92 protein-coding genes, 1 tRNA gene, 1 rRNA gene and 1 other annotated feature are annotated in these 101,186 nt (G+C 63.8%); of the genes, 51 read left to right on the forward strand and 43 right to left on the reverse strand.

The features are described from left to right. Positions 1–268: 268 nt before the first annotated feature. From EPL01_RS01755 to EPL01_RS01770, 4 genes are all read left to right on the forward strand, one after another. Entirely contained in the window at positions 269–496 is a 228-nt protein-coding gene (locus EPL01_RS01755) for a DUF8007 family protein (RefSeq protein ID WP_135823537.1), read from the forward strand. Between the two features lie 59 nt (positions 497–555). Beyond that, complete coding sequence (locus tag EPL01_RS01760; protein ID WP_135823538.1) at positions 556–1,242, forward strand: DUF5828 family protein; 687 nt, start codon at positions 556–558, stop codon at positions 1,240–1,242. 73 nt (positions 1,243–1,315) lie between these two features. Continuing rightward, positions 1,316–2,506 carry an inorganic phosphate transporter gene (locus EPL01_RS01765; RefSeq protein WP_135823539.1) on the forward strand — a complete coding sequence of 397 codons (1,191 nt, stop codon included), beginning with the start codon at positions 1,316–1,318 and terminating at the stop codon, positions 2,504–2,506. 72 nt (positions 2,507–2,578) lie between these two features. Further along, on the forward strand, positions 2,579–3,106 hold the full coding sequence (locus EPL01_RS01770; RefSeq protein WP_135823540.1) for a hypothetical protein: 528 nt from the start codon (positions 2,579–2,581) through the stop codon (positions 3,104–3,106). Positions 3,107–3,261: 155 nt separating this feature from the next. On the opposite strand, the gene EPL01_RS01775 is transcribed toward EPL01_RS01770, so the two are convergent. After that, positions 3,262–4,665 carry a hemolysin family protein gene (locus tag EPL01_RS01775; RefSeq protein WP_394346238.1) on the reverse strand — a complete coding sequence of 468 codons (1,404 nt, stop codon included), beginning with the start codon at positions 4,663–4,665 and terminating at the stop codon, positions 3,262–3,264. 111 nt (positions 4,666–4,776) lie between these two features. On the opposite strand from EPL01_RS01775, the gene EPL01_RS01780 reads away from it, so the two are divergent. The 4 genes from EPL01_RS01780 to EPL01_RS01795 all read left to right on the forward strand — a co-directional run bounded on the left by EPL01_RS01780 (position 4,777) and on the right by EPL01_RS01795 (position 6,783). Further along, positions 4,777–5,094 carry a glutathione S-transferase N-terminal domain-containing protein gene (locus EPL01_RS01780; RefSeq protein ID WP_135823541.1) on the forward strand — a complete coding sequence of 106 codons (318 nt, stop codon included), beginning with the start codon at positions 4,777–4,779 and terminating at the stop codon, positions 5,092–5,094. A 1-nt stretch (position 5,095) separates the two neighbouring features. Next, on the forward strand, positions 5,096–5,659 hold the full coding sequence (locus EPL01_RS01785) for a redoxin domain-containing protein (protein WP_135823542.1): 564 nt from the start codon (positions 5,096–5,098) through the stop codon (positions 5,657–5,659). A gap of 48 nt (positions 5,660–5,707) precedes the next feature. Then, complete coding sequence (locus tag EPL01_RS01790; protein ID WP_135823543.1) at positions 5,708–6,298, forward strand: L-threonylcarbamoyladenylate synthase; 591 nt, start codon at positions 5,708–5,710, stop codon at positions 6,296–6,298. Between the two features lie 167 nt (positions 6,299–6,465). Then, a complete protein-coding gene (locus EPL01_RS01795) occupies positions 6,466–6,783 on the forward strand; it encodes a HalOD1 output domain-containing protein (RefSeq protein ID WP_135823544.1) in 318 nt (105 codons plus the stop codon). A gap of 32 nt (positions 6,784–6,815) precedes the next feature. Here the strand turns inward: EPL01_RS01795 and EPL01_RS01800 are convergent, their stop codons facing one another. Beyond that, complete coding sequence (locus EPL01_RS01800; RefSeq protein ID WP_135823545.1) at positions 6,816–7,484, reverse strand: CRISPR-associated protein Cas4; 669 nt, start codon at positions 7,482–7,484, stop codon at positions 6,816–6,818. Positions 7,485–7,860: 376 nt separating this feature from the next. Further along, complete coding sequence (locus EPL01_RS01805; RefSeq protein WP_135823546.1) at positions 7,861–8,463, reverse strand: conditioned medium-induced protein 4; 603 nt, start codon at positions 8,461–8,463, stop codon at positions 7,861–7,863. 117 nt (positions 8,464–8,580) lie between these two features. Between EPL01_RS01805 and EPL01_RS01810 the strand changes: the two genes are divergently transcribed. Genes EPL01_RS01810 through EPL01_RS01820 form a run of 3 tightly spaced genes read left to right on the forward strand, consistent with a single transcriptional unit; the run spans position 8,581 to position 10,626 of the window. Then, on the forward strand, positions 8,581–9,162 hold the full coding sequence (locus EPL01_RS01810; protein ID WP_135823547.1) for a biotin transporter BioY: 582 nt from the start codon (positions 8,581–8,583) through the stop codon (positions 9,160–9,162). 22 nt (positions 9,163–9,184) lie between these two features. Next, the gene (locus tag EPL01_RS01815) at positions 9,185–9,922 is read left to right on the forward strand and encodes an energy-coupling factor ABC transporter ATP-binding protein (protein WP_135823548.1); all 738 of its coding nucleotides are present in this window, start codon (positions 9,185–9,187) and stop codon (positions 9,920–9,922) included. After that, a complete protein-coding gene (locus EPL01_RS01820; protein ID WP_135823549.1) occupies positions 9,919–10,626 on the forward strand; it encodes an energy-coupling factor transporter transmembrane component T family protein in 708 nt (235 codons plus the stop codon). Before EPL01_RS01815 ends, EPL01_RS01820 begins: the two co-directional genes overlap by 4 nt. A gap of 31 nt (positions 10,627–10,657) precedes the next feature. Here EPL01_RS01820 and EPL01_RS01825 read toward each other — a convergent pair whose 3' ends face one another. Beyond that, positions 10,658–11,398 (reverse strand): hypothetical protein, encoded by a 741-nt coding sequence (locus EPL01_RS01825; protein ID WP_135823550.1) that lies wholly within the window; start codon positions 11,396–11,398, stop codon positions 10,658–10,660. 216 nt (positions 11,399–11,614) lie between these two features. Between EPL01_RS01825 and EPL01_RS01830 the strand changes: the two genes are divergently transcribed. The 4 genes from EPL01_RS01830 to tsaA all read left to right on the forward strand — a co-directional run bounded on the left by EPL01_RS01830 (position 11,615) and on the right by tsaA (position 16,088). Then, positions 11,615–11,920 carry a hypothetical protein gene (locus EPL01_RS01830; protein WP_135823551.1) on the forward strand — a complete coding sequence of 102 codons (306 nt, stop codon included), beginning with the start codon at positions 11,615–11,617 and terminating at the stop codon, positions 11,918–11,920. A gap of 96 nt (positions 11,921–12,016) precedes the next feature. Beyond that, positions 12,017–14,137: a (Fe-S)-binding protein gene (locus tag EPL01_RS01835; RefSeq protein ID WP_135823552.1), complete on the forward strand. Its 2,121-nt coding sequence runs from the start codon at positions 12,017–12,019 to the stop codon at positions 14,135–14,137. Positions 14,138–14,421: 284 nt separating this feature from the next. Then, positions 14,422–15,657: an MFS transporter gene (locus EPL01_RS01840; protein WP_135823553.1), complete on the forward strand. Its 1,236-nt coding sequence runs from the start codon at positions 14,422–14,424 to the stop codon at positions 15,655–15,657. Next, the gene (tsaA, locus tag EPL01_RS01845) at positions 15,654–16,088 is read left to right on the forward strand and encodes a tRNA (N6-threonylcarbamoyladenosine(37)-N6)-methyltransferase TrmO (protein WP_135823554.1); all 435 of its coding nucleotides are present in this window, start codon (positions 15,654–15,656) and stop codon (positions 16,086–16,088) included. Before EPL01_RS01840 ends, tsaA begins: the two co-directional genes overlap by 4 nt. Before the next feature lie 263 nt (positions 16,089–16,351). On the opposite strand, the gene EPL01_RS01850 is transcribed toward tsaA, so the two are convergent. The 7 genes from EPL01_RS01850 to hemB form a co-directional block, all read right to left on the reverse strand. Beyond that, a complete protein-coding gene (locus tag EPL01_RS01850) occupies positions 16,352–16,882 on the reverse strand; it encodes a DedA family protein (protein ID WP_246045610.1) in 531 nt (176 codons plus the stop codon). Between the two features lie 636 nt (positions 16,883–17,518). Further along, the gene (gene hemL / locus EPL01_RS01860) at positions 17,519–18,859 is read right to left on the reverse strand and encodes a glutamate-1-semialdehyde 2,1-aminomutase (protein ID WP_135823640.1); all 1,341 of its coding nucleotides are present in this window, start codon (positions 18,857–18,859) and stop codon (positions 17,519–17,521) included. Between the two features lie 164 nt (positions 18,860–19,023). Continuing rightward, entirely contained in the window at positions 19,024–19,437 is a 414-nt protein-coding gene (locus EPL01_RS01865) for a DUF5518 domain-containing protein (protein ID WP_210424037.1), read from the reverse strand. A gap of 357 nt (positions 19,438–19,794) precedes the next feature. Beyond that, positions 19,795–21,462 carry an ammonium transporter gene (locus EPL01_RS01870; RefSeq protein ID WP_246045603.1) on the reverse strand — a complete coding sequence of 556 codons (1,668 nt, stop codon included), beginning with the start codon at positions 21,460–21,462 and terminating at the stop codon, positions 19,795–19,797. Positions 21,463–21,798: 336 nt separating this feature from the next. After that, the gene (locus tag EPL01_RS01875; RefSeq protein ID WP_135823556.1) at positions 21,799–22,224 is read right to left on the reverse strand and encodes a toxin-antitoxin system TumE family protein; all 426 of its coding nucleotides are present in this window, start codon (positions 22,222–22,224) and stop codon (positions 21,799–21,801) included. Between the two features lie 41 nt (positions 22,225–22,265). Further along, positions 22,266–22,832: a DUF7342 family protein gene (locus tag EPL01_RS01880; protein WP_135823557.1), complete on the reverse strand. Its 567-nt coding sequence runs from the start codon at positions 22,830–22,832 to the stop codon at positions 22,266–22,268. 214 nt (positions 22,833–23,046) lie between these two features. After that, positions 23,047–24,042, reverse strand: coding sequence for a porphobilinogen synthase (gene hemB / locus EPL01_RS01885; protein ID WP_135823558.1), 996 nt, complete (start codon positions 24,040–24,042; stop codon positions 23,047–23,049). A gap of 186 nt (positions 24,043–24,228) precedes the next feature. Between hemB and EPL01_RS01890 the strand changes: the two genes are divergently transcribed. The 3 genes from EPL01_RS01890 to EPL01_RS01900 all read left to right on the forward strand — a co-directional run bounded on the left by EPL01_RS01890 (position 24,229) and on the right by EPL01_RS01900 (position 27,279). Further along, the gene (locus tag EPL01_RS01890; RefSeq protein ID WP_135823559.1) at positions 24,229–24,687 is read left to right on the forward strand and encodes a hypothetical protein; all 459 of its coding nucleotides are present in this window, start codon (positions 24,229–24,231) and stop codon (positions 24,685–24,687) included. Positions 24,688–25,381: 694 nt separating this feature from the next. Then, entirely contained in the window at positions 25,382–26,539 is a 1,158-nt protein-coding gene (hemC, locus tag EPL01_RS01895) for a hydroxymethylbilane synthase (protein WP_135823560.1), read from the forward strand. Then, complete coding sequence (locus EPL01_RS01900; protein ID WP_135823561.1) at positions 26,536–27,279, forward strand: uroporphyrinogen-III synthase; 744 nt, start codon at positions 26,536–26,538, stop codon at positions 27,277–27,279. The genes hemC and EPL01_RS01900 overlap by 4 nt, the downstream gene beginning before the upstream one ends. 247 nt (positions 27,280–27,526) lie before the next feature. On the opposite strand, the gene EPL01_RS01905 is transcribed toward EPL01_RS01900, so the two are convergent. Further along, complete coding sequence (locus tag EPL01_RS01905) at positions 27,527–28,186, reverse strand: RNA 2'-phosphotransferase (protein WP_135823562.1); 660 nt, start codon at positions 28,184–28,186, stop codon at positions 27,527–27,529. Between the two features lie 451 nt (positions 28,187–28,637). Between EPL01_RS01905 and EPL01_RS01910 the strand changes: the two genes are divergently transcribed. Then, entirely contained in the window at positions 28,638–30,083 is a 1,446-nt protein-coding gene (locus EPL01_RS01910) for a RecJ family nuclease (protein WP_135823563.1), read from the forward strand. A 25-nt stretch (positions 30,084–30,108) separates the two neighbouring features. On the opposite strand, the gene EPL01_RS01915 is transcribed toward EPL01_RS01910, so the two are convergent. Both EPL01_RS01915 and EPL01_RS01920 read right to left on the reverse strand, forming a co-directional pair. Further along, on the reverse strand, positions 30,109–31,014 hold the full coding sequence (locus tag EPL01_RS01915) for an ABC transporter permease (RefSeq protein ID WP_135823564.1): 906 nt from the start codon (positions 31,012–31,014) through the stop codon (positions 30,109–30,111). Next, on the reverse strand, positions 31,011–32,081 hold the full coding sequence (locus EPL01_RS01920; protein ID WP_135823565.1) for an ABC transporter ATP-binding protein: 1,071 nt from the start codon (positions 32,079–32,081) through the stop codon (positions 31,011–31,013). Before EPL01_RS01920 ends, EPL01_RS01915 begins: the two co-directional genes overlap by 4 nt. Before the next feature lie 164 nt (positions 32,082–32,245). Between EPL01_RS01920 and EPL01_RS01925 the strand changes: the two genes are divergently transcribed. Next, positions 32,246–32,866: a TetR/AcrR family transcriptional regulator gene (locus tag EPL01_RS01925; RefSeq protein ID WP_246045604.1), complete on the forward strand. Its 621-nt coding sequence runs from the start codon at positions 32,246–32,248 to the stop codon at positions 32,864–32,866. A gap of 134 nt (positions 32,867–33,000) precedes the next feature. On the opposite strand, the gene EPL01_RS01930 is transcribed toward EPL01_RS01925, so the two are convergent. After that, a complete protein-coding gene (locus EPL01_RS01930) occupies positions 33,001–34,212 on the reverse strand; it encodes an MFS transporter (protein ID WP_135823566.1) in 1,212 nt (403 codons plus the stop codon). Positions 34,213–34,356: 144 nt separating this feature from the next. Here EPL01_RS01930 and EPL01_RS01935 point away from each other — a divergent pair, with 144 nt between their 5' ends. Then, positions 34,357–34,677 carry a DUF5783 family protein gene (locus tag EPL01_RS01935; RefSeq protein WP_135823567.1) on the forward strand — a complete coding sequence of 107 codons (321 nt, stop codon included), beginning with the start codon at positions 34,357–34,359 and terminating at the stop codon, positions 34,675–34,677. Positions 34,678–35,165: 488 nt separating this feature from the next. Here EPL01_RS01935 and EPL01_RS01940 read toward each other — a convergent pair whose 3' ends face one another. Further along, a complete protein-coding gene (locus EPL01_RS01940; RefSeq protein ID WP_135823568.1) occupies positions 35,166–36,341 on the reverse strand; it encodes an AMP-binding protein in 1,176 nt (391 codons plus the stop codon). A gap of 271 nt (positions 36,342–36,612) precedes the next feature. On the opposite strand from EPL01_RS01940, the gene EPL01_RS01945 reads away from it, so the two are divergent. The 3 genes from EPL01_RS01945 to EPL01_RS01955 all read left to right on the forward strand — a co-directional run bounded on the left by EPL01_RS01945 (position 36,613) and on the right by EPL01_RS01955 (position 39,895). Beyond that, the gene (locus EPL01_RS01945) at positions 36,613–37,845 is read left to right on the forward strand and encodes a cytochrome P450 (protein ID WP_135823569.1); all 1,233 of its coding nucleotides are present in this window, start codon (positions 36,613–36,615) and stop codon (positions 37,843–37,845) included. Between the two features lie 93 nt (positions 37,846–37,938). Beyond that, a complete protein-coding gene (locus EPL01_RS01950) occupies positions 37,939–38,295 on the forward strand; it encodes a NifU family protein (RefSeq protein ID WP_135823570.1) in 357 nt (118 codons plus the stop codon). A 94-nt stretch (positions 38,296–38,389) separates the two neighbouring features. Further along, a complete protein-coding gene (locus EPL01_RS01955; protein ID WP_135823571.1) occupies positions 38,390–39,895 on the forward strand; it encodes a sulfatase in 1,506 nt (501 codons plus the stop codon). Between the two features lie 193 nt (positions 39,896–40,088). On the opposite strand, the gene EPL01_RS01960 is transcribed toward EPL01_RS01955, so the two are convergent. The 8 genes from EPL01_RS01960 to EPL01_RS21360 all read right to left on the reverse strand — a co-directional run bounded on the left by EPL01_RS01960 (position 40,089) and on the right by EPL01_RS21360 (position 49,517). Next, positions 40,089–41,114 (reverse strand): lysylphosphatidylglycerol synthase transmembrane domain-containing protein, encoded by a 1,026-nt coding sequence (locus tag EPL01_RS01960; protein ID WP_135823572.1) that lies wholly within the window; start codon positions 41,112–41,114, stop codon positions 40,089–40,091. Positions 41,115–41,231: 117 nt separating this feature from the next. After that, on the reverse strand, positions 41,232–42,149 hold the full coding sequence (locus EPL01_RS01965; protein WP_135823573.1) for a ketopantoate reductase family protein: 918 nt from the start codon (positions 42,147–42,149) through the stop codon (positions 41,232–41,234). Positions 42,150–42,537: 388 nt separating this feature from the next. After that, positions 42,538–42,672: a hypothetical protein gene (locus tag EPL01_RS22340; protein WP_281275325.1), complete on the reverse strand. Its 135-nt coding sequence runs from the start codon at positions 42,670–42,672 to the stop codon at positions 42,538–42,540. 172 nt (positions 42,673–42,844) lie between these two features. Beyond that, on the reverse strand, positions 42,845–44,290 hold the full coding sequence (locus EPL01_RS01970; RefSeq protein ID WP_135823574.1) for a glycosyltransferase family 39 protein: 1,446 nt from the start codon (positions 44,288–44,290) through the stop codon (positions 42,845–42,847). Positions 44,291–44,479: 189 nt separating this feature from the next. Beyond that, on the reverse strand, positions 44,480–44,818 hold the full coding sequence (locus EPL01_RS01975; protein ID WP_135823575.1) for a DUF7130 family rubredoxin-like protein: 339 nt from the start codon (positions 44,816–44,818) through the stop codon (positions 44,480–44,482). Between the two features lie 370 nt (positions 44,819–45,188). Next, complete coding sequence (locus EPL01_RS01980) at positions 45,189–48,791, reverse strand: DNA polymerase II large subunit (protein ID WP_135823576.1); 3,603 nt, start codon at positions 48,789–48,791, stop codon at positions 45,189–45,191. Beyond that, complete coding sequence (locus tag EPL01_RS01985) at positions 48,792–49,211, reverse strand: PPC domain-containing DNA-binding protein (protein ID WP_135823577.1); 420 nt, start codon at positions 49,209–49,211, stop codon at positions 48,792–48,794. A 135-nt stretch (positions 49,212–49,346) separates the two neighbouring features. Then, the gene (locus tag EPL01_RS21360; RefSeq protein ID WP_168215780.1) at positions 49,347–49,517 is read right to left on the reverse strand and encodes a DUF7556 family protein; all 171 of its coding nucleotides are present in this window, start codon (positions 49,515–49,517) and stop codon (positions 49,347–49,349) included. 282 nt (positions 49,518–49,799) lie between these two features. Between EPL01_RS21360 and EPL01_RS01990 the strand changes: the two genes are divergently transcribed. The 12 genes from EPL01_RS01990 (at position 49,800) to EPL01_RS02045 (ending at position 64,742) form a co-directional block, all read left to right on the forward strand. Beyond that, positions 49,800–51,647 (forward strand): ABC transporter substrate-binding protein, encoded by a 1,848-nt coding sequence (locus EPL01_RS01990; RefSeq protein WP_135823578.1) that lies wholly within the window; start codon positions 49,800–49,802, stop codon positions 51,645–51,647. Between the two features lie 213 nt (positions 51,648–51,860). After that, complete coding sequence (locus EPL01_RS01995; RefSeq protein ID WP_135823579.1) at positions 51,861–52,877, forward strand: ABC transporter permease; 1,017 nt, start codon at positions 51,861–51,863, stop codon at positions 52,875–52,877. Between the two features lies 1 nt (position 52,878). Continuing rightward, positions 52,879–54,273 (forward strand): ABC transporter permease, encoded by a 1,395-nt coding sequence (locus EPL01_RS02000; protein ID WP_135823580.1) that lies wholly within the window; start codon positions 52,879–52,881, stop codon positions 54,271–54,273. Then, a complete protein-coding gene (locus EPL01_RS02005; protein ID WP_135823581.1) occupies positions 54,273–55,355 on the forward strand; it encodes an ABC transporter ATP-binding protein in 1,083 nt (360 codons plus the stop codon). Before EPL01_RS02000 ends, EPL01_RS02005 begins: the two co-directional genes overlap by 1 nt. Further along, a complete protein-coding gene (locus tag EPL01_RS02010; protein ID WP_135823582.1) occupies positions 55,352–56,683 on the forward strand; it encodes an ABC transporter ATP-binding protein in 1,332 nt (443 codons plus the stop codon). Before EPL01_RS02005 ends, EPL01_RS02010 begins: the two co-directional genes overlap by 4 nt. Beyond that, positions 56,684–57,133: a DUF7555 family protein gene (locus tag EPL01_RS02015; protein ID WP_135823583.1), complete on the forward strand. Its 450-nt coding sequence runs from the start codon at positions 56,684–56,686 to the stop codon at positions 57,131–57,133. It begins immediately after the preceding gene. Positions 57,134–57,677: 544 nt separating this feature from the next. Beyond that, positions 57,678–58,265 carry a DUF7529 family protein gene (locus EPL01_RS02020; protein WP_135823584.1) on the forward strand — a complete coding sequence of 196 codons (588 nt, stop codon included), beginning with the start codon at positions 57,678–57,680 and terminating at the stop codon, positions 58,263–58,265. Positions 58,266–58,420: 155 nt separating this feature from the next. Further along, positions 58,421–59,269 carry a CBS domain-containing protein gene (locus EPL01_RS02025; RefSeq protein ID WP_135823585.1) on the forward strand — a complete coding sequence of 283 codons (849 nt, stop codon included), beginning with the start codon at positions 58,421–58,423 and terminating at the stop codon, positions 59,267–59,269. Next, positions 59,266–61,065, forward strand: a complete 1,800-nt coding sequence (gene glyS / locus EPL01_RS02030; RefSeq protein WP_135823586.1) for a glycine--tRNA ligase — start codon at positions 59,266–59,268, stop codon at positions 61,063–61,065. Before EPL01_RS02025 ends, glyS begins: the two co-directional genes overlap by 4 nt. An 8-nt stretch (positions 61,066–61,073) precedes the next feature. After that, entirely contained in the window at positions 61,074–61,652 is a 579-nt protein-coding gene (locus EPL01_RS02035; protein ID WP_135823644.1) for a dolichol kinase, read from the forward strand. A gap of 165 nt (positions 61,653–61,817) precedes the next feature. After that, positions 61,818–64,208, forward strand: coding sequence for a DEAD/DEAH box helicase (locus EPL01_RS02040; RefSeq protein ID WP_135823587.1), 2,391 nt, complete (start codon positions 61,818–61,820; stop codon positions 64,206–64,208). Between the two features lie 228 nt (positions 64,209–64,436). Further along, positions 64,437–64,742 carry a hypothetical protein gene (locus tag EPL01_RS02045; RefSeq protein WP_135823588.1) on the forward strand — a complete coding sequence of 102 codons (306 nt, stop codon included), beginning with the start codon at positions 64,437–64,439 and terminating at the stop codon, positions 64,740–64,742. Here EPL01_RS02045 and EPL01_RS02050 read toward each other — a convergent pair. After that, positions 64,729–65,121: a universal stress protein gene (locus EPL01_RS02050; RefSeq protein ID WP_135823589.1), complete on the reverse strand. Its 393-nt coding sequence runs from the start codon at positions 65,119–65,121 to the stop codon at positions 64,729–64,731. The genes EPL01_RS02045 and EPL01_RS02050 overlap by 14 nt on opposite strands. Before the next feature lie 72 nt (positions 65,122–65,193). Beyond that, positions 65,194–65,994 (reverse strand): Sjogren's syndrome/scleroderma autoantigen 1 family protein, encoded by an 801-nt coding sequence (locus EPL01_RS02055; RefSeq protein WP_135823590.1) that lies wholly within the window; start codon positions 65,992–65,994, stop codon positions 65,194–65,196. A gap of 197 nt (positions 65,995–66,191) precedes the next feature. On the opposite strand from EPL01_RS02055, the gene mdh reads away from it, so the two are divergent. After that, positions 66,192–67,106, forward strand: coding sequence for a malate dehydrogenase (gene mdh, locus EPL01_RS02060; RefSeq protein ID WP_135823591.1), 915 nt, complete (start codon positions 66,192–66,194; stop codon positions 67,104–67,106). A 183-nt stretch (positions 67,107–67,289) separates the two neighbouring features. Here mdh and EPL01_RS02065 read toward each other — a convergent pair whose 3' ends face one another. Then, complete coding sequence (locus EPL01_RS02065) at positions 67,290–67,949, reverse strand: metallophosphoesterase family protein (RefSeq protein WP_135823592.1); 660 nt, start codon at positions 67,947–67,949, stop codon at positions 67,290–67,292. A 93-nt stretch (positions 67,950–68,042) separates the two neighbouring features. Beyond that, positions 68,043–68,624 (reverse strand): IMP cyclohydrolase, encoded by a 582-nt coding sequence (locus EPL01_RS02070; RefSeq protein ID WP_135823593.1) that lies wholly within the window; start codon positions 68,622–68,624, stop codon positions 68,043–68,045. A gap of 163 nt (positions 68,625–68,787) precedes the next feature. Between EPL01_RS02070 and EPL01_RS02075 the strand changes: the two genes are divergently transcribed. Further along, positions 68,788–68,860 (forward strand) — tRNA-Gln (locus tag EPL01_RS02075). A 657-nt stretch (positions 68,861–69,517) separates the two neighbouring features. Here the strand turns inward: EPL01_RS02075 and EPL01_RS02080 are convergent. Beyond that, entirely contained in the window at positions 69,518–69,895 is a 378-nt protein-coding gene (locus tag EPL01_RS02080) for a DUF5789 family protein (RefSeq protein ID WP_135823594.1), read from the reverse strand. A gap of 266 nt (positions 69,896–70,161) precedes the next feature. Between EPL01_RS02080 and EPL01_RS21365 the strand changes: the two genes are divergently transcribed. Further along, on the forward strand, positions 70,162–70,335 hold the full coding sequence (locus EPL01_RS21365) for a hypothetical protein (RefSeq protein WP_168215781.1): 174 nt from the start codon (positions 70,162–70,164) through the stop codon (positions 70,333–70,335). A 73-nt stretch (positions 70,336–70,408) separates the two neighbouring features. Here the strand turns inward: EPL01_RS21365 and cgi121 are convergent, their stop codons facing one another. Both cgi121 and EPL01_RS02090 read right to left on the reverse strand, forming a co-directional pair. Further along, positions 70,409–70,924: a KEOPS complex subunit Cgi121 gene (gene cgi121, locus EPL01_RS02085; RefSeq protein WP_135823595.1), complete on the reverse strand. Its 516-nt coding sequence runs from the start codon at positions 70,922–70,924 to the stop codon at positions 70,409–70,411. Further along, positions 70,921–73,164, reverse strand: a complete 2,244-nt coding sequence (locus tag EPL01_RS02090) for an ATP-dependent DNA helicase (RefSeq protein ID WP_135823596.1) — start codon at positions 73,162–73,164, stop codon at positions 70,921–70,923. The genes cgi121 and EPL01_RS02090 overlap by 4 nt, the downstream gene beginning before the upstream one ends. Positions 73,165–73,679: 515 nt before the next feature. Here EPL01_RS02090 and EPL01_RS02095 point away from each other — a divergent pair. Both EPL01_RS02095 and EPL01_RS02100 read left to right on the forward strand, forming a co-directional pair. After that, positions 73,680–74,432, forward strand: a complete 753-nt coding sequence (locus tag EPL01_RS02095) for a nucleoside phosphorylase (RefSeq protein WP_135823597.1) — start codon at positions 73,680–73,682, stop codon at positions 74,430–74,432. Between the two features lie 86 nt (positions 74,433–74,518). Next, positions 74,519–74,770 carry a ferredoxin gene (locus EPL01_RS02100; RefSeq protein ID WP_135823598.1) on the forward strand — a complete coding sequence of 84 codons (252 nt, stop codon included), beginning with the start codon at positions 74,519–74,521 and terminating at the stop codon, positions 74,768–74,770. A gap of 387 nt (positions 74,771–75,157) precedes the next feature. On the opposite strand, the gene EPL01_RS02105 is transcribed toward EPL01_RS02100, so the two are convergent. The 6 genes from EPL01_RS02105 to EPL01_RS02130 all read right to left on the reverse strand — a co-directional run bounded on the left by EPL01_RS02105 (position 75,158) and on the right by EPL01_RS02130 (position 79,973). Further along, positions 75,158–75,943: a DUF7089 family protein gene (locus EPL01_RS02105; protein WP_135823599.1), complete on the reverse strand. Its 786-nt coding sequence runs from the start codon at positions 75,941–75,943 to the stop codon at positions 75,158–75,160. Continuing rightward, positions 75,943–76,035, reverse strand: coding sequence for a hypothetical protein (locus EPL01_RS22710; RefSeq protein WP_449272268.1), 93 nt, complete (start codon positions 76,033–76,035; stop codon positions 75,943–75,945). Before EPL01_RS22710 ends, EPL01_RS02105 begins: the two co-directional genes overlap by 1 nt. 95 nt (positions 76,036–76,130) lie before the next feature. Beyond that, complete coding sequence (locus tag EPL01_RS02110; protein WP_135823600.1) at positions 76,131–77,609, reverse strand: MATE family efflux transporter; 1,479 nt, start codon at positions 77,607–77,609, stop codon at positions 76,131–76,133. A gap of 492 nt (positions 77,610–78,101) precedes the next feature. After that, a complete protein-coding gene (locus EPL01_RS02120; protein ID WP_135823602.1) occupies positions 78,102–78,938 on the reverse strand; it encodes an OapC/ArvC family zinc-ribbon domain-containing protein in 837 nt (278 codons plus the stop codon). Beyond that, the gene (locus EPL01_RS02125; protein WP_135823603.1) at positions 78,938–79,327 is read right to left on the reverse strand and encodes a DUF2073 domain-containing protein; all 390 of its coding nucleotides are present in this window, start codon (positions 79,325–79,327) and stop codon (positions 78,938–78,940) included. The genes EPL01_RS02120 and EPL01_RS02125 overlap by 1 nt, the downstream gene beginning before the upstream one ends. 4 nt (positions 79,328–79,331) lie before the next feature. Further along, a complete protein-coding gene (locus tag EPL01_RS02130; protein ID WP_135823604.1) occupies positions 79,332–79,973 on the reverse strand; it encodes an Era-like GTP-binding protein in 642 nt (213 codons plus the stop codon). Positions 79,974–81,690: 1,717 nt separating this feature from the next. Between EPL01_RS02130 and EPL01_RS02135 the strand changes: the two genes are divergently transcribed. After that, entirely contained in the window at positions 81,691–83,181 is a 1,491-nt protein-coding gene (locus tag EPL01_RS02135) for a Cdc6/Cdc18 family protein (protein ID WP_135823605.1), read from the forward strand. 123 nt (positions 83,182–83,304) lie between these two features. Here the strand turns inward: EPL01_RS02135 and EPL01_RS02140 are convergent, their stop codons facing one another. Beyond that, complete coding sequence (locus tag EPL01_RS02140) at positions 83,305–84,141, reverse strand: S24/S26 family peptidase (RefSeq protein ID WP_135823606.1); 837 nt, start codon at positions 84,139–84,141, stop codon at positions 83,305–83,307. Between the two features lie 235 nt (positions 84,142–84,376). Between EPL01_RS02140 and EPL01_RS02145 the strand changes: the two genes are divergently transcribed. Continuing rightward, the gene (locus tag EPL01_RS02145; RefSeq protein ID WP_210424038.1) at positions 84,377–86,011 is read left to right on the forward strand and encodes a DNA-directed DNA polymerase II small subunit; all 1,635 of its coding nucleotides are present in this window, start codon (positions 84,377–84,379) and stop codon (positions 86,009–86,011) included. A 95-nt stretch (positions 86,012–86,106) separates the two neighbouring features. Here EPL01_RS02145 and EPL01_RS02150 read toward each other — a convergent pair whose 3' ends face one another. Continuing rightward, a complete protein-coding gene (locus EPL01_RS02150) occupies positions 86,107–86,589 on the reverse strand; it encodes a hypothetical protein (protein ID WP_135823608.1) in 483 nt (160 codons plus the stop codon). 273 nt (positions 86,590–86,862) lie between these two features. Between EPL01_RS02150 and EPL01_RS02155 the strand changes: the two genes are divergently transcribed. From EPL01_RS02155 to pheT, 4 genes are all read left to right on the forward strand, one after another. Next, positions 86,863–88,089: an RAD55 family ATPase gene (locus tag EPL01_RS02155; protein WP_135823609.1), complete on the forward strand. Its 1,227-nt coding sequence runs from the start codon at positions 86,863–86,865 to the stop codon at positions 88,087–88,089. A 143-nt stretch (positions 88,090–88,232) separates the two neighbouring features. Beyond that, positions 88,233–89,411 carry an aspartate kinase gene (locus EPL01_RS02160; RefSeq protein WP_135823610.1) on the forward strand — a complete coding sequence of 393 codons (1,179 nt, stop codon included), beginning with the start codon at positions 88,233–88,235 and terminating at the stop codon, positions 89,409–89,411. A 400-nt stretch (positions 89,412–89,811) separates the two neighbouring features. After that, entirely contained in the window at positions 89,812–91,323 is a 1,512-nt protein-coding gene (gene pheS, locus EPL01_RS02165; RefSeq protein ID WP_135823611.1) for a phenylalanine--tRNA ligase subunit alpha, read from the forward strand. Continuing rightward, positions 91,323–93,119, forward strand: a complete 1,797-nt coding sequence (gene pheT, locus EPL01_RS02170; protein WP_135823612.1) for a phenylalanine--tRNA ligase subunit beta — start codon at positions 91,323–91,325, stop codon at positions 93,117–93,119. Before pheS ends, pheT begins: the two co-directional genes overlap by 1 nt. A 78-nt stretch (positions 93,120–93,197) precedes the next feature. Here the strand turns inward: pheT and EPL01_RS02175 are convergent, their stop codons facing one another. Further along, a complete protein-coding gene (locus EPL01_RS02175) occupies positions 93,198–94,253 on the reverse strand; it encodes a quinone-dependent dihydroorotate dehydrogenase (RefSeq protein ID WP_135823613.1) in 1,056 nt (351 codons plus the stop codon). A gap of 45 nt (positions 94,254–94,298) precedes the next feature. Beyond that, on the reverse strand, positions 94,299–94,496 hold the full coding sequence (locus EPL01_RS02180; protein ID WP_115798291.1) for a hypothetical protein: 198 nt from the start codon (positions 94,494–94,496) through the stop codon (positions 94,299–94,301). A gap of 251 nt (positions 94,497–94,747) precedes the next feature. Between EPL01_RS02180 and EPL01_RS02185 the strand changes: the two genes are divergently transcribed. Together EPL01_RS02185 and EPL01_RS02190 are read left to right on the forward strand one after the other, a co-directional pair. Further along, entirely contained in the window at positions 94,748–95,056 is a 309-nt protein-coding gene (locus EPL01_RS02185) for a non-histone chromosomal MC1 family protein (protein WP_135823614.1), read from the forward strand. Between the two features lie 980 nt (positions 95,057–96,036). Further along, positions 96,037–96,787 (forward strand) — a sequence feature (16S ribosomal RNA rRNA prediction is too short). 10 nt (positions 96,788–96,797) lie between these two features. Next, entirely contained in the window at positions 96,798–97,337 is a 540-nt protein-coding gene (locus EPL01_RS02190) for a class-II aminoacyl-tRNA synthetase family protein (RefSeq protein ID WP_210424039.1), read from the forward strand. A gap of 78 nt (positions 97,338–97,415) precedes the next feature. Here EPL01_RS02190 and EPL01_RS02195 read toward each other — a convergent pair whose 3' ends face one another. Beyond that, positions 97,416–98,471, reverse strand: a complete 1,056-nt coding sequence (locus EPL01_RS02195; protein WP_135823613.1) for a quinone-dependent dihydroorotate dehydrogenase — start codon at positions 98,469–98,471, stop codon at positions 97,416–97,418. A 45-nt stretch (positions 98,472–98,516) separates the two neighbouring features. Then, on the reverse strand, positions 98,517–98,714 hold the full coding sequence (locus EPL01_RS02200) for a hypothetical protein (RefSeq protein ID WP_115798291.1): 198 nt from the start codon (positions 98,712–98,714) through the stop codon (positions 98,517–98,519). A gap of 251 nt (positions 98,715–98,965) precedes the next feature. Between EPL01_RS02200 and EPL01_RS02205 the strand changes: the two genes are divergently transcribed. Both EPL01_RS02205 and EPL01_RS02210 read left to right on the forward strand, forming a co-directional pair. Continuing rightward, the gene (locus tag EPL01_RS02205) at positions 98,966–99,274 is read left to right on the forward strand and encodes a non-histone chromosomal MC1 family protein (RefSeq protein WP_135823614.1); all 309 of its coding nucleotides are present in this window, start codon (positions 98,966–98,968) and stop codon (positions 99,272–99,274) included. A gap of 980 nt (positions 99,275–100,254) precedes the next feature. After that, positions 100,255–101,186: ribosomal RNA gene (locus EPL01_RS02210) — 16S ribosomal RNA — on the forward strand; the annotation flags it as partial.

The raw sequence follows: 101,186 nt of genomic DNA on the forward strand, positions 1-101,186 counted from the left end.
CCACTGGGTGGTTAAACCCCGCCCGGCCTTTGTGCCCCCCCTACGGGGGTGGGGGGGGGCGCCCGCGCCCCCCCCCCACCTCCGGAAGACCAAACTTTCTGAATCTTTAGAGTTGGATATTATTTCTTTAGTGATTGTTTTCATTTCTCTAGACCGGTCGGCACCGAAACCTGCTACGTCGAGATTTCGGGTCGCGTTTCAGGAGCCGAACTCACGACCGCCGAAACCTTATTATTCCACACGCCCAACCACCGTGCAAGTGGTCCGCATGGACGACAAACGAACCGAAGCGTGCGGCCGGTGTTCGATGAGTTCCGTCGTGGCGATGACGGCCGACGAGGAGGCCGGTGACCGACCGGGCCGGAACCCCTTCGACGGACCCCGAATCGAGGTCCCCGAGGAGGAACTCCGAAAGGCGAGCGCACCCCAAGTCTGGCTCGGCCGCGTCAAGCGCAGACTGGACGAGGTGGCGACGCGCTTGACGTACGGTCGCTAGGCGCAAAACGCACCGGTATCCGACAAGCGTATATCACCCCGCAACTAGGACCAACACTAATGGAAGAGAGCGTTTCGGGCTTCAAGCTCCGCGGCACGTGGGGCGACATCGTCGAACACGGCGAGCGCATCACAGAGGCCCTCCGCGAGGCGGGAGCGTCCGGCGACGCATACGACCAGTGGGAGGAGTGGCGACCCAAGCACCACGAGCGACTCGGCGAGGACGTCTCCGAGAAGACCGCCGAACAGGCCTCGATAGACGAGGGCAAGGGCGAACAGAAGGGCAAAGCGCCCGACGACGACCTCAAGACCGCGGGCGAGAAAATCAGCGAGTCCTACGAGAAACTAGAGGACGAGGAGACCGACGAGGCGCTGGACAAGTGGCAGGACTCGGTGAGTTACGTCGCCCGCGCCGCCGACTCGGCGAGTCGGAAGGCCCTCCGGAAGGTAGAGGACACCGTCTACCAGAAGGTGATGACCCGCCTCGCGCCCTACTACTTCGACAACGACCTCATCAGCGCCAACGTCCAACAGGTCGGGCGAGGCGACGGCGAGGAGAAGTTCGTCTTCGAGGTCAACGTCAACGACGACGACCTCAAAGAGAAGGTCAGCCAGAAACTCGCCGACTACGAGGACGAGGTCAACCGCTGGCACGTCGCCACCGAGAAGCGCACCGACACCGCCGAGGCCGCCGAGGGCGTCGAAGCGCCCCGCGAGCCGGAGGAGCCCCACTCGAAGACGACCTGAAATCGGCGCTCGAATCGGAAAACGAGTGGCTCGAAGCCGGTAGACTATTTTACCGTCGGCGATAGGTTCCGCTATGGTCGGGAGTGGCGTCGTGACGTTGGTCGTGGCAGCTATCGCCAGTCTGTTCATGGCGTGGGCCATCGGCGCGGGGTCCTCGGGTTCGACGCCCTACGCGCCGGCAGTCGGCGCGAACGCAATTTCGGTGATGCGGGCGGGGTTCTTCGTCGGCCTACTGGGATTTCTGGGCGCGGTCATGCAGGGCGCGAACGTCTCGGAAGCGGTCGGCAAGGAACTCATCGTGGGCGTCCAGTTGACCGCCGTCGCGGCGACGACCGGACTCATCGTCGCGGCCCTGCTGGTCGCTATCGGCGTCTTCACGGGCTATCCCATCGCCACGGCGTTCACCGTCACCGGGGCCATCGTCGGCGTCGGACTGGCGATGGGCGGGGACCCCGCGTGGGCGAAATATCAGCAAATCTCGACGCTCTGGGTACTGACGCCCTTCGTCGGGAGTTTCATCGCCTACACGACCGCGAAACTCCTCCGGTCCGAGCGCACCGCCGAGGAGAACGTCATCCCCCTGCTCGGCGCGCTCGTCGGTCTCATCATCGCTAACGTCAAGTTCGTCCTGCTGGGGCCGCCGGACGTGAGCCAGTCGGTCGCCGAGACCGCAGGGAAGACGCTGGCTCTCCCTCCGTTCGCTGGCTTCGAGACGGGCACCGTCGTCGTCTCGCTCGCCATCGCAGGGGCCATCGCGGCCCTGCTGGCGTGGGACGTGCGCCGGGATTTGGCCGCCGGACAGCGCCACTTCCTCATCGCCTTGGGGAGCCTCGTCGCCTTCTCTGCGGGCGGGTCGCAAGTCGGCCTCGCCATCGGTCCTCTCGTCCCCCTCCTCGACCCCTTCGAGATTCCGCTCGTGCCGGTCCTCGTCGGCGGGGGTATCGGCCTGCTCGCCGGGTCGTGGACCGGCGCGCCGCGGATGATCAAGGCCCTCGCGCAGGACTACTCGGCGCTCGGTCCCCGGCGCTCCATCGCGGCGCTCATCCCCTCGTTCGCCATCGCCCAGACCGCGGTCTTCTTCGGCATCCCGGTCTCGTTCAACGAAATCATCGTGAGCGCGATCGTGGGAAGCGGCTACGCCGCGGAGGGCGGCGGCGTGAGCAGGAAGAAGATGGGCTACACCGTGCTGGCGTGGTTGGGGTCGCTCGTACTGGCGACTGGATTGAGCTACGGCGTGTTCACGCTCATCGAAATGGTCGGATGAAAGTCGGAGTCCCGTAGGTCGAACTACCAGCGCACGAAGGTTTTTGACCGAGAACGGGACGAACCAATCGTGATGGCAGATGGTGAACCAGCGTGTCGAGACGTAGCCGACGACGAGAGCAGAAAGTCTGACGTTGCAGTACTTCGGTCGGGGCGCGAAGAGGCACGAGTCGTCCTCAACCACCAGTTAGACGCTCTCAGTGACTTACATACGAAGGCGGTGCGAACAGTCCGTATTACCGGAGTCGTCCTCGGTCTTGTTCTCTCGGCCGCGACACTACCCGGTGCGAGACGATTCGCTAACGGTTTCACCCTCGCTGGGGTCGGAGCCTTAGCAGTGACTCTTCTCACCGGACTCGTCGCCTACAGTGCTTCTGACCCGAAAGTCGGCATCGGCCCCCAGTACCTCTCGAACATCAGAACTGGGAACTATGGCGAAGAGGAGTGGTTCGATGCCTTGGTGAGCGGATACGAGAACTGGATAGAAGAGATGGAAGAACTGAACGACGGAAACGCTCGGATGCTCACAGTCACTCAACTCTGTCTCGGAGTGGCCGTCATGTTGCTAGCTACCGGTGTTCTTGTCGAACTCCTTATTTGAACGTGAGCGTTTTTAACTACGGGAGTAATATAGACTACTATGACTAAATCACCCGATTTCGATAGCGGTCCGGGGGGGACGAGAGTCTATTACGGGTCCCAATGGCTCGCACAGTTAGTTCGCAAATACGTCGCAAAAAGGCCCGACGACGAGTCTTAACTCTCGGTCTCGACGCCCTCTTCCAGTTCCGAACTCGACTCGCCCGTACTCTCGGCGAGTTCCTCCTCGTCCAGTTTCGTCACGCGGGCCTTCATGATGCGAGTGTTCTCGACCTGTTCGACGTGGAGGCGCACGCCGTCGTAGGTGATGTCCTCGCCCTCTTCCACGAGGCGGCCCGCGCGGTTGAAGATGAACCCGGCGATTGTCTCGAACTCCTCGCCCTCGGGGAGTTCGATGTCCAACGCCTCGTTGACCTCGTCTATGTTGAGTTCGCCCCGAACGATGACGGTGTCGTCGTCCACGTACTCGATTGGTTCCTCCTCCTCGCCTTCGAGGATGTCGCCGACGATCTCCTCGACCATGTCCTCCATCGTCACTAGCCCCTCGGTGGTGCCGAACTCGTCGATGACGATGACCATCTGCATCCGGTTCTCGCGCATCTCGGTGAGGAGTTCGTCCACGTTCTTGCTCTCGGGGACGTGGAGGGTCGGCTGAATCACGTCGTCCAGTTCGAGGTCAGGGTTCTCGCCGTAGGTCTGTTCGCGGACCAAATCGCGGATGTGGATGACGCCGATGACGTTGTCGAGGCTCCCCTCGTAGACCGGGACGCGCTCGTGGCCGCTCTGGACCAGCGTCTCGATGGCCTCGTCGATGCTGGCGGTCTTGGGCACCGCGGTCATGTCGAGGCGAGGAGTCATGACCTCCTTGGCGATGGTGTTGTTGAACCGGAAGATGCGCTGGAGCATCTCGCGCTCGTCCTCCTCGATGACGCCCTCGCGCTCGCCGGTCTCTATCATGTTCTGAATCTCGTCGCGGGTTACGTAGGAGGTCTCGATGGCCGACCGACCGCCCGTGACCTTGTTGACGACGCGCGTCAGGTAGTCGAAGAGGACGACGAGCGGAAGGAGCGCGTACTCGGAGAGTTTCAGCGGGCGAGCGATGCGGAGCGCCCACGACTCGGTGTTCTCGACCGCGTAGGACTTGGGCGCGCTCTCGCCGAACAGCAAAACGAGTGCCGTAATCCCGAACGTTGCGACCGCCACGGCCTGTCCCTGCGTCAGGTGGAGCGCGAGGACACCGGTCGCAATAGACGACATCGCAATGTTGACGATGTTGTTTCCGACCAGGATAGTCACGAGCAGGCGATGCGGGTCGGACTTGAGTTCGTCGACCGTGTCCGCTCCGGGGACCTTGTCCTCGACCAGCGCGTCGACGCGGTGGTTGGCCAGCGAGAACATCGCAATCTCCGAGGACGAGAAGAACGCGGAGAGTCCGACGAGGACGACGATGACGAACGCGCCGCCCCACGTGAGGATTGGTTCAGAAATCGGAATACCCAACACTTCTGCGGCGGGCGTTGCCCCTACGGACGCGACCGTAAACATCGGGAATGGCACCATTCGACAACCCAACTTGAGAGTGGACGGGATTAACTCTTTATTCTTTTCCTACCGACCGCGTGAGATGCCGCGAGCGAAGACCTTACCATCGCTTCGTCCGAATAACGGCCCATGAGCCAGCCAGCGACCGCCCAGTCGGCAATTACGCTGTATCGCTTGGAGGCCTGTCCCTTCTGCGAGCGCGTGGTCCGCAAACTACAGGAGTACGACCTCGACTATCAGTCGCGGTTCGTAGAGCCGATGCACAGCGACCGCAACGTGGTCAAGCGCGTCTCCGGCAAGCGCACCGTCCCGGCCATCGTGGACGAGACCACCGGAGTGACGATGAGCGAGAGCGCCAACATCGTGGAGTACCTCGAAAACACCTACGGCGAGGGAGCGCGAACAGACGGCGGCGAAGCGCACGCTGACGCCGAGGAGGGTGCCTGAGATGGTCGATTTCGAGGTGGTCGAACTCCCCGAGACCGACCACGTCGAGGAGGGCGACACCGCGCCCGACTTCACCCGCCCGCTGGTCAACGACGAGTTCTGGGAGGACGTTGCCCTCTCGGAGTTGACCGAGGAGGGACCAGTCCTGCTGGTCTTCTACACGATGGACGGTGCCTTCCCCGCGACCTACATGTGGAACGAGATTCGGGACAGAAACTGGGGTAGCGAGGCGCAACGCGCCTCGGAAAAAGCGAGCGGTGAAACCGCGAGCAGCGACGGCCGCGACATCACCATCGTCGGCCTCTCCGTCTCGGACCCCTACGCCCACAAGCAACTCATCCACGAGCGCGGGATGGACTACCGACTGTTCAGCGACCCGCAGAACGGCGTCGCCGAGGAGTACGGCATCGTCAACGACCTCGACGGGATGGCGGGCGTGAGCGAACCCCGGCCCGCCGTCTTCCTGCTGGACGAGGACCGAACCGTCGAGTACGCGTGGGTCGCCGAGGAGTGGCCCGATTTCCCCGACTACGAGGAAATCGAGGACGCCATCGCCGGGCGCTGAAGTTCGGGATTCGCCATCTCTTTTTTCGCCCAAAGCGAAACGCGCCACATGAGTGGCGAGGACACAGACATCGAACGCGCCGCGACCGCGATTCGAGACGGAAATCTCGTCGTCTACCCGACAGAGACGGTGTACGGCCTCGGCGCGGACGCCCTGAACGAGGAGGCGGTCGAGCGCGTCTTCGAGGCCAAGGGCCGGTCGCGCGACAAGCCGGTCTCGCTGGCGGTGGCCGACGCCGACGCCGCGCTGGAGTACGTCCGGGCGACCGACCGCGAACAGCGGTTCATGCGCGAGTTCCTCCCCGGCCCGGTGACGGTCCTCTGCGAGAAGCGCGAGGCGGTCCCCGACGTTTTGACCGGCGGGCGAGAACGGGTCGGGGTTCGGGTCCCCGACCACCCGGTCGCGCTCGACCTCCTGCGCGAAGTCGCCCCGGTCACCGCCACGAGTGCGAACGTGAGTGGACGAGAGAGCGCGACCCGCGTGGCCGACCTCGACCCGGAAATCCGAGAGGCCGCAGAAGTCGTCCTCGACGGCGGCGAGACGGGTGGCACCGGAAGCACGGTCGTGAACGTCGAGACCGGCGACATCGTGCGCGAGGGGCCGAACGCCGACGAGGTGCGGGAGTGGTTACGGAAGTGAGCGTCCGAGTTCGGGAGTACCCCGAAACCGACAGCAGGCGAGGCTTCGTAGGGACTCCTTGTCCCGGCGTCACAAGGAGGGAGAAAGACCCGGGCGGGTTTCGGGAGTCGTGTCAGGCGGCACGTAACAAAGGAATGGGAGGTCTACCGTAGACGTGGAGACAGACAATGGCGGTCGCAACGAGAGACGCGAACTCGGAGATAGTGTATCGAACGGAGTACGACCGAGACCACGACGGGTCCATCAGTAGCGCCGTCGTCGAGGCGCTGGCGGCGGTCGAGAACGTCGAACCGGAGAATCTGGACGTTCGACTGTACGACAGCGTCGAGAGCGACGCGCTGGACGAGTTGTATCGGGCCACCGCGGAGCGCTCCGAACGCCTCCGGGTCGCCTTCACGCTCGATTCCTACGAGGTGGTGCTGGAGGACGGCGGGCAGATCGTGGTCCGGACTCGGGGGGACGCCCGACGGCAAGTCCCGCGATAGCGCCGACCGAGCCAGCGCCCCGGCTTCGGCGCTCAGAACCCCAACAGCGACTTCAGCGACCGCGTTTTCACGCCGCACTCCGTGCGGTACTCGCAGGGCTTGCACTTCGCGTCGTTGGTGAGTCTGGGCGGCGGGCCGTCGAGCGCCCGGACCGCTTCCATGGCGGTCCGGTAGGACGCCTTCCGGCGGGCGTGCAGGCGGAGTTCGCGGATTTCGCCGTGGGTCGGATACTCCACGAAGGCGCGCTCGACCGGCGTCTCGAACTCCCACGAGAGGGCTTTCGCGGCCGCGACGGCGCGGACCGATTGTGACTCCCAGACGCCCTCCTCGGGCGGGTCGCCGGTAAAGACCATCGCGGGCGTGGGCACGCCGAGGTCCAGCACCTTGTGGACGATGCCCCGGCAGTCCTTGCCCTCGGTCAGGCGCTCGCGCTCGCTCGGGTCCCGAATCGCGTCCCACTCGTCGGCGAACCTCGACCGCGCGCGGTCGAGGTTCGCCCGGAACTCGGCGGGACCCACCGCCAGCGGGAGGTCGGCGAGGGCGTCCCGAGGAGTCGCCAGTAACTCCTCGTAGCGAAACGCCAGTTCCCGGCGCTCGGCCACCTCCTCGGGGACTTCGAAGTCGCCGTCTCGACGCCGATAGTACAACTTGCGCGGGCAGTACGCCGCGGTCGAGAGGTCGCTGAACGCTATCTTCGACACGCGATTGGTTCGTCTCGTTCTGGGATATAAACCTAAGCAACCTCTGCAATCGGTAAAGCAATCAGAACAATTGTCTGCCGAACGCGCGGCCAGCGAGCGACCGAACGGAGTGAGAGAGCGAGCGCACCACTAATCAGCGGACGGCACCGCAAACCAGCGACCGCAGACGCTCGACTAAATCAGAAATACAGCACCAGCATCCGCGTGAGCGAAGCGAGCGCGGTTCGCCGCGAGCGAGGAGCGAAGCGACGAGCGAGCGGACCAAGGGAGGACCAAAGCGAACGGAGTGAGCGGCGGGACGACCGCCGTGTTTTTCATGAAAGTTTTGCAAGGGAGAAATCGCGGCTCCGCCGCGATTTCGACCGCAGGAAAAGTTTCAGAAGGAAACGTTCGTCTCCATCCCTTCGGTCGCGTCGTCCAGTCCGTCCTCTTGGACGCGCTCGGTCATTCGGTCGGAGAGTTCCCGGTCGCGGAGGACGTTCTCGAACTCGTCGCGGAATCGGTCGTTGACGGTCCGGCGCTCCTGTTGGGTCTCGACGACGCGGCGGTAGCGCCGGACGGTCGATTCGCTCACGTCGAGTTGTTCGGCGCACTCGACAGTCGTCGCGCCGTCGTCCAGCAGGTCACGGAGTTCGTCCATGTCGAACGGCGCGTCGGTGTCGCTATCTCGGATGAGGTGGAGGTCGATGCGGGCGCGCGAGACCGTCTTGCCGAGAGACGCGTCGCCGAGGTCGCGGGCGATTTCGGCGTCGGAGTCACCGGCGTAGAAGCCCCGGACCACGGTGACGAGTTCGTCGTCGGAGAGCGTCGTGCCGAAGTCGTACCGGTCTCGCATCCGAGCGACCACGTCTTCGAGATGCTCGTCTACCTCCGCCTCCGAACTCAGCGAACCGTGAGTCTCCTCTTGCTGTTCGGTGACGGTGGATTCGTCGGTGACATCCATGAAGATGTCACGGAGTTCCTCTGTCTTCTCGTCCATAGGCGATTGATGTTGGCGGGACGTGACGGCATTATAAAAATCTGTCGGAGGCGGAAGTCGAGGCGGCGGGCGTCGTCAACCGAAGCTATAATTCCGGTTGACGGACCACGGGGGAGTATGAGCACGGATACGGCGTCAGTCGAGTTAGTCGGCGAGGAGACCGCCGAGAACGTCGCCCGAGCGGCCCTGCTGGCCGCGCTGACCGGCGCGTTCGCCTACGTATCGTTCCCCAATCCCCTCTCGCCCGCGCCGGTGAGTTTGCAGGTGCTTGGCGTGTTTCTGGCCGGAATCCTCCTCGGGGCGGTCTGGGGCGGCGTCTCGATGGCGCTGTACCTCGTGACCGGCGCGGTCGGCGCGCCCGTCTTCGCTGGCGGGTCCGCTGGCGTCGGCGCGCTGTTGGGTCCGACCGGCGGCTACCTCTGGTCGTACCCCGTCGCGGCGTTCGCCATCGGCGCAATCGTCCACGGCGGCGTCCGCCTTCGGAACCGCGTCCCGCGCGGTATCCCGCGACTCGTCGGCGCGATGGCGGTCGGCACGGTCGTCATCTACGCCTTCGGCGTCGTCGGCATGTCGCTCGTCCTCGGGATGACGCTCCAGAAGGCGTTCGTCGCGGGCGCGGCGGCGTTCATCCCCGCCGAGGCGTTCAAGATGGCCGCCGCAATCGGCGTCGTCCGGAGCGACCAGATTACCGCCGAGTAGCGAACCCAACGAAAACGATTCGATGATAGAAACTCGTGAACTGGTCCACAGGTACGGCGACGAGGAGAGTCCGGCGGCAGTCGATGGCGTCACGCTCTCGATTCCCGACGGCGAGTTCGTCCTGCTGGCCGGCCCCAACGGGTCGGGCAAGTCCACGCTCGTCCGGCACTTCAACGGCCTGCTTGAACCCGATTCGGGCGAGGTCCTCGTAGACGGCACTCCAGTCACCGACGACCTCGTGGCCGCCAGAACCCGCGTCGGCATGGTGTTCCAACAGCCGCGCGACGGCTTCGTCGCGGCCACGGTCGGCGCGGACGTCGCCTTCGGCCCGGAGAATCTGGGCCTCGCGCGCGAGGAGATCGACCGCCGGGTCGAGGAGGCCCTCGAAGCGGTCAACATGCGAGACCGCCGCGACGAGCGCATCGACGAACTCTCCGGCGGGGAGCGCGAGCGAGTGGCGATTGCGGGAGCCCTGGCGATGGACCCCGACCACCTCGTGCTGGACGAACCGTTCACCGGCCTCGACGCGCCGACCCGCGAGTCGGTGGTCGAACAACTCCGGAGCCTCAAGGAGTCGGGCACCGGCGTCGTCCTCGTGACCCACGACCTCCGGGACGCGTTCGCCCTCGCGGACCGAATCGTCGCGCTCGCCGACGGGGACGTGGCTGTAGACGCCTCGCCCGAGGAGGCCCGCGACCGACTGCCCGAACTGGGAATCCGGGTCCCGCCGAAGAGAGAAACCCCCCGAGAGGAGCCGTGACCCTCAGCTACCGACCGGGCGACTCGCTGGCCCACCGACTCGACCCCCGGACCAAACTCGCCTTTCAGGTGGCGTTCGCGGTGGCGGCGTTCGCCCACACCACGCCGAAGGGCCTGCTCGCGCTGAGTGGCGTCGCCGGGGTCGTCCTCGCCTCCTCGGACGTGTCGGCCCGCGAGGCGCTGGTCGAGTACCGATTCGTCTTCCCCTTCCTGCTGGCCGGACCCCTGCTCTCGGCCGCCGCGCTCGGCCCGCCGTGGATTCGCTGGCAGGCGGGGTTCGACAGTTTGCTCGCGAGCTACCGGGTCGTCCTCGTCCTGTTCGTGAGCGCGGCGTACCTCCGGACGACGCCCGTCAGGGACTCGCGGGCCGCGATTCAGCACCTCGTGCCGGGGAAGGCGGGGCAACTCCTCGGAACGGGTGTCGGCTTCGTCTTCCGGTTCCTGCCGGTCTTGCAGGCCGATTTGCGTCGGATTCGGGACGCCTCCTCGGCGCGGTTGGGCGACCAGCGAGGACTGATAGACAGGATGAAACTCGTCTCGATTTCGGGGCTTTCGCGGGCGCTCTCGCGGGCCGACAGGTTCGCGCTGGCGCTCCGCGCCCGGTGTTTCTCGTGGAACCCGACGCTCCCGCCGCTCTCGTTCTCGCGGGCCGACGTTCCCGTGATAGTTGGGAGTGTCGGGCTGTTGCTCTGGGCGATTATCTAACTCCGTCGGCGGTACGACTCTCCGTGAGAGGTCAACAGGCGCAGACCTTCTCGCACACGTCTTGCGGATTACTGATTCCGAAGGTCGTTACGACGAGACAGAGGACCCCGAATCCCGCAGCGCAGGCGAGCGGACCGACGCCGGTCTGGGAGGTAACGACCGAACAGTAGGCGGCCGTCTGCAGGCTGCACGACAGTGAGTTCAGTATCGTCACCATGTTCTTGCAGTCTCCACAGCCGATAGTGTCGGGGAAGTCCGAACAGTAACTCGCCTGCGTGGTGACCTCACCGTCTTCGAACCACCCAGAGAGGTCGTGGGTCTTCTTCGTAACCGTCGTTCCACCAACGTCAGTCGTCGTAGCCTGAGTCGAGACGTTCTCAAGGCCGTTCGCGGTGCTCGTCGAAACGACGCCGCCCCGACCGAACTCGGTGATGGAGACGGGACGGTCCCGGTCGTCGAGTTCGGTGACAGTCGCCTTGGCGACGGAATCGCCACCTAGCGGAATCGAGATGTTCGCACCACCGGCCGCGACGCTGTCGTCTACGAACGAAACGAGCTCGAATTTGCCACCGCTGGCCGGGAAGACTCTGAAAGCGTTGACTTCGGTCGCGTCGAACGAGATACCCTCGCGCTGGAGCGCCGTGGCGAACAGTTCGAACTCGTCGGTGGAGCGCGCGTCCTCGATTACTTTGGAGCGCTTTCCGCCACGGATTCGCTTTATTTTCAGTTTCCCGTCCGCCGAAGCAGGGTTCGATGCGGATCCGAAAGTCACGCCAGCGGCACCGATACCTTTCAGACATTTCCGGCGACTAATCGAACGCCCATCTTGGCCATCTTCTGACATGTAGTAGAGAGGTCACGACCACGAATTTAAAAATCTTTATACTTGTATTTTTTACTTTTTTAACAAATATTATAATTTATATAGGAAGGGTATCTATCATAAGTAGATTCGACTACCTGAAATCACGGAATCGAATATCGGTGAGTGGGCGGTTCAACCGTCAACCGGACCGAGACGAGTCCGTATTGGTTCGACTATCTGAACAACAGCGTGATAGCCACCAGCGAGACCAACCCCGAAATCAACGCAACCAGAAGACGGGAGTCCGCTGGCGCTACGAGCCAAGAGAAGACGGTCATCACGACCGTGATACCGATAATCAGTCGCAGTTCGGACCGTCCGATTGCGGCGAGACTGTTTCGGTCCACGCTCGGTATCATGTCATCCTACGTCATGGTCGAAAATAAAAGGCGGGGTTCGACGAACGACAGTCATGACCTGCGCGGTTGAGCATGAGCTATAAACCATAAACACCCGGCCCGTTTTCGGCCGGGGGAGCGGCCTGAGTCGGTAAAACTTAAGCGAATCCTGTTCCCCGTGTAAAACATGGCAACATTTGTGCTGGCGCAGGCGGGGAGCGAGGTCACCCGCCCGACCTTCTGGAAGATCGGCCACTTCGGCGAGGCCATCTTCTACTACCTCGCGGCGGTGGCGATAGCCATCTTCGCGCTCGGGGTCTACGAGCGGTTCTCGACCTACGCGGAGGGGACCGACTCGTGGTTCGACCGCCTCGATAACCTGTCGAGTCGAATCGTCTCCGCGACCAAAATCGTCTTCTCGAACCAGAAGCAGTTCAACCGCGACCTCTACGGAGGGCTGATGCACGCGTTCGTCTTCTGGGGCTTCCTGACGCTGCTCATCGGGACGACGATTCTGGCCATCGACATGGACATCTGGACGAAGGCGCTCGGACAGGACTCCTTCTTCGTCGGCTCGTTCTATCTGGCCTACTCGCTGGTCATGGACGCGATGGGCCTGCTGTTCGTGGTCGGCGTCGGCATGGCCCTCTACCGGCGCTACTGGGTCCAAGAGAGTCGCCTCTGGGGCAAGCACACCTCCACCGAGGACGACCTGTTCATCTGGACGCTGTTCCTGCTGGGCGTCGGCGGGTACGTCACCGAGGGCGTCCGCATCCTCGGCACGAGCGCGACCCGCGACGTCTCCTTCGAGACGGTCAGCTTCGTCGGCTGGTTCGTCTACGACGTCCTGGAAATCGCTGGCGTGACCCCCGAAATGGCGGCCGCGGCCTACCCCGTCGTCTGGTGGTCCCACGCACTCTTGGCGCTCGCGTTCGTCGCCGCGATTCCCTACGCCAAGCCCTTCCACATGATTTCGAGCTTCGCCAACGTCGTCACCCGCGACGAGAAGGCTGGCAAGCGCCTGCCGGGCGTTCCTGACGACGCCAGCCCCGAGGAGATCGGTCACGGCTCCATCGAGGACTTCTCGTGGAAGGAACTGCTGGACCACGACGCCTGCACCAAGTGCGGCCGGTGTTCGTCGGTCTGTCCCGCGAAAGCGTCGGGCCGACCCCTCGACCCCCGCGACGTGATTCTCGACCTGAAGCAGTACCGCGAGGACTTGGAGGCGGGCCGAACCGAGGAGAAGGACATCATCGCCGACGGCGGCGCGTCGGTCATCAACAGCGAGACGATGGAGTCCTGCATGTCCTGCATGGCCTGCATGGACGCCTGCCCGGTCGAAATCGAACACGTCGAGCAGTTCACGCAGATGAACCGCCGACTCACCGAGTCGGGCCAGATGGACGCCAACGTCCAGGACACGATGATGAACGTGTTCCAGAACGGGAACACGTTCGGCGAACCCCAGCGCAAGCGCCCCGACTGGGCCGACGAACTCGACTTCGAGATTCCCGACGCCCGCGAGGAGTCCGTCGAGTACCTCTGGTACGTCGGCGATTACCCGAGCTTCGACGAGCGCAACCGGAAGGTGGCGCGCTCGCTGGCGACCATCCTCGAAGAGTCCGGCGTCGAGTACGGGATTCTCTACGACGACGAGCAGGCCGACGGCAACGACGTGCGCCGCGTCGGCGAGGAGGGCCTCTACGAGATGCTGGTCGAGGACAACGCCGAGGCCATCCAGAACTGCGACTACGACAAAATCGTCTGTACCGACCCACACAGCTACAACACCTTCAAGAACGAGTATCCGGAGTTCGAGGAGTGTTCGTGGACCGAGGACGACGTGTTCCACTACACGCAGGTGGTCGAAGACCTGTTCCGGGACCTCGGTCTCACCGGCTCTGAACTCGACTACACCGTCACCTACCACGACCCGTGCCACCTCGGTCGGTACAACGACGAGTACGAGGCACCGCGCGAAATCGTGAAAGCCACGGGCTGTGAACTGGACGAGATGCCCCGCAACCGCGAGGACAGCTTCTGTTGCGGCGGCGGCGGTGGCGGCCTCTGGATGGACTTCGAGGAGGACCCCAAGCCGAGCGAGGAGCGCCTGCGCGAGGCGCTGAACGACACCGACACCGGAAGCCGCGTCGAGAAGTTCGTCGTCGCCTGCCCGATGTGCATGACGATGTACGAGGACGGCCGCAAGACCGGCGGCTACGAGGACGACATCGAAATCGTGGACGTGTCCGAACTGCTGGTCGAGGCGATTGGCGAGAAAGAGCGGGTCAAGGTCGCGGCCGAGTAGACGACGAGTTGGCGGCTACTCGACCATCTTCGATTGGCCAAGCCGCTATCTCGCGGGCTTCGAGTATTGTTCTTCGGAAAAATACTATCTCCGGAGTATCACGGGAAAAGCGAGTAGAGCATATCGAGGCGAACAGTTCTTCGACACCTTCGAACCGCAGAATACGCGAGAGAATCACCTCTTGGTTCGTACTAACTCGTCTCACGGACGGCATCACTATCCGGTACCGCAGAGGTATTAATATCTAGGCGCAAAATAATAATTGCACACTACCTACAATACTCATGGGGTTCAAGCACGCTATCCGAGGTCTCTTCGAGGCTCGTGGCATCCCGGCGGGCGACCAGCGACTCGTCGGCTACACGACTGGTGCCCACGCGCTCGACCACCTCGTCGTCCTCTCGATTCCGCTGTTCGTTCCCATCTGGATCGAACAGTTCGACGTATCGACGTACGAACTGGGACTCCTCGTCACGCTGATGACCGGTCTCTACGGGTTGATGGCGCTCCCGTCCGGCATCTTGAGCGACCGATTCGGCGCGGACAGGGTCATCACAGGCTTTCTGTTGTTGACCGGCGGGGTGTTCCTCGCGGTCCCCTTCGTGAACTCGTTCGCGGCACTAGCTGCCGTCGTCGCGCTCGCGGGTGCCGGTGCCGGATTCTACCACCCACCCGCACTCGCGTTCATCAGTCGTGAGGCCGACGCACCGAGCAAGGGCTTCGCCTACCACGGTATCGGTGCGAACCTCGGTATCGGCATCGGACCGCTGCTCATCACCGCGGGGCTGGCGGTCACCGACTGGCGGACCGTTCTCGGGCTACTCGCCGTCCCGCTTCTGGGATTCGGCGTCCTCTTCGCGCTTCGCGGTCCCTCGGACGCGAACGACCACTCGGCGTCCGAACACTCGCTCGGTGACGTGGTCGAGCAACTCCGCGCGCTCGTCACGCCGGTCTTCGTCGGTATCATCGGCGTCTACGTGTTCGCAGGCATCTATTATCGCGGGACGCTGACGTTCCTCCCCCAGTTCATCGAGACGCTCTCGTCGCTCCCGAGCCTCGACGTCGCGGGCGCGACGGTCGGTGCTGGCCAGTGGCTCTACTCGCTCATCCTACTGACGGGGTCCGTCGGACAAATCGTCGGCGGGGACCTCGGCGAGCGGTTCGAAATCGAGCGTGTCTTGGTCGGCGTTTTCGCGGCGACCGCACTCGCGTTGCTCGCGCTGGGAGTGCTCTCCGGTAGCGCCGTCATCGCAGTAGGGCTGGTCTTCGGTGCCCTGCTGTTTACACTCGCACCGTTGCAGTCCGCACTCGTGGCGAAGCACACTCCCGACGCGGGTCAGGGTATCGGGTTCGGCCTCGTCTTCACCGTCAACTTCGGCGTCGGCGCGCTCGGCGCATCGCTCGCTGGCTGGATTCTATCGAGCAGTTCCTACTCGCTGTTGTTCGGCGTCCTCGCGCTGTTCCCGGTCGTCGCGGCCGGAGCAGTATTCGCGGTCTCGAAAACAGGCACCCAATCATGAACATCGAATACACTCCGATCGGACACGTTCGCTCGCCACACGACTCGCCCGCCGACGTTTCCCACGACGAAGTCGCGGAAACCACCGGCGAAATCGTCCTCGACGACGACTACGAACCCGGTCTCGACGGCATCGACGGCTTCTCTCACGTAGTCGTGTTCGCACACCTCGACGACGTCGAGGAGTACCGACTCACGGCCCGACCGCCGCACGTCGAGGACCTCGAAGTCGGCGTTTTCGCAACGCGGAGCCCACACCGGCCGAACCCGCTCGCACAGACCGTCGTCGAGCTCCTCGACCGCGACGGAACGACGCTCCACGTCGAGGGTCTCGACCTCGTCGATGGCACGCCGGTTCTGGACGTGAAACCACACACAGTCCCCATCGAAGACACCGAGAACGTCTCGGTCGGGTGGCTCGAAGACCGATAATCGTCGGCCAAATCCCGTTTCCAGACCGACTCGTAGAGAAACACTCGTCGGGCTTCGCCCGTGAAAGCGGCCGAAAAGCGGCGACGGGTATCCGGAGTGATAGAGACACCCATCCAGAAGTGCGCTCGCGTGGATTTCAAAGCATGGCACGCGATGAAGTCGGCACGCGAGCGCAACTCAGGCTACGTTCTGGAACTTGTTAGGTCTGACGCCTACCGGTTCGCAGAAAAACTCGACCGGGTAGCGAGTCGAGTTGTGTCAGTTCAGAGGAAACCGAGGAAACCGAGTTCGGCGGCGTAGAGCGCGGCGGCCGCGAGCCACGTCTGGAAGACGAGCGTGCCCAGCGCCGAGAGGACGACGAACTCCAAGTCGCGCATCTCGGCGAACCCGGCAGGGACCGTGAGCATCCCGCGGGTGAACAGCAGGGCGTTGCTGACCGGGACAACGACACGGCCCCACCGCTGGAACCACCCGTCGAAGCGGTCGAGTTGCTCCTCGTCCACGCGGAACCACCGCTTTTCGAGGAGGTACTCTCGACCGCCGCGCTTGGCGAGCAGGAAGAGGGCGTACTGGCCGATGGTCGCGCCGACGACTGCGACGCCGATGACCGCCACGATGGTGGCGTAGTCGCTCGCCGACTCGGCCAGTAGGGTCACGCCGAGGGGGACGAGGCTCTCGCTCGGCGCGAAGTACAACAGCATCGCGCCCTCCAGAATCAGGATGAGGAAGAGCGCGAGCAGGCCGTACTGGTCGAGCCACGCCTTCGCCAACTGCTTGTTCCCGACGAAGAACAGGCCGACCCCGACCGCCGCCGCGATGACGATGCCGACAGTCAGCAGGAGGAGGCCGTTGTCGGCGAAGAACTCCCGGACCTTTCCGGTTCCGACGGCGTTCGACAGCAACACGCCTGCGAGCAGTACCGCGGCTCCGAGCGCGAGTGGCGCGTCGGGACCGACGAGAGCGAGCGGGGACAGCATTCGTGACTGTCGTATCGACAGGGGGCGCTAAATGCGTTATGACCCCGACCGAATAGAGAGTTCTGAAGAACTGCTAAAGGAAGCGGACCCAACGAGAAGGTAAACGCCTACTGAAGCCCCCTTCATCCACCCAGACTGTCGGTTGATTCGTCGGCCGCTTGCCGGTTGAAAGTCACACCGAGCGTGTGCTGGTTGGCCGGTCGGTCAGTCGGCCTGCGATTTCTCGCCGAGAAGGAAAATCACCTTCGACGCTCCCGACGGGGTCGAGACGGTCGAAACCGACGCGGGGAAGATTTCGGACTCCGGCAAGGTTCACGGCGTCCGAGTCCAGCGCGCGGACGGGAGCTATCTCCACCGTACAACCGGCTCTACGGCGTCGAGACGACCGAACAAGAAGGAAAAGTGGACTACTCGGGGCCGTAGCTCGGTCCGCTGGCCCGAATCTCCCGACCGCTACAGTACTTCCTTGTAGGCTTCCAGCGTCTCCTCCACGTCCTCCTCGGTGTGGGCGTAGCTGAGGAACTGCGACTCGTACTGGTTGGCGGTCAGGAAGACGCCCTCCTCTTTCATCGCGGGCCAGAACAGCCGTTCCCAGCGCTCGGTCTCGGCGGCGTTCACGTCGGCCTTGCTCTTCGGGCAGTAGTCGTACCGCGGGCAGTCGGGGTCCTGTCGGCACCCGGCCTCGCACTGGCCGTCGAGGTCGCGCGGGCCGTCGCGGGTGAACACGACTTTGAACATGCTGTCGTAGCCCGTGACGGTGTACTCCGGCGCGCGGTCTTCGAGGATGTCGGTCAGCCCCGAGCGCAGTTGGTCGCCGAGGTCGCTGAGACGGTCGTACACGTCGTTTTTCGCGGCGTAGCGGAGCATCTCTAGTCCCGCGGTGAGCGAGAGGGGATGGCCCGAGTAGGTCCCGGCCTGGAACACGTCGCCCGTCGGCGTGAACGACTCCATGATTTCGGCGGGGCCGCCGATTGCGCCGACCGGGAAGCCGCCGCCGATGACCTTGGCGAACGTCGTCAGGTCGGGCGTGACGCCGAACTTGCCCTGCGCGCACTGGAGGCCGCCGATGCGGAACCCGGTCATGACCTCGTCGAAGACGAGCAGGGCCCCGTGGTCGTCGGTGACCTCGCGCAGGGTGTCGAGGTAGCCCTCGACTGGTCCGACCGACGCGCAGTTCCCGAGGACGGGTTCGGCGAGGACGGCCGCGATTTCGTCGCCGCGCTCCTCGAACACCTCGCGGACCGCCCGCTCGTCGTTGAACGGGACGGTGATGGTCTCCTCGGCGAAGGCGTCGGGAATCCCGGCCGAACTGGGCGACCCGGTGCCGCCGGTCTTACCCTCCACGAGCGTCGATTCCTGCGCGCCGTGGTAGCCGCCCTGCATGACGACGATTTTGTCCCGGCCGGTGTAGCCCCGCGCCAGTCTGACCGCCGAAGTCGTCGCTTCGGTGCCGGAGTTGACGAACCGCACCATCTCGACGCTCTGGACGTGGCGCGCGATGAACTCCGCGAGTTCGACCTCGACCTCGGCGGGCGCGCCGTACATCGGGCCGTCGGAGAGTTGGGACTGAATCGCCGACTCGACTTCCTGGGGCAGGTCGTGGCCCAGAAGCAGGGGACCGTAGCCCATCACGTAGTCGATGTACTTGTTGCCGTCGGCGTCGATGACGTGCGCGCCGTCGCCCCGCTCCACGAAGAAGGGGTAGGGTCTGACGGCCCGGACGGGAGAGTTGACGCCGCCGGGGAGGACCGAGAGCGCCCGGTCGTACAACTCGCGCGAGCGTTCGTCGTGCATGTTTGGACGTTCTGGTTCGTGGGTAAAGTCGATTTCTGTCTGTGCGAGGCCGTCGGTTCGCCTCGCGCGCTCTTCGGTCGGCATCTAAGAAACACAGAGATATTTAAAGAAAATAAAAGTATATGATAAAGATAGATATAATTATCCCGTGCCGAACTGAACGTTTATAGCTCCTGCCGGAGGTACGCCCCGACCGCACCGCCGAGCGCCCCGGCACCGACGAGGTAGCCGACTACGAAGACGAACAGCAGCACGGCGAAGACGGTCGTTAGGGCGAAGAACGGATCAGCGCCGAGGAGGACGAAGCCGACGACGAGCCACGCGAGGAGGAAGGCCGGAATCGCCGCGATGGCTCCGGAAATCGCGCCGACCTTCGCGCCCTCCGCGAGGTCGCCCTGCTCGAGGTAGCCCGCGAGAGCGCCGCCGAAGATGGCCGCCAGCGGGAGGAGCGGCGCGGTCAGGACGGTCGCCACCGCGCCGACGAGGGCGTTCATCAGGGTATTGGGGTCGTCGCCGGGCCGTTTCTGGGAGGACGGAGGGTAGTTTTCGGTGGTCGTCGTGGTCGTATCGCGGCTCATACGTCGTGGTTCTCGGGGCGAGGGTATATGCTTTGGTCGCTAGGCGGGTCGAGTGATTCGGGGAAGGTGACTTAGACGGACGTGACCGTGAGTGCGAACCGCAGAACGACTGCGATGTCGTCTTTTTGAAGCCCCCGCCCGCTCGCGGTCGCTCTGCGGCATATCCGACGGACGTAGTTGCGACGGATAGGGGCCGCAGAGCGACCAAGCAAGCGCGACCGGGCGGCCCCTTCATCCCACCCACGGTGGTTCGGTCAGCGGGGCGTTCGCTGGCGGTTGTTTCACCGAGCGCATTCTGGTGGTTTGTCTCACCGAGCGCGCTCGGCCTTGCTGTCTGCTACTCGCTACTGTCGGGAGTCACACCGCGTCCGGCCCTCTGACGCCGGTCCGGACCTGACAGGCGTCCTCGACCGGCATGACGAAGATTTTGCCGTCGCCGGGTTCGCCCGTGTCGGCGGCGTCGCGGATGGCCTCGACCACCTCGTCGGCGGGCACGTCGGCGACCACGCACTCGACTTTCACCTTCTGGTGGAGGTCCACGGTGTACTCCTCGCCGCGCCACTGGCCGGTCTTGGCCGGTTGGCTCCCGCGGCCCGAGACGTTCGTCACCGTGAGACTCGGCGCACCGACTTGGGCGAGGGCGGTCTTGACGTTGCTCAGGCGGTCTGGCCGGACGACGGCCGTGACCATCTTGATTTTGCCCGCGTTGGGCAGGTCGCCAGCGCCGTCTGTCCGGACGCCCGACCCGTCGGTTCTGACTGCGCCCGCGTCCACGTCGGGACCGCCGAACTCGGGGTAGGTGTCCACGCCGTGTTCCGCGATGTCGAGGCCCTCGCGCTCGTGTTCGGTGCTGACGCGGGCCTGCCCGAGGAGCTTCAGCACGCCGAAGACCAGCCCGGTCGCGCTGACCGTCCAGAGGGCGATGACGCCGACGCCGATTGCCTGCGAGAGGAGGCTGACCTCGTAGCCCGGAATGGCGAAGAAGGGGAAGGCCAGCGCCCCGAGGACGCCCGCCGAGCCGTGGACCGGGAAGACCGCGCAGACGTCGTCGATTTTCAGGCGCTTCTCCACGAACTCGAAGACGACCGGCAACTGACCGCCCGCCAGCAGGCCGACGACCAGCGCGCCGACCCACGTGATGGCGTTGGTGTTGCTGGTGATGCCGACCAGACCGGCCAGCATCCCGTTGGCGACGTAGAGGGTATCGACCTTCTCGGTCTTGACCAGCGAGACGGTGCCCGCGCCGATGGCTCCCGCGGCCATGCCGAGCGTCGTGGTCAGCGCGACCCGGCCCACGGTGTCGGCGAACGCGCCGAGGGCCAACTCGCCGTTCTCGACCACGAAGACGCTCGCGGCCGTGCCGACGTTGAAGCCGTACCAGCCGAAACAGAGGATGAGCGTGCCCAGCACCGCGAAGGTGATGGAGTGGCCGGGGATGACGTTGACCGAGCCGTCGTCGTCGTAGCGGTCCATCCGCGGGCCGATGATCCACGCCGCGGTCAGGCCCGCGATGCCGCCCATCGCGTGGACGATGACGCCGCCCGCGAAGTCCTGAAAGCCCGGCCCGACGTCGTTGAGGAAGCCGCCAGCCCACGTGAAGCCGACGACGACCGGGTAGATGACCGCCGCCAGCAGGACTGTGTAGCTCACGTAGGCCCGGAGCTTCGCCCGGCCCGCAATCGCGCCGGAGACGATGGTCGCCGCCGTCATGGCGAACACCGCGCCGAAGAGCCAGCCTATCCACGAGTCCGAGCCGCCCGAGACGTAGCCGAACGGGTCGGCGGCCCCGCCGACGACCGACGAGACGCCCGCGCCGACGAGGAAGAAGACGAGGACGCCGACGCTCCACGTCAGCATGTTCTTGGTCAACTGGTTGGCGACGTTCTTCGACCGGACCTGCCCGGCCTCCAGCATGGCGAAGCCCGCGTGCATGAAGAAGATGAGGAAGGTCACGGTCAGGACCCAGACGTGGTTGACCCCGCTGGCGACCGAGCCGGGGTCGACCTGCATCGGTGCGCCTAGCATTCTCCCTCCTCCGTCGGAATCTCGACCAAATCGTCTGGACAGCTGTTCAGGAATATCTGGAATTCCTCGTGGTTCGTGTGTTCGCTCACGATATACTGTGACGGCAAAGCAGTACATAAGGATAAGCATTGAATAATTACAGAATATTGGGCCTTCGGTAGACGCCCGTCAGGTTTAAAATCGGATAATAGTGATTTAAGGTTGTATGGCGTCCAGAAACCCGACGTTCGTCGGGTCGGTTTTCGAACGTTCGTCCACCGGGGTTCGTGAGGTGTTCGCAGGGGTGACGGTCGAGAGTGCGCGTGAGGAAAACGTGGGTTCAGGTGCCAGAGTGAATTAGTCGGCGGACGATTCTTCAAATGCGGTTCCCCGCCGACGCTCGACGAATCGAAGGACGAGTTCGGTCATCTGGAACGGATACTTCGGAAAATCTCTGTCTACCGCTGTCTCGCGATCTGGCGGTTCGTGGAAGTGGTCCCGGGCATTGTGGTCGTTTTCGTGTCGGTCCCAGCGACACTGATAGTCGTCTTCCTTTCGCTCCCACCGCTCTCGGTACGTCACGAAGAAATCACCACTCACGAGGACCTCGAACTCGACGGCCACCTCTCGGACCTCGGCGGGATAGTAGTCTGATTCGAGTGTCACGACGACCTTGTTCGGTTTGTTCGAGGGTCGGATGGAGACGCTCGTTACCCAACTGATTTCTCGCCACTCGTCGGCGATGTCACGCATCACTCGGTCGTCGATGGACTTGCGACTCACGAGACTATTTCGACTAACCGACTAACTCGATTTAAGAACTGCTACTCGGAAATCCGAAGCCGGTCTATGGCAGACTCTTCTCGGGTCGCGTCCGAAGTCAGATCCAACTTCTCGCGGAGCGCCGCCATCACGTCGTCCATTCGGTCCCGTACGCTCTGCCATTCGCGGACTTTCTCTGCGCGTTCGCCTGCGGCCTCGTAGCCGTTTCCCAGCATACTCGCAGTGGCAGGCGACTCGGCCTCTAACTCTTCAGCTAACCGCTCGTCTTCCGCCGCGAGTTCGCTCAGGGTCTCTTGCAGTTCGTCTACCGACTGCTCCTGTCGGAGCGTGTCGATTCGGAGCCAGTCGAAGTACGACTCGTTTCGGACGAACGTCTCCGGATTGGTTCCGGTCTGAACCAAGACGTTCCAGTTCTCGAAGTGCTTCAGGTACTTCCGAGCGGTCTCCTTCGAAACGTCGGCATCTTCGGCTATCTCGGCTACTGACGCCTCCTCGTTTAGATTCGGGACGAGCAACGACACTCGCTCTAACGCGCTCCGATTCTCCCTGTTCGCGCTGTACTCCTTGACGGGAGAGGAGTCCGGAGATCGCTCACTTTCTTTAGTCACTACTGAGCTATTTGATCTACTGCTGATTATATTTTGCGCTTACGGATATACCGATTCTGAACGGAAACTTATCGGTCATTGACATCCAGAGACACCTATTCCGGCCGTGAGTCCGGTAGCAAAGATAACTTTTCAATTCTTAGGAAATAAAAATATTGTCTAAAGACATTAAAATATTCTTCCAAGCATCACGAGGAAGGTTTTCACTGACTGCTCAGAGCGCCGCTGCCACGTCCTCCGCGAAGTACGTCAGAATCAAATCCGCACCTGCCCGCTTGATGGACAGCAGCGACTCCAGCGCGACCGCCTCCAAGTCGAGCCACCCCTTCTCGCTGGCGGCGTGGAGCATCGCGTACTCGCCCGAGACGTTGTACGCCGCGATGGGGTGGTCGAACTCCTCGCGCAGGTCGGCCACGATGTCGAGGTAGGGGAGCGCGGGCTTGACCATCAGCACGTCAGCGCCCTGTTCGACGTCGAGTCTGACCTCGCGCACCGCCTCGCGTCGGTTCGCGGGGTCCATCTGGTAGTGCCTGCGGTCGCCGAACGAGGGCGCGCCGTCGGCGGCGTCGCGGAAGGGGCCGTAGAACGCCGACTCGTACTTGGCGGCGTAGCTCATCACCGGCACGTCGGAGAACCCTGCGGCGTCGAGGTCCTCCCGAATTGCTCCGACCATCCCGTCCATCATGCCGGAGGGCGCGACCATGTCCGCGCCAGCCTCGGCGTGCGAGACGGCGATTTCCCCCAGTAAGTCGAGGGTCTCGTCGTTCCTCACGGTGAGCCTCGCGTCCGATTCGGCGCGGTCCTCGCCCGCACCTTCTTCCAGCACCCCGCAATGGCCGTGACTGGTGTACTCACAGAGGCACACGTCGGTGATGACGTAGGCGTCGGTCTCGCTCGTGACCCGGCGGGTCGCCTCCTGCACCACGCCGTCCTCGGCCCACGCTCGGGTGCCGCGCTCGTCCTTCGACTCGGGGATGCCGAACAGCATGACGGCCTCGACGCCGGTTTCGAGGACCTCCTCGACGCGCGCTACGGCGTCCTCGACCGGCACGCGCTCGTGGCCGGGCATCGACTCGATGGGGACTCGCTCGTCGGTCGTCGCGTCCACGAACACCGGCGCGACGAGGTCGGAGGCCTGCACGTCGGTTTCGCTGACCATCTCGCGGATTCCGTCGCGTCGGAGTCGCCGGGGCCGGTCGGTGAGGTTCATGTCGGAGTCTTGCGGCGCGCTCGTCAAAACCGCGTCGCTCCTCGCGCTGATTCGCGCCATGCTCTCGAACCGGGCACGCCACTTCAATAAGAATGATTGCCACGCGAAAGGTCGGCAAAGTCTCCCCGAGGAGCAGGTTCGACCGCATGCGACACGGGTTTAGGGACTGCGCCCTCAACTCCGAGTATGAGCAGCGAACGCGCGAACACCGGCCGAGCCAGACGCCGTCGCTCGCACCACTGGTACTGGGTGGCCGCCATCCCCGCGGCCTTCCTCCTCTGGCTGGCGGCGCTGGCGTGGCTCGCGGTGGCCTCCTCGTGGGAAGCGTTCGGGTTCGGCGCGAACGTGGTTCAGCTCTCGCTGGTCGCGCTCGGCGTGCCCTTCCTCTTTCTGACCGTCTACTTCCCCGTCGCGGTCTACAAGGACGCCGACTACGTGAACCGCACCAGCGGGACGTGGGCACCCCAGCCGATGCGACAGGCGCTGATAGCGACGTTCGGCCTCGCCGTCCTGCTGGTGGTCGGGGTGCTGTCGGTCCTGCTGAACTTCCCGCCGTCGGTCCCGGTGATTCTGGGCTTCCTCGTCAGCGTCCCCTTCGCGGTGTACTATCTCTGGCAGCGGCACGAGACCGTGGGGACGCCGTAGTCGGTCGGCGTCCGTCGTCCTTCCAGCTTCTTTTTCCATCATAATATGCATTAGTTTTAAGTATTTTCAATAGAGAGGATATTTTGGTCACCACAACCACTGATAACTATGCGCAAGCGAACGCTACTCTTCGTCGCAACCGTTGCAACGCTCGCACTGTTCGCCGGTAGTGTCACTGCCTCCGACGTTGGTACGGAGTGCAGGGACACCCGGGAGTGCTGGAGCCCGTCAGCCCTCGACTCGCCACAGCCAGCCGACGTTAGTACGGAGTGCAGAGACACCCGTGAGTGCTGGAGCCCGTCAACCCTCGACTCGCCACAGCCAGCCGACGTTAGTACGGAATGCAGAGACACCCGTGAGTGCTGGAGCCCGTCAACCCTCGACTCGCCACAGCCAGCCGACGTTAGTACGGAGTGCAGAGACACCCGTGAGTGCTGGAGCCCGTCAGCTCTCGACTCGGCATAGGTCTCCGACGTTAGAACAGAGTGCGTGACGGACGAGGAGAAATACTGGGAGACCGACAGCCTCGACGGGCAGGTTGAGCAGTTGCCGTCCCGAGTGCGTCAGTTGCCTTCGAGAGTGAGATTCCGGAATCAATCCCGACTGTCGTCTCCCTTTTTTGAACGGATGGACAGGAACCGACCTATCCCGCAAAACGAACAAGTGTTTCAACCCCCGTCGCCGACTCTCTCACATGAGCAAACACGGGACCGAACTCCGACTCGCCACGCGGGGGTCAGACCTCGCGCTCCGGCAGGCGGGCGAGGTCAAGGCCGCCCTCGAGGACCGGCGCTTCGCGGTCGAACTCGTAGAAGTAGCGACGACGGGCGACGAGATTCAGGACGAACTCATCCACCGCCTCGGGAAGACCGGGGCGTTCGTCCGGAGCCTCGACCAGAAGGTGCTGGACGGGGAGTTGGACGGCGCGATTCACTCGATGAAGGACATGCCGACCGACAGCCCCGAGGAGCTAGTCGTCGCGGCCATCCCGGAGCGCGCCAGCGCCAACGACGTGCTGGTCACGCCCGACGGGAAAGAGTTGGACGACCTGCCGGAGGGCGCGACCGTGGGCACCTCCAGCCTCCGGCGGAAGGCCCAGCTGCTGAACTACCGGGACGACCTGAACGTCGAACCGCTCCGGGGGAACGTGGACACCCGGGCCGAGAAGTTGCTCGCGCCGTCGCTCCAGCGGGAACACGAGCGCCGCACCGAGGCCGAGAAGGAAAAACAGTCGAAGAAGGCGATGTCCCAGAAGGGACACAAGAAGGAGTACGAAAACGAGTTCGACCGGACCGTCGAGGAGTGGTTCAACGGCCTCGCGGAGGTCGAGCGCCGGGCGCTGGAGCGGGAGGTCGAGACCGACTACGACGCCATCGTGCTGGCGCAGGCCGGACTCGAACGCAGCGGTCTGGCCCACCACCTCGACTACGTCGAACTGCCGAGTAGCCAGTTCGTCCCCGCGCCGGGGCAGGGCGCGCTGGCAGTCACGGCGCTGGACGGCGAACCCGCCGAGGACCTGAACACCGTTCTCGACCACCCGCGAACGCGGGTCGAGACGACCGTCGAGCGCACGATTCTGGCGGAACTCGGCGGCGGGTGCGTCGCGCCAATCGGCGTCCACGGCCTGATTCAGGGCGAGAACGTCCACGTGGACGTGCAGGTGTTCTCCCAAGACGGCTCGGAGGTCATCGAGGCCAACAGAGACGTGCCGGTCGAGAATCACGTCTCGGCGGCCAAGGCCCTCGCCGACGACCTCGCCGCGAAGGGCGCTGACGACCTCATCGAGGCCGCGAAGGCCGACAACGAAGAGCGCGGGGCCAAGCGCGAACAGGGGGCCTCCGGCGGGAAATGAGCCGAGACGTTCGCGTCGCCGTCTTTCGCCCGGACGACGAACGACTCGCCGAGGCCGAGCAACTGCTGGACTCGCTCGGTGCCGAGGCGGTCGCCGACCCGATGCTGGAGGTCCGACCGACCGGGGACGCCCCCGACGACGGCGACTACGTGATTCTGACGAGCAAGACCGGCGTCGAACTGGCCGCCGAGTCCGGGTGGGAGCCGGGTACGGCGACGGTCTGCGCCATCGGCGAGAGTACCGCCGACGCGCTCCGCGACGCGGGCTACGAAGTCGATGTGGTGCCCGAGGAGTACACCTCGTCGGGACTGGTCGAAGCCCTCGAAGACGAGGTCGAGGGCAAGCGCGTCGAGGTCGCCCGGAGCGACCACGGCAGTCCGGTCCTGACCGAGGGCCTCGCCGAGGCCGGTGGGGACGTCCACGAGACGATTCTCTACGAACTGGTCAGACCCGAGGGGTCGGGCGAGTCGGCCGACCTCGCCGCCGAGGGCGAACTCGACGCCGCGGCGTTCACCTCCTCGCTGACGGTGGCCCACTTCCTCGACGCGGCCGAGGAGCGCGGCGTGCGCGAGGAGGCCATCGCGGGCCTGAACGAGGCTGTCGTGGGCGCAATCGGCGCGCCGACCCGCGAGACGGCCGAGTCGGAGGGCATCGAGGTCGACGTGGTGCCGGAGGTTGCCGACTTCGAGAAACTGGCCTGCGCGGTCGTGGAAGCGGCCACGCCGACCTACCACGAGTAAATTTGAATCGGGGTGGGTAGAGGTCTACTTTCCCGCGTTCCGTGACTCCCCGCCGACTACCTGACGGTGGGTAAATCTCCACAGACCACAGGACGCGGCGAGGAGGCACGGGACGCGGGGCGGTGGCGGGGGAGTACGGTTGTGATTTGCTCAAGCAGCAGCTAGCTCCCCTACAACCATCTAAACAATTCCTAAATAAATAATATAGTTGCTTAGAAATGTCTGGAGTTTCGTCTAGAAAGGCGGACTATTCCGCTCGAACGTTCAGATACTCCGGCGGGACCGCCTCGCAGGTGTACGTCGATTCGCCGCGCTTGGCAATCGGCAATCCATCGGCCAGCATCCCCGCGGCGTCGGTTTCGAGGACGACCGGATTCTTCGCGTGTCGCCGCCCGACCTCGCGGGCCTCCTCGGTCGTTCCCGAGAGGTGGACCCGCTGGCGGCCCATCGGTTGCAGCCCCTCGGCGCGAATCGAGTCGAGATTCGCCGGGTCGGTGCCGTGGAAGAGTCGGTCGGGGATGTCGTCCTCGCGGTCGGCGGAATCGTCCACGCCCGCGTCGAGGTCCACGTCCACCGAGTGGCCGTAGGCCGCCCGGATTTGGCCGTCGTCACCAGATTCGAATCGACCCTTGGGGTCGGTCTCGACCACCGCGTCGAGGAGTTCGCGGTCCGCCCAGTCATATTTGTTTTTCACCACGCGCGCGAGGTCGTCGTAGTCGGTCCAGCCGCCGCGGTCGAGTTCGAGACCGGCCTCCTCGGGGAAGTGCCGGAGCGCGCCGCTGACGAACTTCGAGAGGCGGCGTCGGCGTTCTCCGCCGAGGAGTTTGCGAGTGTTCCCACCGCACTCGGGGCATTCTTGAGCAGTAGTAACGCCGTGGTCCGGACAGCGGAAGACGGGTTCGGTCACGGGTCGGGTGGTGGTAGGCGGGGTCGCGGGAAATGTCTCTCGGCGGGGCTGGGTGATAGTGGAGAATCGGAAATCTATAGATATGGAGGAGAAGACGGGAAGAAGCTAGCTTCAGGCTTGAACACAGGACTCTTCCGCACCGCGACCGCAGGCCTCACACCTCCCCAACCTCCTGTGCTACTCGGCCTACGGCCTGCGTTGCTCGTCCCTCGCACGCCGATGGCGCGGCACGAGAGCCGCGCCAGCGCGCGCCGGGTGGAAAGTGCACCGAGCGACGACTGGCCAATCAGCCACCGTGGGAGCATGAAGGGGCCGCCCGGTCGCGAGCTTCAAGAAGACGTCGTCACACTAATTCCGCAGTCTGTACTCGGTCTGTCACCGAAATGTGGCTCGTATCTGCATCTACAGAGAGCCAGAGGTTTATAAACCATAGCGACCTACCTCCGGCCGAATGGCTTCCGCTGGTCCCGTTCCCGCCCTCGCAGAGCGTGCCGCCGCGTGCGCCGACCGACTGCGCGACGCCGAGGAGGTCCTGCTGGCGTCGCACATCGACGCTGACGGGCTGACGAGCGCCGCCGTCGCCGCCCAAGCCCTCGAACGCGCCGGTATCCCCTTCGAGACCGCCTTCTCCAAGCAGTTGGACGCCGAGGAGGTCGCCGCCATCGCCGCGACCGACTACGAGACGGTCCTGTTCACCGACTTCGGGAGCGGTCAGTTGGACATCATCGCCGACCACGAGGAGGCGGGCGACTTCACGCCGGTCATCGCCGACCACCACCAGCCAGCGGACCCCGACACCGAGTTCCACCTCAACCCCCTGCTGTTCGACATCGACGGCTCCTCGGAGCTGTCGGGCGCTGGCGCGGCCTACGTCCTCGCTCGGGCGCTGGAACCCGACGGGACCGACAACCGCGACTTGGCGGGTCTCGCGGTCGTCGGCGCGGTCGGCGACATGCAGACCACCGACGGCGAACTCGTCGGCGCGAACCGGGCCATCGTCGAGGAGGGCAAAGCCGCGGGCGTGGTCGAGACGACGACCGACCTCTCGATGTACGGCAAGCAGACCCGTCCGCTCCCCAAGATGCTGGAATACGCCAGCGACGCCCACATCCCCGGCATCACCAACAACGAGAACGGTGCCCTCCGATTCTTGGACGGTCTCGACGTGGACTTGCAGGACGAGGACGGCGAGTGGCGCTGTTGGGTGGACCTGACCGAGGACGAGCGAAGCACCGTCTCGAACGCCCTGTTCCAGCACGCCGTCTCGCGCGGGGTCAGTTCCGACCGCATCGACAACCTGTTCGGCACGGCCTACACCCTCACCGACGAACCCGAGGGCACCGAACTCCGGGACGTGAGCGAGTTCTCGACCCTGCTGAACGCCACGGCTCGCTACGAGCGCGCCGACGTGGGACTGGCGGTCTGTCTGGGCTACCGCGACGAGGCCTTAGAGGAGGCCCGCAATCTCCTGTCGAACCACCGCCAGAACCTCTCGCAGGGCCTCCAGTACGTCAAGCGCGAGGGCGTCACCAAAGAGGAGAACGTCCAGTGGTTCCACGCCGGAGACGAGATACGCGAGACCATCGTGGGCATCATCGCCGGGATGGCGGTCGGCGCGGACGGCATCGACCGCGGGACGCCCATCATCGCCTTCGCGGACAAGACGGAGGAGGATAGCGACAACGACGAAACCCCCGAAGTCAAGGTCTCCGCGCGAGGTACGCCCGGACTTACCCGAAAGGGCCTGGACCTCTCCGTCGTGATGCGTGAGGCGTCCCAGTCGGTCGGCGGCGACGGCGGCGGCCACAACGTCGCCGCGGGCGCGACCGTTCCGAAGGGAACAGAAGAGGAGTTCGTCGCACTCGCCGACGAACTCGTCGGCGAGCAGTTAGGATAGCGCGGAAATCAGCGCGGCAGATGCGCTACTGCACGTCGGAACTCGACGCCTTCGAGAGCATGTAGACCGCCACGCTCCCCAGCACGAGGTCCAGCGCCAGCAGGACCGCCAGCGCCGGGACGATGGTGTTCCAGACGCCCGAGAACTGGGTGACCTCCACGACCGTCATCACGTCGCGGTCGAGCATCAGCGCCCTCGCGGCGTCCACGCCGTAGGTGATGGGGTTGTAGGTTGCGACCGTCTGAATCCAGTCGGGCAGGACCTCCAAGGGGAGGAAGGCGGTCGAGACGAACAGCAGGGGGAACTGGAGCAGGTTCGCGCCGATGATGGTCGATTCCTGGTCTTTGGTGATGATGGCGATGGTGTTCGACAGCGAGACGAACCACATCGAGAACACCACGCCGACGAGCATGATGCCCAGCGCGCCCACGATGCCGGTCGAAATCTCCGCGCCGAGCGCGACCCCGAGGACGAGGATGATGCCGATTTGAATCAGGATGCGCATGATTTCGGCGGCGGTCTTGCCGAGGAAGACCGCCGCGCGGTTCATCGGACTCACCAGTACCTTCTCGAACATCCCATTCTCGATGTCGTTGACCAGTCCCACCCCGGAGGTGGCGGCGGCCGCCAGCGACACCTGAATTGCGATGGCTGGCACGAGATACGTCTCGTAGGTAATCGAGGCCCCGCCGCGGCTAATCGCGCCGGTTGCGACCTGCCCGAAGACCTGCGTGAACAGCACGAGGAAGATGATGGGCTGGACCAGCGAGACCACGAGGACGAAGGGGTTGCGCACCGCCTTCAGGTTCCAGCGCTTGAAGTTGACCCAGAAGTCGCCCGCGAAGGAGTTACCCGAGCGCGCCGCGACCCGCGACTGCCCGGCCTCCCCGGCGACGCCCCCGTCGCCGGACGATTCAGTCGGAGAACTCATCGGTCCACCTCCGCGGTACCCTCAGACGGAATATCGTCGGCGACCGCCTCGACGTGTTCGCCCGTGATGGCGAGGAACACGTCGTCCAGCGTCGGCGCGCGGACGTTGAATCCCGTGACCGTGAGTCCCTCGTCGCGGAGCGCGACCAGCAGGTCGGTGCCGCGCTGGCGGGCCTGCTTGGAGGTGACGGTGATTCCCTCGTCGGTCACCTCGACCGTGGCATCGGCCTCGAAGAGGTCGGTGTCGCGGGCCACCTCGGCGGCCTGCTCGCTCTCGCCCGCGTCGCCTTCCACGTCGATGTCCAGAATCTCGCCGCCGACCCGGCGCTTGAGTTCGTCGGGCGACCCCGTGGCGACGATTTCGCCGTCGAGGATGACCGCGATGCGGTCGCAGAGTTCGTCGGCCTCCTCCAAGTACTGGGTCGTGAGGAAGATGGTCGTGCCCTGCTCGTTGATTCGCCGGAAGTAGTCCCAGAGGCGGTTGCGAGCCTTCGGGTCGAGGCCGGTGGTCGGCTCGTCCAAGAACACGAGGGGCGGCTGGTGGACCAGCGCAGTCGCGGCGTCGAGGCGCTTTTTCATCCCGCCGGAGAACTCCTCGGCCTTCTTGTCGCCCACGTCGGCCAAGTCCACGAGTTCGAGGAGTTCGTCGATTCGCCGGTCGCGCTCGTCGCGGGGGACGCCGTAGGCCTCGCACGCGAAGCGGATGTTCTCGCGGGCGGTCAGCTCCTCGTCCACGCTGGTCTCTTGGGCCATGTAGCCGATGGACTCCCGAACTCGCCGCGGGGACTCCTCGGCGTCGAAGCCGTTGACCCGGACCTCGCCGCCCGTCGGCTTGAGCAGGGTGGCGAAGACCTTGATGGAGGTGGTCTTGCCCGCGCCGTTCGGCCCGAGGAACCCGAAGAACTCGCCCTCCGGAACTTCGAGCGAGACGTTCGAGACGGCCTCGGTCCCGTCGCCGTAGGTCAGGTTGAGGCCCTCGGTGTCGATGGCGAGTCCGCGCGCCGATTCGGGATTCTCCGCGCTGTTCGCCTGCTCTGGGCTCCGCTGTGAAGATTTAGGTCGTGGCATGGTTGGACTCGTATCGCTCCGCAGTTCGGACGCGGCCGCGGGCAATCGAAGACCGCCTGTGATTCGGGTCCTCGTCGCGGTTCGGGTCGTCGGTCGCGGTCCGGTTCGCTAGTTCCTCGATAGAGACACGAACGTATATAGCTGCTGAATGAATAGTCAATCACGTGCCCCCATCGCATCTCTTCGACGGCGACGCGGACGACACTCGGACCGCCATCATGAGAGCGACCTACCTCGCGCTCCGGAAACACGGCTACGCCGACCTGACAATCCAGCGCATCGGCGACGAGTTCGACAAGAGCAAATCCCTGCTCTATCACCACTACGACAGCAAGGACGAACTGCTGGTGGACTTTCTCGGCTACATGCTCGAGGAGTTCAAATCAGACGTGCCCGTCGAGGAGTGCGACGACGCCCGCGACCACCTTCGGGCGCTTCTGGACCACGTCGTCCCGCCGACGCTCGACGCCGAGCGATTCGAGTTCACGAGCGCGATGATGGAACTGCGCGCCCAAGCGCCCCACGACGAGGCCTACCGCGACCAGTTCACCCGCACCGACCGGTTCTTCCGCCAGCGAATCGCGGACGTCGTCCGCGACGGCGTCGAGGAGGGCGTCTTCCGAGACGTGAACCCCGAGCAGACCGCCGCCATGCTGGTGACGGTTATCAACGGGTCGATGCTCGAGCGCGTCACGACCGACAGCCCCGAGGACGTGATGCGCGCGACCCGACAGGAGTTGGAAGAGTGCATCGACGCGCAACTGCTGGCCGAGGACGCCCAATAGCCTGTTTTCGCCGCGAGATTCGAGACTGACTCGTCCGTGTGGCGGTCGTCCGAGAAGATTGATACAGCGAAATAGAGTTTAGAACCATCCCAACTCGAATCAGGACCTCTTCCGGCGGAGGTTCCGCCCAGCGATCAGTCTGCGGGCTGTCCCGCCCGTTCCGTCGCGTCGGTCGCCGGGGCCTCCCAGACGTAGACGAGGACGGCAGTTCCGAGGAGCAGACCGCCGAGCGCGGCGAACGCGACGACGGGAGACATCGCGTCCGCGACGACGCCGCCGATGGGCTGGAGCGGAAGCCGAACCAGCGCGTACACCATCGAGACCGCGCTCAGAACCGTCGCACGGCCGACCGACTCGGCGTGGTCGTTGACGTAGCCGCTCGCTATCGGCTTCATCACCGTCTGGGCCGACTTGATGACGAAGAACGCCGGGAGCGCCACCAGCGGGACGAACATCGGCACGAAGAGGAACACGACCAGCACGAGCGGCACCACCACCACCGACCAGCGAGTCGAGAGCGCGTCCTCGACGTCGCCCGCGTAGTAGCTCGCAACGCCCGAAAGGACGGTGAACGACGCGTAGAGCGGCCCGAGAGCCGCCTCGGGGAAGTTGAGCATGTTGACCGTGATTGGCTGGATGTACTCGTCGGCCGCGCGGATGACGCCGAAGAACACCGCCACGTAGAGGACGAACGACCGAAGCGGCGGTTCGGTGAGTCGTCGCTTGATGAGCGGAAGCGCGTCGAGGATAGAGAACGCGTCGTCGCTCGGGTCCTCCTCGACGAACTGCCGGGTCTTGGGCATCGAGAGGAGGACGGCGACCGCGGTCGAGTTGAGGACGCCAGCTGCGACGAACGGGAGTACCGGGCGGACGTCGTACAGCACGCCAGCCGCGAGCATCGTCGCGGCGCTCACCCACATGTTCACCGACCCGCCGCGACCCCTGACGCGGGTGTACTGCTGTTCGTCCAGCCGGTCTTCGAGCGTCTCGTAGAGCCACGCGTCACCGCTTCCCGACCGGAAGGCCTGCCCGAACGCCCACAGAATCCAGATGAAGACGAATCCCGCGAAGCTCCGGGCGAAGACGAAGCCGAATATCGACAGCGTGATGAGTACCGAACCGGCGACGAGGCTGTTCCGGCGACCGATTCGGTCCCCGAGATAGCCCGTCGGAATCTCGCCGACGACGACGACCGCCGCCGAGAGGCTGTTGAGGAGCGCGATTTGCGTGTAGCTCAGGTCCCGATACAGGAGGAAGATGGTGAACACGGGCCAGAAGAACCCGAACGTGACCGTGGCCTGATAGAGGTAGTACTTCAGGACGATGCGAGGGCGATTTACCACCATCTGCTACCCTCCGTGGAGGGCGTGGCGAATCTCGTCGGACGTGCCACGGTACCGTTCCTAATAGAAATCCGAGAAATCAAAAGTGTCACGGAAGTCCGGGGACCGACCGGCCGACTTTTATTTACGCTGGCCCAACTTCGGCGTATGACCGATTTCGACCCCGAGAAGTTCGAGGACAAGTACGTCCACTACTTCAACGAGCTTCAGCGAGCGTACAAGAACGTCTTCAACCGCCTCAACGAGGAGTACGACTCGGAACTCATCCACGCCATCGACCAGCAGGTCCTCAACGAGAGCGAACCCTTCTACGAGGGCGACGGCGAGTTCCGCGTCGAACTTCCGGAGAACCCGACCGACCGGATTCAGGGCCTCCTCGTGAAAGACGAGAAGGTCGAGGAGGTCCTCGACATCTACGTCGAGCAAATCGAAGAGGAGCTGAGCCGACTGTTCGGCTTCCGGAACTGAGCAGGTCGGAACCAGAGTTCGCTGCTGCGGTCCGGCGGGTTAGGCGGCGAGTCGGTCGGCGATGCCCGATTCGCCGAGGTGGACCGCCCGAACTGCTCGTTGGATGCGTCGTTTTTCGACCGGGACTGGTGGAGAGACAACTTTCCATTTGTTTTAGTATTATACCGAATTTTGTAAGACAAATATATATTACTTTAGGACATAAAAACATATCTCAAGCGCATCCTCGCAGGTACACATTGCGAAAGGGAGAGCGCCATCAGGCCGGGAGAACACGAGAGCGGAAAACACGCTATAAATTACATTCCGGTATACGTAATTTCCTCGGGCAGGGGTGCAGACGCTTTCCGAAGCGGGCTCAGGAAAGCCGACTCGCTACGCGAATCAGCGAGCAGACCGGCGAACGAGAGTGATGGCCGACGAAGAGTCGAAAACGTGAGACAGTCCAGAACGAGAGACAGTCAGAAACGGCGAGAGCGAGGAGACGGTCACTCCTCGCGGAACAGCGTCTTCGCGGCGGACAGCGGACGCGGTTCGAAGTCGTCGTCGGCCCACTCACAGTCGGCCAGCGAGTCCACGACCGAGACGTCGATGTGGTCGATGATGCCGAAGTCGTCCACGGTCGATACGGCCGAACTCTGCTCGACGAGGGCGTCGCGGAACTGCTCGCTCCGGTTCTCCACGTCGCCCGTGACGTAGACGGTGACGCCGGGTTCGCCCACGTCGTTGACGTCCACGACCGCGCGCCAGTTTTGGATTTCCTCGCCGTAGGTGGCCTCGAGCGCGCTGACGACCTCGCCCTCGTAGAGGACGATTGCGCCGAACTGGACCGCGTCGTCCGTCCGACCGAGGATTTCGAGGCGCGGGCCGTCGTCGGTCGGTACGACGCGGGCACCGTCGCCGATTTCGTACCGGTCGAACGAGTAGGCCTCGCGGTCGCGCGTCGAGATGACCAGCGACCCCGTGGTCGGTTCTTCGAGGTCCTCGATATTGACTAGCGATTCGGCACCCCCATCGCCGTTCCTCGGCAGGAGTTCGAACTCGTGGTAGTCGGTCATCGGGATATAGCGGTCGTCCATGTTCGGCCGGACCGCGATGCAACCGAACTCGGTGGAGGCGTACGCTTCCTGAATCGTGTCGGCACCCCAGAGGCGTCGGAGTTCGTCCTCGACACGCGGGAGGAGGTTCGCGCCGGTCGAGATGACCTTCTCGACGTTCGGAAAGACGTCCATGGCCGAACGCTCCTCGGTGGTGAGTTCGTCGGCGAGCGAGCGGACGAACAGCGGTTGGCCGATGACGACCGTAATCTCCTCGGCGTGGCCCGCCTCGATGACCCGCTCGTAGTCGGCGAGACTCCGGTTGTAGGTCGAGACGCCCGCCTCCATCGCCGCGATTTCCAGCAGCAGGCCCGAGATGTGCGGTTCGGGCGCGCCCAGATTGAGAATCGCGTCGTCGTCGGTGAGACCGAGCAGTTCGTAGGCGTCCTCGCCGAGGAGGGCCTGTCGCACCAAATCTCGACTGGTGTAGGGCACGCGCTTGGCCTCACCGGTCGTCCCCGACGTCTCGAAGACGACCGAGCGGTCGAACGTCGCGTCCGCCGTGTCGTCTTCGAGGTCAGACGGCGTCATTAGCTGGTGGTCGCGGAAACGCTGTTCTCCATCCATATTTCTAACTCATATTTTTTACATTAATATCTTCTGCTGCACGGTTTGTTCTTTAAGCAGGATAATAACTGAGAGTTCGTAGTCGAATTAATCGTCGGTCGCTCGGCGGGATTTGTTTCGGATACTTTTCAGGAATCGGTGGATAAGAACGTATTTGCAGGGGAACGGTCGTACTCGTCCCGAATTTGACCTCTTCTACACGAATATCTCGAAAGCTATTTTTAAATTACCATATAAAAACTAATGTATAGGTAGGCGAAATTTCCGTTCGATGTCTTCAATTGACACTCAAGAAGTCAAAGCGTTTCCGGACGAACTCACAGACCCGGCGGCGTGGCTCGAACCCTTCGACTGGTATCGAGAGATGCGCGAGGAGAACCCGGTACGCTACGACGAGTCGCGCCGGTCGTGGGACGTGTTCCGATACGACGACGTGAAGGCGATTCTGGACGACGACGAGAACTTCTCGGTCGACCCGAGCAACGCGGATTACTACGACCCGTCGGCGAGAGAGGGTCCGGAACTCCTCCAGAACACGATGCTGTTTCAGGACTCGCCGCGCCACGACGAACTCCGGTCGGTCGTGGACGACGCGTTCAAACCGCACAACATCCGCGAGTTGGAGCCGCGGCTGAACGAGCTGGCCGACGACCTCATCGACCGGGTTCTCGCCGATTCGGACGGCGAGATGGACGTGGTCTCGTCGCTGGCGTACCCCTACCCGGTCATCACCATCGCCGAGCATCTGGGGATTCCCTCCGAGGAGCGCGCGCAGTTCAAGCAGTGGTCGAACACGCTGGTCGAGACGGCCCGGACCGACGAGGAACAGAGCGAAATTGCGGAGAACCAACAGCGAGAGACCCAAGAGATGGCCCAGTACTTCCTCCGACTCATCCACCAGCGCCGGGAGAACCCCCAAGACGACCTCCTCTCGACCATCGCCACGACCGAGAGCGACGACGGGACGCGCCTCTCGGACGAGGAGGCGCTCGGCATGTGCGTCCTCCTGCTGGTCGCGGGGAACGTCACGACGACGAACCTCATCACGAACGCGGTCCGGTGTTTCGGAAATCACGACGTATTCGACCGGCTCCGGGGCGACGACGACGCCCTGATGTCGGCCATCGACGAGGTCCTGCGCTACCGGTCGCCGGTCCAGACCATGGCCCGGTTCGCCACCGACGACGTGACGATTCACGGCGAGACCATCGAGGAGGGCGACCGAGTGCAGTTGTGGCTCGGGTCGGCCAACCGCGACGAGCGCAAGTTCGAGGACGCAGACGGCTTCAAGCCCGACCGGACGCCCAACCAGCACCTCGGCTTCGGTTCCGGCACCCACTACTGTCTGGGGTCCTCGCTCGCCCGACTCGAAGCCAAGACGGTCCTCTCGAAGCTTCTGGACCGGCTCTCGGACATCGAACTGGTCGAGACCGACTTGACGCCGACGCGAAGCACGTTCGTCTACGGCGTCGAGTCGCTCCCGGTCCGGTTCGAGCAGGCCTGAAATCGGCTTTCTGTGCGTTTTGGTCGGAATCTCTCTCGGGACTCGAACGCGTACTGCAAAAGGTTGAAGACTGCACGAACCCTACTCCGCCGCATGAGCACCGAGACTCAGAACGAGGGCGACGACCTCGAAGAGCGCGTCAGTAACTTCCTGCGACGCAACTTCCCGCAGATTCAGATGCACGGCGGAAGCGCCGCCATTCAGGACATCGACCGCGAGTCCGGCGAGGTCCACATCCAACTCGGCGGCGCGTGCAGTGGATGCGGCATCTCCCCGATGACGATTCAGGCCATCAAGAGCCGAATGGTCAAGGAGATTCCCGAAATCGAGACGGTCCACGCCGACACGGGCATGGACGGCGGCGGCGGTGGCGGCGGCATGAGTCCGTCGTTCCCCGGCGAGACGAGCGACGACGGCGACGACGACGAAGGTCCGCAGGCCCCCTTCTAAGCTCGGATTTCCGCCCTCGAAACGCTGTAATTCTTCCCTTAGAACGCGGCTAACATCAGGATATTTATCCCGCCGGGGGTTGGACGGTACTGGTATGACCAACGACGACGACCCGGGGAACGTCGTGTTCGTGGTCATGGACACGGTTCGAAAGAGCCACCTCTCAGTCTATGGCTACGACCGACCGACGACGCCCGGTCTGGAGCGGTTCGCCGACGAGGCGGCCGTCTTCGAGCAAGCGGTCTCCCCCGCTCCGTGGACCCTCCCCGTACACGCGTCGCTGTTTACCGGCATGTACCCGAGCGAACACGGTGCGAGCCAAGAGAACCCGTACCTCGAAGGTGCGACGACGCTCGCCGAGACCCTCTCGGGCGCTGGCTACGACACCGCCTGCTACTCCTCGAACGCGTGGATTACGCCCTACACCCACCTGACCGACGGGTTCAACGACCAGGACAACTTCTTCGAGGTCATGCCCGGCGACTTCCTCTCGGGGCCGCTGGCGAAGGCCTGGAAGACGATGAACGACAACGAGACCCTGCGGAAGGTCGCCGACTATCTGGTCAGCGTCGGCAACAAGATTCACGAGTACACCGCCTCCGGCGAGGGCGCGGACTCGAAGACACCGCAGGTCATCGACCGGACGATGGAGTTCATCGACGACGCCGACGACGGCTACTTCGCGTTCATCAACCTGATGGACGCCCACCTGCCGTACCACCCGCCCGAGGAGTACAAAGAACAGTTCGCGCCCGGCGTCGACTCGAACGAGGTGTGCCAGAACTCCAAGGAGTACAACTGCGGTGCCCGCGATATCTCCGACGACGAGTGGGAGGCCATCGAGGGCCTCTACGACGCCGAGATTCGCCACATCGACGCGGAACTCCAGCGACTGTTCTCGTGGATGCAGGAAAACGACGAGTGGGAGGACACGATGGTCGTCGTCTGCGCCGACCACGGCGAACTCCACGGCGAACACGGCCTCTACGGCCACGAGTTCTGTATCTACGACCCCCTCGTGAACGTCCCGCTGATGGTCAAGCACCCCGAACTGGAGTCGGGCACGCGCGAGGACCAGCAGGTCGAACTCGTGGACCTCTATCACACCGTGCTGGACCACGCGGGCGTCGAGGCGGCCGAATCGAGCGACCCGACGGAGACGGCCGTCTCGCTGGACCGACAGCGGTCGCTCCTCGATGCGGACTACCGCGAGTTTGCTGAGGGCGACTACGCCTTCGTGGAGTACTACCGGCCCGTGGTCGAGTTGAAGCAGTTGGAGCAGAAGGCCGCCGAGGCAGGTATCGAGTTAGACACCGACTCGCGGTTCTACTCGCGGATGCGGGCCGCTCGCCGCCCCGACGCCAAGTACATCCGCAACGAGCGCATCGGCGACGAGTTCTACCACCTCGACTCGGACCCCGAGGAGACCGACGACGCTCGCGGCGAGGGCACCGACGAGGAGGTCGAACTCGAAGGCGCACTCTCGGAGTTCGAGGAGAGCGTCGGCGGCGAGTGGAAGGAAGTCGAGGACGACGACGTGCTGGACGACATGAGCGACGACGCGAAGGACCGACTGCAGGACCTCGGCTACATCGACTGACCGCGCGGTCCGCCGCGGAGTCGCAGTTACGACCCCGCCGCAGATTCGAGCGGCACCCTCCTTTTCGCGCCGCGTGGAACCCGTTTTCCCGAGGTAAGCAGGACTCTTCGTCCCGAGATACGCACGACGAGAGCAACCAAATTCTGTTTTAAAGCAACAAAAATGTTGTTTTAGAGTGGGCCAACCGGCCTCCTCACATCGAGTCTACGCCGATGACGCTCACGACGCCGCCGCCGATGGCCACGGGCACCCAGTAGATGGCTCCGCGGAAGATGACCACGGCGGCGAGGGCGGTCTCCCACCCGACGCCAGCGCCGGGGAGACTCGACAGGAGGCCGACCAGCACCGCTTCGATGCCGCCCGCGCCGCCTGGGAGCGGCGTGACCCCCGCGATGGCACCGACCGGGACGACGAACAGGAGGACGGCGAACGGAACCGGCGAGCCGATAGCCACGAACGCCAGCCAGAGCGCGACCATCTGGCATACCCATCCCGCCGTCGAGGCGGCGAGCGCGAGGGTCAGCCCGCGTCGGTCCGTCGCCACGCGCTCTATCGAGTCGAAGAACTCGCCGACACGGGTTTCGAGCGTCTCGCGGCTGAGCGCCACGTCCACGGGTGCAATCCGAGTGACGAGTCGGAGTATCGGCGCGAGGACTCGCGCGATGGCCCGCCGGAGCGCCTTCCGGTTGCGCCACCCGAAGATTCCGGCGATGGGGACCGCGACAGAGAGGACGACGATGGCCGCGGTGGCGAGTCGCAGACGGCGACCGAACTCGGTCTGGGTCGCGTAGAACCCCGCGCCGCCGAGCGCGAGCACGATGGAGGGGACGAAGTTGAGCGAGTCCACGCTGGCGATGGCCGCCAGCCCGCGCTCGTACTCCGTGTCCGCGACTTTCGAGATGAGGAGCGCCGTCACCGGTTCACCGCCCGCCTGCCCGAAGGGCGTGATGTTGTTCGAGAACATCGCGCCGTTCAGGATGAAGAAGGACTTGAGAAACGACACGTCCACCCCGAGTACGTCGAGGACGGTCCGGAGACCGAACCCCCACGCCGCGAGCCATCCGAGGGTGACGACGACGACGAGCGCCACCGTCTCGGTGTCGGCCCGCTGAATCTCCCGCACGAACCCCTCGACGCCGACGAAGTACAGGAGCAGACCGAGAATGGCGAACGTTCCGAGAAACCCCAGAACCGTCGTTCGCAACTGCGCGCCGTTCATGGACGAAGATTGCTTTCTGCGGTAATCAGTATGTCGAAATCCCCACTCGACACTCGGCGGTGGACCGGAGGGTAGGTCGGCATGGTCTCTCGCATCTACCAGCGTCGGCGGGCCAATTCAATCCATCGGGCGCTCGCGCTCCCAAGCCCGGACCAAATTCGTTAAGGTCCGATTGACCGGCACCGAATCGTCGCTCTCGCACGCGCGAACTACATATTTATTGATGGCTTCGATTTCGGTTCGCCTGCCCGCCAGCACGTCCTGTCGCATCGAGGAGGTATTCCTCGCCGTGGCCTCGGCGACGCGCTCGACCGCGCGGACAGCCTCGTCGTCGCCCAGTTCGACGCCCTCGGCGCGGGCCACCCCGGCCGTCTCGCGCGCGGCATCGGCGGCGACTTCGCGGGCGGGACCGTCGAGGAGCGCGCCGTTCTCGACCCGCGCGAGGGCCGTGGTGGCATTGATACCGGCGTTGACCGCCAGCTTCTCCCAGAGGCGGCGCGGCATGTCGTCGGCGACCGTGGTCCGGAGGCCCGCGGCGTCGAACGCCCGGCCGACGCGGTCGGCGATTTGGGAGGTCCCGCCCTCGCGCGGACCGAGGACGACTTTCCCTTCGCCGGTACACTCCACGACGCCGGGGTCGGACAGGACCGCGCCGTAGGTCACGGTGCCCGCGAGGACCGGGCAGTCGAGATGGTCGGCCAGAATCTCCTCGTTGCCCATCCCGTTCTGGAGCGAGAGCGCGGCGTCGATTCGCCCGGTGGCCAGGATTTCGGCGGCCTCCTCGGTGTCGAAGGCTTTGACCGTCACGACCGCGAGGTCGGCCGCGAGGTCCGACCCGTCGGTGGTCGCATCGGGACGGACCTCGAAGTCGAACCGGCCGTCGTCCTCCCCGGTCGCGTCCGCGACGCGCAGGCCCTCCTCGCGCACCGCGGCGACGTGGGGATTTCGCCCGACCAGCGTGACCTCGTGTTCGCGGGCGAGGAGACCACCCACGAGGCTTCCGAGGCTTCCCGCACCGAACACGACGATTTCCATGTCGAGGCCTTGGAACCGGGGGTAGAAAAGTCGGGGCGTCTCGGTGGTCCATTGAAATAGCAAGCGACGTGCAGGGGAAGAACTTCTTGCAACCCAGTGGTGTGTATCTTGCAACCCAGTGGTGTGTATAACCGGTAAGTTTAATTGGGTAGCGAAAGTACTAGAATTTGGTACCAGCGGACCGCCTCCAAGGAGAAAAGCCTCTGACTGGACCAAGAAGCGTTGCAAGCCGTGAAACTGGTTCACCCACGCTGCTCTCCTTGGCGGCTGCCGTCATTCCAATTTGACGTACTGCGACTCTGAAAAGTATCTTCATCGAACCCCGAGAGTGGGAGTATTAGTCCCGGGGGGTGATTCTATGTGTCGCAAGCGGAGTCAGTTGGCCGACCTACGCAGTCAGCATGACCACCAGCTTGACAACGTTGACGATGAACCGCACGACGAGGTTCGCTGTTCGCAAGTACCGGCGCGTCTTCGACGCCGGTTCCGACTCGTCGTCGGTCCGAGTATCGTCTGCCGTCATTCCATTGACGTCGGGGTTTCGGCTCGGTCGGTACCAGCGAACCGGCCGTCCCCGACAAAGTATCTGATTCGCGGACATGATTAAAACGTTTGCATAGCCTCTCGAAATACGAGAGCAGAGTGTGCAACGAAACTTCGAGGTATAAACTGGACACAGGTTCAGCCCTATAGTATCAGACTTCCTCGGGACGATACTCCGCGACGATAGCGTCGTCGTTCTCGAACACGACCACGAAGGCCTCCGAGTCCTCGACCGAGCGAATCTTGCCGGCGGGTTGGCCGTCGGTGTGCAGGTAGAGGTAGTCGGGCGTGACGTTAGCCTCGCTCATTCGGTCGGCGAGGCAGGCCGCGTCGTCGCAGACGTTGAGCGAAAAGTACAGCGACTTCTGGCGTTGCCACTCGCCCGCGCCCTCCCACTCGACGCCCCAGTAGCCGACGAGGAGTTGCCGGTCCGAGAGCAGGGGAAGCCACTCGGCGGTGCGCTCGCCGACCGAGACGAACGTGGCGTTCGGGCGCGTCTCGGTCTGAATCCACTCCATGGCCTCTGCGTCGCCGTCGCTGAGGTGGCTCGGCATCCGGTTGCTCGCGTCGAAGACGCTCTGGTACTGGCTGACCGGGTAGTTCGTCACGAACAGCGCGCCAGCGCCGACGCTGTAGGACAGCAGCAGTCCGACCACCGCGAGCGAGACGGCCCGGTCGGGAAGGTCGAACTCCAGTTTCCGCCGGACAAGCGGGACCAAATCCTCCATCAGAACTTTGGCGCAGACCAGCGCGACGATGACAAACAGGAACTGGGACTTGTGGGTGACGAACGCGAGCGCGACGAACCACGCCGGGAGAAACCACTCCCGGCGCGCGACCAGCAGCATCATCCCGAGGAGAAACACCACGTGCCAAATCGAGAGCAGTTCGGTCCGGGGCGGCACGACCATCAGGAGTCTCGCCGCGGCGGGCGCGACGGCCGCCAGACCGCCGTGGGTCCCCGACGCGTCGAGGAGCGGCTGGGTGCCGAACCGGGAGGCCACGGTCACGAGCCACGGCGATGCGACCAGCAGTCCCCCGCCCGCGACCGACGCGCCGAGGCCGAGTCCGCCCCGACCCCGGTCCACGAGCGCCCAGAAGATGACGTAGCTCGCGCCGAAGAACAGCGCGTAGCGGACGTGGCTCAGGAGCGTGAGGCCGAACAGCGCGGCCCCGGCGAGCGCGTAGCGCCGCCGATGCGCTCCGAAGAGTCGGACGCCGACGTAGAGGCCAGCGAGCGCGAAGAAGTACGCCCCGCCGCGGACGACCCCGCCGGACGAGAGGTGCCACTTGAAAATCTCCGGCGAGGTCGCACCGATGACGGCCGCAATTCCGGCCTGCCGCCGCGAGTCGAGGACCTCCTCGGCGAGGAAGTAGAACGGGACGAGGTACAGGACGGCGTACACCTGCGGGAGGACTCGACTCGCCGTCAGCGGGCCGACGCCGAGGACCTCGCGCACCACCGCCAGCAGGTAGAACATCAGCGGCGGGTAAGCGAACGGGAGTCCGTCGGCCGTGTAGCCGGGAATCGTCCGCGGGAGCGCGTAGCCGTTGGCCGCAATCTGGTTTGCCATCTCGTTGAACAGGCCCGCCGTCAACGTCGGTAGTCGTAGACCGCGAGGTGGCCGCCGGAGAGGAGCATCGACGCGACGAGCGCGGGAGCGAGAAAGGGCAGATGGCGTCGGAGCGATTTCATTCAGTCTCTAAGCGAGACTCTAAAACTCCCGCCACATAACTGTGGTAACATTCGCGTCCGCCGAACTTGCGGTCAGAAAAAGAAGGTCGCGTCAGTCCTCGGTCCAGTACATCAGGGCTTCCTTGGGTTCGCCGCAGTTCGGGCACTCCTCGGGGATACCCTCGTCGATTTCGCCCATCTCGCCGCACTCGGTACACCGCCACATCAGTTCGCCCTCGCCGAACTCGTGGCCCGCGCGGGAGTGTTCGACGCTCATGCTCTCGACGCCCTCGCGGGTCGAGACGAAGAAGCCGCCCTTCTCCAACCCGCGAACGTTCCCGATTTCGTTGCCGTCCTCGTCGTAGACGGTCTGACCGAAACTAATTTCGAGCATCTTCTCCTCGGCTTCCGCGTCTCCGTCCTCTGCGGGTTGCTCTCCGTGTCCACTCATACTGCGAGATACGGCGTCGGCCCTGATAAAGCCCGTCGCCGATTTGAACCAGTAGAGAACGGGGTGGCGGTCGCGGTGTGGCGGCGGGGCGGTCGCGGTGTGGCGGCGGGGCGGTCGCGGAACGGGTGCAGCGGTCGCGGTACGCACCAGCAGTTCTACCGCGAGCGAACGAAGTGAGCGAGCGGACCAAGGAATCCCTCGAAGAAGCGCCGGAGGCGCTTCTGAGGGGGTGACGCCGTGTTGTCGGGAGCGGAGCGACCGACTGCTCGGAAGACGCGGTTTGTCTTCCGGTGTTTTTGATCAACCTTTTGCAAGGGAGGGAGACGAGCGCCTCTGGCGCTCGTCTTCTCGACCGCTGGAAAAGGTTGTCTTACATGAAGTCAGCGATACTCCCCTGCTTGTTCTTGTCGTTCTCGAAGATACTTTCGAGCGACCGGTCGAGGATGTCGAGACGCTGTTTGGTGTACTCCCGGCAGTCGTACTTCTCGGCCACCTGAATCGCCGTCTCCATGTACTTGTTCACCGACCCTTGGTGGACCGTGAGGTTGACCTGCCCGCCGCACTCCCGGCACTCCTTGGTCAAGGGCATCCGGCGGTACTTCTCGCCGCAGTCGAGACACCGGGTCTCTTGGCGGGAGAACGCCCGGAGGTTCCCGATGAGGTCCGGCAGGAAGTGGTACTCGATGACGCGCTCGGCCACGTCGGTCTCGTCCACCGACCGGAGCTTTCTGGAGAGTTCCAGCTGGGCGTCCATCTTGTCCATCATCGACCCGAGGGTCTTGTACGCCGAGAGGTCCGGCCCCAAGGCGATGTTGGAAGTGTCGTGAGTGTGGTCGAAGTCGGTGTACTCCCGGTCGGTCCCGAGGTTCTCCTCGGCGATGGTCACCAAGTCCTCGACCTCCTCGGGGTCGGCCATCTCGCGGGTCGCCTCGTAGAACTCGCGGGGGTACTCCCGCACGATGTCCATGTTGTGGGCCTCGTCGTCGATTTCGGAAGGGTCGATGCGCGAGGACATGACGAGGGGCGCGTCCATCTGACCACCCCGCTTGTCAGGCAAGAATTCTTTACTGAAGTTTAAAAGCCCATCCATAAGAAGCATAACACAATCCTCGTCTCCGTCACAATTCCTTCTTTTTGCGGCGTGAAAGTACGGATGTGCATATCCAACTGCCGCCGAGGTGAACCCGACTATTCGGCCCACGACCGCCGCGGAGGTGTGAGGAGCCATGCCGAAGACCAGCTCACCGACGAGTTCGTCGCGCTCCTCGACTTCGTAGAACGGTTCTAGTCCGTAGTACTGGGTCAGGAGGTCGTCAACGAAGTCGGCGGTCTGGAGGAGATGCTCGGCCGCGCCGTCCGAGAGGACGATGTCCTGCACTTTGAGTTCGACCAGTTGGTCGTCGTGGCGGAGCGGATCGCCGTGGATGTCCTCGTCGTAGCCCAGCGACCGGAAGTGGTCTGCGGTCACGTCGAGTTCCGAGGGGCGGACCGAGGTCACGGGCAGGTCAGTCATGTCGTAGCGGACCGTGCCGTCCTTGAACGCCGAGACGTCGTGTTTGGCTCGGAGGATGCCCTTCTCGATTGGTTCGGGCGTCTTGTACGACGAGGACAACCCTTTCACGCCTTTGAGGGTGTCGAAGGCGTTCTCGCGCTCGCCGACCGATTCGAGCGCCGACCGGAACTCGTCGTTGATGTCGAGGGTTCGGCGCTCGACCGGCGTGGCCTCGACTTCACAGCGGTCGCAAATCGCGCGCCCCGACTCGTCCAGTTCGACCACCGAGTCGCAGTCGGGGCACGTGAAGTGCGCGAAGGTGTTGCCGCCGCACTCCGGACACTGGCACTTGAAGGTGTGTTCGCCGCAGTCCTCGCACTCCCGGCGGCCGACTTGGGCATCGACCATGCCGGGGGTACTCTCCATGTCGGGGGCGTGCTTCGCGGCGGCGGCCACGTCGCGCTGGCTCCCGCCCGCCTCGCCGATGGGGAAGAGGGTGTGGACCGCGGGCGAGAGCTCGCGCTCCTCGGACTTCTCGGGGCGGCCCATCCGGTTGCCGATGCGGGTCGGGGCGCGCTCGCGGACCTCGAAGGGCGCGACTTCGTTCACGGCTCGGACCGCGTTGTCGCCGTCTTCGGCTTCGCCCCAGTTTCGGGCCTCTTCCGAGAGGTCGTCCCACGTCTTTTCGAGGTCGCCGGACACGTCGATGGCGACCCCCAGCGAGCGCGCGAGGGGTCGCCAGTCGGGAATTTGGATGGTGTCCTCGTACTGGGTGTGAGGGACGAGGATGCATTCGAGCGCGGTGCGGACCGCCTCCTCGGTGAACTCGATTCGCAACTCGTCGCCCCCGGTCGCTCCACTCGCTCGTCCGTCACCGTCGCCGCCGTCCACGATGTCGCCGTCTGCGACCGCCTCGGCGAGGGCCTCGAACTGGGAGACGGTGAGGTCGTGCCAGAGGTAGGTGAACTTCGGGTGGAGCGGGCAGTCGTACTCGGTGGCCCACGTCAGGGCCTCGTCGGCGCTCGGGTCCGAGAGGTCCACGCTCGGGGAGTCCCGGAGCGCCTGCACGTCGGCACCGGCCTCCTCGAAGTCCTGTCTCCACCACTCGACGGTGTAGGAGGCGGGAGCGAGCGGGTGGTTGTTCTCCACGAACTCGCCGTAGTTGACCAGATACTCCCCGAGGTCGAGAATCTTCTCGACGCCGTTGCGGAGTTCCAGCGCCTCGTCGGGGTCGTCGATGCGTCGCACGTCGCCGTTGGCGAGGCGCACCGTGGGACCTTCGATGGAGTCCACCGGCACCACGCCCGCGGCCTTGCCGGGGCGCTCGGTCTTGATCTGGGTCCCGGTTGCGAGGAAGTCGTCCACGAGGTGCATCGTCGCGGGGTGGACGCCCGCCGTCGCAAATCCGTGATTGCGCGCTCGGCCGTAGCGCAGGCGGAACCCGCCGGACTCGCTGGGGTGGCCGAAGACCGGGCGGCCGGCGATGAGGTCCCGCAGGAACTTCTTGGCGGGTTCGACGCGGGGCGGGCCGTCGGGGACGGAGTCCTCTTCCTCGCCCTCGTCGGCGACCTCGTCGGCGTCTTCGTCGGATTCCTCCGCCTCGGCGTCGTCCGCTTCATCTGCTTCGTCGCCGCCGTCCTTGCCGATGGTGCCGTCGATGAGGTCCTGCAACCACGGCCAGTCGATTTCGTCCAGATTCCGGGTGTACCGCTGAATCTTGGGCGCTTTGAGCGCGATACCCTCCGCGAGGACGAGACACATGCCACCGCGCGGGTTGTTGGTGTCCACCCGTTCGAGGTCGCGGAACCCCGAGACCTCCTCGTCGCCCGTGGACTCCCCGTCGAGCATGATTGGCATGTGTTTAGAAATGAATTTTGTTTCTTTATCCTTGGGAGAGTATTGTAAGCCGGTCTCTTTGTCGTAGAGATTTATCTCCTCGGCGTAGCGTTCGATTTCCTCCTCGCGGGCGTCGTACTCCGACATCCCGACGAGCGCGCGGGTGTAGTCGGCCACGAGGACCGACAGCGCCTGTGCTGTCCCACCCGCGGAGCGAATCGGCCCGGCGTAGTAGACGTTGACGAACTCGGTGCCGTCGTCGTTTTCGAGGATTTCCACTTTGTCGATGCCCTCGATGGGCGCGGCGACCACGCCCTCGGTCAGGAGGGCGACCGCCGTTCGGACTGCCCCCTCGACTTTCCCGGCCTTCGATTCGTAGTCGCCGACCCGGCCCTCTGCGAAGTCCTCGGCGAGTTCGAGTGCGGCTTCTTCCCTGCTCATCTCGCCCTCCAACTCTCGGACGCGCTCGGCGACCCCTTCGATGCCGAGGATGTTCTCCACGCGGTCGGCCATGTCCTTGGCGACCGGAATCTCGACTTCGGGCTTTGGGTCGCCGCTGTTTTCGCGGGCCTCGCGGGCGACCCCGAAGGCGTCGTCCAAGTCGGCTTCGATGTCCTCGAAGTACTGCTCGTCCTCCTCGCGCATCTATAGCCAGAGGTCGAGGTCGGTGGGTTCGTCGGGTTCGCGTTCCAACTCGTCCTCGAAGGTCTTCATGTACAGTTCCCCGGCGAAGACCGTGGCCGAGTCGAGGTGGCCCGCGAGCGTCTGGCCGCTCCGGCGCGAGAGGACGGCGTGAGTGTGGGCGAATCGCTCGCCGTCCAGCCACGAGACGTTACCGACGCACGCGGCGACTTCGAGCGGCTCGTCGAACTCGACTTCGCGGTACTCCAGTTCCGACTGGTCGTAGAACCAGACTGTCGCGTCCTGTACCGCGCCCATGGCGACGAACCACGCCGCGTCCACATCTTCGTCGTCCGCGAGCGATTCGATTTCGGTGCGCCACTCCTCGCCGTGTCCGAGTCTCGCAACGAATTCGCGGTCCCCTGAGACCTCCCGGTAGTTCATATACTGTGGAACGAGGACCGTCGGCAAAAAGGTTCAGTATTGGCTCGTTACCACATCGGGTGGGGTCCCAACTACGCCGAGGCGAGTCGCAATCGACTCGGCCGACCGCGCAAAAAATCGAAAAGGAGGAAATCGCTACTGCCAGTCTTGGAGGGCGACGCTTCCGGATACGGAGACCGAAAGCCACGCCTCGTCGGCGGTCGTGTCTGCGATGATGAGTCGCTCCGTGCGACCATCATCGTCCAGCGAGGCCATGACCTCGCGCTGTGCGACCGAATTCGACGGGGTGGCCGTATTGGGGGCCATATGTGACACATGGTATCACGGGGTAATAAACGCTCCGAAACGACAAACCGCGAGTAAAAAGCGAAGCCTTCAAGTATTGTTAAACGTTACCATGCATCATTAATACCAGCTTCCGTTCACGAGCACACCGAAGAACTCAAATTAATTCCAGCTTACTATAGCAGAAATAATTAGCTGGACGGGTAAATACGTCTAGAGACAAAGCAATTCGGGCGCTAAGGCGGGGTTTCTCGAAGAAATAAGCGGTAAGTTTATCCGGGCCGGTTTACAATGGGCGGTTGGATGACAGATACTGACAACCTCAACCGCCGTCGTTTCCTGCAGGCGACCGGCGGTGCGGCATCGGCTGTAGCCCTCGCTGGCTGTACGGGGACGAGCGACAACAACGACAGCGACGAGACCCAGAACGAGAACAAGGGACAGGACGCGCCCGACGTCGGAAATAACTACCTCCGTCTCGTCAACTCCACGATGAGCACGCTGGACCCGGTCAAGGCGACCGACACCGCCTCCGGGCAGGTTATCCAGCAGGTGTTCGACGCCCTGATGAACTACCCGAACGGTACCATCGACGTCAAGGGTCAAATCGCCAAAGGCTACGAGACCTCCGAGGACTTCAAGACGTACACTATCAACCTCAAGGAAGGCGTCAAGTTCCACAACGGCGACGAAGTCACGGCGCAGGACTTCGTCTACTCCTTCGAGCGTCTCGCCCAGTCTGACAACTCCCGGCGCGCGTACTTCATCCTCGACTCCATCGGCGTCAAACACGAGAAGGAGACGGTCACGAAAGACGGCGAGGAGACGGAGGTCTACAAGCCCGACTCGATGGCTGTCACGGCCAAAGACGACTACACCATCGAGATGCAGCTCAAAGAGCCGTTCCACGCCACCATCGAGATGCTGGCGTACACCTCCTTCGCCGCCGTGCCGGAAGGCATCGTCGGCGACATCGAGGGCTACGAGGGCGAGATGAGCCACAAGAAGTTCTCGACCAAGAACCCCGTCGGTGCTGGCCCCTTCAAGTTCGACAAGTGGGAGAGCAACACCGAAGCCAAGGTCTCGAAGTACGAGGACTACCACGGTAGCACGGCGAACATCGACGGTGTTCACTGGAACATCTCGTCGAACTCCGACGCCATCTACAACTACGGTGTCGTCAACCAGAACGCCGACATGGTGACGAACGAACAGCTCCCGACGGCCAAATACAACCCGAACAAGGTCAACGTCGAGAAGACCGACGACCTCGGCCGGAAGGTCGGTACCTACGGTCCGACCAAGAGCGACAAGAAGATGGACTACACCGGGTTCGCCACCATCAACGCCTTCTACATCGGCTTCAACACCGACGCCGTCCCGAAGCCGGTCCGGAAGGCCGCCGCCTACGCGCTCAACCAGGAGCAGGCCGTCGACAAGGTGTTCAAGGGCCGCGGTGAGAGTTCGTATCACTTCACCCCGCCGTCGATTTACCCCGGCGGAGCCCCGGAGTACACCAAGCACGCCAAGGAGAACTACCCCTACGGCTACGACGAGGCCAAGCTCGACAAGGCCAAGGAAGTCATGGAAGAGGCTGGCTACGGCCCGGACAACAAGGCCAAGGTCACGTTCACCGTCTACGAGTCCTCGGACACGTGGCCCGAACTGGCGAAGCTCCTGCGCGACAAGCTCACCAGCGCCCACGTCGACATGAGCGTCGAGAAGGCACCCTTCTCGACCCTGCTCAAGCGCGGTCGGAACGGCAACCTCGAAGCCTACTCGCTCGGCTGGATTATGGACTGGCCCGCGCCGGACAACTTCCTCCAGCTGCTGTACCCGCCGATGACCGACACGTCGAAGGACGCCCCGGTCTCGTACCTCAACTGGTCCGAGACGGACGCGGCCGAGAACGCGACCAAGGCGTGGGAGACCGTCCAGAACAACCCCAAGCCGACGGACGCGGCGGAGAAGAAGCGTAACGAAGCCTACATCACGATGGAGGAGGCCAACTGGGAGGACGTCGCCATGCTCCCGACCTACCACCGCATGGACGAGCGCTTCAAGTACAAGTGGGTCGACTGTCCGCGCTTCGGCGGTGCCGGATTCAGTCGCCAGATGTTCAACAACGTCAAAATCGGCGAGCGCGAGTAAACGCGCCGATACGGATTTCTTTTTCTCGGGCGCGCTAACCATATACGAATCGCGTCTACGGCCAGTAGCGGAGCCGTAAACCGGATTGGCCGGTTAGTATCCGAAAGCGCAAGACATAATGAGAGGACCCACAAATTTATCACCCATGTGCGCGGTCCAGTTTGGGTACGTACAATTCGACGGGAGTAGCCGCAGTCGCGGCGGTGGTTCGCCGTGAGCAGGTGGCAATACTTCGCAAAGCGTGTACTACTATCGGTTCCAGTGCTGTTATTCGGGGCCTCGATCACGTTTCTCGTGATTCGAGCCGGGCCGCTCGACCCGGTATCGGCTATTCTGGGACCGCAAGGCGATCCGCAGGCCTACAACGCCATCAGAGACCAACTCGGTCTCGACCAACCGCTCTGGCAACAGTACATCGACTACATGGTCAACATGTTCACCCTGAACTTGGGTGAATCGTGGGTTCTTCAGCCCGACACCAGCGTCTACTCGCTGGTCGTCAGCTACGCGCCCCGGACCATCTGGCTGGGATTCTGGGCGGTGCTCATCGCCATCTTCGTCGGCATCCCGCTCGGTTTCTACGCCGGACTCAACCCCAACACGTTCAGCGACTACATCGCGTCGTTCGGTGGTATCGTCTGGCGTGCGATGCCGAACTTCTGGCTGGCCGTGATTCTGATGAGCGTCCTCTCCCAGTCCGAGAAGTTCTTCTTCGGCTTCAACTGGGAAGGATTCCTCTACGCGACCAACGTGACGGGACCACCGCCGCTGGGCGACCTTACCTCGGTGGACGGTTTTCTGAAGGCGCTGAAGAAAATCGCCCCGGCCGCGCTCGTCCTCGGCTCGGCGTCGATGGGTAACGAGATGCGTATCGGGCGGACCGCGGTGCTGGAGACTGTCAACTCCAACTTCATCGAGACGGCGAGAGCGAAGGGCGTTCCGCCCCGGTCGCTCGTCTGGAAGCACATCTTCCGGAACGCGCTCATCCCGCTCGTCCCGATTATCACCGGCGAGGCGTTCATCCTCCTCGGCGGGTCGGTGCTGGTCGAGAGCGTCTTCGACATCAGCGGCATCGGCTACCTGTTCTTCCAGGCGATCAAGAACGGCGACATGCCCCTAGTCGGGTCGCTGATGTTCATCTTCATCCTACTCGTCGTCCTCATCAACATCATGCAAGACTTCCTGTACACGATAATCGACCCGCGAGTCGGCTACGACGGAGGTGCCTGACATGAGTGTCGACCAAGAACGAGACGACGCGCCGATTCGAGAGCGCATCCGCGAGAATCCCGGCCCGGCGCTGGGTTGGCTGGCCGGTGCGCTTCTGCTGTTCGCGCTCGAAGCGGGCGCAGTCGTCCACCTCGTGACGAATCTCCTCGGCACTCCGGTCGAACTGCCGACGCTCCTCTCGCGCGACCTCATCCCGAACAACGGGTACCAGACGTCGAGTGGAGTGTGGAAGGATACCTTCCTCGGCCTCGCGCCAGCCTACGCGTGGGCCATCCGCGTCGTCCTCGTCTACGCCTACGCGTTCGTCTGGATGCTCTGGCTCTGGCGAGGCTACCTCGTCTTCCGCGAGCACTACCGATACGCCGACTGGACGCCCCGTGACGACATGATAGACCGACTTCGCGGCCACCGATGGGGTCAGTTCGGCGCAGTCATCGTCTTCGGGTTCGTCATCCTCGCGCTGTTCGCTCCGGCGCTGGGTCCGACTACCGTCGAACGAACGATTTCGAACCCGTACTCCCACCACATCGAGTACTACAACGACCAGGGTCAGTTGGAGAACATCACGGTCGGGGCGGCCAACCTCGGGTCGCGCTCGCAGGGGACGCCCGACCGCAACGTCGGCCCGATGTCGTACGACAACTACGGCCGATGGCACCCCTTCGGGACGTTACCGACAGGGAAGGACATGTTCACCTTCATGGCGGCCGGAGCGAGGGTATCGCTGTTCATCGGCCTCATCTCCATCGGGGTGAGCGGCTTCCTCGCGGCGGCGTTCGCGCTGTTGACGGCCTACTACAAGGGGCTGGTAGACCTCGTGGTGGTCATCGTGGGTGACTCTATAATGTCGTTACCCAGACTACTGTTCGTGATGCTACTGTCGGTAGTCCTCGGAGACACGTGGATAGCCGACATCTACAGCGGCGCGCTCGTGCTGGCGCTCATCTTCGCCGGAACCGGGTGGCCCTTCCTCTGGCGGTCGGTGCGTGGGCCAGCGATGCAGGTCTCCGAGCAGGAGTGGATCGACGCAGCCAAGAGCTTCGGCCAGCGACCGAGCGTCACGATGAAAAAGCACATGGCTCCGTACATCTTGGGCTATCTGCTGGTGTACGCGTCCATGACGCTCGGCGGTATCATCGTCGCGGTCGCGGGCCTGTCGTTCCTCGGGCTGGGCATCAACCCGCCGACGCCCGAGTGGGGACGCGCGGTCGACATCGGCCAGTCGTACGTCACCACGTCGTCGTGGCACATCTCGTTCATCCCCGGCGTGATGATCGTGCTGGTCGTGACCGCGTTCAACGCGCTCGGCGACGGCATCCGCGACGCCATCGACCCGCAGAGTGAGGGCGGCGAAGGCGACGGTGCCGAAGTCGCGGCGACCGGAGGTGGTGCCTGATGGCACAGAAAGAGACCTCCGCGGTCCGCAGCGAGGAGGAACCCCTCCTCTCCGTGGACAACCTCCAGACGGCCTTCTTCACCGACAAGGAGGTCATCCGCGCGGTCGACGGCGTGAACTTCGACATCCACCGAGGCGAGACGGTCGGTATCGTCGGCGAGTCCGGGTCCGGCAAGAGCGTGACCGCCCGGTCCATCATGGGACTCGTCGATTCGCCCGGTCGCGTCCTCAGCGGGAGTAGCATCACCTTCCGCGGCGAGGAGCTGACCGAAAAGAGCGAGAAGCAGTACCGGAGCCTCCGCGGGAGCGACATCGCAATGGTGTTCCAGGACCCGCTGACCTCGCTCAACCCGGTGTACACGGTGGGCAACCAAATCAAGGAGGCGCTCCGGCTCCACCAAGACTTGCGGGGCGCGGCCGCCACCGAGGAGGCCATCAACCTGCTCGAAGCGGTCGGGATTCCGGACGCCTCGCGGCGCGTCAAGGAGTACCCCCACGAGTTCTCCGGCGGGATGCGCCAGCGCGCGGTCATCGCCATGGCGCTGGCCTGCGACCCGGAGCTACTCATCTGCGACGAGCCGACCACGGCGCTCGACGTGACGATACAGGCTCAGATTCTGGAGCTGCTTCAAGACTTGCAGGAGGAGCGAGACCTCGCCATCATGTTCATCACCCACGACATGGGCGTCATCGCGGAGATTTCCGACCGCGTGAACGTGATGTACGCGGGCGAAATCGTCGAGAGCGCGCCGGTCGAAGAGCTGTTCGAGAACCCGCGCCACCCCTACACGCAGGGTCTCCTCCAGTCGATTCCGGGCAATCAGCCCGACGCCGACCGGCTCTCGACCATCGAGGGCGACGTGCCGACGCCGAACGAACCCGCGGGCTACTGCCGGTTCGAGCCGCGGTGTCCGAAGGCGTTCGAGGACTGCACGCGAGTCCACCCGGCGTCGGTCGAGGTCAACGACGAGGCCGACGACCACACCGCGGCGTGCCTCCTCTACCCCGAGGACGCGTCGCAGGCTGAGGCCGTCGAGTTACACGAGCAGTTAGAGAGCGAGCGAGAGGTGAGCGAACGATGAGCGAACAAGTCCAACAGGAGTCCGTCAGCGTCGCCACGGGCGAGACGCTCGTAGAGGTCAACGACCTCAAAACCTACTACGACGAGGGCGGAATCGTCGATTCGAATCCCGTCAAAGCAGTCGACGGCGTAAACTTCGAAATCAAGCGCGGGGAGACCCTCGGGCTGGTCGGCGAGTCCGGGTGTGGCAAGACCACGCTCGGCCGGACGCTCATCCAGTTGGAGGACGCCACCTCGGGCGAAGTGCTGTTCGACGGCACCGACATCACGGAGCTGTCCGGGACGGAACTCAAAGACTGGCGGCGCAACAGCCAGATGGTGTTCCAAGACCCCGAGTCCAGCCTCAACGACCGGATGACCGTCGGCGAAATCATCCGGGAGCCGCTGGACGTTCACGACTGGAACACGCCCCAAGAGCGCCGCGAGCGAGTGCGCGAACTCCTCGACGTGGTGGGGCTTCAGCCCGAACACTACTACCGATACCCCCACCAGTTCTCGGGCGGCCAGCGCCAGCGCATCGGCATCGCCCGAGCGTTGGCCCTCGAACCCGAGTTCGTCGTGCTGGACGAACCGGTCTCGGCGCTGGACGTGTCGGTGCAGGCCCAGATTCTGAACCTCTTGGAGGACCTCCAGGACGAGTTCGGCCTGACCTACCTGTTCATCGCTCACGACCTCTCGGTGGTTCGCCACATCTGCGACCGCGTGGCCGTGATGTACCTCGGAAACATCATGGAACTGGGCGACACCTCGGAACTGTTCGACAACCCGAAGAACCCCTACACCCACGCCCTGCTGTCGGCGATTCCGGAACCCGACCCCACGTCGGCGAAGGACCGCATCACCCTGCGCGGGACGCCGCCGAGTCCCCGCGACCCGCCGAAGGGGTGTCCGTTCACGACTCGGTGTCCGATGAAGATTCGGCCCGAGAAGTACCAGGACATGAGCGCCGACACGTGGGTCGCCATCGAGGTGTTCCGCGAGGTGCTTCGGGAACGGTCGCGCGCCGAGAAGTCGCTGACCGAGCAGGCCAAAGAGCTGCTCGGCATGGAGACGCGCTTCTCCGACATCGGCGAAATCAAGCAGGAACTGTTCGGCGACATCGACCTCTCCTCGGAAGTCGAGCGTCACATCGACGAGGCGGCCCAACACGTCGAGGACAACGACGAGGAGGCCGCTCGGAGGGTCCTGCGCGAGGAGTTCGGGAGCATCTGTGACAACCAGAAGCCCGACAACCACGTCGTCAGCGACACCGGGCGCGTCAGTCACTGCCACCGGCACATGTCGGAGTACACCGACCCCGACGAGTTCGTCCCCTACACCGAACGGTAGATGTCTCAGACCACGACTTCGCGGCGCGCGCGCCAAGCCCTCGACGCCGTGATGTACGGCCTCGCTGTCGCCGCAATCGTGTTCGTCGTCGGCACAGTCATCGGACTCGTCCTCGGCGGCGGCCTCGTGACCGCGAAGTTCGTGATGTTCTTCGTCGGCATCCTCATGTTCGGCTACGCCACCTTCCAACTCCGACCGGACCCGCCGTGGGACACCAAGGAGACCGACGACGGCAAGGTGAAGGTGACCAAGAACGAACCCGACGGCTCTGTCGTCGGCGGACGCGACGAGACGAAGTTTCAGGCGACCGTCCAGCGGATTCCGCCGCTCTCGCAGTACTCGCTCCCGCCCGACGACCGCCTCTCGGTCGGCGCGAAGCTGTTCGTCGCCAGTCTGGCGACGCTCGCGTGGTCGTTCGTGATGGAGACGGTCTTCGGCGTCGTGGCGTGAGAGAGCCTGAGACAACTCTTCGTCTTCCAAACCAACCCAATCATTAGTTAAACGTGTATTTCTATACCCTAAACAAATCTAAAATTGGTCGTGGGTTTTGCGGTCGGCGCGCGCTGGCGTCTTGCCGAACGGAGAGGCAAGGCTCGTGGGAGTTTGCCTCCCACGGCGCGAGTTCATCTCGCGCCATCGTCGCGCGAGGTTGTCGGGAGCGTAGCGACCGACTGCTCGGCAGACGCGGTTTGTCTGCCGGTGGACGAGCGAGCGGAGTCTTGCTGAGCGTAGCGAAGCAACGGCTCGGAAGACGAGCGAAGCGATGTCTTCCGGTGCGAGCGAGGAGGTTGGGGAGGTATGAGGTCCGCGGTTGCGATTCTCATAGGCTTCGGCAATAGCTAGCTTCTCCGCTGCTTTCCACCGTTAAGTAGCGTCCCGTTCGCCGACTTTCTCGACAGGAACCGACTGGTCTGAAAATCCGTTCTTCTCTCGCTTCCCCTTCGTTGGTCTTCAAACAACAGTTTTTACCCGCAGCAAGTCGTCAGACGGACACATGCCAAAGACTGGGGACGGCGACGACAAACCCGACTACGCCGAGCAGATCTCCGCGAGCGCGGACGTTCACAAGGGCGCGTGGCAACGCACCCTCGACGACATGGAGTCGATGGCCGAGGAGATGCGCGAGGAAGGGTGGGACGTCGTGACCGTCGCCGCGGGTCACACCGCACCGACCAACCCCGATTCGGGCGAGACCGACCGCTGGGGATTCGTCCACGTCATTCCCGACAACAAGGCCGAGCCGTTCTCCGAAGCGGTCGAGACCGGCAAGTTCCCCGAGTACCGGGTGTTCCGCAACGAGATGCAGGGGCGCATCTTCATGCTCACGCAACTGCTGGACCCCGAGACGGGGACTGCCATCCTCCTCGCGGGCAACTTCGAGACGCGCCACGCGCCGGGGCTGGTCAAGACCGCGCTGAAAGAGGATATGATGTACACCCACGTCCAGAAGTTGGACCAGACCCATCTGGGGTCGTTCCGCCACGACGACGTGGAGAAGTTCTTCCCCGACCCGCACAAGTACGCGGGGTACGACGTGCCTTTCGAGGGCGTGCTGGACGAGGAAGACGAGGATTCGGAGTAACCGGTTTCTATCTGCTTTTTGGGCAGGCGGTAGTCGAGTTCTCACTTTTGCTCGCTCTCGAACGGGGTCGAACCCCGCAAAACTGAGCCTCGAAACGACCAGCGCGAATGTGCGGTTCGTAGACTACAAGACGCCCCAACCCGTAACGCGGCAACATGAAAGTCGGCGAAGCCATGACGCCCCGCTCGGAGGTCGTTACCGTGGAGCTTCCGGGCACCCGCGACGACGTGCTAGAGTACCTACAGGAACGCTCGTTCTCGTCCGTCCCCGTGGTCAAGAACGAGGAGGGGAACGAGAAGTTCCGAGGTCTCGTCTCCCGAGATAACCTCATCGAGAACCCCGACGAGGACCAGCTTGCGATGCTGATGCGCGACGTCCCGACCACCACGCAGGACACCACCATCGAGGAGGCCGCGGCGCTGATGGTCTCGGAGGGTGCGCGCCGCGTGCCGGTCGTTGACGGCGAGTTGGAAGGGATAATCACCGTGACCGACGTGGTGCGGGCCATCGCCGACGGCGACGCTGACGGCGACGAGAAGGTCGGCGACATCGCCTCGCGCGACGTGAACACCACCTACGTCGAGGTGCCCCTGACGGTCGCCGAGCGCGAACTCTACTACGCCAACCTACCCTACGCGGTCGTCCTCGGCGAGGACGGCGAGATGGACGGCGTGCTGACCGAAGTGGACATCATCGAGGTCGCTCGCGTCGTGGAGGGCGAAGACGACACCGGCGACTCCATCGCCGACGAGGACGACGACTGGAAGTGGGAGTCCATCAAGGCGGTCGGCAAGCGCTACCTGCCGACGCGGAACGTCGAGATTCCCGCCGCGCCGGTCGAGGAGTTCATGACCGACGACGTGGTGACCGTCTCGGGCGAGAAGACCGCCAAGGAGGTCGCCCAGATGATGCTCCGCAACGACGTCGAGCAGATTCCGCTGGTGAACGGCGACCGGCTCACGGGCATCGTCCGCGACGTGAACCTGCTGGAGGCGCTACGATGAGTAGCTCCGACCTCGTGGAACTGGCCAAGCGCCGGGGCTACTTCTTCCAGTCGGCGGGTGCCTACGGCGGCGTCTCTGGCTTCTACACCTACGGTCCGCAGGGCGCGACGCTGAAGGACAACATCGAGGACTCGTGGCGCGACCGGTTCCAGCGCCGCGAGGGCCACCGCGAAATCGACGCCCCGACCGTGATGCCCGAACCCGTCTTCGAGGCCTCGGGCCACCTCGACACCTTCGACGACATGCTGGTCGAGTGCCCCGAGTGCGGCGCGAGCCACCGCGCGGATCACCTCGTGGAAGACAACACCGACATCGAGGAGGCCGAGAGCATCTCGATTCCGGACATCGAAGACCTCATCGCGGACCACGACCTGCAGTGTCCCAGTTGCGGTGCCGCGTTGGGCGGCGAACCGGTCGAGGAGTTCAACCTGATGTTCGAGACGAACATCGGACCGGGTAGCTCCTCGCCGGGCTATCTGCGTCCCGAGACCGCGCAGGGCATCTTCGTGGAGTTCCCGCAACTCGCCGAGTACGCGCGCAACCAGCTACCCTTCGGCATCACGCAAATCGGCAAGGCCTACCGGAACGAGATTTCTCCTCGGAAGTCCATCGTCCGGGTTCGGGAGTTCACGCAGGCCGAACTGGAGCACTTCATCGACCCGACCGAGGACGAACCCGACATCGACCGGGTGGCCGACGTGGAGCTTCCGCTCTACCCCGCCGAGAAGCAGGAAGAGGAGGACGGCACCGAGTACGTCCACAAGACGGTTCAGGAAGCGGTTGACGAGGGGCTGGTCCACGAGTGGGTCGCCTACTATCTGGGCGTCGGCAAGCAGTGGTACGAGTCCATCGGCGTGGACATGGACCGGTTCCGGTTCCGTCAGCACCTCTCGGGCGAACTCGCTCACTACGCCGCGGACTGCTGGGACGCCGAGGCCGAGGTTGGCGCGGCGCGGAGCGCCGCGGAAGATTCGAGCGGTGACGAACCGCGAGACGGCGGCGACTGGATAGAGATTACGGGCTACGCCTACCGGAGCGACTACGACCTGAGCAAACACGACGAGTACTCCGACGACGACTTCACCGTCTTCAAGCAGTACGACGAGCCGAAGGTCGTCGAGCGCGCCACCGTGGACCCCGACATGAGCTACCTCGGTCCGGAGTTCGGCGGCGCGGCGGGCGACATCGCCGACGCGCTCGAAGAACTGGCCGAGCGCGACCGGGCCGCCTTCGAGGACGACGAGATTACGGTCGAGGTTGACGGCGAGGAGTACACGCTCCCCGCCGAGAAGACCGGCTTCAGCGTCGAGGAGCAGAAGGAGACGGGCGAACACGTCATGCCCCACGTCGTGGAACCCTCCATCGGTATCGACCGAGTCATCTACACCGTCCTCGACCACGCCTACGAGACCGACGAAGTCGAGGACGAGACGCGGAGCTATCTCGCGCTCGAACCCGGCGTCGCGCCGACTTTCGTCGGCGTCTTCCCGCTGGTCAGCAAGGACGGGATGGACGACCGCGCCCGCGAAATCGCGGACGACCTCCGCGCCGAGGGCCTCGACGTGACCTACGACGACTCGGGGAGCATCGGCCGACGCTACCGTCGCCAGGACGAGGTCGGGACGCCGTTCTGCGTCACCGTAGACGACGAGACGGCCGAGACGGTCACACTCCGCGAGCGCGACTCGACCGAACAGGTCCGGGTCCCCATCGACGACCTGCCGGAGGTACTCGCCGACCTCCGCGAGGGCGAAGTCACCTTCGCGGAACTGGACGCGCCCAAAGCCGAACAGTAACCGTGTCGCTGCACAGCGAGGTCAAGCGCCGACTCGTCCACGTCTCGGGGACGGGCTACCCGGCGCTGTACCTGCTGGGCCTCGTGAGCTACGACCAGTTACGACTCTTGCTCGTGGCGAGTTCGGTCGGCGCAATCGTGTTGGAGGTGGTTCGGCTGTTCGTCGGCCTCGACTGGCGAATCTTCGACGAACTCACCCGCGAGTACGAGCAGGACAACCTCGCGGGCTACGCCCTCTACATGTTCGGGATGACGGTGGCCGCGCTGGCGTTCTCCCCCCGAATCTCGATTCCCGCGATGCTGATGCTCACCATCGCCGACCCCATCAGCGGGTTGGCCGGGTCGGGCGAGTTGGGCGTGAAAGCGACCCACACGCTCCTGCTGACCTTCGGCGTCTGCCTCCTCATCACGAGTCTGTCGGGGCTTCCGCTCGTCGCCGCGGTCCTCGGCGCGCTGGCCGCCACGTTGGCCGACGGCATGAAGCCCATCATTGCAGGCTACGTCATCGACGACAACATCACGATTCCGGTCGTCTCGGCGGTCGTGATGTATCTGGCGTTGCAGTACCTGCCGACGGTGACGGTGTGAGAACCGGCGATAAGAGTTAGAAAGGACTAATTTGGTTTTCTTAAGAATTGTTTTTGATTCTTATACACTCACAAAGTTATCTTCGGTCGAGCGGTCGAGCGACGAGTTTCACTTTCACCCCGATAGCCGAACTCTTTAATCGGAAGCCGACCAACCTGTCCACGAATGGCGACCACCGGGGACCAGCAGTACGTGGACCACGAACTCCTCGTTCCGGAGTTCATCGAGCGGCGGATGTACCAGTTGCAACTCGCGGGGTCGGCGAAGGACCGCCACACGCTGGTCTGTCTGCCGACCGGACTGGGCAAGACCACGGTGAGTCTGCTGGTGACTGCCGAGCGGTTGGCCGACGCGGGCGGCAAGAGCCTGCTCCTCGCGCCGACGAAACCGCTCGTCCAGCAACACGCCGACTTCTACCGCGAAGCCCTCGATATTCCCGACGAGGAGATCGTCGTGTTCACGGGCGAGGTCTCGCCCGACGACCGCACGGAACTCTGGCAGAGCGCGTCGGTGGTCATCGCAACCCCGCAGGTCGTGGAGAACGACCTCGTGGGAAGCCGAATCGACCTGCGCGACGTGACGCACATCACCTTCGACGAGTGCCACCGCGCGACCGGCGACTACGCCTACAACTACATCGCCGAGCGGTACCATCAGGACGCCCAGAATCCCCTCGTGACGGGGATGAGCGCCTCGCCCGGCGGCGACGAGGAGGAAATCCTCGAAGTCTGCGAGAACCTCGGCATCGACAACGTCGAGGTCATGACCGAGGAGGACTCGGACGTGGAAGAGTACACCCACGACACCGACGTGGAGTGGGAGCGCGTCGAACTCCCCGACGACGTGCTGGAGATTCGGGACGCGCTGAACGAGGTCGTCGAGGACCGACTGGAGAAGTTGAAGGAACTCGGTATCACCAACAAGACCAGCGCGAATCTCTCGGAGACGGACCTCAAGAAGATGCGGGGGGAACTCCAGCAACTCATCGACAACGACCAGTCGGAGGGCTATCAGGGCATGTCCGCCCTCGCCGAAATCCGGAAGCTCCGGACCGCGGTCACCTACGTCGAGACCCAGAGCGTCGAGGCCCTCCGGCGGTACTTCGAGCGCCAGCGCAACGCCGCCAAGTCCTCGGGCGCGTCGAAGGCGAGCCAGCGGTTCGTCTCCGAACCCAAAGTGCAGAAGGCGATGCGCAGAGCCGAGTCCTACGACGGTCTCCACCCGAAATACTCCCGTGCCCGGATGCGAATCGCCGAGACCCTCGGCATCGAGAACGGCGAGCGCGTCATCGTCTTCACCGAGTCGCGGGACACCGCCGAGGCCCTGACCGAGTTCTTGGGCGAGCACTTCGACACCCAGCGGTTCGTCGGGCAGGGCGACAAGGAGGGAAGCGACGGGATGACCCAGAACCAACAGCAGGAGGTCTTAGACCGCTTCAAGTCCAACGAGTTCGAGGTGCTGGTCTCGACCTCGGTCGCCGAGGAGGGACTCGACGTGCCCGAGGTGGACCTCGTGCTGTTCTACGAACCCGTCCCGACCGCGATTCGGTCCATCCAGCGCAAGGGCCGGACCGGGCGACAGGCCAAGGGTCGGGTCTCGGTCCTGCTGGCGGAGGACACCCGAGACGAGGCGTACTTCTGGATTTCCAAGCGCCGCGAGGACGAGATGGAAGCGGAGATGCGGAAACTCAAGGGCGTCGCCGACGAGGTCGAGGAGGAACTGGACGACTCTCAGCGACAACTCGGCGACTTCGACACGGGGACGCCCGGCGAGGGCGACGACGGGCGGCGCGACGTGGAACCCGGACTACAGGAGTTCGACGCGGAAAACGAGAGTAGCGAGAGCAACGAGGAGGAAACGGGGGGCGACGAGGGCGTCGTCGCCACCGCCGAACCCGACGACGAGGCGGTCGAAATCGTGGCCGACCAGCGCGAACTCGACTCGACCATCGCGCGGGACCTCTCGACCCGCGAGGGAATCGAGACCCGCCTCGAGACCCTCTCGGTCGGCGACTACGTGCTGAGCGACCGCGTCGTGGTCGAGCGCAAGTCGGTCGGCGACTTCCTCGACACCCTGACCGGCGGCGACCGCTCGATGTTCGAGCAGTTGGGCGACGCGACCCGCCACTACGCCCGGCCGGTCGTGATTCTGGAGGGCGAGGGCCTCTACGAGGAGCGCAACGTCCACCCCAACGCGATTCGGGGCGCGCTCTCGTCGCTGGCGGTCGATTTCGGCGCGAGCGTCCTCCAGACCACCGGCGAGGACGACACCGCCGACCTGCTGGAGGTCATCGCAACCCGCGAACAGGAGGCCGACGACCGCGAGGTGTCGGTCCACGGCGAGAAGGCGAGCAAGACCTTAGCCGAACAGCAGGAGTACGTCGTCTCCTCGATCGCCGACATCGGTCCGGTGACCGCCCGCTCCCTGCTGGAGGAGTTCCGGACAGTAGAAGCAGTCATGACCGCCCGAGAGGACGACCTCTTGGAAGTTCAAGGAGTCGGTGAAGTCACCGCCGAGCGAATCCGCGAGGTTATCGGCAGCGAGTACGACCGGTAGCGACACCCATCTGAACCTAGTGGTACCACTCGGTCGTGAACAGATGTGAACGGTTCCCAAAATCCGCTGTTACCGGTCGGACGCTTCCGGAGACGCTCCGTTCTCCCGCATGCGAACTCCGGGTTATGGCGGCATAGGGCCGGATTAATCCGGCGTTTTCGGACAAAACTCGATAGAACGGCCGGGACGACTTAAGCCCCTAAGGCGTCTTGATTCGGTACCGAGTAAATGAGCTTCCAACAGCCTTCCAGCGACGACAGGGCACGCGCCGATTCGCTCTACGGTGAGTCGAGCCACGACACCCGCGGACCCAGCGACGAGCGGGTGCTGTACGGGGAGCCGTGCCACGAGACCGAGACGAGCTACGACGAGCAGACGCTCTACGGCGAACCCCAGCACGAGACCCGCGACGAACAGCGAGAGCTTCCGGACCTCGACCTGCTGTTCGCCCGGATGCGCGCCGAGTCCGCCGCCGGACCCGCCGTCCTGCCGCCCCGATCCGAGTCCTCAACCGCCGAGACTACGGAACTATAGTCACCGGCACCGACTCTTCTTTGACGACCGTGTGCGCCGCGCTCCCGAGAATCGCCCGCTCGACAGCGCTGTCGCCGTGGTGTCCCATGACGACGTGGTCGTAGCCGCGCTCGGAGACGAGTTCGAGGATGTCCTTGCCGACGCGCTCTGCCGGTCGAAACGCGAGGTTCACGTCGGTCGAGACCTCGGGTTCGTCGGCGACGCCCTCCTCTCGGAGTCGTTCCCGGGCGCGGTCGAGAATCTGGTCGGTCGCGTCGGTCTCGCTGTCCGAGAGGTGAACTACGTGGAGCGACCCCTCGAACCGACGCACGAACTCGATGGCGAAGTCGAGCGCGCGGAAACTGCACTCCGAGCCGTCGATAGGAACAAGAACGTCCATACGGACCAAACGCCCGACAGCGTGTTAACGGTTGGCCCGGTCGAGCGATTAACGGTTGGCTCGGTCGAGCGATTAACGGTTGGCTCGGTCGAGCGCGGCCAGCGCTTCGGCGGCCTCGCGGGTCGCCGCGAGGAGTTCGCGCGAGCGAGCCACGTCGTCGGTCTCCTCGGCGGTACGCGCGAGGTCAGTCAGCTTGCGGACGAGGGCCTCGCGGGCGGGACCGAGGTCACTGGAGTCGCCGACGTTCCGAGTGTCTTTGCCCGCATCGCGGCCACGTCGGTCGGACGAGACGTGGTTGTGGTCGTGGGTGTGGTCGTGGCGACGAGACCGACCCTGCTGGTCGGGGCGGACCTGCACGCGGCGACGCGAATCGTCCGCGGACGATTCGTGCCGGTCGTCGGTCTGTGAGGGCGGTCGGCGCACGCTCGACCGGTCGGCGTGCTTGTCGGCGACCCGAACGTCGTTGATTTCGACGCGGGGTTCGTCGTCGGTTTCGGACTCGGACGCGGCGTCGAGTGGAGTCTCGACCTCTCGGTCCGCTGGCTCGACAGACTGACCCTCCGCCTCGACAGACTGACCCTCCGCCTCGGCAGGTTGGCTCTGAGCTGCATCTGGCTGGCTCTGGGCTTCGCCAGACTGGCCTTGGGCTTGCTCGCGGGCCTCGTGCTGGCACGTCGGACAGAACTCTTGGCCGTCGTAGCGGAAGATGGGGTCACCGCAGTTGTCGCAGTGCTTGCCCGTCATGGTCGCGCCCTGCAAGAGGAGTTCGCTCATCCGGCGGGTGTTCTCGCGGTCCTCCTCGTCGTCGCCGTACTTCTCTCGCAGTTTCTCGCGCTCGGCCTCCTTGTCGAAACCCGAATCGTCGCTGCTCATACCCGACGAAAGGGGTTCGCCGCCGAAAAAACTCCTGTCTGACCGGCCTTCAGCGAGGGAAGGTGAGGAGGGAAGGACGACAGACCGTCGGATGTACGTCGATAGTCGAACAGCGAAACGTCGTCTGACGACTCCACGCGACGTTTTTCGGCGGTTCCGAAGCGCTTAACCGAGTAGCGGGCGGCGTTTTAGGTGTCATGACGAAAATCAGCGTGGTCGGCGCGGCAGGCACCGTCGGGGCCGCGGCGGCGTACAACATCGCGCTTCGGGACATCGCGGACGAACTGGTACTCGTGGACATTCCGGACAAGGAAGAGGACACCGTCGGGCAGGCCGCCGACGTGAACCACGGCGCGGCCTACGACTCGAACACCACGGTCCGACAGGGTGGCTACGAGGCGACCGAGGGTTCGGACGTGGTCGTCATCACGGCCGGGATTCCGCGCCAGCCCGGGCAGACCCGAATCGACCTCGCGGGCGACAACGCGCCCATCATGGAGGATATCGGCTCGTCCATCGCCGAGTACAACGAGGACTTCGTGACCATCACGACCTCGAACCCGGTGGACCTGCTGAACCGCCACCTCTACGAGACCGGTGACCGCGCTCGGGAGAAGGTCATCGGCTTCGGCGGCCGACTCGACTCTGCGCGGTTCCGCTACGTCCTGAGCCAGCGCTTCGACGAACCGGTCCAGAACGTCGAGGCGACGATTCTCGGCGAACACGGCGACGCGCAGGTGCCGGTCTTCTCGAAGGTCCGCGCCAACGGCAAGGACCCCGAGTTCAGCGACGACGAGAAAGAGGAGATCCTCGAAGAACTCCAGACCAGCGCGATGAACGTCATCGAGAAGAAGGGCGCGACCGAGTGGGGTCCCGCCACGGGCGTCGGCCACATGGTCGAGGCGGTCGTCCGCGACACGGGCGAGGTCCTGCCCGGGTCCATCAAGCTCGAAGGCGAGTACGGTCACGACGACGTGGCGCTCGGCGTCCCCGTCAAACTCGGCGAGGGCGGCGTTCAGGAAGTCGTCGAGTGGGACCTGACCGAGTTCGAGCGCGAGCAGCTCGGCGAGGCCGCCGACAAGCTCTCCGAGCAGTACGACGAAATCGCATAACGCGATTTCGACCGCAGGAATCGGTCTTTTTCTTTGGCGACGAGTCGCACACTAGTGGTCGTCCAGATAGTGGTCGTCCAGATAGTGGTCGTCCAGAAGTAGCGGCCCGGACCGAGCAGACGAGAGGATTAAATATGCGTGTTTAGAAAACCCAGATACTGCTTAAAGACAGAATATTATCTGTTATCGACCCTGCTCGAGCCGACTGCCGATGCGACTCGGGAGTCCGGCTTCTGCGACCGCCTCCTGCACCGCGTCGATGTCGTACTCCACGCGGCGCTCTTCGACCGAGTGGTCGTCCAAGTCGAGGAGGGCGTAGGCCGCGCGCGGGTCTTCGTCGCGGGGTTGACCGACGCTCCCGGGGTTCATGACGACGCCCTCGTCGTAGACCTCGTGGTGCTGGACGTGAGTGTGGCCCATCACGAGGACGTCCTCGTCGCCCAGCAGCGCGGGCGAGAACTCCTCGGGCATGGTGTAGTGGTCGGGGTCGTCGGGGTGGCCGTGGACGATTTTGACTCGACCGTCGAACTCCCGGCGGGCGTTCGGCAACTCCGCGAGCCAACCGCGTTGCTCGTCGGAGAGGCGTTCGCTGGCGTGGTCGACGCCCGCCTTCGCCATCGCGTTGAATCGGAAGTTCGTCCCCTCGGCGACCGCCCGGTCGTGGTTGCCCATGACGGTCGGAACCGCTCGCTCGCGGACCATCTCGACGCACTCGGCGGGCCACGGGTTGTACCCGACCACGTCGCCCGCGCAGACCAGCGCGTCCACGTCCGGCATGTCTCCGAGGACGGCCTCGAACGCGACCCGATTCGAGTGGATGTCAGAGCAAACGCCGATTCGCATGGGCGACAGTTGGGACGCCCGCGACTTAATTCCGGTTCCCCGATTCGACAATTCGGCCGGAACCGGCCGGAGTCGGGGGAAACCGGCGCAGAATCAGTTTCCGTTCTCGATTGCGAACTCGAAGCCAGCGTCGGTGCGGGCGACCCCCGCGGCGCAGACCGCGTGTTCGAAGTCGAGGTCGTAGGCGGCGCTGGCGGCCTCCTCGGCGGTTTCCGCGTCGAACTCGAACGCCTCGGGGCTGTCCGTCTCGTAGGTCGCCACGAGGGTCGGTTCCGTGACCTCGCGGACCAGCAGGGCGTCCTTGCGCACGGTGCCGATGTAGGACGCATCTTCACCGAGGACGCCCGCGATTCGGGGCGTGTCGTAGTCGTCCTTCTCGTAGTCGAGCGCCAGCAGGCTCTCGGCGAGGGCGTCCCGCGCGGGGTAACCGAGTTCGAGTTTCTCGGTGATGGGGTCGACGTGCGACCCGTTGCCGACGACCGCGGCGCTTCCGTCCCCAGTCGTCCGGACGGCGTTGTACGAGATGTATGGGTTGTCCGTCTCCGGTGCCTCCTCGGTCGGCGCGACAGTCAGCGCGGAGTCGCGCTCGACGATTTTGCGGTTCGGGAACGACCGCGACGAGACGCGATACGCCGCGATTTCCGGTCCGACGACGACGAAACGTCCGACGTACATACACGAACGTGCGGACTTGATGGGCAAGTAGGTGTTGATTTATGCACGAGCGTCGAACCGAGCGGCCATCGACGCGACTTCGAATCCGGTGAGTGCGAACGGTTAGCACTCGCGGTCCAACGCGCAACGCTTACATTCCCCCGGCGAGTACCGAGAAGTGCAGAGTCCCATGGGGTAGTGGCCAATCCTGAAGCCTTCTGGGGGCTTCGACCCAGGTTCGAATCCTGGTGGGACTACTCCTCGATTTTCACGTCGTCTCGCTTCGAGAGATACTTCGCTATCGTGTACTGAGCGGCCAGCGGTCGTCCGATTCTCGGGCGTCGTCACCTACCTGAAAAGGGCATATAAAAGAAATACGTGGTGATGTGTCTTCGCGCGGTAGTCAGTCCTCAGAGTCGCAGGCCGGAACGTCGTAATCGGTAGCGCCGCATTCGGGGCACTCCTCTCGGACCGGTCGAATCTCCTCCTCGGTCTTCCTACCGATACGTAGTTCTCCGCACGCAACGCATTCCAACTGATAGACCACCACACAGAGTCGGAAACACCCACTTGACTAAAGCCCCCATTACTGTTGTAACTGTTTCATTGTCGTCAGCGATTCTCCCGCGAAGAAAATTCGAGTGATAATGCTACAGACCGTGTTATCGTCGAATCCCGCCGCGATAGCGACTGTCCCGTCGTCCTCGCCGCGCTAGTCGTCTCCCCCTCCGACGCGGACAGATACCGCAATGATTAAAATACCGGATTTCGAACGCCGAGTAGCGTCGTCGGTGGAAACGGGACCTTTTATATCTCTTCGTTAATCCCGGTTCCGTCTTGCCATTTAACCCCTTCGTTTCAACTGGAACTCCGCCGGGCGCGAGCCGCGGGTCGCTTCGCCGAGAATCTACCGATCAATCCGAGTTCACGTCCGACTCGTCGTCGGTCGCGCGCTCGTCTAACTCGCCGACGTCGCGCTGGTCGTTGTACTCCTCGGGACCACCGGCTTCGCCGCTTATCTCGCCGTAGACCGCTTCCCGGGCCTCGTCGGCGGACTCGAATCGCTCGTCCACGAGGCGGTCGAAGACGCTCCCGAGGGTCTCGGTCTCGTTCTGGAGGTCGAGTGGCTGGTCGCCGTACTCGGTGGCTAGCTCCTCGCTGGTCGCGGGGTACTTGTGTTCGCCGAGCATCTTCCCGGCCTCGCCCAGCATGTCCTCGACGCGCTCGGTTCGCTCGCGCTGTCGTTCGCTGGCGTGTCGCTGTTCGCGCTCGGGGTCTGGCTCTTCGCTCATGTCTCTGGGTAGGGTCGTGACGTCCGTAATCCTGCTGGCTGGTTCGGATAGTTTTCCTCTCTTGCTCGGCAGGGGAAAGCCTATTAATTACCAGACGGTAGGACTCATTGGACAAGGCGTGGCATCGCTGTGTCACCGCACACAACTGATGCTTTTTCTGGAATAGCTCGTGAGAAACATCTCTCTGAGAGACGAGGGCGGACCGGAATAAAGCCCCAGACCGATTTAGTCTAAATAGTCACTTTCTTATCTACGACTGTGTTCTGATGAACGTCACCGCCTCTGGCGGTAACATTACGATGACCACGCCTTGTCCAGCCGTGGTCTTAGTCGAGGCGACGACAGCCCTACAGACGACGAAAGCCGTCGTCGAGTTGGTAACAGCGCTAATCGGGCTCTACATCGCGTATCGACGGACGACCCGCACGGAGTCACAGTAGGCTAGCCCTGCTCCCTGACTCCTCGGGAAAGTCGCGGCTGGGACGACGAAACGTCGGCCACTCCACTTTTGGATTACTTCTCTACGTCCAGCAGAGCCACGCGCTCCCGAACGAGGTCCGCCAGAGTCGCGTCGGTCGCGGTCAGTTCGGCCTCGCTCACGTCGAAGAAGTCCATCACGGCCTCGCGGTCGATGCGGTCGGCCGTGAGCGGGTCGGCAGAGGAGGGCGCGAGGAGGTCCCGAACTTCCCGCGCGGCGGCCTCCTCGGCATCGTCGTCGCCCTCGGGGCTGTGGACCACGAACACCACGTCCGACTCGCCCTCGCTGACGCCCATTCGGAGCGCGCGGTTGATTTGGCGGCGGCCCGCGGCGTAGAGCAGGATTTCGACGGCGCGCTCCCGGGCGACGTTCTCGCCGCGGTCGAACGCCCGGTCGGCGCGCTCGACGGCGGTTCGGAGGTGGGCCTCGCCGAGGACGTAGTCGGCGTCGAACGCCTGAATCGCGCAGTCGAACTCGGTTTCGAGGTCGCCGATGTTGTCGAGGAACGCGTCGAGGTCCGTCACGTCGGCGCGTCCGGCGGCGAGTTTCATTCGAAATCACCGAGGCTCTGCTGGCCGGTGCCGTCGTCGGCGCTGGCGTCGGCCGTGGCGGTCTCACCGTCGGCCTCGACGCCTTCGAGGCTCGGGTCCTTGCGGCCGACGTTTTCGAGGATAGTCTCGGCGGTCTTCCGGCGGCCGCGGACCGCGCCGAGGACGACCGACTTGTCGGCCTCGCGGAGGTCCGCTCGGGACTCGATTCCGGCCTCGTAGAGTCGCCGAGCGCGCTTGCGGCCGACGTTGCGAACCCCGGCGAGGTCCAGTAGCTCCTCGCGGACACCGTACTCGACGCGCTTTTTGGCCTCGCGGATGGCCGGTCCCCACTCCAAGTCGAGTTCTCCGGCGAGGCGCTCGGCCGCGTTGAGGAGCCACTCGGCGGTTTCGACCTTGCCGCGGATGTCGCCCGGCCCGACGCCGTAGCGTTCGGCGATTTCGTCCTCGTCGAGTTCCGAGGTCCAGTCTTCGAGCAGGCGGGCGGTTTTGAGGGCCGAGAGCCAGTCCTCGAAGGCGTGGTCCTCGAACTCCGAGGGCATCGACCCGAGGAACTCGGTTTCGCGCTCGTAGGCGAGTTCGGTGTACTCCTCGCGGTCGCCAGAGCGCAGGTAGAGTTCGTACATGTCTGGGGTGCGGGCGACGAGGTGGTAGAGGCCGAGCGCGGTCGGGCGGTCGTCGGCGTCCCGCAAGCCGTCGATGATTTCGGCGGCGCTCATCGGGTCGACGTAGAGTTGCGAGACGCGGTGGCCGAGACCGGTGGCGCGCAGGTTGCCGTCGTCGCGTTCGAGGAACTCGTTGCGTTCGAGGTATTCGAGGACGTTCTGGGTCACGGTCTCCAGTCGGCCGGTCTCGTCGGTCTGGGTCGCGTACAGGGTGCGTTCGAGGAAGGAGACCAGTTCGTCCTCGCTGTCGGCGAATCCGGAGGCCACGGTGGCGAGGATGTGGGTCCGCAAGGCGGGTTCGGCCGCGAGTTTGGAGCGAACCGGTTCGGGGTCGGCCCAGACGTAGCGGTCGAACAGTTCGTCCAATTCGTCGTGGCTGTTGGCGAGGAGGACCGCCTCGCCGTAGGGGTCGAGCCCGGGTCGGCCCGCGCGGCCGAACATCTGGTGGACCTCCAGCACGTCGAGGGGTTGCATGCCGCCGACGTCGCCGTCGTAGCGCCGCCAGTCGCGGACGATGACCCGGCGGGAGGGCGTGTTGACCCCCGCCGCGAGCGTCGGCGTGGCGGAGATGACCTTGACGAGTCGGTCGCGGAAGGCGTCTTCCACGAGTTCGCGGCTGGTGCTGGAGAGGCCAGCGTGGTGGAAGGCCGACCCCTTCTCGACGGCGTCGGCGAGGTCGTCGCTGGTCTGGGTGTCGCTGGCGTCGCGGATGTCTTGGGCGATTTCCCGGAGTTGGTCGCGCTCGTCTCCGGTCAGGTAGTCGCGGGTCACGTCGCCGAGGCGTCTGGCGGCGGCCTCGGCGTTGCGCCGGGAGTTGACGAACACCAGCGAGGAGCCGTCGTCGGTGAGGGTGTCCTCGACCAGCGAGGCGGTGGGCTTCTCGTTGCCCCGCGAAATCTGCTTCTTCGAGCCGTCGTCTAGATGGAGTGCTTGGCCGTAGAGGACGCCCTTTTGGAGGTCGATGGGTCGCCACGTCGAGTCCACGAGGGTCGCGTCGAGCCAATCTGCGATTTCGTCGGCGTTGCCGACCGTCGCCGAGAGCGCGACCGTCTGGAGGTTCTCGTTCAGCTTGCGGAGCTTGGCGAGGGTGACTTCGAGGGTGGGACCGCGGTTCTTCGAGTCCACGAGGTGGACCTCGTCGGCGACCACGCAGGTCAGGTCGTCCACCCACTGGGCACCGTTGCGGACCAGCGAGTCCACCTTCTCGCTGGTGGCGACGATGATGTCCTTCTGGGCCAGCCAGTCGCCGTCGCTGTCGTAGTTGCCGGTCGAGACGCCCACGTCGATGCCGTACTGTTCGAACTCCTCGAACTCGGCCCTTTTCTCGCTGGCCAGCGCCCGGAGCGGGACGATGTAGAGGGCCTTGCCGCCGCGGGCGATGCTGGTGAGCATCGCCAGTTGGGCGATGAGCGTCTTCCCGCTGGCGGTCGGGACGCTGGCGACCACGGACTCGCCCTCGGCGACTCCGGCCTCGACGGCCTCGCCTTGGGGCGGGTACAGCTCCTCGATGCCCTGCTCGCGGAAGTGTTCGGGCACGCCGTCGGGGAGGTCGGGGATGTCGGCGATTTCGACGGTCACGCCGACCACACCCCCGATTGTGAGACGAAAGTAGCCATTACTCCGTCTTTGGCGCGTCCTCTGGTTTAAACTGTCGGGTCGGGCGGGTCGCGTCCGCGGGTGGGTTCGGGTGGAAGTCGGGAGTTCGCGCTGAGACGACGGAACAGACCATACAATTTCTAAGGATAAATTTTTGTGTCTTTAACAGATATAGAGGTTGCTTAGAGATGGCCGACCGGCCGACTCGGCGCGCGCTGGCGCGACCTCGTGTCGCGCCATCGTCGCGCGAGGGACGAGTAGCGCAGGTCGGAGTGAAACGGAGACCGAGCAACGCAGGAGGTTGGGGAGGACGAGGCGCGGTTGCGGTGACTCAGAGGAGTCGGCGATAGCTAGCTCCCCACCACTTCCCGCTCTTTTCCGCACAGACTCTACAAATCCTCTCGACACTGAATCATTCCGAAAACCGACAGTCGAAACCCCGACAACAAGAACCACACCACGAGAAAACTTTTGCCACCCACTGAGCACCTCCGAGTATGACAATCCCCAACTTCGGCGACAAGTACGACGCCGACGCGCTCCTCTCGCCCGAGGAGGCCGTCGCCGAGCAGGGTGACGGACTCCCCGACGTGCCGCCAGCGGTCGTCCTCGGCATTCAGGACTCGCTCTACGAGGAGGCCACGGCGCGCGCGGACGAATCGATAAACGTAGTCCGAGGCCAGACGGTCCACAGAATCAGCGACGAGGTCGGATTCATCGGCGACTTCGGCATGGGCGCACCCGTGGCGGCGACCGTCACCGAGAACCTGATTGCGGCCGGGGCCGAAGTCGTCTGCCTCCTCGGCGGGGGCGCTTGCTTGCAGGAGTCCATCCCGCCGAACGACGCTATCCTGCCGACCACCGCGATTCGGGACGAAGGCGTCTCCTACCACTATCTCCCGCCCGACGAGGAGGTCCGCACGACGCCCGAACTGGTCGATGCGCTGGACTCCTCGCTGACCGAGGCCGGAGTCGAGACCCACCGCGGTCCGACGTGGACCACGAGCGCGATGTACCGCGAGACGATTCCGGAAATCGAACAGTACAGAGACGAAGGCGTCGTCTCGCTCTGCATGGAGACCGCCGCGATACTGGCGGTCGCGGAGTACCGAGGCGCGGACGCCGCCGTCGTCCACGAAATCGGCGACCACCTGCTCGCGGACGGATGGGAGTCGGGCGTCGAGCGCGAGGAGAACTTCGCGGAGTTCCTCGGCCCGACCGTCGAGGCGCTCGAAGCGTACGTCGCCTGAGAGTCCGTATCTCAGAGTCCGTGTCTCGAAAGTCCGTCGCCCGAAACTCCGCCATTGCTTTGGGGTCGCTCGCCCAACCCCGAACCATGCGAATCGAGTTCGACCGCGACACCTGTACCGGGATGTTCCAGTGTACCGCCGAGTGGGAGGCCTTCGAGGAGAACCGCGACGACGGGAAGGCCGACCTTCTCGACGCCGAGCCGAAAGAGGGCGACGACGCCGACGTCTTCGTCCGCGAAATCCCGGCAGACGCCGAGTTCGACGCGAAGATGGCCGCGCGGGTCTGCCCGGTGGACGCCATCCGAGTCTACGACGACGACGGCGAGCGGATTGTCTGAACAGTCTCGACTCGCGGAAGTTGCCGGTCTCGGATAGCGATTTCTGCCGAGGTAGAGAGTGTCAGAATCTCCAGACGAAACGAAGGGGTTGCTGGCGAGGATGCGTCTGGGAGCGAGTTAGAGAACCTGCGTCAGCGACCGCGCAAAAGTAGCGGCGAACGTGGTCCGCACCTCATTCGGTCGTCACTTCGTCGACGCCGTCTTCCTCCTCGTCGGCGTCGGGATAGAGTTGTTCTTCCCACCCGGACGTATCGGCGCGATTGTTGGAGTACTCGGTCATCTACCCACCGCGTGTCGATTCGATACGAAGGGCTAAAATCGTTTTGTAGGCCGCCAAATATGTGCTAGAGGTTCTCACAGAGTGTTTTAGTGGCCTCCCCTTTTCGCTCACTCGAAGGTCTTCTCGGCCCACTTGACCGCGTAGGCCGGGCCGTGGTCTCGGTAGGCCTCGGTGTCGAGCGCCGCGAACGGCGCGGGGAGTTCGAGGCCGTGTTTCACCGCGGCGCACGCGAACTCGGCGGCGTCGGCGAAGTCGGTCTCCTCGCGGGCCATCGAGGAGGGGAGTCCTTCAAGTCGAGGTTCGATGCGCTCGCCAGCGTCCTGCCACGCCGCGAAGAGGCGGGGGTAGTCCGCACCCTCCGACTCGCCATCCCACGACGCGAACACCTCGCGCGTGTGGAGTCCGAGGTAGGCGTCGTACAGCGCGGCCGCGATTTGATAGACGCTTCCGGCGTCGAAGGGAAGCGCGGCGTCGAGTTCGACGTACGCCTCCTCGAAGAATCCGAGGAAGTGTTCGGGGAGGTCCGTCCCGATTTCCACGAGCGCCTCCGCAATCAGGAAGTCCACGAACTCGTCGGGCGACCCCTGCACGCGGGGCTTGACGAACGCGACCGGAGGCTCCGTCTGGCGGGTCCACGCCACGCTCCCGTCGCCGGGCATCCCGACCGTGAAGTCGGTCGAGGCGAACCGCCGGAGGAGTTCGGGCGCGTCGTCGGGAAGCCACTCCTCGGGGTAGGTGATGGGGTCCAGCGACTCGACGAGCAGGCCGAGGTCCTCGGCGCGCTCGGGTGCCAGCGTCTCGAAGTCCGACCCCGAATCGAGGACGATTGCCTCTGGCGCGTGGCTCTCGCGGACCGCCTCGACCTCCTCGGACAGCGAGCGTTCCTCGAACATCAGGCGGCGAGCCAGAGGTTGAAGAGGAGTGCGACTGCGAGAGTTCCCACGATGCCGACCGTTCCGACCACGATTTTGGTTGCCTTGCTCATGGTGGTGGCTTCGGGCGCGAATGTTTAAAATTGGCAGGTTTAATCCGCGCCGGTCCCGGCCCCAGTATCAGTCCGCGCCGGTCCCGGCCCCAGTATCAGTCCGCGCCGGTCCCGGCCCCGATGTCGGACTCGCGGGCGATGCGCTTCCACTCGCCGGTCCAGAACCGGAAGGTGTTGACGACGGCGCGGAGGTACATGTCACCGAGAATCGAGACGTAAATCGCCAGCAGGCCCCACCCGAGGCCCGGCGCGAAGGTCCAGCCACCGAGGCTGAACAGGGCGACGCCGGGCGCGACCGCGAGGAGCGCCACCGGGAGCTTGAAGAAGTAGGTCCCGGCGAACGTTCCGTAGAGGGGCCAGCGCGTGTCGCCCGCTCCTCGGAGCCCTCCTCGCATCGTCCGCGAGACGCTGAACGCCGCGACCCCGAGGCCGAACACCCGGATGAACTCGACCGTCAGGTCCACGTGCTGGGTGCCAAAGGCGGTCGCCAGCGGCCGGGCCGCCGCGAACAGCACCACCGCGATGAACAGTTGCGTGACCAGCGCGATGCGGAGGGTCTGCCACCCGTACTGGGTCGCCTCGTCGTCCTCGCCCGCGCCGATAGACTGGCCGACCAGCGTCGAGGAGGCCGTCGAGTAACCCCACGCTGGCATCAGCGCCAGCAACATGATGCGCCGACCGATGGCGTAGGCCGCGACGACCGGCGTGCCGAGCGTGGTGAGGACCAGCAGGAAGGGGAATCGCCCGAGGGTTCGAGAGAGTCGGGTTCCCGCCAGCGGCGCACCCACCCGGACGATTTCGCCCGCAATCGACCAGTCCCACTGCTTGCCCCCGAGTGGGAGTCGGACCGTGTACCGACCGGAGAGGAGCGCGGCCGTGAACAGCGTCGCCGCGAGGACGTTGGCGATGAAGGTCCCCCACGCCGCGCCCGCGACGCCCAACTCGGGGAAGGGGCCGAACCCGAAGATGAGGACAGCGTTCAGAAAGATGTTGGTCGGGAGCGTGAGCAGGCGGACGTACATCGGGGTCCGGGTGTCGCCGACCCCGGCCAGCGCGCGGGCCGCGATCATGCTCCAGAACCGGAAGGAGACCGAGAGCATGATGATTTTGAGGTAGACCGCCCCGAGTTCGATGGTCCGGGGGTCGTCGGTCAGCACGTCTATCATCGGGGCCGCGTAGACCCACGTCGCGGCCGTGATGGGCACCGCGAGCAAGAGTGCGAGCCAGAGCGACTGCTTGATGGCGAAGTTGGCCTTCTCGCGCTCGTCGGCCCCCTCGAATCTGGAGACGACGCTAATCGTCCCGCTGGTCAGCGCCAGCGAGAGTCCGAAGGGAATGAAGAAGTACTGGAAACCGAGTTCGAGCGCGGCCACCGCCTCGTCGCCGAGCGCCCGCCCGACCATGAAGAAGTCCGCGGCCCGGAGCAGGGTCCGCATCCCGCCGGTCACCATCACGGGGACCGCGAGGTCGAACGCCTCCTCGCCCTTCTCGCGGTCGAGGAGGCCCAGTCGGGCCAGCGCCGCCGGAAAGAGGAACGCGACGCGTCTGGCTCGGCGCTTGGCGTCGTCGAACATCGGATATTGTTCTTTGCGAGTCGCCCTTTGACATCCTCCCCGCCCTGAAGGGCGAGGATTCCCACGGCACCGCACCGCTGGATTGGGATGGTTACGGTTTGTAGCCGCCACGTTGGACAGCTACTGGCTGTACCAATCAGCCGTTACTCCTATCCCGGCATGGGATTCAGAGATACTTTCGCTTACCACACCCTGATTCCTGAGACAGAAGAGGGTGTCTTCTGCGTGGAATCGGGGAATCCCGATATTGTCCGATTAGGAGAGGCGGGCAGGCCGCCTCGGTTGAATAGTATTATGGTTACTGATTACTTAAAACATCCGTTCGGCACGTCGAGTGTGGTTTGTGGATGACTTGTCGGATTCATCCCCGTCCTGAACGACCGGGCTTTCTCCTTGCACTTCCGTAAACAGTTTTGCCAAGGCGCGACGGCTTGCTGGTACTCGACTGCTATCGACTCGGCGCACTCGAACTCGGCTACAAAATACCGAAAATCAGCGGTTGCTCGCGTCCCACGCGTCGGGGACCTCGATGACGTACTTGCCGTCTTCCTGCAGCGAGATGATGTACTCCTCGCGCTCGTACAGTTCCATCAGGTTGAGTTCGTACTGGCCGGGTTCCACGATGCGGATGCTCTCGAACTGGCTGTTTAGCTCCTCGCGGAGTTCCTTCAGTCCCGGACTCTCGTCGTCGGGCGCGCTGACGACCTCGCCATTCTGGGGTGCGGCGGCCTCCGAGTCAGCAGCGTCCGCGACGTTTTGGGGCGGTTCGTCGGGAAGTTCCGATTCGGTCACCACGTCCCGGCGGGCGCTGGCCTGCGCGGAATCCTCCGCGCTCGGGTCGGAAGGACCTGTTGCGCTCGGGGCGGAAGGGTCTGTTCGGGCCGAAGCGTCCTTTCGCTGAGCCGGGGTGTCCTTTCGGGTCGAACCACTCGCAGGGTCGTCCGTGGCGTCGTCTCGCGGAGTGTTGTCTCGCTTGCCGACCCAGTCTCGGACCGTCGCGGCCGCTCGGTTGACGGCGCTGTTCCGGTCGTTGCTGGCGCTGTTTCGGTCGTCGCTCCCTGTTTCGGGTGCGGACGCGCTGTTTCCGACGGTATCGGTCCCAGCAGTTCGCGCACTCTCGGCTGTTCGCGCGTTCTCGGGCGTCTTCTTCGGTGCGGTCGCGGCGGACGTGGCCCCTCCACCCGCGCCGTTCTTGGCGCTACCGCCAGCGTTCGCGCCACCGGACGGCTGGAACTGGAACTTGTTCCCGCCGCAGTCCGGACAGCCCGAGAGCATCTCTTTCGAGCCGTCTTCGAACGTCCGCCCGCAGGTGGTACACTGGTGGGGCATTATTTGCGTGAGACGAGCGCGCTGATGAGGTTCTCGTCTTTGTGGAGCGTCTCGATTTGGTTCGCCGGGCCGATGACCGTGAGCTTCCGGGTCGATTCTTTGCCCATCAACCGGTCGAGGAAGCTCTGATCCGCGGTTTCGGACCGGGGGTAAGTCTCGATTTCGATGCCGTTGAACTCGTCGGGGCTAATTTCGGTCATCGTCACTTCGATGAGCCTGCTCTCCTCGTCGGGCGAGAGCCCGGTTTCGAGGATGACGATGTTGCCGTCTCGAACCCCGTCGAGAATCATCCGAATCTTCTCCATCGACGCCATCTCCGACATCCGGTCGGCACCGATGAGGTCGATTTGCACGCCGTCGTCGGGGTCGTTTCCAGTCACTTCTGGCATGGTATCACCCGAAGTACTCCGCGATTTTGTCGTACACTTCGTCCATGTTGTCGCCTTCGAGCGCCGAGAGCGGAATCGTCTCGTGCTGAGGGAAGGCGTTTCGGATGCGCTGGACGCTCGAATCTTCGAGGTCAGTCTTGTTGGCGAGGATGAGGACCGGGAGGTCCTGACTCTCGATGATACCAATGAGCATGGTATTGACCTGCGTGAAGGGGTCGGTCGTGCTGTCCAGCACGTAGATGACGCCCTCGACGTCCTCCCGGAGCCAGTGCATCGCCTCCGCGACGCCTTCGGTGGCCTCGCGGGAGCGACGCACGGCGTCCTCTTTCTCCATGTCGTGGTCGAGGAACTCCTCGTAATCGACTTTGGTCGTCACGCCCGGCGTGTCCACGATGTCGATGGACACCGTGTTGCCGTTGCGTTCGATTTCTACGTTCTCCTTGCGTCGAGCCCGGCGGGTTTCGTGTGGAATGTGACTCTCGGGGCCGACCGCGTCGCCGGTCCAATCACGGGCGATGCGGTTGGCGAGGGTCGTCTTTCCGGCATTCGGCGGGCCGTAAATTCCGATACGCTTGGGCTCCTGTGCGGAGAAGAGCTTGTCCGTAACGCGGGCAATGCTGTCTTTCAGGTCGGTAAACAATCCCATCCTTTCCTCCCAGACCCCACTATCGGCGAGCGAAAACCGTCACGGGGGCTGTTGCGCGAACAACTATATCCCACCCACTTAAACCTACGTCAGACACCCCTCGGAAAAAATGACCAATTTCGGACATTGAAACTAATGTCTCGGGGTTTTGGACCTCCTAATCGCGGGTATTTGGAGACGTCTCAGGACTGAAGCCCACGTCAGCGACGGAGGAGAAGCAGAACCCGGTGCCTTTCAGGTGGAACCGGGAGGTAGGGAAGGGAAGTCTGTGGCGAGATTTCAGAAGCGGAGAAGAATCTCCAGTTGAAACAGAGGGGTTGTGGGAGCGAGAAACAACCGAGGTGAGCGAGGCGACGCGGACGAACCGGCGAAGGAGACGGGAGATGCGATTCGAGCCAAAGAATCGAGTAGAGATGAGGGAGTAGTAGAAATGAGAGAAAGCAGGAATGAGAAAGTTCCAGGTCAGTATCAGAAAATCCCGAGTCAAGTCTGAAGTGGCTCGACCGAGAGGTGACTCGGGCAAGACACGGCTCGGAGAAAGAGACGTGACTCGGGAAGACGTCGAGGGCAAAAGTCGCATAGCTGAAGTCAAAGTCGAGACGAAGAGGAGACGAAGGGAAGTCGAGTTTGAAGGGAGGCCGAACTCGAAGAGAAGTCAGAAGTTCCGACGGGAACGTAGACTCGGAAAATCGAGGCTTGGAAAACACGGGTCCGACTGAGAGTCGAGAGAAATTCGGACCACCCCCACCCCTTCGTTTCAGGTGGAACTGTCGGAAGACGGGGAGGGGTGTTCGCGGCGGCGTTGTTCCAACCGAAACACGCCCGAAAATAACAGATAATTCTGGTTTACAGATATTGTTTTTCTTCTGCCCTACTAAAGGTTCCGGTATTTAGGACCACCCCTCCCCACCCCGCCCTTCGTCCGCTCCACTCGAAACGAAGGGGTGGGGGAGGTGCCTTGCCATATGACCCCATCGGCCACTGTGAACCACCAAGTCTTCTGTCCGCTATCGGGGAACGCTTCACCGGGAAAGACCGATGGCGTTTCACCGCGAGCCTCACTGTGGCTTCACCGTGGGAATTTTATCTAAGTAGGAATTTTAGGTGGGTCCAAGTAGGAATTTGTGTGAGTCTAAGTAGGATCTTTTGACTGAATAGAAGCTTTTACCTACACGACAACGTTCCATCCGAAATAGACGGGTTTTCGAATCCGGCCCCGACATCTCGTTTCCCGGTCGTGGTTTCGGTTGGCGAGCGTCACCGTGGCTCTCGGGCGCCACCTCGGCTGGCGGTCGTCGCAGAGACTACTGAGCGCTGTCCTCTCGTCTCCCACCACTCGACACCCCTGTTTCGCCCGCCAGCCCTGCTTCGCTCGACACCCTGTTTCGCTCGAAACAGAGGGCACCACCAAGGCTCGGAGAAGACCGTCACCCGCTCCGAAACTCCTCGTTTCCCGCCGGTAGCGCCGTCTTCACCGACGGACTTCGGCGATTAATTCGCGCTCTCAGGCCTCTTCGCGGTTGATTTTCCGGTTTTATTCGAGTGAACAGAGAGAAGAAAGAGTTTAATACCCTGCTGGACCTTTGGTTCTCCTGCATCAAGTGGACGCGCTCGCAACTTCTCGGCCTTCATATCCCGGCGCTGGCGGTCGATTTCGCCGAAATTGGCCCGCGCGTTGCGCGTCTTCCACCTGAAACGGAGGGGTCGGCACGAACGCATGTCTGACGAAAACACTCAACCGACGGACGACGGGGTCGATGTCAGTCCCGACCGAAGCTTCGACAACGTCGACCTGGACGACGTTGTCTTCGAGGAGGAGGACGACGACCAGGGGCTGTTCGACGACCTGCTGTCCGGCGAACCGATATTCGAGAACAAGGAGGTCCTGCGGCCGTCGTACACGCCCCACGAGCTTCCCCACCGGAAGGACCAGATCAACAACATGGCGACGATTCTCGTCGCCGCTCTCCGGGGCGAGACGCCGTCGAACATCCTCATCTACGGCAAGACCGGGACTGGCAAGACGGCCAGCGCGAAGTTCGTCAGCAAGGAACTCGAAAGCACCTCGCAGAAGTACGACGTACCCTGCAACGTCGAGTACATCAACTGCGAGGTCACCGACACGCAGTACCGAGTGCTGGCGCAACTCGCCAACAAGTTCATCGAGAACAACCAGGAGTTCGTAGACAATCGGGTCGAAGAACTCGAAATTCTCCGCGAGGAGGCCGCCGCCGACCCCGGCCGTCTCCTCGACACCGAGTTCGAGTCGCTGGACGCCATCGACGCGCGCGTGAAAGAACTAGAAGACGACCGCGAGGAGATGGAGTCGGTGCCCATGACCGGGTGGCCGACCGACCGCGTCTACAACACGTTCTTCGAGGCCGTCGATTACGAGGAGCGCGTGGTCGTCATCATGCTGGACGAAATCGACAAACTGGTCGAGAAGTCGGGCGACGACACCCTCTACAACCTCTCGCGGATGAACTCCGAGTTGGAGAACTCGCGGGTCTCCATCATCGGCATCAGCAACGACTTGAAGTTCACCGACTTCCTCGACCCGCGCGTCAAGTCCTCGCTGGGCGAGGAGGAAATCGTCTTCCCGCCCTACGACGCCAACCAGTTGCGGGACATCCTCCAGCACCGCGCGGAAGTCGCGTTCAAGGCCGACGCGCTCAGCGACGACGTGATTCCGCTCTGCGCCGCGTTCGCCGCGCAGGAACACGGCGACGCCCGGCGCGCGCTGGACCTCCTCCGGACCGCGGGCGAACTCGCCGAGCGCGACCAAGCCGAGGGAGTCAACGAGACCCACGTCCGGAAGGCACAGGAGAAAATCGAGTTGGACCGCGTGGTCGAGGTGGTCCGGACTCTGCCCACTCAGTCGAAACTCGTCCTGTTCTCTATCATCTCGCTGGAGAAGAACGGCGTCCACAACATCAACACCGGCGAGGTCTACAACATCTACAAGCGCCTCTGCGAGGAGATAGACGCGGACGTCCTCACTCAGCGCAGAGTCACCGACCTCATCAGCGAACTCGACATGCTCGGCATCGTCAACGCGGTGGTCGTCAGCAAGGGTCGGTACGGCCGGACCAAGGAAATCAGCCTCTCGGTGCCCATCGACGAGACCGAGGCGGTGCTGATGTCCGACTCCCGACTCGGCGACATCGAGAACGTCCAACCGTTCGTGCAGGCCCGGTTCGACAACTGAGTTTTTGGAATTTCGCTCGCGCTCGCTTCCGCTCCTCGACAACTCGCCCGCTTCTGAAAGTTGTTTCACACGAAACCAGGGGGTTGCTCGCTCGGTCGACTTCTCGAAAAGCGTCGGTCGGCGCTACGCAGTCGAAACAGCGGCCACGCCGGGAGCGACGAGCGGTGTGGTCGAGAGTGAAGTCGTCGAGACCGAGGTCGGAGCGACGTACGCCGCGCCCGAGAACTGGAGGCGGACCCACCCGAGCCACGGGATGCGGACCTCGGCGGTGCCGCGGACCCAACTGGGCTTCACGGGGTCGCTGAGCGCGCTACCGCCCCACGCCGCTTGGTCGTAGAAGCTGTTGGCGTCGCCCTTGGTAATGAATCCGGCGTTCGGGGCGGGGCAGTTGGTCAACTGCTGGCAGTTCTCGGCGTCGATGTACCGCTTGTCGGCCTCGTCGTACCAGTTCTCGCCCTCCTCGACCCAGAAGCGGGCGCGATGGATGATGGGCGTCTCGTAGTCCCTCCCGTCCGGTTTGTAGATTATCACGTCTCCGTAGCTGTTGAAGCTCTTGTATCCGGACTGCTGGCCCGCCTTGTACGTCACGATGCCAGTTCCCGCTTGGGCGGCGTCGGGCACGAGGCGGCCCTCGTCCATGATGAACACGAGGTCGCCCTTCTGCATCTGGGGTTCCATGCTCCCGCTCTCGATGGCGACCATCGGGGGCCAGACGCCGCTGACTGCGAAGAGGAGAAGACCGATGGCCAGCACGATTCCGGCGCTACTCAACATCTCGCGGACGAACACGACCACCTCGTTGTCGCTCCGACGGAACCGACGGACGAGCGCGAGCGGACCTGACCCCTGCTCGCGTTCGCCCCCGTCGGTCGCCGCGCCGCCGGACCGCAGGTCCGACGAGGTACGCGAACTGTCAGGGTCGTCCTCGTCGGACGATGGACCGTCTCGGGAAGAACTCATCGGACTCACCTTGCCCTTCTGAGGTTGTCAATTTTCCGGGTGCGCGTCGTGAGCGACTCGGAATCTGATCCGAATCCGATTCGGTGCGGGAACAAACAATTAGACGTGTCTAAGAAATAAGAATATTGCTTTGCTCGGGTTCGACCGCCTCCCGACGGATGTTCGGGGTGTCGCGGCGTACCGCACCCTACCGCGCTCCGCTATCCTTTTGACGAACCCCCGAAATTGGATGAACGTGCCGCTGGAGACGCCCGCTCGTATCGTCAGCGAACTCACCAGTCGCGGCTACAACGCCGACCGCGAGGCCGTGACCCTGCTGGCGGGGGCCGACGACCCGAATGCCGCGCTCGACGCGGTGGTCGAGCGCGCGCCCGACGAGGCGCTGAAACTCTCGGCCGACCACGTCGAGCGAATCCTCGAAGAGTCCGCCGACGGAAACGGTAACACCCCAGTTTCGACTGGACATGATTCCGGAAACAACTCGGGTGAAGAGTCGGGTTCTCCAGGTGAAACAAAGGGGGTTGGAAGTGGGGAGAGCGAGGCAGACGACCGAGCGAACGAGGTCGGAGGCGACGATTCGGACCCCGGCGACGGCCTCATCGACGTGTCCCGGCCCGAGGAGTCGGTTCGGGACCCGAACCTCGACGCGCGCTCGCTCGAAATCGAGGGCGACATCACGGGCGAGAGTACCGGGACCGGCGAGTACGAGGACTTCGTCTCGGTGTTCCGCGACCGGTTCAAGCGCCTCAGCAAGCAGTTGCGCTCGCGGGTCAACGCCCGGCCGACCTCGGCGGTCCAGTCGATGCCCGGCGGGGGCGAAACCGCCATCGTCGGGATGGTCAGCGACATCCGCTCGACCGCCAGCGGACACTGGCTAATCGAGTTAGAGGACACCAGCGGAACCTACCCCTGTCTCGTCATGAAGGACAGGGACTTCGCCGACGCGGTGGACGAACTCCTTCACGACGAGGTCATCGCGGTCGAGGGGACCCTCTCGGACGACAACGACGACGGGGACGGCATCCTGTTCGTGGACTCGCTGTACTTCCCCGACGTGCCCCGGACCTACAAACCCTCGACCGCCGACCGCCACGTCCAGGCCGCGCTCATCAGCGACGTCCACGTCGGCAGTCAGGAGTTCATGGCCGACGCGTGGTCGCGGTTCGCCGACTGGCTCCACACCGAGGAGGCCGAACACGTCGAGTACCTCCTCGTCGCTGGCGACATGGTCGAGGGCGTCGGCGTCTACCCCGACCAAGACGAGGAGTTGGACATCATCGACATCTACGAGCAGTACGAGCAGTTCTCGGAGTACCTCAAGGAGGTGCCCGGCGACATGGAGATTCTGATGATTCCGGGCAACCACGACGCGGTCCGCCTCGCCGAACCCCAACCCGGATTCGATGAGGAGCTACGGGACATCATGTCGGTCCACGACGCTCGCATCTCGGGCAACCCCTCGACGGTGACGGTCGAGGGCGTGGACATCCTGATGTACCACGGCGTCTCGCTGGACGAGGTCATCGCGGAACTCCCCGACGAGAAGGCCAACTACGACGAACCCCATAAGGCGATGTACCAGCTACTGAAGAAGCGCCACGTCGCGCCCCAGTTCGGCGGCAAGACTCGCCTCGCGCCCGAGGAGAAAGACTACCTCGTGATGGACACCGTGCCCGACGTGTTCCACACCGGCCACGTCCACAAGCTCGGATGGGGCAAGTATCACAACGTGCTGGCGGTCAACTCCGGATGCTGGCAGGAACAGACTGCCTTCCAAAAGTCGGTGAACATCGACCCTGACGCCGGGTTCGCGCCGATTCTGGACCTCGACACGCTCGATATGACCGTCCGGCAGTTCAGTCGAAACTGAGCGACCGATTCCGAAGACGCTTTCCACCCGAAACAGAGGGGTCCGCCTTCATCCGGGGGATTGATACACTGTCCACGTCTCGGAGCCTTGCCCTCTCAGGCCGGTTCGAGTCGGTATTCCAGCGTCCGACCGCCGTCGAACCGCGGTCCGGTCCCGGTCTGGCGGAACCCCGCGGCTTCGACCACTTGCTTCGTCTCCGCCTCGTCCTCGGGGACCAGCGCCTCGACGCTCATCTCCTCCTTGCGGGCGAACCGGACCGGTTCTTTCAGCAGTTGCTCGCGGGCCTCGGGCGTCCCGCGGAGGTAGGTCACGCGAACCGTTCCGGGCATCGCGTCGAACCCGACGAATCCGACGACTTCGGCGTCGTTCTCGCCAGTCTCGTCGCTTTCATCGTTTTGACCGGTTCCGTCGCTCTCGGCGCTCCCGTCGTCCTCCCGACCGTCGCCCGACTCTGCGACTGGTTTCTCTGCCACTCGAACCGTCCGGTCGTGGATTACGTTGCGCATCACCTCGGCGGGAGCGTCGGCGAGTTCGCCGAGTACCACCCCGTCCTCTTCGACCGCATCTCGCACGCGCATTGTTCACATTTCGTTCCCCGACTAAGTTAAAACTCGCGGGGCGCTCGACTGACCGCCTCCGCCTTCGCCGTCTACGCATCTTCCGGATTGCCGAACAGTCGGTGTCTCAGATGCCGGTGTGTCTCTCACATGCTGGATGCGTCTCTCAGCTGCCGGAGATGCTGGATGCGTCTCTCAGCTGCCGGAGATGCTGGATGCGTCTCTCAGCCGCCGGATGTGTCAGCCCGTCCTCGGACGCACAGGGCTTTTTCGCTCTCGCACCTAGTCGTGGGTATGGATAACACGGACGACCTCGGTGGCGACGAGTCCGACTCGGAGCGGGGTCGTGACGGCCCCGACTCGTACTCCGGTATCGAGGAGGTGGACTCCGGTAACGAGACGGACTCCGGTAGCGAGAGTCCGAACTCCGACCACTGCGACTTCTGCCGACTCCCGTATCCGACCGACCCGGTGGAGTTGGAGTGCGAGGACGAGAGCTACGAGTTCTGCACCGAGGCCTGCCGGGACGCGATGGTCGAGAACGACCGGGTGTTCATCGAGTATCACGGCTTCCGACGGATTCGGACCGGCATCTCGGGCCTCGACAAGTACCTCCCGCAGGGGTTCCCCCGGAACTCGTTCGTCCTGCTGGCCAACGACGAAGGCGCGCGCGACGACGCCCTGCGGTCCGAACTCGTCTGGCGGGCCCTGGAGCGCAACGAACCCGCGGCGTTCGTCACGTTCACCGAACCGCCCATCTCGGTGGTCGAGAGCTTTCTCTCGCTGGACTGGAACGTCCTGCCGTATCTGGAGTCGGGCCAACTCCACATCGTAGACTGTTTCACCTACCGGATGGAGGGCCAAGACCGCGAGCGCATGTTCGACCGGATGGACGAGTGGAACCGCCACATCTACGACATCACGCGCCCGGTCACCCAGACCGTCCGCGACCCCAGCGACGTGAGCGAACTCCACAACAAACTCGACAACTGCCTCGAGGGCCTGCGGATGAGCGACTGCGGCGTGGTCGTCATCGACTCGCTGACCGAGTTCGGCTCGCTGGTCCAGCCGGTGCAGGCGTACAGTTTCGTCAAGGACATCCGGGCCGACATCTGCAAGGGTCGGTTCGTCCCCGTCTTCGCTGGCGGGACAGTCACGGGCGAGGAGAAGACCTTCCCCAACGACCTCGGCTACGCGGTGGACGGCATCGTGGACATGCAGGTCAACCCCGAAATCGTGGCCGACACGCTCATCAAGCGCATCCGCATCCGGAAGATGAACGGCGTGCTGGCGATTCCCGAGTGGGTCGCCTACGAGTTCACCGCCGGGAAGGGACTGGTCACGTTCGACCCCATCGCCGAGATGGAGAAGACATACGAGGAGACAGGTGACACCTACGAGGAGGAGGCGGGCGACACCTACGAGGGCGGTGGCCGCGAGGATGGGGAGCGCGAGGACAGCGGGCACGAAGACGGCGGGCACAGCGACCACGAGTCGGTCCCGACCGAGGCCGACCAGTAGCCAGCTCGGGAAGTGAAATCACGCCAGCAAGAACGCCGGTTGGCAAGCTTCTCAGACATGAAAGCAGTTATCTGCGTTCCTGAGTTAGCTCCTCTCATGCATCAGCGTCTCGTACGGGGTTTTCGTGACTCGCAGGTGATAGCATGCGAGTAGTAGCCAAGTTCGGCGGCACCAGTCTCGGGAGCGGCGACCGAATCAATCGGGCGGCCGACTCGGTGGCCGACGCGGTGGCGCAGGGCCACGAAATCGCGGTCGTCGCCAGCGCGATGGGCGACACCACCGACGAACTCTTGAACGAAATCGAGTTCGAGACCGAGGAGCAGGACCGCGCCGAAATCGTCAGCATGGGCGAGCGCACCAGCGTCCGGATGCTGAAGGCCGCGCTCGCGGCCCGCGGAGTCGAGGCCGTCTTCGTGGAACCCGGGAGCGACCGCTGGCCGGTGTTCACCGACGAGCGCGGCGAACTCGACGCCGAGCGAACCAAGAAGGCCGCCGCCGAACTCACCGCGGAGTTAGACGACGTCGTCCCGGTCATCACCGGCTTCCTCGCCGAGGACCCCGAGGGCAACGTGACCACGCTCGGCCGGGGCGGGTCAGACACGACCGCCGTGATGCTCGGCAACTACATGGACGCCGACGAAGTCGTCATCGTGACCGACGTCGAGGGCGTCATGACCGGCGACCCCCACGTCGTGGAGGGCGCGCGGAACGTCGGCGAAATCTCGGTGGACGAACTCCGGAACCTCTCCTTCCGGGGCGCTGAGGTGGTCGCGCCCAGCGCGCTCTCGTACAAGAACGAGAACCTGCGCGTCCGGGTGGTCCACTACCAGCACGGCGACCTGCTGGCTGGCGGGACCGACGTGACCGGCGAGTTCGAGAACCTCGTGGACATGCGCGAGGAGCCACTCGCCTGCCTCACCGTCGCGGGTCGGGCGATTCGGAACCGACCGGGAATCCTCCAGGAGCTTTCGACCGCGCTCGGCGACAGCGACATCAACGTCGACGCGACCTCCAGCGGGATGGACTCCATCACGTTCTACGTGGACGAGTCGGTGGCCGAGCGCGCCGAGAACATCCTCCACCGCGAGGTCATCGAGCAGGACTCGCTGTCGAGCGTCACCGTGGACGACGACGTGGCGGTCGTCCGCGTGGTCGGCGGGGAACTCCCGAGCCAATCGGGCGTCATCCGCGAGCTGGTCAACTCCCTCTCGGAGAACCAGATCACCATCCACGACCTCATCACCAGCGCGACCAGCGTCGCGGTCTTCGTGGACTGGGACGACCGCGAGGAGACGCTGGAAATCATCCAGCGCGAGTTCTAAGCCAACTTTTTATTCCTTTAATAGACGATTAGTTGCGTGTAACGGTTGATGAACACGCTGAACACAGCGTCGAGTCTCGTCCTCGACGCCTTCGCGCACCCCCGGAACGTTTTTCACGGATTACGAACAACTCCCGCGTATGCCATCCGAACCCCAGACCGGTGGTAGCGTTCGCAAGCCGCGGGACCAGCGTGCGGGGTTCGGCTTTTTCTTCGCGCCCTGACGAGCGGCGGACTCCCGGTCGGCGGAGACTCCGACCGGGACGAAACCGCTCGCGCGCGGTCGCCGACCAGCGGTGCGAGCGTCGCAGAGACGGCCGCGCTTCAGCGCAGAGACGACCGCGCTTCAGAAACGATAAGCGGCCGCACGGGCACGTAACGACAAAGAGAGCCAACGGACGATGAAACTACCCGAATCACAGGCCGCGGTACTTCAGACCGCGAGCGCGAACGAGGCACAGACTTTCGAGCAATTAGCCGACGAGACCGGCCAGAAGCCCGAGACCATCTCGGGCGCGGCCTTCGAGTTGGAGGACGAGGGCCTCGTCGAGGTCTCCGAGTCCACCGAGGAGTCGGTCGCACTCACCGAGGAGGGCCGCGAATACGTCGAAGACGGCCTGCCCGAGGTCCGACTCTACGAGGCCGCGATGGACGCCGGGGCCGACGAGGACCCCGCCCAGATGGGCCGAATCATCGGCCAGTCCGGACTCGAAGGGCCGCAGGTGGACATCGCGCTGTCGAACTACGCCCGGAAGGGCTACGGCACCATCGAGAGCGGCGAGATTACCGCCGACCCCGATGCCGACCCCGAGAGCGACGCCGAGGCACAGGCCCTCGCCGCGCTCGCCGCGGGCGAGTCGGTCGAAGACGGCGGCGTGGTCGAGCAGTTGGAGAGTAGAGGCCTCGTCACCGTCTCGGAATCGACAGTCCGCTCGGTCACGCTGACCGACGACGCCGTGGACGTGCTGATGATGGAGGGCGTCGAGACGGCCGAGACCGTGGGTCAACTCACGCCCGAGATGCTGACCTCCGGCGAGTGGCGGGACGTGGAGTTCGCCGAGTACAACGTCGAGGCCGACGCCGAGCGCCTCGACGGCGGGAAGACCCACATCCTGCGCCAGACCGCCAACCGCGTGAAGGACACGCTGGTCGGGATGGGCTTCGAGGAGATGGAAGGTCCCCACGCCGACGCGGACTTCTGGATCAACGACGCGCTGTTCATGCCCCAAGACCACCCGGCCCGGACCCACTGGGACCGATTCGCGCTCTCGAATCCGACCGAAATCCGCGACCTGCCCGAGGACCTCGTGGAGCGCGTCGAGGACGCCCACCACAACGGCGTCGGCGAGGACGGCGAGGGCTACCACTCGCCGTGGTCCGAGGACTTCGCGCGGGCCATCGCGCTCCGGGGCCACACGACCTCGCTGTCGATGCGCTACCTCTCGGGCCACGAAATCGGCGACTTGGAGCCTCCTCAGCGGTTCTTCAGCGTCGAGAAGGTGTACCGAAACGACACCCTCGACCCGACCCACCTGCTCGAGTTCTTCCAAATCGAGGGGTGGGTCATGGCCGAGGACCTGTCGGTGCGGGACCTGATGGGGACCTTCGAGGAGTTCTACGAGCAGTTCGGCATCACCGACCTGCAGTACAAGCCCCACTACAACCCCTACACGGAGCCGAGCTTCGAGCTGTTCGGCGAGCATCCGACCACGGGCGAACTGGTCGAGGTCGGCAACAGCGGGATGTTCCGCGAGGAGGTCCTCCAACCCCTCGGCGTCGATTGCGACGTGATGGCGTGGGGCCTCTCGCTCGAACGCCTGCTGATGTTGATGTACGGCTTCGAGGACATCCGAGACATCCACGGGACGCTGTGTGACCTCGAACTGCTGCGGGAGACGGAGGTGCTACACTGATGCCAGTCGTAGACGTGAACCCCGACGAACTCCGGGACCTGACCGGCCACGACGAGAAGGGAGACGACGAACTCATCGACGACCTGTTCGCGCTCGGCCTCGAATTCGAGGGCCGAACCGACGAGGGCGACCTCCAACTGGAGTTCGCGCCCGACCGCCTCGACCGGCTGAGCGTCGAAGGCGTCGCGCGCTCGCTGCGCTACCAGTACGGCGACGACCGCGGGGTCTACGTTCCGAACACGAACGACGCCGACTGGACTATCGAAGTCGAGGAGAGTGTGCCCGACGAGCGTCCCTACGTCACGGGCGCGGTCATCCGCGACGTGGACTTGGACGACGAGGCGCTGGACTCGCTCATCCAGTTGCAGGAGAAACTCCACGCCACGATGGGCCGCAAGCGCGCGAAGGGTGCCATCGGCATCCACGACCTGACGATGCTCAAGGGCGAGGCCGTCACCGAGGAAGGGTCGGAACTCGGCAAGTCCATCACCTACCGGGGCATCGAACCGGACGGCGACCGGTTCGTCCCGCTGGACTCGGACGCCGAGATGACGCCCGAAGACGTTCTGCGCTCGCATCCGACCGGCGAGACCTACGCCGACCTCGTGGAAGCGTACGACCGGTATCCCGCGATTTACGACGACATCGGGCTGTTCTCCTTCCCGCCGGTCATCAACGGTCGCCGGACCGAGGTCTCGACCGACTCGCGGGACCTGTTCGTCGAGTTGACGGGCACCGACCAGTGGACCATCGACCACATGTGCAACATCATCTGCTACGCCCTCGACGCCCGCGGTGCGAAAGTCGAGGAGGTCGTGGTCAACTACGCGGACCGAACCCTCGTGCGACCCGACTTCGAAGTCCGAGAGAAGACGGTGACCCACGAGCGAATCGAGAGCATGCTCGGCATCGACCTGAGCGCCGAGCGCGTCATCGACCTGCTGGAACGCTCGGGCCTCGACGCCGAGACAGAGGAGGTCGGCGACGGCGTCTCCGAGTCGGACGACTCGGAGGCTCGTCAGACTTCGTCTGACGGTGAACTCGCCTACGAAGTCGCGGTCCCGCCCTACCGGGTTGACGTGCTTCACCCCCTCGACATCGTGGACGACGTGGGCCGGGCCTACGGTTTCAACGAACTCGAACCGCGCTACCCCGACGTGGGGACGGTCGGCGGCAGACACGCTCGGTCGGAACTCGAAGACGCCGCCCGCGAGGTGCTGGTCGGCCTCGGCTTCGAGGACCTGCTGAACTTCCACATGATAAACGAGGCCGAGAACTTCGACCGGATGGGTCTCTCCCGCCCGAGCGAAGACGGCGAGGAGGACGCGGACGACGTTCTCGGCGCGGACGAACCCGCGACCATCCTCGAACCCTACAGCGAGGACTACACCATGCTCCGGACGTGGGCGCTCCCCTCGCTCATGATGGTGCTGGAGAACAACACCCACCGGGCCTATCCGCAGGACCTCGCGGAAATCGGCTTCGCGGCCCGTGTCGACGAGAGCGAGAACACCGGTCTCGCCGAGCATCGGACCGTCGCCGGAGTGCTCGCGCGCCACGACGCCTCCTACGAGGACGCCAAGGCCCGACTGCAGGCCATCGCGCGCAACTTCGACGTGGACCTCGAAACGCCAGCGACCGACCACCCCACGTTCATCGACGGGCGCGCGGCGGAAGTCGTGATGGACGGCGAGAGCGCGGGCGTCATCGGCGAGATTCACCCCGAGGTGCTGGTCGAACACGACCTCGAACTCCCCGTCGCAGGGTTCGAGTTCCGCCTCGACGCGCTCGAATAATCTCTTTTTCGGCATTTTTTCGCTTCGCTCAGTTGCTCCCGCGCGCCGACGTAGAAAACGAACCTTCGGAACCGCGATTTACTCCAAGTCCGCGCCGACGGCGTCCTCGACGGAGTCGAAGCCGTCGCGCTCCAGCAGGTCGAGTAAGCCCTCGTTGATGTCCCGAGCGATGGACGGGCCGCGATAGACGAGGCCAGTATATAATTGAACTACGTGCGCGCCCGCGCGTAACTTCCGGTAGGCGTCCTCGGCGGTGAAGACGCCGCCGACGCCGACGACCGGCACGTCCACGCGCTCGGCGACGAACCGGACCATCTGGGTCGCGCGCGGTTCGATGGGCTTGCCCGAGAGGCCGCCCTCCTCGGCGCGGTTGTGGCTCCGGAGGGTGTCGGGGCGGTCGGTCGTGGTGTTGGTGGCGATGACGCCGTCGAGTCCGAGTTCGTTTACGAGGTCCAGCGCGTCCTCGACTGCGGGGTCGGGGAGGTCCGGCGAGAGTTTGACGAGGAGTGGACTCGCGCCCGCGTCCTGCAGGGTCGTGAGGATGGCCTCCATCGAGTCGCGGTTCTGGAGGTCCCGAAAGCCCTCGGAGTTGGGGCAGGAGACGTTGACGACGAAGAAGTCCCCGCCGTCGGCGACCTGCTCGTAGGTGTAGCGGTAGTCCTCGGGCGCGTCGTCGATGGCGACGTGTTCGGTCTTGGCGAGGTTGACGCCGACCGGCACGTCCGTGTCGGTCGCGGCGAGGCGCTCGCCGACCACGTCCGCGCCGTGATTGTTCAGGCCCATCCGGTTGATGATGCCCTCGTCCTCGCGCAGGCGGAACATCCGCGGGCGCAGGTTGCCCGACTGGGGGTCGGCCGTGACGCCGCCGACCTCGACGTGGCCGAAGCCGAGGCTCGACAGCATCTCGGGGAGTTGGGCGTTCTTGTCGAACCCGGCGGCGACGCCGACGGGATTGTCGAACTGCTGGCCGAACGCTTCGACGCGGAGCCGGTCGTCGTCCACGCGGTAGCGCGAGCGGAGCGCGTCGGCTATCGGGGTTCCCTGCGAGAATCGCAGCCCGGCGTGGACCGCATCGTGTGCGGTCTCGGCGGGAAGACCGAACAGAAGCGGTTTCACCAACTGGTAGACGTTCATTGTAGGACTACCCCGCCTCCGGCGGCAAAAAGCCCTCGTTCCGACTTAGAACTCGTGTTCGACCTCGTCTTTGTCGGCTTTTTGAATGATGATTTTGTCTTCCCTGACGCGCACGAACACCTCGTCGCCGATGTCCATGCCAGCGACGGCGAGTTCGTCCTCGTGCAGGTTAATGTGGACGTTGTGATACTCGCCGTCCTCGCCTTTCGCGCCACTAGGGCTAAGCTTCTTTTTCCGTACCATCGCGGTATCGTATTCGTAAGTTCGCCCCAGATTATACTTAAGTGTTTTCTACCGACTGACCCCGCTCCCATTCGTTGGGCCCTACGATGTCACTCGACTTATCTGGTGCGATACGGGTCGATGTCTGCGCGCTTTCGGGGTAAACCGCCGGACGGTGAAAGCGGCCTATATAAAAATTTCGATGAAAATGGCTCACATCGGCGATATATTTATAATTGGTCCTGTGCTGGGTTGGCATGGAGGAGAAAACCATGGTACGTGAAGACGGTAAGCGGAATTTTGCACTTCGAGGAACCGACGGTGACGAGAGTAGTGTCTTCTCGGGGAACACTCCTCGGCAGGCCGCGCTGAAAGCGGCCCGACGCCTCGACCCGGCGTCGTCCGAAGACGCTGCCGACCGAACAGAGATTCGGCTTCGAGAAAAAGGCACCGACAAAGTACACATCTACGAAGGCTGGGCGTGGCACGAATCGGCCCCCGACGACAAGCCCGACTGGATGCCGGACGAGATTACCGAAGCCAACGTCTCGAAGCAAGGCATCGAACACCTCGATGAGTAGCCGGTCGGGAACAACTCTTATCCATTTTCATCGTTTCGACTAGTTACTAGTGTTCTTCGCGTACGCGAGCGAGAGATAGGTGAGATTATTGGGCCAGCGCTCCGTAGCACTACCTGCGCGGGTACCACCCGCCGCGACGACGCGCACGACGCGCAGAATGACCGGTGCGTTCTCCTCCCGCGCTACATTTCCCGACGCTCGGTCGCTTCGAGAGTCGAACTGCTCGAATTGTCGTCGGTAACGGCCGCTTGTTTCAGCGATACCGTCCCGAGATATTAGAGAAGAGCCCGTCATCGAGAATCGTGAAATCGCGTGACGGGGTTGCCACGCCAATTCACCGCGAAGGCGGCTTGGTTCGACGGCCTTAAGTGTAACCCGGCCATTCGTTTGAATGCGAACGAGGTCCGGCGGTTTGGGCCTCCGGAAGACGGCGAGAATCGACGCCTTTTTACGGCGTCTCGGCCGGTCTTCCGAAACAAGCTCCAATCCGACGCCCTTAAGTGTACTGGGGGACTTGGATTGGGTGTGAGCGCCCTCGTGCGATTTGCGAGGAACGCACCGCACTCAATCCGACGCCCTTAAGTGTAACTGGGTACTCGGATTGGATGTGGCGAGCCTTCGGGGGTCTTCCCACCGAAGGACGAACGCGGTTCGGAACCCTTAAGTAATGCGGGTTCCTTGAACCGTAATGCAGAGAAAGATTCGATGCGATTTGCGGAGCGTTCAACTCGCTCCGCAGTCTCGGACTGCGAGCGAACTTCGATGGGTTTAAGACCAATCGAAGCCAACGTTCAGGTCCGAAGGAAATGAGGATTCCACCCCTGCGGTCCGCCGTACACGATGGGATCTGATGTTAGCCCTGGCAGTTCGGTGACACCCGACCAACGAAGTGGTTAGGGGTCGTCGAACTGACGGACCTAGAAGATAGACACGATAGCGTGTCTCCGCCAGAAACCCACCGAGCATTCTGCTCGGCAACCATTCCGGTTGATCCTGCCGGAGGCCATTGCTATCGGAGTCCGCTTTAGCCATGCTAGTCGCACGAGTTCATACTCGTGGCAGATAGCTCAGTAACACGTGGCCAAACTGTCCTATGGATCGAGATAACCTCGGGAAACTGAGGCTAATCTCGAATAAGGTTTCCACTCTGGAGTGAGGGAAACTGGAAACGCTCCGGCGCCATAGGGTGTGGCTGCGGCCGATTAGGTAGACGGTGGGGTAACGGCCCACCGTGCCGATAATCGGTACGGGTTGTGAGAGCAAGAGCCCGGAGACGGAATCTGAGACAAGATTCCGGGCCCTACGGGGCGCAGCAGGCGCGAAAACTTTACACTGCACGATAGTGCGATAAGGGGACTCCGAGTGCGAGGGCATATAGTCCTCGCTTTTGTACACCGTAGGGAGGTGTACGAATAAGGGCTGGGCAAGACCGGTGCCAGCCGCCGCGGTAATACCGGCAGCCCGAGTGATGGCCGCTATTATTGGGCCTAAAGCGTCCGTAGCCAGCCAGACAGGTCCGTCGGGAAATCCACGCGCTTAACGCGTGGGCGTCCGGCGGAAACCAGCTGGCTTGGGGCCGGAAGACTCGAGGGGTACGTCCGGGGTAGGAGTGAAATCCCGTAATCCTGGACGGACCACCGGTGGCGAAAGCGCCTCGAGAAGACGGACCCGACGGTGACTCGAAGACGCCGCCCGCGAGGTGCTGGTCGGCCTCGGCTTCGAGGACCTGCTGAACTTCCACATGATAAACGAGGCCGAGAACTTCGACCGGATGGGTCTCTCCCGCCCGAGCGAAGACGGCGAGGAGGACGCGGACGACGTTCTCGGCGCGGACGAACCCGCGACCATCCTCGAACCCTACAGCGAGGACTACACCATGCTCCGGACGTGGGCGCTCCCCTCGCTCATGATGGTGCTGGAGAACAACACCCACCGGGCCTATCCGCAGGACCTCGCGGAAATCGGCTTCGCGGCCCGTGTCGACGAGAGCGAGAACACCGGTCTCGCCGAGCATCGGACCGTCGCCGGAGTGCTCGCGCGCCACGACGCCTCCTACGAGGACGCCAAGGCCCGACTGCAGGCCATCGCGCGCAACTTCGACGTGGACCTCGAAACGCCAGCGACCGACCACCCCACGTTCATCGACGGGCGCGCGGCGGAAGTCGTGATGGACGGCGAGAGCGCGGGCGTCATCGGCGAGATTCACCCCGAGGTGCTGGTCGAACACGACCTCGAACTCCCCGTCGCAGGGTTCGAGTTCCGCCTCGACGCGCTCGAATAATCTCTTTTTCGGCATTTTTTCGCTTCGCTCAGTTGCTCCCGCGCGCCGACGTAGAAAACGAACCTTCGGAACCGCGATTTACTCCAAGTCCGCGCCGACGGCGTCCTCGACGGAGTCGAAGCCGTCGCGCTCCAGCAGGTCGAGTAAGCCCTCGTTGATGTCCCGAGCGATGGACGGGCCGCGATAGACGAGGCCAGTATATAATTGAACTACGTGCGCGCCCGCGCGTAACTTCCGGTAGGCGTCCTCGGCGGTGAAGACGCCGCCGACGCCGACGACCGGCACGTCCACGCGCTCGGCGACGAACCGGACCATCTGGGTCGCGCGCGGTTCGATGGGCTTGCCCGAGAGGCCGCCCTCCTCGGCGCGGTTGTGGCTCCGGAGGGTGTCGGGGCGGTCGGTCGTGGTGTTGGTGGCGATGACGCCGTCGAGTCCGAGTTCGTTTACGAGGTCCAGCGCGTCCTCGACTGCGGGGTCGGGGAGGTCCGGCGAGAGTTTGACGAGGAGTGGACTCGCGCCCGCGTCCTGCAGGGTCGTGAGGATGGCCTCCATCGAGTCGCGGTTCTGGAGGTCCCGAAAGCCCTCGGAGTTGGGGCAGGAGACGTTGACGACGAAGAAGTCCCCGCCGTCGGCGACCTGCTCGTAGGTGTAGCGGTAGTCCTCGGGCGCGTCGTCGATGGCGACGTGTTCGGTCTTGGCGAGGTTGACGCCGACCGGCACGTCCGTGTCGGTCGCGGCGAGGCGCTCGCCGACCACGTCCGCGCCGTGATTGTTCAGGCCCATCCGGTTGATGATGCCCTCGTCCTCGCGCAGGCGGAACATCCGCGGGCGCAGGTTGCCCGACTGGGGGTCGGCCGTGACGCCGCCGACCTCGACGTGGCCGAAGCCGAGGCTCGACAGCATCTCGGGGAGTTGGGCGTTCTTGTCGAACCCGGCGGCGACGCCGACGGGATTGTCGAACTGCTGGCCGAACGCTTCGACGCGGAGCCGGTCGTCGTCCACGCGGTAGCGCGAGCGGAGCGCGTCGGCTATCGGGGTTCCCTGCGAGAATCGCAGCCCGGCGTGGACCGCATCGTGTGCGGTCTCGGCGGGAAGACCGAACAGAAGCGGTTTCACCAACTGGTAGACGTTCATTGTAGGACTACCCCGCCTCCGGCGGCAAAAAGCCCTCGTTCCGACTTAGAACTCGTGTTCGACCTCGTCTTTGTCGGCTTTTTGAATGATGATTTTGTCTTCCCTGACGCGCACGAACACCTCGTCGCCGATGTCCATGCCAGCGACGGCGAGTTCGTCCTCGTGCAGGTTAATGTGGACGTTGTGATACTCGCCGTCCTCGCCTTTCGCGCCACTAGGGCTAAGCTTCTTTTTCCGTACCATCGCGGTATCGTATTCGTAAGTTCGCCCCAGATTATACTTAAGTGTTTTCTACCGACTGACCCCGCTCCCATTCGTTGGGCCCTACGATGTCACTCGACTTATCTGGTGCGATACGGGTCGATGTCTGCGCGCTTTCGGGGTAAACCGCCGGACGGTGAAAGCGGCCTATATAAAAATTTCGATGAAAATGGCTCACATCGGCGATATATTTATAATTGGTCCTGTGCTGGGTTGGCATGGAGGAGAAAACCATGGTACGTGAAGACGGTAAGCGGAATTTTGCACTTCGAGGAACCGACGGTGACGAGAGTAGTGTCTTCTCGGGGAACACTCCTCGGCAGGCCGCGCTGAAAGCGGCCCGACGCCTCGACCCGGCGTCGTCCGAAGACGCTGCCGACCGAACAGAGATTCGGCTTCGAGAAAAAGGCACCGACAAAGTACACATCTACGAAGGCTGGGCGTGGCACGAATCGGCCCCCGACGACAAGCCCGACTGGATGCCGGACGAGATTACCGAAGCCAACGTCTCGAAGCAAGGCATCGAACACCTCGATGAGTAGCCGGTCGGGAACAACTCTTATCCATTTTCATCGTTTCGACTAGTTACTAGTGTTCTTCGCGTACGCGAGCGAGAGATAGGTGAGATTATTGGGCCAGCGCTCCGTAGCACTACCTGCGCGGGTACCACCCGCCGCGACGACGCGCACGACGCGCAGAATGACCGGTGCGTTCTCCTCCCGCGCTACATTTCCCGACGCTCGGTCGCTTCGAGAGTCGAACTGCTCGAATTGTCGTCGGTAACGGCCGCTTGTTTCAGCGATACCGTCCCGAGATATTAGAGAAGAGCCCGTCATCGAGAATCGTGAAATCGCGTGACGGGGTTGCCACGCCAATTCACCGCGAAGGCGGCTTGGTTCGACGGCCTTAAGTGTAACCCGGCCATTCGTTTGAATGCGAACGAGGTCCGGCGGTTTGGGCCTCCGGAAGACGGCGAGAATCGACGCCTTTTTACGGCGTCTCGGCCGGTCTTCCGAAACAAGCTCCAATCCGACGCCCTTAAGTGTACTGGGGGACTTGGATTGGGTGTGAGCGCCCTCGTGCGATTTGCGAGGAACGCACCGCACTCAATCCGACGCCCTTAAGTGTAACTGGGTACTCGGATTGGATGTGGCGAGCCTTCGGGGGTCTTCCCACCGAAGGACGAACGCGGTTCGGAACCCTTAAGTAATGCGGGTTCCTTGAACCGTAATGCAGAGAAAGATTCGATGCGATTTGCGGAGCGTTCAACTCGCTCCGCAGTCTCGGACTGCGAGCGAACTTCGATGGGTTTAAGACCAATCGAAGCCAACGTTCAGGTCCGAAGGAAATGAGGATTCCACCCCTGCGGTCCGCCGTACACGATGGGATCTGATGTTAGCCCTGGCAGTTCGGTGACACCCGACCAACGAAGTGGTTAGGGGTCGTCGAACTGACGGACCTAGAAGATAGACACGATAGCGTGTCTCCGCCAGAAACCCACCGAGCATTCTGCTCGGCAACCATTCCGGTTGATCCTGCCGGAGGCCATTGCTATCGGAGTCCGCTTTAGCCATGCTAGTCGCACGAGTTCATACTCGTGGCAGATAGCTCAGTAACACGTGGCCAAACTGTCCTATGGATCGAGATAACCTCGGGAAACTGAGGCTAATCTCGAATAAGGTTTCCACTCTGGAGTGAGGGAAACTGGAAACGCTCCGGCGCCATAGGGTGTGGCTGCGGCCGATTAGGTAGACGGTGGGGTAACGGCCCACCGTGCCGATAATCGGTACGGGTTGTGAGAGCAAGAGCCCGGAGACGGAATCTGAGACAAGATTCCGGGCCCTACGGGGCGCAGCAGGCGCGAAAACTTTACACTGCACGATAGTGCGATAAGGGGACTCCGAGTGCGAGGGCATATAGTCCTCGCTTTTGTACACCGTAGGGAGGTGTACGAATAAGGGCTGGGCAAGACCGGTGCCAGCCGCCGCGGTAATACCGGCAGCCCGAGTGATGGCCGCTATTATTGGGCCTAAAGCGTCCGTAGCCAGCCAGACAGGTCCGTCGGGAAATCCACGCGCTTAACGCGTGGGCGTCCGGCGGAAACCAGCTGGCTTGGGGCCGGAAGACTCGAGGGGTACGTCCGGGGTAGGAGTGAAATCCCGTAATCCTGGACGGACCACCGGTGGCGAAAGCGCCTCGAGAAGACGGACCCGACGGTGAGGGACGAAAGCTAGGGTCACGAACCGGATTAGATACCCGGGTAGTCCTAGCTGTAAACGATGCTCGCTAGGTGTGGCGTTGGCTACGAGCCAGCGCTGTGCCGTAGGGAAGCCGAGAAGCGAGCCGCCTGGGAAGTACGTCCGCAAGGATGAAACTTAAAGGAATTGGCGGGGGAGCACTACAACCGGAGGAGCCTGCGGTTTAATTGGACTCAACGCCGGACATCTCACCAGC

The organism is Halorussus ruber (genome assembly GCF_004765785.1).
Classification (GTDB): domain Archaea; phylum Halobacteriota; class Halobacteria; order Halobacteriales; family Haladaptataceae; genus Halorussus; species Halorussus ruber.

Excerpts from the sequence above, each read along its gene's own strand:
- EPL01_RS01755 (WP_135823537.1), top strand. The coding sequence starts at position 269 with ATGGACGACAAACGAACCGAAGCGTGCGGCCGGTGTTCGATGAGTTCC.
- EPL01_RS01760 (WP_135823538.1), top strand. The coding sequence starts at position 556 with ATGGAAGAGAGCGTTTCGGGCTTCAAGCTCCGCGGCACGTGGGGCGAC.
- EPL01_RS01765 (WP_135823539.1), top strand. The coding sequence starts at position 1,316 with ATGGTCGGGAGTGGCGTCGTGACGTTGGTCGTGGCAGCTATCGCCAGT.
- EPL01_RS01770 (WP_135823540.1), top strand. The coding sequence starts at position 2,579 with ATGGCAGATGGTGAACCAGCGTGTCGAGACGTAGCCGACGACGAGAGC.
- EPL01_RS01775 (WP_394346238.1), bottom strand. The coding sequence starts at position 4,665 with ATGGTGCCATTCCCGATGTTTACGGTCGCGTCCGTAGGGGCAACGCCC.
- EPL01_RS01780 (WP_135823541.1), top strand. The coding sequence starts at position 4,777 with ATGAGCCAGCCAGCGACCGCCCAGTCGGCAATTACGCTGTATCGCTTG.
- EPL01_RS01785 (WP_135823542.1), top strand. The coding sequence starts at position 5,096 with ATGGTCGATTTCGAGGTGGTCGAACTCCCCGAGACCGACCACGTCGAG.
- EPL01_RS01790 (WP_135823543.1), top strand. The coding sequence starts at position 5,708 with ATGAGTGGCGAGGACACAGACATCGAACGCGCCGCGACCGCGATTCGA.
- EPL01_RS01795 (WP_135823544.1), top strand. The coding sequence starts at position 6,466 with ATGGCGGTCGCAACGAGAGACGCGAACTCGGAGATAGTGTATCGAACG.
- EPL01_RS01805 (WP_135823546.1), bottom strand. The coding sequence starts at position 8,463 with ATGGACGAGAAGACAGAGGAACTCCGTGACATCTTCATGGATGTCACC.
- EPL01_RS01810 (WP_135823547.1), top strand. The coding sequence starts at position 8,581 with ATGAGCACGGATACGGCGTCAGTCGAGTTAGTCGGCGAGGAGACCGCC.
- EPL01_RS01815 (WP_135823548.1), top strand. The coding sequence starts at position 9,185 with ATGATAGAAACTCGTGAACTGGTCCACAGGTACGGCGACGAGGAGAGT.
- EPL01_RS01835 (WP_135823552.1), top strand. The coding sequence starts at position 12,017 with ATGGCAACATTTGTGCTGGCGCAGGCGGGGAGCGAGGTCACCCGCCCG.
- EPL01_RS01840 (WP_135823553.1), top strand. The coding sequence starts at position 14,422 with ATGGGGTTCAAGCACGCTATCCGAGGTCTCTTCGAGGCTCGTGGCATC.
- tsaA (WP_135823554.1), top strand. The coding sequence starts at position 15,654 with ATGAACATCGAATACACTCCGATCGGACACGTTCGCTCGCCACACGAC.
- hemL (WP_135823640.1), bottom strand. The coding sequence starts at position 18,859 with ATGCACGACGAACGCTCGCGCGAGTTGTACGACCGGGCGCTCTCGGTC.
- EPL01_RS01865 (WP_210424037.1), bottom strand. The coding sequence starts at position 19,437 with ATGAGCCGCGATACGACCACGACGACCACCGAAAACTACCCTCCGTCC.
- EPL01_RS01870 (WP_246045603.1), bottom strand. The coding sequence starts at position 21,462 with ATGCTAGGCGCACCGATGCAGGTCGACCCCGGCTCGGTCGCCAGCGGG.
- hemB (WP_135823558.1), bottom strand. The coding sequence starts at position 24,042 with ATGAACCTCACCGACCGGCCCCGGCGACTCCGACGCGACGGAATCCGC.
- EPL01_RS01890 (WP_135823559.1), top strand. The coding sequence starts at position 24,229 with ATGAGCAGCGAACGCGCGAACACCGGCCGAGCCAGACGCCGTCGCTCG.
- hemC (WP_135823560.1), top strand. The coding sequence starts at position 25,382 with ATGAGCAAACACGGGACCGAACTCCGACTCGCCACGCGGGGGTCAGAC.
- EPL01_RS01900 (WP_135823561.1), top strand. The coding sequence starts at position 26,536 with ATGAGCCGAGACGTTCGCGTCGCCGTCTTTCGCCCGGACGACGAACGA.
- EPL01_RS01910 (WP_135823563.1), top strand. The coding sequence starts at position 28,638 with ATGGCTTCCGCTGGTCCCGTTCCCGCCCTCGCAGAGCGTGCCGCCGCG.
- EPL01_RS01915 (WP_135823564.1), bottom strand. The coding sequence starts at position 31,014 with ATGAGTTCTCCGACTGAATCGTCCGGCGACGGGGGCGTCGCCGGGGAG.
- EPL01_RS01920 (WP_135823565.1), bottom strand. The coding sequence starts at position 32,081 with ATGCCACGACCTAAATCTTCACAGCGGAGCCCAGAGCAGGCGAACAGC.
- EPL01_RS01930 (WP_135823566.1), bottom strand. The coding sequence starts at position 34,212 with ATGGTGGTAAATCGCCCTCGCATCGTCCTGAAGTACTACCTCTATCAG.
- EPL01_RS01935 (WP_135823567.1), top strand. The coding sequence starts at position 34,357 with ATGACCGATTTCGACCCCGAGAAGTTCGAGGACAAGTACGTCCACTAC.
- EPL01_RS01940 (WP_135823568.1), bottom strand. The coding sequence starts at position 36,341 with ATGGATGGAGAACAGCGTTTCCGCGACCACCAGCTAATGACGCCGTCT.
- EPL01_RS01945 (WP_135823569.1), top strand. The coding sequence starts at position 36,613 with ATGTCTTCAATTGACACTCAAGAAGTCAAAGCGTTTCCGGACGAACTC.
- EPL01_RS01950 (WP_135823570.1), top strand. The coding sequence starts at position 37,939 with ATGAGCACCGAGACTCAGAACGAGGGCGACGACCTCGAAGAGCGCGTC.
- EPL01_RS01955 (WP_135823571.1), top strand. The coding sequence starts at position 38,390 with ATGACCAACGACGACGACCCGGGGAACGTCGTGTTCGTGGTCATGGAC.
- EPL01_RS01960 (WP_135823572.1), bottom strand. The coding sequence starts at position 41,114 with ATGAACGGCGCGCAGTTGCGAACGACGGTTCTGGGGTTTCTCGGAACG.
- EPL01_RS01965 (WP_135823573.1), bottom strand. The coding sequence starts at position 42,149 with ATGGAAATCGTCGTGTTCGGTGCGGGAAGCCTCGGAAGCCTCGTGGGT.
- EPL01_RS22340 (WP_281275325.1), bottom strand. The coding sequence starts at position 42,672 with ATGACGGCAGACGATACTCGGACCGACGACGAGTCGGAACCGGCGTCG.
- EPL01_RS01975 (WP_135823575.1), bottom strand. The coding sequence starts at position 44,818 with ATGAGTGGACACGGAGAGCAACCCGCAGAGGACGGAGACGCGGAAGCC.
- EPL01_RS01980 (WP_135823576.1), bottom strand. The coding sequence starts at position 48,791 with ATGCGCGAGGAGGACGAGCAGTACTTCGAGGACATCGAAGCCGACTTG.
- EPL01_RS01985 (WP_135823577.1), bottom strand. The coding sequence starts at position 49,211 with ATGAACTACCGGGAGGTCTCAGGGGACCGCGAATTCGTTGCGAGACTC.
- EPL01_RS21360 (WP_168215780.1), bottom strand. The coding sequence starts at position 49,517 with ATGGCCCCCAATACGGCCACCCCGTCGAATTCGGTCGCACAGCGCGAG.
- EPL01_RS01990 (WP_135823578.1), top strand. The coding sequence starts at position 49,800 with ATGACAGATACTGACAACCTCAACCGCCGTCGTTTCCTGCAGGCGACC.
- EPL01_RS02000 (WP_135823580.1), top strand. The coding sequence starts at position 52,879 with ATGAGTGTCGACCAAGAACGAGACGACGCGCCGATTCGAGAGCGCATC.
- EPL01_RS02005 (WP_135823581.1), top strand. The coding sequence starts at position 54,273 with ATGGCACAGAAAGAGACCTCCGCGGTCCGCAGCGAGGAGGAACCCCTC.
- EPL01_RS02010 (WP_135823582.1), top strand. The coding sequence starts at position 55,352 with ATGAGCGAACAAGTCCAACAGGAGTCCGTCAGCGTCGCCACGGGCGAG.
- EPL01_RS02015 (WP_135823583.1), top strand. The coding sequence starts at position 56,684 with ATGTCTCAGACCACGACTTCGCGGCGCGCGCGCCAAGCCCTCGACGCC.
- EPL01_RS02020 (WP_135823584.1), top strand. The coding sequence starts at position 57,678 with ATGCCAAAGACTGGGGACGGCGACGACAAACCCGACTACGCCGAGCAG.
- EPL01_RS02025 (WP_135823585.1), top strand. The coding sequence starts at position 58,421 with ATGAAAGTCGGCGAAGCCATGACGCCCCGCTCGGAGGTCGTTACCGTG.
- glyS (WP_135823586.1), top strand. The coding sequence starts at position 59,266 with ATGAGTAGCTCCGACCTCGTGGAACTGGCCAAGCGCCGGGGCTACTTC.
- EPL01_RS02040 (WP_135823587.1), top strand. The coding sequence starts at position 61,818 with ATGGCGACCACCGGGGACCAGCAGTACGTGGACCACGAACTCCTCGTT.
- EPL01_RS02045 (WP_135823588.1), top strand. The coding sequence starts at position 64,437 with ATGAGCTTCCAACAGCCTTCCAGCGACGACAGGGCACGCGCCGATTCG.
- EPL01_RS02050 (WP_135823589.1), bottom strand. The coding sequence starts at position 65,121 with ATGGACGTTCTTGTTCCTATCGACGGCTCGGAGTGCAGTTTCCGCGCG.
- EPL01_RS02055 (WP_135823590.1), bottom strand. The coding sequence starts at position 65,994 with ATGAGCAGCGACGATTCGGGTTTCGACAAGGAGGCCGAGCGCGAGAAA.
- mdh (WP_135823591.1), top strand. The coding sequence starts at position 66,192 with ATGACGAAAATCAGCGTGGTCGGCGCGGCAGGCACCGTCGGGGCCGCG.
- EPL01_RS02065 (WP_135823592.1), bottom strand. The coding sequence starts at position 67,949 with ATGCGAATCGGCGTTTGCTCTGACATCCACTCGAATCGGGTCGCGTTC.
- EPL01_RS02070 (WP_135823593.1), bottom strand. The coding sequence starts at position 68,624 with ATGTACGTCGGACGTTTCGTCGTCGTCGGACCGGAAATCGCGGCGTAT.
- EPL01_RS02080 (WP_135823594.1), bottom strand. The coding sequence starts at position 69,895 with ATGAGCGAAGAGCCAGACCCCGAGCGCGAACAGCGACACGCCAGCGAA.
- EPL01_RS21365 (WP_168215781.1), top strand. The coding sequence starts at position 70,162 with ATGAACGTCACCGCCTCTGGCGGTAACATTACGATGACCACGCCTTGT.
- cgi121 (WP_135823595.1), bottom strand. The coding sequence starts at position 70,924 with ATGAAACTCGCCGCCGGACGCGCCGACGTGACGGACCTCGACGCGTTC.
- EPL01_RS02095 (WP_135823597.1), top strand. The coding sequence starts at position 73,680 with ATGACAATCCCCAACTTCGGCGACAAGTACGACGCCGACGCGCTCCTC.
- EPL01_RS02100 (WP_135823598.1), top strand. The coding sequence starts at position 74,519 with ATGCGAATCGAGTTCGACCGCGACACCTGTACCGGGATGTTCCAGTGT.
- EPL01_RS02105 (WP_135823599.1), bottom strand. The coding sequence starts at position 75,943 with ATGTTCGAGGAACGCTCGCTGTCCGAGGAGGTCGAGGCGGTCCGCGAG.
- EPL01_RS22710 (WP_449272268.1), bottom strand. The coding sequence starts at position 76,035 with ATGAGCAAGGCAACCAAAATCGTGGTCGGAACGGTCGGCATCGTGGGA.
- EPL01_RS02110 (WP_135823600.1), bottom strand. The coding sequence starts at position 77,609 with ATGTTCGACGACGCCAAGCGCCGAGCCAGACGCGTCGCGTTCCTCTTT.
- EPL01_RS02120 (WP_135823602.1), bottom strand. The coding sequence starts at position 78,938 with ATGCCCCACCAGTGTACCACCTGCGGGCGGACGTTCGAAGACGGCTCG.
- EPL01_RS02125 (WP_135823603.1), bottom strand. The coding sequence starts at position 79,327 with ATGCCAGAAGTGACTGGAAACGACCCCGACGACGGCGTGCAAATCGAC.
- EPL01_RS02130 (WP_135823604.1), bottom strand. The coding sequence starts at position 79,973 with ATGGGATTGTTTACCGACCTGAAAGACAGCATTGCCCGCGTTACGGAC.
- EPL01_RS02135 (WP_135823605.1), top strand. The coding sequence starts at position 81,691 with ATGTCTGACGAAAACACTCAACCGACGGACGACGGGGTCGATGTCAGT.
- EPL01_RS02140 (WP_135823606.1), bottom strand. The coding sequence starts at position 84,141 with ATGAGTTCTTCCCGAGACGGTCCATCGTCCGACGAGGACGACCCTGAC.
- EPL01_RS02150 (WP_135823608.1), bottom strand. The coding sequence starts at position 86,589 with ATGCGCGTGCGAGATGCGGTCGAAGAGGACGGGGTGGTACTCGGCGAA.
- EPL01_RS02155 (WP_135823609.1), top strand. The coding sequence starts at position 86,863 with ATGGATAACACGGACGACCTCGGTGGCGACGAGTCCGACTCGGAGCGG.
- EPL01_RS02160 (WP_135823610.1), top strand. The coding sequence starts at position 88,233 with ATGCGAGTAGTAGCCAAGTTCGGCGGCACCAGTCTCGGGAGCGGCGAC.
- pheS (WP_135823611.1), top strand. The coding sequence starts at position 89,812 with ATGAAACTACCCGAATCACAGGCCGCGGTACTTCAGACCGCGAGCGCG.
- pheT (WP_135823612.1), top strand. The coding sequence starts at position 91,323 with ATGCCAGTCGTAGACGTGAACCCCGACGAACTCCGGGACCTGACCGGC.
- EPL01_RS02175 (WP_135823613.1), bottom strand. The coding sequence starts at position 94,253 with ATGAACGTCTACCAGTTGGTGAAACCGCTTCTGTTCGGTCTTCCCGCC.
- EPL01_RS02180 (WP_115798291.1), bottom strand. The coding sequence starts at position 94,496 with ATGGTACGGAAAAAGAAGCTTAGCCCTAGTGGCGCGAAAGGCGAGGAC.
- EPL01_RS02185 (WP_135823614.1), top strand. The coding sequence starts at position 94,748 with ATGGTACGTGAAGACGGTAAGCGGAATTTTGCACTTCGAGGAACCGAC.
- EPL01_RS02190 (WP_210424039.1), top strand. The coding sequence starts at position 96,798 with ATGATAAACGAGGCCGAGAACTTCGACCGGATGGGTCTCTCCCGCCCG.
- EPL01_RS02195 (WP_135823613.1), bottom strand. The coding sequence starts at position 98,471 with ATGAACGTCTACCAGTTGGTGAAACCGCTTCTGTTCGGTCTTCCCGCC.
- EPL01_RS02200 (WP_115798291.1), bottom strand. The coding sequence starts at position 98,714 with ATGGTACGGAAAAAGAAGCTTAGCCCTAGTGGCGCGAAAGGCGAGGAC.
- EPL01_RS02205 (WP_135823614.1), top strand. The coding sequence starts at position 98,966 with ATGGTACGTGAAGACGGTAAGCGGAATTTTGCACTTCGAGGAACCGAC.